Origin of the sequence: Burkholderia stagnalis (genome assembly GCF_039848545.1) — a bacterium.
GTDB lineage: Bacteria > Pseudomonadota > Gammaproteobacteria > Burkholderiales > Burkholderiaceae > Burkholderia > Burkholderia stagnalis.
The window spans coordinates 461,374-575,879 of record NZ_CP156687.1 but is presented as its reverse complement, the minus strand read 5'-3'; the positions used below and the strand labels follow the sequence as shown (position 1 = coordinate 575,879).

At 66.8% G+C, this 114,506-nt stretch carries 100 protein-coding genes and 6 pseudogenes (2 of these 106 only partly in view); 61 read left to right on the top strand and 45 right to left on the bottom strand.

Annotated elements, in window-relative coordinates:
- The 3 genes from ABFO07_RS33330 to ABFO07_RS33320 all read left to right on the top strand — a co-directional run.
- On the top strand, positions 1–384 hold the end of the coding sequence (locus ABFO07_RS33330) for an acyl-CoA dehydrogenase family protein (protein WP_347469759.1). The gene continues 834 nt to the left of window position 1, outside the view; only the last 384 of its 1,218 coding nucleotides appear in the window; the start codon falls outside the window, past its left edge; the stop codon is at positions 382–384.
- 39 nt (positions 385–423) lie between these two features.
- On the top strand, positions 424–1,782 hold the full coding sequence (locus tag ABFO07_RS33325; protein ID WP_059557733.1) for an LLM class flavin-dependent oxidoreductase: 1,359 nt from the start codon (positions 424–426) through the stop codon (positions 1,780–1,782).
- A gap of 285 nt (positions 1,783–2,067) precedes the next feature.
- Positions 2,068–3,102, top strand: coding sequence for a helix-turn-helix domain-containing protein (locus ABFO07_RS33320; protein ID WP_059810104.1), 1,035 nt, complete (start codon positions 2,068–2,070; stop codon positions 3,100–3,102).
- Positions 3,103–3,162: 60 nt separating this feature from the next.
- Here ABFO07_RS33320 and ABFO07_RS33315 read toward each other — a convergent pair whose 3' ends face one another.
- The 7 genes from ABFO07_RS33315 to ABFO07_RS33285 all read right to left on the bottom strand — a co-directional run bounded on the left by ABFO07_RS33315 (position 3,163) and on the right by ABFO07_RS33285 (position 9,042).
- Positions 3,163–3,549, bottom strand: a complete 387-nt coding sequence (locus tag ABFO07_RS33315; RefSeq protein ID WP_059557729.1) for a nuclear transport factor 2 family protein — start codon at positions 3,547–3,549, stop codon at positions 3,163–3,165.
- Positions 3,550–3,634: 85 nt separating this feature from the next.
- A complete protein-coding gene (fdxA, locus tag ABFO07_RS33310) occupies positions 3,635–3,958 on the bottom strand; it encodes a ferredoxin FdxA (RefSeq protein ID WP_059923654.1) in 324 nt (107 codons plus the stop codon).
- Between the two features lie 27 nt (positions 3,959–3,985).
- Positions 3,986–5,230: an ATP-grasp domain-containing protein gene (locus ABFO07_RS33305; protein WP_347469758.1), complete on the bottom strand. Its 1,245-nt coding sequence runs from the start codon at positions 5,228–5,230 to the stop codon at positions 3,986–3,988.
- A 34-nt stretch (positions 5,231–5,264) separates the two neighbouring features.
- Positions 5,265–6,587 (bottom strand): ATP-grasp domain-containing protein, encoded by a 1,323-nt coding sequence (locus tag ABFO07_RS33300; RefSeq protein ID WP_347469757.1) that lies wholly within the window; start codon positions 6,585–6,587, stop codon positions 5,265–5,267.
- A 2-nt stretch (positions 6,588–6,589) separates the two neighbouring features.
- Entirely contained in the window at positions 6,590–7,912 is a 1,323-nt protein-coding gene (locus ABFO07_RS33295) for an ATP-grasp domain-containing protein (RefSeq protein WP_347469756.1), read from the bottom strand.
- Positions 7,913–7,931: 19 nt separating this feature from the next.
- Entirely contained in the window at positions 7,932–8,684 is a 753-nt protein-coding gene (locus ABFO07_RS33290) for a hypothetical protein (protein WP_059557719.1), read from the bottom strand.
- A gap of 55 nt (positions 8,685–8,739) precedes the next feature.
- Positions 8,740–9,042 carry a 2Fe-2S iron-sulfur cluster-binding protein gene (locus ABFO07_RS33285; RefSeq protein WP_059810111.1) on the bottom strand — a complete coding sequence of 101 codons (303 nt, stop codon included), beginning with the start codon at positions 9,040–9,042 and terminating at the stop codon, positions 8,740–8,742.
- Positions 9,043–9,376: 334 nt separating this feature from the next.
- On the opposite strand from ABFO07_RS33285, the gene ABFO07_RS33280 reads away from it, so the two are divergent.
- The 4 genes from ABFO07_RS33280 (at position 9,377) to ABFO07_RS33265 (ending at position 13,622) form a co-directional block, all read left to right on the top strand.
- A complete protein-coding gene (locus ABFO07_RS33280) occupies positions 9,377–10,330 on the top strand; it encodes an iron-containing redox enzyme family protein (protein WP_347469755.1) in 954 nt (317 codons plus the stop codon).
- Between the two features lie 118 nt (positions 10,331–10,448).
- On the top strand, positions 10,449–11,675 hold the full coding sequence (locus tag ABFO07_RS33275; protein WP_347469754.1) for an MFS transporter: 1,227 nt from the start codon (positions 10,449–10,451) through the stop codon (positions 11,673–11,675).
- Positions 11,676–11,721: 46 nt separating this feature from the next.
- A complete protein-coding gene (locus ABFO07_RS33270) occupies positions 11,722–13,122 on the top strand; it encodes a pyridoxal phosphate-dependent decarboxylase family protein (RefSeq protein WP_347469753.1) in 1,401 nt (466 codons plus the stop codon).
- Positions 13,119–13,622, top strand: coding sequence for a disulfide bond formation protein B (locus ABFO07_RS33265; protein ID WP_060014921.1), 504 nt, complete (start codon positions 13,119–13,121; stop codon positions 13,620–13,622). The genes ABFO07_RS33270 and ABFO07_RS33265 overlap by 4 nt, the downstream gene beginning before the upstream one ends.
- A gap of 40 nt (positions 13,623–13,662) precedes the next feature.
- Here the strand turns inward: ABFO07_RS33265 and ABFO07_RS33260 are convergent, their stop codons facing one another.
- Complete coding sequence (locus tag ABFO07_RS33260) at positions 13,663–14,862, bottom strand: LLM class flavin-dependent oxidoreductase (protein WP_347469751.1); 1,200 nt, start codon at positions 14,860–14,862, stop codon at positions 13,663–13,665.
- A 293-nt stretch (positions 14,863–15,155) separates the two neighbouring features.
- Entirely contained in the window at positions 15,156–16,340 is a 1,185-nt protein-coding gene (locus ABFO07_RS33255) for a porin (RefSeq protein WP_059557708.1), read from the bottom strand.
- On the opposite strand from ABFO07_RS33255, the gene ABFO07_RS33250 reads away from it, so the two are divergent.
- The gene (locus ABFO07_RS33250; RefSeq protein WP_347469968.1) at positions 16,284–16,856 is read left to right on the top strand and encodes a hypothetical protein; all 573 of its coding nucleotides are present in this window, start codon (positions 16,284–16,286) and stop codon (positions 16,854–16,856) included. The two genes, ABFO07_RS33255 and ABFO07_RS33250, sit on opposite strands and share 57 nt — an antisense overlap.
- Here ABFO07_RS33250 and ABFO07_RS33245 read toward each other — a convergent pair.
- Together ABFO07_RS33245 and ABFO07_RS33240 are read right to left on the bottom strand one after the other, a co-directional pair.
- Positions 16,760–20,737 (bottom strand): FAD-dependent oxidoreductase, encoded by a 3,978-nt coding sequence (locus tag ABFO07_RS33245; protein WP_347469750.1) that lies wholly within the window; start codon positions 20,735–20,737, stop codon positions 16,760–16,762. The two genes, ABFO07_RS33250 and ABFO07_RS33245, sit on opposite strands and share 97 nt — an antisense overlap.
- A 60-nt stretch (positions 20,738–20,797) precedes the next feature.
- Positions 20,798–21,022 (bottom strand): hypothetical protein, encoded by a 225-nt coding sequence (locus tag ABFO07_RS33240; protein ID WP_155628921.1) that lies wholly within the window; start codon positions 21,020–21,022, stop codon positions 20,798–20,800.
- A 179-nt stretch (positions 21,023–21,201) separates the two neighbouring features.
- Between ABFO07_RS33240 and ABFO07_RS33235 the strand changes: the two genes are divergently transcribed.
- Both ABFO07_RS33235 and ABFO07_RS33230 read left to right on the top strand, forming a co-directional pair.
- Positions 21,202–21,930 (top strand): class I SAM-dependent DNA methyltransferase, encoded by a 729-nt coding sequence (locus ABFO07_RS33235; RefSeq protein ID WP_060014917.1) that lies wholly within the window; start codon positions 21,202–21,204, stop codon positions 21,928–21,930.
- The gene (locus tag ABFO07_RS33230) at positions 21,927–23,081 is read left to right on the top strand and encodes an NAD/NADP-dependent octopine/nopaline dehydrogenase family protein (protein WP_060014915.1); all 1,155 of its coding nucleotides are present in this window, start codon (positions 21,927–21,929) and stop codon (positions 23,079–23,081) included. The genes ABFO07_RS33235 and ABFO07_RS33230 overlap by 4 nt, the downstream gene beginning before the upstream one ends.
- 9 nt (positions 23,082–23,090) lie before the next feature.
- Here the strand turns inward: ABFO07_RS33230 and ABFO07_RS33225 are convergent, their stop codons facing one another.
- Genes ABFO07_RS33225 through ABFO07_RS33210 form a run of 4 tightly spaced genes read right to left on the bottom strand, consistent with a single transcriptional unit; the run spans position 23,091 to position 26,021 of the window.
- Positions 23,091–23,978, bottom strand: coding sequence for a phytanoyl-CoA dioxygenase family protein (locus ABFO07_RS33225; RefSeq protein ID WP_059557702.1), 888 nt, complete (start codon positions 23,976–23,978; stop codon positions 23,091–23,093).
- Complete coding sequence (locus tag ABFO07_RS33220; protein WP_347469749.1) at positions 23,972–25,084, bottom strand: NAD/NADP octopine/nopaline dehydrogenase family protein; 1,113 nt, start codon at positions 25,082–25,084, stop codon at positions 23,972–23,974. The genes ABFO07_RS33225 and ABFO07_RS33220 overlap by 7 nt, the downstream gene beginning before the upstream one ends.
- Positions 25,081–25,830: a hypothetical protein gene (locus ABFO07_RS33215; RefSeq protein ID WP_230942033.1), complete on the bottom strand. Its 750-nt coding sequence runs from the start codon at positions 25,828–25,830 to the stop codon at positions 25,081–25,083. Before ABFO07_RS33215 ends, ABFO07_RS33220 begins: the two co-directional genes overlap by 4 nt.
- Positions 25,827–26,021, bottom strand: coding sequence for a hypothetical protein (locus ABFO07_RS33210; protein WP_038740699.1), 195 nt, complete (start codon positions 26,019–26,021; stop codon positions 25,827–25,829). Before ABFO07_RS33210 ends, ABFO07_RS33215 begins: the two co-directional genes overlap by 4 nt.
- Before the next feature lie 392 nt (positions 26,022–26,413).
- On the opposite strand from ABFO07_RS33210, the gene ABFO07_RS33205 reads away from it, so the two are divergent.
- The 9 genes from ABFO07_RS33205 (at position 26,414) to ABFO07_RS33165 (ending at position 37,772) form a co-directional block, all read left to right on the top strand.
- Entirely contained in the window at positions 26,414–28,048 is a 1,635-nt protein-coding gene (locus ABFO07_RS33205) for a tyrosinase family protein (RefSeq protein ID WP_347469748.1), read from the top strand.
- A gap of 12 nt (positions 28,049–28,060) precedes the next feature.
- Complete coding sequence (locus tag ABFO07_RS33200) at positions 28,061–28,861, top strand: DUF2182 domain-containing protein (protein ID WP_124479621.1); 801 nt, start codon at positions 28,061–28,063, stop codon at positions 28,859–28,861.
- Positions 28,858–29,373 (top strand): hypothetical protein, encoded by a 516-nt coding sequence (locus ABFO07_RS33195; RefSeq protein WP_347469747.1) that lies wholly within the window; start codon positions 28,858–28,860, stop codon positions 29,371–29,373. Before ABFO07_RS33200 ends, ABFO07_RS33195 begins: the two co-directional genes overlap by 4 nt.
- 174 nt (positions 29,374–29,547) lie before the next feature.
- On the top strand, positions 29,548–31,335 hold the full coding sequence (locus ABFO07_RS33190; protein ID WP_230948534.1) for a tetratricopeptide repeat protein: 1,788 nt from the start codon (positions 29,548–29,550) through the stop codon (positions 31,333–31,335).
- A gap of 291 nt (positions 31,336–31,626) precedes the next feature.
- Positions 31,627–31,860, top strand: a complete 234-nt coding sequence (locus ABFO07_RS33185) for a hypothetical protein (RefSeq protein WP_059881569.1) — start codon at positions 31,627–31,629, stop codon at positions 31,858–31,860.
- Positions 31,861–31,911: 51 nt separating this feature from the next.
- Positions 31,912–32,832 (top strand): DUF692 domain-containing protein, encoded by a 921-nt coding sequence (locus tag ABFO07_RS33180; RefSeq protein ID WP_060015043.1) that lies wholly within the window; start codon positions 31,912–31,914, stop codon positions 32,830–32,832.
- The gene (locus ABFO07_RS33175; RefSeq protein WP_059557692.1) at positions 32,829–33,539 is read left to right on the top strand and encodes a methyltransferase domain-containing protein; all 711 of its coding nucleotides are present in this window, start codon (positions 32,829–32,831) and stop codon (positions 33,537–33,539) included. The genes ABFO07_RS33180 and ABFO07_RS33175 overlap by 4 nt, the downstream gene beginning before the upstream one ends.
- A 64-nt stretch (positions 33,540–33,603) precedes the next feature.
- Entirely contained in the window at positions 33,604–36,207 is a 2,604-nt protein-coding gene (locus ABFO07_RS33170) for a methyltransferase domain-containing protein (RefSeq protein WP_347469746.1), read from the top strand.
- The gene (locus ABFO07_RS33165; RefSeq protein ID WP_347469745.1) at positions 36,204–37,772 is read left to right on the top strand and encodes a coproporphyrinogen-III oxidase family protein; all 1,569 of its coding nucleotides are present in this window, start codon (positions 36,204–36,206) and stop codon (positions 37,770–37,772) included. The genes ABFO07_RS33170 and ABFO07_RS33165 overlap by 4 nt, the downstream gene beginning before the upstream one ends.
- A gap of 26 nt (positions 37,773–37,798) precedes the next feature.
- Here the strand turns inward: ABFO07_RS33165 and ABFO07_RS33160 are convergent, their stop codons facing one another.
- A complete protein-coding gene (locus ABFO07_RS33160) occupies positions 37,799–38,128 on the bottom strand; it encodes a DHCW motif cupin fold protein (protein ID WP_059810140.1) in 330 nt (109 codons plus the stop codon).
- A 323-nt stretch (positions 38,129–38,451) separates the two neighbouring features.
- Here ABFO07_RS33160 and ABFO07_RS33155 point away from each other — a divergent pair, with 323 nt between their 5' ends.
- On the top strand, positions 38,452–40,386 hold the full coding sequence (locus ABFO07_RS33155; protein WP_060014903.1) for a collagenase: 1,935 nt from the start codon (positions 38,452–38,454) through the stop codon (positions 40,384–40,386).
- An 85-nt stretch (positions 40,387–40,471) separates the two neighbouring features.
- Here ABFO07_RS33155 and ABFO07_RS33150 read toward each other — a convergent pair whose 3' ends face one another.
- Entirely contained in the window at positions 40,472–40,771 is a 300-nt protein-coding gene (locus ABFO07_RS33150) for a hypothetical protein (protein ID WP_230943250.1), read from the bottom strand.
- Positions 40,772–41,174: 403 nt separating this feature from the next.
- A pseudogene (locus tag ABFO07_RS33145) lies at positions 41,175–41,447 on the bottom strand (ISNCY family transposase); the annotation flags it as partial.
- Between the two features lie 964 nt (positions 41,448–42,411).
- Between ABFO07_RS33145 and ABFO07_RS33135 the strand changes: the two are divergent.
- The 14 genes from ABFO07_RS33135 to ABFO07_RS33070 all read left to right on the top strand — a co-directional run bounded on the left by ABFO07_RS33135 (position 42,412) and on the right by ABFO07_RS33070 (position 57,820).
- Positions 42,412–43,422, top strand: coding sequence for an isocyanide synthase family protein (locus ABFO07_RS33135; protein ID WP_063894162.1), 1,011 nt, complete (start codon positions 42,412–42,414; stop codon positions 43,420–43,422).
- A gap of 28 nt (positions 43,423–43,450) precedes the next feature.
- Positions 43,451–44,659 (top strand): Bcr/CflA family efflux MFS transporter, encoded by a 1,209-nt coding sequence (locus ABFO07_RS33130; RefSeq protein WP_060273188.1) that lies wholly within the window; start codon positions 43,451–43,453, stop codon positions 44,657–44,659.
- Between the two features lie 29 nt (positions 44,660–44,688).
- Positions 44,689–45,027: a protein tyrosine phosphatase family protein gene (locus ABFO07_RS33125; protein ID WP_347469744.1), complete on the top strand. Its 339-nt coding sequence runs from the start codon at positions 44,689–44,691 to the stop codon at positions 45,025–45,027.
- Positions 44,997–45,158 carry a hypothetical protein gene (locus ABFO07_RS33120; protein ID WP_347469743.1) on the top strand — a complete coding sequence of 54 codons (162 nt, stop codon included), beginning with the start codon at positions 44,997–44,999 and terminating at the stop codon, positions 45,156–45,158. The genes ABFO07_RS33125 and ABFO07_RS33120 overlap by 31 nt, the downstream gene beginning before the upstream one ends.
- Positions 45,155–47,008 carry an L-tyrosine/L-tryptophan isonitrile synthase family protein gene (locus ABFO07_RS33115; protein ID WP_060014899.1) on the top strand — a complete coding sequence of 618 codons (1,854 nt, stop codon included), beginning with the start codon at positions 45,155–45,157 and terminating at the stop codon, positions 47,006–47,008. Before ABFO07_RS33120 ends, ABFO07_RS33115 begins: the two co-directional genes overlap by 4 nt.
- Positions 47,009–47,033: 25 nt before the next feature.
- On the top strand, positions 47,034–48,323 hold the full coding sequence (locus tag ABFO07_RS33110) for a glycosyltransferase (protein ID WP_155634384.1): 1,290 nt from the start codon (positions 47,034–47,036) through the stop codon (positions 48,321–48,323).
- Positions 48,324–48,436: 113 nt separating this feature from the next.
- Entirely contained in the window at positions 48,437–50,872 is a 2,436-nt protein-coding gene (locus ABFO07_RS33105; protein ID WP_060014895.1) for a hypothetical protein, read from the top strand.
- A gap of 10 nt (positions 50,873–50,882) precedes the next feature.
- On the top strand, positions 50,883–51,563 hold the full coding sequence (locus ABFO07_RS33100; protein ID WP_063888716.1) for a class I SAM-dependent methyltransferase: 681 nt from the start codon (positions 50,883–50,885) through the stop codon (positions 51,561–51,563).
- Between the two features lie 17 nt (positions 51,564–51,580).
- Positions 51,581–52,999: a UbiA family prenyltransferase gene (locus tag ABFO07_RS33095; RefSeq protein WP_059881590.1), complete on the top strand. Its 1,419-nt coding sequence runs from the start codon at positions 51,581–51,583 to the stop codon at positions 52,997–52,999.
- Positions 52,996–54,375, top strand: a complete 1,380-nt coding sequence (locus tag ABFO07_RS33090) for an FAD-binding oxidoreductase (protein ID WP_347469742.1) — start codon at positions 52,996–52,998, stop codon at positions 54,373–54,375. The genes ABFO07_RS33095 and ABFO07_RS33090 overlap by 4 nt, the downstream gene beginning before the upstream one ends.
- Positions 54,372–55,112: an SDR family oxidoreductase gene (locus tag ABFO07_RS33085; protein ID WP_059881594.1), complete on the top strand. Its 741-nt coding sequence runs from the start codon at positions 54,372–54,374 to the stop codon at positions 55,110–55,112. The genes ABFO07_RS33090 and ABFO07_RS33085 overlap by 4 nt, the downstream gene beginning before the upstream one ends.
- On the top strand, positions 55,109–56,044 hold the full coding sequence (locus tag ABFO07_RS33080) for an NAD-dependent epimerase/dehydratase family protein (protein WP_430733101.1): 936 nt from the start codon (positions 55,109–55,111) through the stop codon (positions 56,042–56,044). The genes ABFO07_RS33085 and ABFO07_RS33080 overlap by 4 nt, the downstream gene beginning before the upstream one ends.
- Positions 56,045–56,054: 10 nt before the next feature.
- Positions 56,055–57,350 (top strand): NAD(P)/FAD-dependent oxidoreductase, encoded by a 1,296-nt coding sequence (locus ABFO07_RS33075; protein ID WP_081063141.1) that lies wholly within the window; start codon positions 56,055–56,057, stop codon positions 57,348–57,350.
- Positions 57,347–57,820: a GtrA family protein gene (locus ABFO07_RS33070; protein ID WP_322230340.1), complete on the top strand. Its 474-nt coding sequence runs from the start codon at positions 57,347–57,349 to the stop codon at positions 57,818–57,820. Before ABFO07_RS33075 ends, ABFO07_RS33070 begins: the two co-directional genes overlap by 4 nt.
- A 258-nt stretch (positions 57,821–58,078) precedes the next feature.
- On the opposite strand, the pseudogene ABFO07_RS33065 reads toward ABFO07_RS33070, so the two are convergent.
- Positions 58,079–58,234 (bottom strand): annotated as a pseudogene (locus ABFO07_RS33065) (IS6 family transposase); the annotation flags it as partial.
- 120 nt (positions 58,235–58,354) lie between these two features.
- Entirely contained in the window at positions 58,355–59,941 is a 1,587-nt protein-coding gene (locus ABFO07_RS33060) for a glycosyl hydrolase family 18 protein (protein WP_059881598.1), read from the bottom strand.
- Positions 59,942–60,724: 783 nt separating this feature from the next.
- Between ABFO07_RS33060 and ABFO07_RS33055 the strand changes: the two are divergent.
- Positions 60,725–61,183: pseudogene (locus tag ABFO07_RS33055) on the top strand (RES family NAD+ phosphorylase); the annotation flags it as partial.
- 282 nt (positions 61,184–61,465) lie between these two features.
- Here the strand turns inward: ABFO07_RS33055 and fabZ are convergent.
- The 3 genes from fabZ to ABFO07_RS33040 all read right to left on the bottom strand — a co-directional run bounded on the left by fabZ (position 61,466) and on the right by ABFO07_RS33040 (position 64,441).
- The gene (fabZ, locus tag ABFO07_RS33050) at positions 61,466–61,918 is read right to left on the bottom strand and encodes a 3-hydroxyacyl-ACP dehydratase FabZ (RefSeq protein WP_059880334.1); all 453 of its coding nucleotides are present in this window, start codon (positions 61,916–61,918) and stop codon (positions 61,466–61,468) included.
- Between the two features lie 420 nt (positions 61,919–62,338).
- Positions 62,339–63,712, bottom strand: coding sequence for an ATP-binding protein (locus ABFO07_RS33045; RefSeq protein ID WP_081075464.1), 1,374 nt, complete (start codon positions 63,710–63,712; stop codon positions 62,339–62,341).
- On the bottom strand, positions 63,713–64,441 hold the full coding sequence (locus ABFO07_RS33040; protein WP_059959416.1) for a response regulator transcription factor: 729 nt from the start codon (positions 64,439–64,441) through the stop codon (positions 63,713–63,715).
- A gap of 244 nt (positions 64,442–64,685) precedes the next feature.
- Here ABFO07_RS33040 and ABFO07_RS33035 point away from each other — a divergent pair, with 244 nt between their 5' ends.
- The gene (locus tag ABFO07_RS33035) at positions 64,686–65,432 is read left to right on the top strand and encodes a MipA/OmpV family protein (protein ID WP_124490669.1); all 747 of its coding nucleotides are present in this window, start codon (positions 64,686–64,688) and stop codon (positions 65,430–65,432) included.
- A 156-nt stretch (positions 65,433–65,588) separates the two neighbouring features.
- On the opposite strand, the gene ABFO07_RS33030 is transcribed toward ABFO07_RS33035, so the two are convergent.
- Entirely contained in the window at positions 65,589–66,353 is a 765-nt protein-coding gene (locus tag ABFO07_RS33030) for a TetR/AcrR family transcriptional regulator (protein ID WP_430733090.1), read from the bottom strand.
- A 341-nt stretch (positions 66,354–66,694) separates the two neighbouring features.
- Here ABFO07_RS33030 and ABFO07_RS33025 point away from each other — a divergent pair, with 341 nt between their 5' ends.
- The 5 genes from ABFO07_RS33025 (at position 66,695) to ABFO07_RS33005 (ending at position 73,561) form a co-directional block, all read left to right on the top strand.
- On the top strand, positions 66,695–67,861 hold the full coding sequence (locus ABFO07_RS33025) for an efflux RND transporter periplasmic adaptor subunit (protein ID WP_430733089.1): 1,167 nt from the start codon (positions 66,695–66,697) through the stop codon (positions 67,859–67,861).
- Positions 67,858–71,025 (top strand): efflux RND transporter permease subunit, encoded by a 3,168-nt coding sequence (locus tag ABFO07_RS33020; protein WP_347469739.1) that lies wholly within the window; start codon positions 67,858–67,860, stop codon positions 71,023–71,025. The genes ABFO07_RS33025 and ABFO07_RS33020 overlap by 4 nt, the downstream gene beginning before the upstream one ends.
- Positions 71,025–72,491 carry an efflux transporter outer membrane subunit gene (locus ABFO07_RS33015; RefSeq protein ID WP_347469738.1) on the top strand — a complete coding sequence of 489 codons (1,467 nt, stop codon included), beginning with the start codon at positions 71,025–71,027 and terminating at the stop codon, positions 72,489–72,491. The genes ABFO07_RS33020 and ABFO07_RS33015 overlap by 1 nt, the downstream gene beginning before the upstream one ends.
- 129 nt (positions 72,492–72,620) lie before the next feature.
- Entirely contained in the window at positions 72,621–73,037 is a 417-nt protein-coding gene (locus tag ABFO07_RS33010) for a hypothetical protein (protein ID WP_347469737.1), read from the top strand.
- 89 nt (positions 73,038–73,126) lie between these two features.
- A complete protein-coding gene (locus ABFO07_RS33005) occupies positions 73,127–73,561 on the top strand; it encodes a TetR/AcrR family transcriptional regulator (RefSeq protein WP_430733088.1) in 435 nt (144 codons plus the stop codon).
- A 225-nt stretch (positions 73,562–73,786) separates the two neighbouring features.
- On the opposite strand, the gene ABFO07_RS33000 is transcribed toward ABFO07_RS33005, so the two are convergent.
- From ABFO07_RS33000 to ABFO07_RS32980, 5 genes and pseudogenes are all read right to left on the bottom strand, one after another.
- Entirely contained in the window at positions 73,787–74,182 is a 396-nt protein-coding gene (locus tag ABFO07_RS33000; RefSeq protein WP_347469735.1) for a hypothetical protein, read from the bottom strand.
- Positions 74,183–74,267: 85 nt separating this feature from the next.
- Complete coding sequence (locus ABFO07_RS32995) at positions 74,268–74,522, bottom strand: hypothetical protein (protein ID WP_059557567.1); 255 nt, start codon at positions 74,520–74,522, stop codon at positions 74,268–74,270.
- Between the two features lie 108 nt (positions 74,523–74,630).
- Positions 74,631–74,738: pseudogene (locus ABFO07_RS32990) on the bottom strand (TCP-1/cpn60 chaperonin family protein); the annotation flags it as partial.
- Positions 74,723–74,893 (bottom strand): annotated as a pseudogene (locus tag ABFO07_RS32985) (co-chaperone GroES); the annotation flags it as partial. The pseudogenes ABFO07_RS32985 and ABFO07_RS32990, both read right to left, overlap by 16 nt.
- A gap of 456 nt (positions 74,894–75,349) precedes the next feature.
- Complete coding sequence (locus tag ABFO07_RS32980) at positions 75,350–76,270, bottom strand: LysR family transcriptional regulator (RefSeq protein WP_059805902.1); 921 nt, start codon at positions 76,268–76,270, stop codon at positions 75,350–75,352.
- Between the two features lie 132 nt (positions 76,271–76,402).
- Here ABFO07_RS32980 and ABFO07_RS32975 point away from each other — a divergent pair, with 132 nt between their 5' ends.
- From ABFO07_RS32975 to ABFO07_RS32945, 7 genes are all read left to right on the top strand, one after another.
- On the top strand, positions 76,403–77,353 hold the full coding sequence (locus ABFO07_RS32975) for a ketopantoate reductase family protein (protein WP_059880362.1): 951 nt from the start codon (positions 76,403–76,405) through the stop codon (positions 77,351–77,353).
- Positions 77,350–77,742 (top strand): VOC family protein, encoded by a 393-nt coding sequence (locus tag ABFO07_RS32970; protein WP_010094005.1) that lies wholly within the window; start codon positions 77,350–77,352, stop codon positions 77,740–77,742. Before ABFO07_RS32975 ends, ABFO07_RS32970 begins: the two co-directional genes overlap by 4 nt.
- A 2-nt stretch (positions 77,743–77,744) precedes the next feature.
- Positions 77,745–78,203, top strand: coding sequence for a MaoC family dehydratase (locus ABFO07_RS32965; RefSeq protein WP_059880365.1), 459 nt, complete (start codon positions 77,745–77,747; stop codon positions 78,201–78,203).
- Positions 78,203–79,423: a CaiB/BaiF CoA transferase family protein gene (locus tag ABFO07_RS32960; RefSeq protein ID WP_059959404.1), complete on the top strand. Its 1,221-nt coding sequence runs from the start codon at positions 78,203–78,205 to the stop codon at positions 79,421–79,423. The genes ABFO07_RS32965 and ABFO07_RS32960 overlap by 1 nt, the downstream gene beginning before the upstream one ends.
- Positions 79,423–80,256, top strand: coding sequence for a shikimate dehydrogenase (gene aroE / locus ABFO07_RS32955; RefSeq protein ID WP_059558164.1), 834 nt, complete (start codon positions 79,423–79,425; stop codon positions 80,254–80,256). Before ABFO07_RS32960 ends, aroE begins: the two co-directional genes overlap by 1 nt.
- 19 nt (positions 80,257–80,275) lie before the next feature.
- The gene (gene aroQ, locus ABFO07_RS32950) at positions 80,276–80,719 is read left to right on the top strand and encodes a type II 3-dehydroquinate dehydratase (protein ID WP_059997082.1); all 444 of its coding nucleotides are present in this window, start codon (positions 80,276–80,278) and stop codon (positions 80,717–80,719) included.
- A gap of 68 nt (positions 80,720–80,787) precedes the next feature.
- On the top strand, positions 80,788–80,973 hold the full coding sequence (locus tag ABFO07_RS32945) for a hypothetical protein (protein ID WP_347469734.1): 186 nt from the start codon (positions 80,788–80,790) through the stop codon (positions 80,971–80,973).
- Here ABFO07_RS32945 and ABFO07_RS32940 read toward each other — a convergent pair.
- The 10 genes from ABFO07_RS32940 to ABFO07_RS32895 form a co-directional block, all read right to left on the bottom strand.
- On the bottom strand, positions 80,945–82,144 hold the full coding sequence (locus tag ABFO07_RS32940; RefSeq protein WP_347469733.1) for a M20 aminoacylase family protein: 1,200 nt from the start codon (positions 82,142–82,144) through the stop codon (positions 80,945–80,947). The two genes, ABFO07_RS32945 and ABFO07_RS32940, sit on opposite strands and share 29 nt — an antisense overlap.
- Before the next feature lie 68 nt (positions 82,145–82,212).
- Positions 82,213–83,682, bottom strand: a complete 1,470-nt coding sequence (locus ABFO07_RS32935; protein ID WP_322230377.1) for an aldehyde dehydrogenase family protein — start codon at positions 83,680–83,682, stop codon at positions 82,213–82,215.
- Positions 83,683–83,730: 48 nt separating this feature from the next.
- Positions 83,731–85,056, bottom strand: coding sequence for an NAD(P)/FAD-dependent oxidoreductase (locus tag ABFO07_RS32930; RefSeq protein ID WP_059557547.1), 1,326 nt, complete (start codon positions 85,054–85,056; stop codon positions 83,731–83,733).
- Between the two features lie 2 nt (positions 85,057–85,058).
- Positions 85,059–85,793 carry a cupin domain-containing protein gene (locus ABFO07_RS32925; RefSeq protein WP_059959401.1) on the bottom strand — a complete coding sequence of 245 codons (735 nt, stop codon included), beginning with the start codon at positions 85,791–85,793 and terminating at the stop codon, positions 85,059–85,061.
- A gap of 90 nt (positions 85,794–85,883) precedes the next feature.
- The gene (locus tag ABFO07_RS32920) at positions 85,884–86,339 is read right to left on the bottom strand and encodes an AraC family transcriptional regulator (protein WP_322230599.1); all 456 of its coding nucleotides are present in this window, start codon (positions 86,337–86,339) and stop codon (positions 85,884–85,886) included.
- A 153-nt stretch (positions 86,340–86,492) separates the two neighbouring features.
- Complete coding sequence (locus tag ABFO07_RS32915) at positions 86,493–87,770, bottom strand: NAD(P)/FAD-dependent oxidoreductase (RefSeq protein WP_059959636.1); 1,278 nt, start codon at positions 87,768–87,770, stop codon at positions 86,493–86,495.
- A gap of 200 nt (positions 87,771–87,970) precedes the next feature.
- Positions 87,971–89,842, bottom strand: a complete 1,872-nt coding sequence (locus tag ABFO07_RS32910; RefSeq protein ID WP_322230381.1) for an ABC transporter ATP-binding protein — start codon at positions 89,840–89,842, stop codon at positions 87,971–87,973.
- Entirely contained in the window at positions 89,842–90,801 is a 960-nt protein-coding gene (locus ABFO07_RS32905; protein ID WP_059557541.1) for an ABC transporter permease, read from the bottom strand. The genes ABFO07_RS32910 and ABFO07_RS32905 overlap by 1 nt, the downstream gene beginning before the upstream one ends.
- A gap of 30 nt (positions 90,802–90,831) precedes the next feature.
- Positions 90,832–91,785 (bottom strand): ABC transporter permease, encoded by a 954-nt coding sequence (locus ABFO07_RS32900; RefSeq protein WP_059557539.1) that lies wholly within the window; start codon positions 91,783–91,785, stop codon positions 90,832–90,834.
- Positions 91,786–91,864: 79 nt separating this feature from the next.
- Complete coding sequence (locus ABFO07_RS32895) at positions 91,865–93,451, bottom strand: ABC transporter substrate-binding protein (RefSeq protein ID WP_059880386.1); 1,587 nt, start codon at positions 93,449–93,451, stop codon at positions 91,865–91,867.
- A 311-nt stretch (positions 93,452–93,762) separates the two neighbouring features.
- Between ABFO07_RS32895 and ABFO07_RS32890 the strand changes: the two genes are divergently transcribed.
- Positions 93,763–94,083, top strand: coding sequence for a cupin domain-containing protein (locus tag ABFO07_RS32890; RefSeq protein WP_322230601.1), 321 nt, complete (start codon positions 93,763–93,765; stop codon positions 94,081–94,083).
- A 96-nt stretch (positions 94,084–94,179) separates the two neighbouring features.
- Here the strand turns inward: ABFO07_RS32890 and ABFO07_RS32885 are convergent, their stop codons facing one another.
- The gene (locus ABFO07_RS32885) at positions 94,180–94,848 is read right to left on the bottom strand and encodes a haloacid dehalogenase type II (RefSeq protein ID WP_059557535.1); all 669 of its coding nucleotides are present in this window, start codon (positions 94,846–94,848) and stop codon (positions 94,180–94,182) included.
- Positions 94,849–95,327: 479 nt separating this feature from the next.
- Here ABFO07_RS32885 and ABFO07_RS32880 point away from each other — a divergent pair, with 479 nt between their 5' ends.
- From ABFO07_RS32880 to ABFO07_RS32860, 5 genes are all read left to right on the top strand, one after another.
- The gene (locus ABFO07_RS32880) at positions 95,328–96,188 is read left to right on the top strand and encodes a GNAT family N-acetyltransferase (RefSeq protein ID WP_059880392.1); all 861 of its coding nucleotides are present in this window, start codon (positions 95,328–95,330) and stop codon (positions 96,186–96,188) included.
- Between the two features lie 12 nt (positions 96,189–96,200).
- Complete coding sequence (locus ABFO07_RS32875) at positions 96,201–97,127, top strand: 2-hydroxyacid dehydrogenase (protein ID WP_347469732.1); 927 nt, start codon at positions 96,201–96,203, stop codon at positions 97,125–97,127.
- Positions 97,128–97,287: 160 nt separating this feature from the next.
- Complete coding sequence (locus tag ABFO07_RS32870) at positions 97,288–98,688, top strand: aspartate aminotransferase family protein (protein WP_347469731.1); 1,401 nt, start codon at positions 97,288–97,290, stop codon at positions 98,686–98,688.
- Positions 98,689–98,774: 86 nt separating this feature from the next.
- Positions 98,775–99,266, top strand: coding sequence for an Lrp/AsnC family transcriptional regulator (locus ABFO07_RS32865; protein ID WP_059880397.1), 492 nt, complete (start codon positions 98,775–98,777; stop codon positions 99,264–99,266).
- Between the two features lie 108 nt (positions 99,267–99,374).
- Positions 99,375–100,847 (top strand): NAD-dependent succinate-semialdehyde dehydrogenase, encoded by a 1,473-nt coding sequence (locus ABFO07_RS32860; protein WP_124595796.1) that lies wholly within the window; start codon positions 99,375–99,377, stop codon positions 100,845–100,847.
- On the opposite strand, the pseudogene ABFO07_RS34825 reads toward ABFO07_RS32860, so the two are convergent.
- Positions 100,797–101,020, bottom strand: a pseudogene (locus ABFO07_RS34825) (IS630 family transposase); the annotation flags it as partial. The gene ABFO07_RS32860 and the pseudogene ABFO07_RS34825 overlap by 51 nt on opposite strands.
- Positions 101,021–101,281: 261 nt before the next feature.
- Positions 101,282–102,031: a TetR/AcrR family transcriptional regulator gene (locus tag ABFO07_RS32855; RefSeq protein WP_059909419.1), complete on the bottom strand. Its 750-nt coding sequence runs from the start codon at positions 102,029–102,031 to the stop codon at positions 101,282–101,284.
- A 218-nt stretch (positions 102,032–102,249) separates the two neighbouring features.
- Between ABFO07_RS32855 and ABFO07_RS32850 the strand changes: the two genes are divergently transcribed.
- The 7 genes from ABFO07_RS32850 (at position 102,250) to ABFO07_RS32820 (ending at position 111,326) form a co-directional block, all read left to right on the top strand.
- Positions 102,250–102,489, top strand: a complete 240-nt coding sequence (locus ABFO07_RS32850; RefSeq protein WP_347469730.1) for a hypothetical protein — start codon at positions 102,250–102,252, stop codon at positions 102,487–102,489.
- 12 nt (positions 102,490–102,501) lie between these two features.
- Complete coding sequence (locus ABFO07_RS32845; protein ID WP_059909416.1) at positions 102,502–103,572, top strand: VOC family protein; 1,071 nt, start codon at positions 102,502–102,504, stop codon at positions 103,570–103,572.
- A 37-nt stretch (positions 103,573–103,609) separates the two neighbouring features.
- Positions 103,610–104,566 carry a fumarylacetoacetate hydrolase family protein gene (locus ABFO07_RS32840; protein WP_347469729.1) on the top strand — a complete coding sequence of 319 codons (957 nt, stop codon included), beginning with the start codon at positions 103,610–103,612 and terminating at the stop codon, positions 104,564–104,566.
- Complete coding sequence (locus ABFO07_RS32835) at positions 104,563–106,557, top strand: acyl-CoA synthetase (RefSeq protein WP_347469728.1); 1,995 nt, start codon at positions 104,563–104,565, stop codon at positions 106,555–106,557. The genes ABFO07_RS32840 and ABFO07_RS32835 overlap by 4 nt, the downstream gene beginning before the upstream one ends.
- Before the next feature lie 133 nt (positions 106,558–106,690).
- Positions 106,691–107,410 (top strand): OmpW/AlkL family protein, encoded by a 720-nt coding sequence (locus tag ABFO07_RS32830; RefSeq protein ID WP_414136936.1) that lies wholly within the window; start codon positions 106,691–106,693, stop codon positions 107,408–107,410.
- Between the two features lie 54 nt (positions 107,411–107,464).
- Entirely contained in the window at positions 107,465–110,443 is a 2,979-nt protein-coding gene (locus ABFO07_RS32825; protein WP_347469727.1) for a molybdopterin-dependent oxidoreductase, read from the top strand.
- Positions 110,444–110,453: 10 nt separating this feature from the next.
- Positions 110,454–111,326, top strand: coding sequence for a 4Fe-4S dicluster domain-containing protein (locus ABFO07_RS32820; protein ID WP_347469726.1), 873 nt, complete (start codon positions 110,454–110,456; stop codon positions 111,324–111,326).
- Between the two features lie 507 nt (positions 111,327–111,833).
- Here the strand turns inward: ABFO07_RS32820 and ABFO07_RS32815 are convergent.
- The 3 genes from ABFO07_RS32815 to ABFO07_RS32805 all read right to left on the bottom strand — a co-directional run.
- Positions 111,834–112,967: an amidohydrolase family protein gene (locus tag ABFO07_RS32815; protein WP_347469725.1), complete on the bottom strand. Its 1,134-nt coding sequence runs from the start codon at positions 112,965–112,967 to the stop codon at positions 111,834–111,836.
- A gap of 1 nt (position 112,968) precedes the next feature.
- On the bottom strand, positions 112,969–114,276 hold the full coding sequence (locus ABFO07_RS32810; protein ID WP_059805970.1) for an MFS transporter: 1,308 nt from the start codon (positions 114,274–114,276) through the stop codon (positions 112,969–112,971).
- A gap of 91 nt (positions 114,277–114,367) precedes the next feature.
- Positions 114,368–114,506 carry the final stretch of a CaiB/BaiF CoA transferase family protein gene (locus ABFO07_RS32805; RefSeq protein WP_060014859.1) on the bottom strand. It continues 1,154 nt past the right edge of the window, so only the last 139 of its 1,293 coding nucleotides appear in the window; the start codon falls outside the window, past its right edge — the gene reads right to left on this strand; the stop codon is at positions 114,368–114,370.

Here is a 114,506-nt window from a genome sequence, read left to right as displayed (position 1 = left end):
CATTTCATCCAGCAGATCGTCGGCGAGCTGTCCGCGCACGGTCACGCGATCGACGCGCTCGTGCGCGACAACGCGCGGGCGCTCGACCGTTCCGCGGATGCGATCGAAGCCGGCGATGCCGAGGCCCATGCGCTGGTGCTCGACAGCGCGCTCGCGACCGCGCGCACGCAGCTCGTCGTCGGCAAGCTCGCGCTGCATGCGGCCGAGCGGCTGTTCGAAGTCGGCGGCGCGTCGGCGACGGCGCGCACCCACAACCTCGACCGGCACTGGCGCAACCTGCGCACGATCTTCAGCCACAACCCGCTGCTGCACAAGGCGCGCGTGATCGGCGACTACGCGCTGAACGGCGTGACGACGCACCTGACCGAAGGGCGCGTGTTCTGATCCGGCCGCGCGCGCGGCCTCCTTTCCGGAATCATCCTGATGACCCACCGCACCGGCCACCTGCACCTCGGCGCATTCCTGTACCCCACCGGCCATCACATCGCCGCGTGGCGCCATCCCGGCTCGCAGGCCGACGCGGGCGTCGATTTTCGCCACTACGCGCGGCTCGCGCAGGCGGCCGAGGCGGCGAAGTTCGACCTCGTGTTCCTCGCGGACGGCGTCGGCACGCGCGGCGACGACGTCGAATTCCTGAGCCGCACCGCGCACAGCTACGTCGCGCAGTTCGAGCCGCTGACGCTGCTGTCGGCCCTCGCGGCCGTGACCGAGCGGATCGGCCTCGTCGGCACCGCGTCGACGAGTTTCAACGAGCCGTTCCACATCGCGCGCAAGTTCGCGTCGCTGGACCATATCAGCGGCGGCCGCGCGGGCTGGAACCTCGTCACGTCGTCGAGCGAGCACGAAGCGCGCAATTTCAATCGCGACGCGCATTTCGAGCACGCCGAGCGCTATGCGCGCGCGGAGGAATTCGCCGACGTCGTGCGCGGCCTGTGGGACAGCTGGGACGACGACGCGTTCGTGCGCGATCGCGCAGCGGGCCGCTTCTTCGATCCGGCGAAACGCCATGTGCTCGACCATCGCGGCCGCTTCTTCCAGGTGCGCGGGCCGCTGAACGTCGCACGGCCGCCGCAGGGGCATCCGGTCGTCGTGCAGGCCGGTGCGTCGCCGGCCGGCACGCGGCTGGCCGCGCGCACGGCCGAGGTCATCTTCACCGCGCAGCAGACGCTCGACGACGCCGTCGCGTTCTATGCGGACGTGAAGGGCCAGCTCGCCGCGTTCGGCCGTGACCCCGACACGCTGAAGATCATGCCGGGCGTGTTCCCGGTCGTGGGCCGCACCGAAAGCGAAGCGAAAGAGAAATTCGACGCGCTGCAGTCGCTGATCGACCCGACGGTCGGGCTCGCGCTCGTGTCGGGCCTCACGGGCGGGTTCGACCTGTCCGCATATCCGCTCGACGGCCCGATTCCGCCGCTGCCGGAAACCAATGCCAGCAAGAGCCGGCAGGTGCTGACGCTCGAGCTTGCGCGCCGCGAGAACCTGACGATTCGCGAGCTCTACCTGCGCATCGCGGGCGCGCGCGGCCATTGGCAACTGGTCGGCACGCCGGAGCAGATCGTCGACCAGCTCGAGGCGCGCTTCGTGCACTACGGCGCGGACGGCTACAACGTGATGGCGCCGACGCTGCCCGGCGGGCTCGACGATTTCATCGCGCTCGTGCTGCCCGAGCTGCGCCGTCGCGGGCGGTTTCGCAGCGACTATGCCGGCCGCACGCTGCGCGATCATCTCGGGCTGCGGCGGCCCGCGCGCCGCGACGCCGCGGTGCGCCGTGCAGGGGTATGACCGGGATTCTTGAAAAAACCGCCACATCAGACAGGCATATTATTAATTGGGACATATCCGTTCGATTAACTTTGTGTTTATTTGGCGATCCTCGTGAATAATCCGGGCTCCTGGACGGGATTTTGCAGAAAATTCTGTCCCCATATAGGCAGGTGATGAAGATGAATTATATGGATATAAGAATTACATCTTCAGAAATCATGTTTATTTTCTGCATTGTCAAACTTTCTGAAAGAAATAAACATTATGATCTGAGGCATTCAAATAAAGAGCCGAGGATCGCGCATGAGTACCGAGATACGTTCGCCCTATTGGTTTTCCCTGCAGGATTATCCGGCTGCCGAACGTCTCGAAGCATGGCGGGCGCAGTATTCGGTGTCGGAATTCACGCCGATCGCGCCGATCGATCCGGCCATCGACTACCAGTTCACTGGATATACGCTCGGCAACATCTCGATGGGAAAATGGGTTTATCGCCAGCCGGACGGCGCGAGCATGCCGCTCATGTATGCGCTGAACCGTTCGACGCCCTTCATCCGGCGGGACGGGCTGGACAACTATTCATTCAACTTCCGGCATGCCGGCGCGGTGCACGGTGAAATCGACGGGCGCGCGGTGTCGGTACGGCCTGGCGAAGTCCTCGTCGTCGACCAGGCTCGCCCCTATCACCGTGAAATCCAGGCCGGCGACGCGATCACCTTGCTGGTCGCGCGCGATGCGCTGCCCAACCTGCCGTCGAACATTCACGGCACGATCTTCAGCGGGAACATGAGCCAGCTGCTCGAGGATTATCTGAGAATCCTGATCGAACGGATCGGCACGCTGTCGCAGTCCGAAGCGCTGCACGCCGAAGAGGCGACGCTGAGCCTGGTGAAAGCGATGCTGAACCCGTTCGGGGCGGACGCCGCGAATGCGCGAAACGAACTCCTGGCGACCCTGTACGTGAAGATCAAGGAGTACATCCGGCAGAACCTGGAGTCGCCGGATCTGTCTCCGGAGCGGATCTGCAAGGATATCGGCATTTCGCGCTCGAGCCTCTACCGGTTGTTCGAACAGGATGGCGGCGTCGCGAACTACATCCGCAAGCGCCGCCTGCTCGCGGTCCATCGCGCGCTCATGTCGCCCGGCAGCACGCGCCACCGGATCGGCGACCTGGCCTATCGCTACGGTTTCAACAGCAATACGCAGCTGAGCCGCGCATTCAAGCAGGCGTTCGGCCATGCGCCGAGCGAAACCCGCGACGTGGCCGAGCGCGGGCAGCACGTCAAACAGCGGCGCAGCGACGCCGACTACGGCGGCTGGCTCACGCAGATGCGCTGAAACACGCAGGCGGCCCGGTGCGTCGTCCGCGCCGGGCCGCCCGCGCATCGTGCCGCGCGATCAGGCGAACGCTTCCACGGCGGCGGCCGTGTCCTCGAAGATCCGGTAATGACGGATCACGTTGCCCTCGATCTGCGCGACGACCGCGAACTCGCTCTTGAAGATCCGGCCCGTCTTGCGCACGCGGTGCTGCATGAAGCCGTACGCGAACACGTAATCGTCGGCTTCGGCCCATTTCCTGATCTCGAACGTCTCGGTCTCGAACTGCTCGGCGAGCGTGCCGAGCAGGCGTTCCACGCCGGCCTTGCCGACGAATCGTCCGTAGATCGGCAGATACGCCGGACCCTGCGGCTCGAATACCGTCGCGTCGTCGATAACGGCGAGCGCGCCCTGCACGTCGCGGGCACCGACCTTCGAGAAGAACTGCTGCAGCGGATTGAGCGCCATACAAACCTCCGTGAATGATGGATGGCGAAGCGGGATTATCGAGACCGGCTCCCGCCGCGATGCCGGTGTGTTGCCGCTCCCGCCGCTATGCCTTCAACAGCGCGAGCTTGTCATTGACGTTCGCCCAGCGCGCCGCGTCCGCCGTCGGCAACTGGCTGCGCGTGATGCTTGGCCAGGTTTTCGACAGCGTGGCGTTGAGTGCGACGAACGCTTGCTGGCCGGCCGGCACCTCGTCGGCGGGGAAGATCGCGTCGACGGGGCACTCGCCGCGGCATACCCCGCAGTCGATGCACTCATCCGGGTCGATGACGAGAAAGTTCGAGCCTTCGTGAAAGCAATCGACAGGGCACACGTCGACGCAATCGGTGTAGCGGCACTGGATGCAGCTTTCGGTGACGACATGTGCCATGCTCGGCTCCCGTTGAAAAAGTGAGGGTCAAGACGCCGTCGGAACATGAACGCTCAGCGACGCCGCCGCGAATAGCCGCTCGATCCATTGGCGCGTCTCGTCGGGGCTTGGCGTGCCGATGATGCCGGCGAGCGGCGCTTCGTGCGCCGAATACGTGACGTTCGACGCGAACGCGCGACCGATTTCGAGTTCGTTCCATGCGAGCACCGCGGCACTGCCGCGGAACGGCTCGGTGCCGCTGAACCCGTGATACCGCCCGCCTCGCAGGTGATGCCCCGGAAACACGAACCAGCCGTGCCACAGCTGCTGCGTGAACGCGGCGCGTGCCGGAATCCGGATCGGTTCGCCGAGCAGGAGGCTCAGCTCGGTCGACGGCAGGTGAATGCCGGTGGCGAGCTCGAAGGTCGCGACCACGTCGGCGCCGCCGACCCGATTGCCGACCTCGAGGAACACCAGTTCGCCCGCGTGCTCGATCGCTTCGAGATGGAAGGCGCCGCCGTCGATGCACACGGCGGCCAGCGTGCGCTCGACCCATCGGCGGGCGGCGTCGCTCAGCGCGAAATGGAACGAACCGAGCGGGCGGCCGGCGGCATAGGCCAGGCAGGTGCCGACATAGCGGCTCGCCGTGATCGCACGGATCTCGCCGTCGGCAACGATGCCGTCGAAATGCAGGATCGGGCCATCGACGAATTCCTCGAGTTCGAAGTCGTCGATACGCGGCGCGCCTGAATCGAGCGCGGCGACGCCGGTGCGGCCGGCCGCCAGCGCGTCGGATAGCGCGGCGGGCGTGTCGAACACGACGACATCCGCACTCGATGCGCCGCTGTGCGGTTTCAGCACGGTTGCGCCGTGCCACGGCGTGTGTCCGTGCGCGTCGATCCAGTCGCGCAGCGGCATGAAGCGCGGCACACGCACGCCGGCGTCGTGCACGGCCTGCTTCATCCTGACCTTGTCGCGCACCAGCATCACCTGTTCGACCGATTTGCCGCCGATGCCGAGCCGGGCGCGCAGCTTCGCCGCGTCGAGCAATTCATACTCCGACAGGGAAATCACGACGTCGAAGCGGTGCGGATGCGCATCGAGCCATGCGCTGGCTTCGTCGAATGCAGAAGCGAGGCCGGCCCGTTCGACACGGGTGCAGCGCAGCTGCGCCGGAATCGTGTCCAGAATGTCGCGCTTGCCGAAGTACGTCACGTCGTGCCGATCGTGATCGATACCGCGCGCGTAGTCGATGCGCGGATACGGCACGCGGTGCAGTACGAGAATCTTCATCCCAGGTCTCCAGACAGAACGAATGGCGGCGGTGTCATGCCGCCGCGCGTGTTTCGCAGGCGGCGCAGAGTGCCGCCGGCCAGTTCGCGCGCAGGGTGGCCACCACATCGCGGATGTCGGCGTCGCCGGTTTCCAGCGTGATGCAGGCGAGCGCGACGAAGTCGGCGTTATCGCGCGCGATCGCATGCACGAAGCGCCGCTCCGTCGACAGCCACTCGAAGCTGCGCGCTTGCAGTGCGCCGTCGCTCAAGCCGAGCATGCGGGCCGTATCGGCGATCGCATCGTCGAGCGGCGACGCGTCGATGCGCACGTCCTGCGACGAAAACGACTGGTCCTCGGCCACGCCGAGCATCACGGCGGCGGCGAAACGCCCGGGCGGCGGCAGCGTGGGGGGCGGCGCAACCCCCCAGGCCGCATCGATCCAAGCATGGAACAGGTCGACGCCGTAGGCCCAGCGGGCGAGCCACCAGATCTTCATGCCCGCCGGGCGCCGGTTCGGCTCGACGACGGCCGCGCGCAGCCCGTCGTCGCTGAGCTTGATTTCGTTGTGGAACGGGCCGTCCCGCTGGCCGACCAGCAGGTTCGCCAGCCGGCCGGCGCGCGTCAGTGTGTCCGCTTCGTGCGCGGCGAGCCGCGACGGCAGAATCTGCGCGACCTCGACCGGATAGCGTCCGGTGGCGCTGACCTTCTCGGTTGTAAACGACAGGGCGCCCAGGCCGTCGAACGAAAACTCGCGCGCGAACGGAATGAAGGCCTCGCAGATCACACCGCGCGACAGATACGGCGCGACTTCGCTGAACGCTGCGTCGAGGCTGTCGCCGTCGCGCACGACCACCACGCCCCGGTTGTTGCCCTCACAGGAGGGCTTGACGACGAAGCCGCCCGGATGATCGGCCGCGAAGCGCCGCAGATCGTCGACCGACGCGGCCTCGGCATAGTCCGGCACCATCACGCGCTGGGCTTCGAGCAGCGCGCGCACGCGGTGTTCGGCAACCCGGTAGGCGTGCTTGCTGAACGCGCCTTGCGCGAGCGGTGCGGAGTCGACCGTCAGGCCGAGCCGCTCCAGCAATGCGGCGCCTTGCTGGACCGCGTTGTCGGAAAACACGATGCCGGCGCGCAGATCGCTCGCGATATCCGCGAGCCGCGCGAGCGCGGCATCGACAAAGCCGTCGGCGAGCGGATCGAGATCGATCACGTCGTCGCAGATGCGCCGGTCGCGCTCGCCGGGCCCCGAACGGATCAGCACCGTGCGTGCGCCGTAGCGCTCACGCGCGTAGCGGGCGAGGTGGGCGACGTCGTCCACCCGGCTGAGGTTGTAGTCGACGATCAGCAGCGTCGAAGCGGATTGGGTGGTCATGGTCAGGCTCCCAGCGCGGGTTCGGCGACGCCGTAGTGCACGGCGATCGCGTCCGCCGAGGTCGCGAGCAGTGTGTCGAGTTCGGCGTCGCGTTCGGCGCGGCTCATCGACCACAGCAACTGGCCGAGGAACACCTCGCGCGACGCCGGATCGATCTCGTCGCCGGGTTTCAGCAGCACCTGGGTGACGATCGGTTCACGCGGCAGCGGATTGAGCCGGATCTCCTCGATCCGCCCCGGCGATGCAAAGTAGACGCGGAAGAACGTCGCGTTCGAGCCCGGCGCACGACCGTCGGCGGCATAGGCGAGGCGGGCGAGCCGCCCGTGCGCGCCGTCCGGATCGAGCAGGATGCCGAGCCACATGTCGAGCAGGTTCGCGTCGCCGGTGAGCGCCTTCACGCTCGGCGAAATCAGGCTGCCGCCCACGCGCGGGTTGATCTCGATCAGATCCCACCGTGTGCCGTCGAAGCGGGCCTCGACGTGGAAGCAGCCCCAGCCGAGCGCCAGATGCGCGAACACCGAACCGAGCCATGCAATGCCGGCTGCGCACTGGTGCGCGGCGATCGATACGGGCGGGCTCGTGCAGCTATCCTCCAGCACGGTGCCGTTCGCCTCGGTCAACTCGCACTTCTCGTGAATCGCGACGACATAGAGCCGGCCGTCCACGGCCAGCAACTCGAAGCTGAACTCGGTGCCGCTCACGTACTCTTCCGCGATGAACCGGGCCCGGTCGCCGAACACCGATGCGTAGACCGTGTCCGCCTGCGTTTCGTCCGCGATCGCCTCGAGCGTCGCCCACGTCGTGTCGCGCGTGAGGCGGAACGCGCCATATGACGCAATGCCGCGCAGCGGTTTCACGAAATAGTCGCCGCCGGCCGCCTGCAGGTCGCGCAGCACGTGCGGGGTGAGCGCGTATGCGGTGCGGCTGGAGAGGCCGGCCGCATGGAGCGTATTGCGAACGTGTAGTTTGTCGCGCAACGATTCGACATGCGCGGGGTCGAGATCCGCGACACCGAGGCGTGCGTTCGCATGCGCCATCAGTGCGCGGTAGCCTTCCCACACCGAAATGCAGGCACGTACCCGCACGCCGCGCGCCTGCAGCGCGTCGAGCGTGCGATCGACATCCGCCGTCGACAGCGCGTGCGTGTCGCCCGCATCGACGTCCGCCGCGAGCGCCCGCAGCGCGTCGAGCCGCCCGGCCTGCTCCGGCAGCGGTCGGGACGTCAATACGTACGCCTGCAGTTGCCGCTGGCTGATCGCCGCGACGAGATCCTCGACGAACGAGTAACCGCAGTGACTCAGAATCAGAATGCCATCAGCCAGCATGTCGGCTCTCCCTTCCCTGTTAGGCCGCGGCCTTCAACGTCGAGGCGATCTTGTCGTCGTACAGTTCCTTGAAGTACAGCGCGAGCACGGTCTGGTGTTCGGTCAGATAGCGTTTCAGCGCATGGATGTCTTCGTCGGTGCGCAACAGGTAACGAATTGCCGCCCACACTTCGCCAGGGTGATCGTCGTTGATGTCGGTATGCGAATGGGCGATCTGGCCGCCGATGTTCTGCTCGCCGAGCGAGCCCTTCAGCGCTTCGATCTTGCGCGGCTCGAGCTTCACGTTCACATACTCGACCAGGTACGAATACGCGACGACGCCGAGCGGCCCTTCATGATCGAGCAGATACGAAAAATAGCCGGTCAGCAGCTTGGTCGACAGGTACGGCTCGGTCGCAAGGAAGGTCTCGCGCGACACGCCCGCACGTTCGAGATCCTGCACGAACAGGTCGTCGTGCAACATTTCCTCGCGTTCGTAGTTCGCCCAGATCTGCGCGGCCTCGGGGCTGCGCTTTGCGATCTCGGCGAGCGCCTTCGATTCGGACACCCGCAGCAGGCGGATGCGCCATGCGGTTTCGATCAAGTGGCGGCGGTAGTACTCGCTGTCGATGGTCTTGCCTTCGAGATGCGCCGCATACGGCACGGTTTCGTACCACGTGTCGATCTGGCGATCGATCAGCGCGTCGATTTCGCCGCGCAGCTGAGCCGATGCAGCCGCATTCAGAAACGGAATGCGGTGCTCCAGGCCGACGTTTTTCACACGGTTGCTCATAAGAGATCCTATATAAATAGTGTGGGAACTGACAGGAAACGCGTCGTTACGAGGGTCAACCGTTGGGCGTGGTGGCGACCTGCACGGTCGCCGCGCCGGTCAGGCGACATTGACACGCGAGCCTGAAGCGCTCGTCGGGGTAGCCGAGGGTGCACAGGAAAGCGGTTTCTTCCGGCTCCCGGTTGCCGAGATTCGGCAAGCCCTCCAGCACTTCGATGACACAGGAGCCGCATGCGCCGGCGCGGCAGCCGAACGGGATCGATTCGCGCCCATGCAGTTCGAAGTCGAGCTCCGTCAACGAAGCGTGATTCGGAAGCCATACTTCGATACCCTGCGGTAACAGCGTCAGCCTGTGCATCGCTTCATCCTCCGTGTCCAGCCGGGCCGTCGCCGTCGCCGATCGATGCGGCGGCGAGCCCGGTGCACGTACTGTACGAAAAAGTGGCATCCATCGTTAGCGTTTTTGTCCCAACAAACCGACGATCCGTTTCTGCGCGTTCGTTTGCACCGTCCGTCGCGCGGATGGGACGCAGGGTCAATCCATTGAGACGCGCTGGCTAACCCTCGCGCATCCCGTTCGGTACATTTGCTCTCATCGTCGGCTTCGTGGTCGTGGCATCGCAGCGATGCCCGCCTTCACCGGAGTCGTATGGAACCCCTCCCACCGATATCCCCAGCCTGGAGCGAAAGACATGTCATCACAAGCGATTTCGGACGTTGCGCGGCAGCCGGCTCGCACCGCGAGCGGCATCGAGACGGCGGACACTCCCCGTTGCAATACGCTCGAAGCACAGAAGCTGTTGAACCAGTTCTACCTGCGGGAACTCGCGCCGCCGAGCGCGTACGACACGATCCCGAAAGCAGCGGAATACGATCAGATCCTGACACTCGAGAGCGAGTGGAACCTCCACGAGGAATCGCGTCTCGATCTGTCCGGGCTACCGGAGAACGCCGCGCAACTCGAGGAGTGGTACTACGAACTGCGCCGCACGAATCGCCATGCAGTCGCGCCGTTTTTCCGCTTTCTGGCGGAGGAGGCGTCACTGGAGCAACTGGCGTTCTATATCTGCCTCGAAGCGCAGGTCGACGGACGCTTCGACGATACGATCGCGTTGTCGCAGATCGGCATGCTCGGCGACATGAAGCTCGCGGTTGCCGAGAACTTCTGGGACGAAATGGGCCTCGGCAATCTCGACGGCATGCATACGCTGCTGTTCGGCAAGGCGGAACCGTACTTCCGGCAATATCTGCAGCGCTTCGACGCATCGATCCTGTCGTCCGCGCTCGCGCTCAAGAACGGCAACCTGCTGTCGATGTACGCGCTGCGGCGCTGGTATGTGCTTCGCCTGCTCGGCACGCTGACGCTGCTCGAGGACACCGTGCCGTACCGCTTCTCGAAGATGGTGAAGGGCATGCGTCGCCATCAGGTGCCCGAGCAGGTCATCGAATACCACGTGCTGCATACGAAGATCGACGTGGTACACGGCAACAGCCTCGTGAAGCGGGTACTGCTGCCGCTCGCGACGCAGAATCCATCCGCGATCCGCGACATCTGCATCGGATGCCTGATCCGGTTCAACGTCGAGAAGGATTACTACGAAGGTGCGGGCCAGGTGATGGAGAACATGCGCCAGTCGCTGCAATGACGACAGCGCGCGTCACCCCGCGCGGCCTGCCGTCTCGGTGGCGGTCTGCAGGATTCACACGATCCGCACGCACCGCCGCGCCTGCTTCCTTCATGCCGGTTCGCCACGAGTCGCCACCATGAGTCTCGAACAACTGTCGCAGCTGCAGCCCCCTCCGCAGATTCGCCCGGAGCCCGCCCGAGCCGTGCTGACGCGCCCCGTCACGCTGTTGTTTGCGGCGACGGCGGGGTTCGCCGTCGCCAACGTCTATTACGCGCAGCCGTTGCTCGATACGCTCGCGTACCAGTTCGACATCTCGCGCGCCGCGATCGGCGGCATCATGACGATCACGAGCGTCTGCTATGGGCTGGGGCTGCTGCTTCTCGTACCGCTCGGCGATGTGTGGGACCGGCGCCGGATGATCCTGATCCAGTCGGTGATCAGCGCGCTTGCGCTGCTGACGATCGGCACCGCGACGCAAGCGCCGGTGCTGCTCGTGGGCATGGCGCTGATCGGCTTCCTCAGTGTCGTCACCCAGGTGCTGGTGGCGTTTGCAGCGGGGCTTGCCGAGCCGGCCGAACGCGGGAACATCGTCGGTACCGTGACGAGCGGGATCGTGCTCGGCATCCTGCTTGCACGCACTTTCTCCGGCGCGATTGCCGATCTCGCGGGCTGGCGCGCGGTGTATTTCACCTCGGCCGGCGTCACGCTGGTGCTGGCCGCCGTGTTGTCGCGCGTTCTGCCGCGCCATCGTTTGCCCGCTGCCGCCGAGCCCTATCCACGGCTGATCGCGTCGGTGTTCGCGCTGTTCGGGCAGGAGCGCGTGTTGCGCGTGCGCGCCAGCATCGCATTTCTGCATTTCGCTGCGGCGATGACGCTCTGGACGCCGATGGTCCTGCCGCTCAGTGCGCCGCCGCTCTCGTTGTCGCACACCGAAATCGGCCTGTTCGGGCTGGCCGGCGCGGCGGGCGCGCTCGGTGCCGCGCGCGCCGGCCGGCTCGCGGACCGCGGTTTCGCGCAGTGGACCTCCGGCATCGGTCTCGCGCTGATGCTCGTGTCGTGGCTGCCTACGGCGCTCTTCATGCATTCGCTCGCTGCGCTCGTCGTAGGGGTCATTGCGTTCGATCTGGGGCTGCAAGCGGTGCACGTCACCAACCAGAGTCTGATCTACGGCGTGCGCCCGGAAGCGCGCAGCCGCCTGACGGCCGGCTACATGTTGTTCTATGCCGTCGGCTGCGCGTTCGGCTCGATCGCGTCCACCTGCGTGTATGCGCGCTTCGGCTGGAACGGTGTCTGCGCGCTCGGCGCCACGATCAGCGCGACGGCGCTGGTGTTCTGGTATGCGACGCTGCGCCCTCGCGCGTGACGCTCCCATTTGATCCCGCTTTCTCCACTCGACCTCCACGGACTGCATGGACGCCAAACTTTCACACGACCTCGTCGGCATCGAAGCGGTGCTGCAGCGTACGCTCGAGCATGCGCTCGACGTGCTGGACCGTATCGACGAGCGCCCGGCCGCACTGGCGCCGAAGCCCGTCGAGCCGCGGCCGCTGCCGGTGAGCGGCCCCGGCTTCGACGCGGCGCTCGACGATTTCCTGACGCGCTGGGCGCCCGGGTTTTCCGGCAGCGCCGGTGCGCGCTATCTGGGCTTCGTGACGGGCGGCGCGACGCCGGCGTCGCTTGCCGGCGACTGGCTGACGAGCGTGTACGACCAGAATCCGACCGCCGGCATCGACAGTGCCGCGCCGGATCTCGAGCGTGAAACCGTCGCGCGGCTGCGCGAGCTGTTCGGGCTGTCCGATGCGCAGCAGGGCGTGCTCGTCAGCGGCGCGACGATGTCGAACCTCGTTGGCCTGGCGATCGCCCGCGAATGGCTGGGCGAGCAGTGCCCGAATCGCGTCAACATCGCCGAAGACGGCGTGAGCATGCTGCCGCCGATCCGGGTGCTGTCGGGTGCGCCGCACTCGAGCATCTACAAGGCGCTGTCCGTGCTCGGCATCGGGCGGCGCGCGGTGCAGAAGATCCCGACGCTGAAGGAGCGGGAAGCGGTGGATGTCGATGCGCTCGAAGCCAGGCTGCAGCACTTCGAAGGGGAGCCGGTGATCGTCGTCGCGAACGCAGGTACCGTCAACACGGTCGACTTCGACGCGTTGGAGGCGATCGCCGCGTTGCGTTCGCGTTATCCGTTCTGGCTGCACGTCGACGCGGCGTTCGGCGCGTTCGCGGCGCTTTCGCCGAACCATGCGGCGCTGGTCCGCCACCTCGACGAGGCGGACTCGCTCTGCATCGACCTGCACAAGTGGCTCAACGTGCCGTACGACGCGGCGGTGCAATTCAGCCGCCGGCGCGACCTGCAGGTGCGCGTGTTCATGAACAGTTCCGCCTACCTTGGCGTACCGACCGACAACCCGGATTTCGTGCACCTGACCCCCGAGAATTCGCGGCGCCTGCGCGCGCTGTCGACCTGGTTCGCGCTCGCCGCTTATGGCCGGGAAGGGCATGCGGAGATCGTCCGCCGCAACATCGCGCTGGCGAATCGGCTCGGCCAGCGGATCGCCGGGCAGCCGGGCCTCGCGCTGCTCGCGCCGACCCGGATGAACGTGGTGTGCTTCACGCTCGCCGACCGGCCCGACGAGGCGCGCGTCAACGCGTACATGCGCGCGGTGCGCGATCTCGGGGATGTCTTCATCACCACGACCGTCCATGACGGCACCTGGGGGTTGCGAGCCGCCTTTTGCAACTGGCGTACCGACGAACGGGACGTCGACCGCATCTTCGAGTCGCTGGTTCGGGCGCTTGGAGGGGGGCGATGAATACGCCGGCCCGTTCGTCGGCTGCACAACGATGGACGCTTCGCGCGATCGGCGCGAGCTGCATCGCGCTCGTCGCGGGTGCGCTCATGATCCAGCTGGTGCTGCACGAGGATCCGTGCCCGCTTTGCATCATCCAGCGCTACTTGTTCCTGCTGATCGCCGTGTTCTCGTTCGCCGGTTCGGTGGGCGGGCGCCGCGCTGGGCTGTGGCAGGCGCTGGCCCTGTCGAGCGCGCTGGCGGGCGCAGGCGTCGCGGTCCGGCACATATACGTGCAGGCCCATCCGGGGTTCAGCTGCGGCGCCGACGCCTTGCAACCGGTCGTCGACGGCCTGCCGCCCGCGCACTGGCTGCCGCTGGTCTTCAAGGTCGGCGGGTTGTGCGAGACAAGCTATCCGCCGATCCTGGGCCTTTCGCTACCGATGTGGGCGCTCGCGGGATTCTCGGCGATCGCGGTGGTGGTCGGCTGGCGGATGCGTCTGCACGCCGTCCAGGAAGCATAGTGCCGCCCGGCGACATGCCGTATGCATCCGCGGCGCGACGTCAGCGCCGCAGGCCCGCGTCGCGCAGCAGCGGCAGCACGCGTTCGCCGAAGAAGTCGAGATCGGGCTTGAAGTCGTAGAAGCTCAACTGAATGCCGTCGATGCCCGCGCGGTGCAGTCGCACGATCGTGTCGGCGACTTCGTCCGGCGAGCCCGTGATCGAGATATTGCCGCCGATCGCGCGCGCCGCCGCCTGGGCACGCTGCTCGAAGCCGCCGCGCCACGCATGCGCATCGCTGTCGAAGCGATGGTAGCTGCCTTCGTCCGCGTGCGCGACGATCGCATCGCGGTACGCACGCGCTTCGGCCGCTGTTTCGCGGCAGATCACGAGTGGATTGAGCAGCGTGCGGACGGTGCGGCCGCGCGTCGCGGCGGCCGCCTTCACGCGTGCGGTGTGCGCGGGCAGCGCGTCGATCGCGCGTTCGGCGTCGGGGCCGGCCGGGCTCGTGACGAACACGATGTCCGAATAGCGGGCCGCGAACGCGATGCCCGCGTCGGACCCCGTCGCGTTGATCAGCAGCGGCCGGCCGTAGCGCGGCTTTGGCGTGACGAATGCGCCGCCCAGCCGCCAGCTCGACAGCGCGGGCGCGTAGCTGAAATTGTCCGGCTGTGCCCACAGCTGCTGGACCGCGTCGAGGAACTCGGCGGCCATCTCGTAGCGCCGGTCGTGCTCGATCCGGTTCCAGCCGAACATCTCGTGCTCGATCGCGCGATGGCCGGTCACGACGTTGATGCCCCAGCGCCCGCGCGAGATGTGGTCGAGCGTCGCGGTGAACTTCGCGAAATGCAGCGGATGCCAGGGCCCGTAGAGCACATGGCTCGTCGCGACGAGGATGATCCGCTCGGTGCGCGCGGTCAGCGCGGCCAGCGTCATGAACGAGTCGAGCGCCTGGCCGTCGAATACGCCGCCGTAGCCGCCTTTCGGCAGCCACTGCGACAGCGCGAACACGAGATCGAAGCCGAGCGCTTCTGCGCGCGCGACCAGGTCGGCGTTGTAGTCGAAGGTCCAGTCGGTCGAGCGCGGCAGCGTCGACGCGCTCCATCCGCCGGCCTGGATCGGCAGGAACAGCCCGAGCATCAGCGGCTGCGCGAGCACGCGCGACACGGGGCTGTCGGGGAACTCGGCCGGCGAGCGGACCTCGACGAACGGCGAGGGCGCGGCCGGCGCCGCGACGGATGCTGCGACGGAGGTGTCGCTCATGGTGGGGCTCCATACGGGATGGGCGAGCACGAAGCCTTCGCGGTTCGGCATCGTCACGCGCGGCAGGACGCCCATTCTCGGCAACCGGCCGCATGGCGACAAGCAACGATTCGTGCAATGCTTATCGTGCCGTGCCGTGCCGTGCCGTGCCGTGCCGTGCCGTGCCGTGCCGTGCCGTGCCCGCCGTGCCCGCCGTGCCCGCCGTGCCCGTTGGCCTGCTGCGCCCGCTGCGCTTGCTGCGCCCACCGCGCCCACCACGCCCGCCGCGCCCGCCGCGCCCGCCGCGCGCGCGGTCAGAACTTCACGCGCAGCCCGCTGACGAGCGCGACCTGCCGGTTCGTCGACGACGCGCTGCCGATGTTCGAGATCGCCGCGATCCTGCGATAGCCGCCCGGCGTCGCCGTGCTCGCGTCGCCGGCGGCGAGCTGGTAGATGGCGGACAGATAGAGATCGGTGCGCTTCGACAGCGCATAGTCGAACCCGAGCGTGAACTGGTGCCAGCGCGGCTTCAGCGTCTGGCCGCCGGTGCCCGGCAAGCCGCTCGCGCGGCCGTCGGTGAACGTGTAGACGCCCAGCAGCGTCGCCGCCGGCGTGAGCTGGTAGCGCGCGTTCACGTCGTAGTTGTTGAACTTGCGCGACGAGCCGTCGACGTAGTCGAGCTGCGTGTGGCTCCATGCGAAGCCCAGCGTGGCGAGGCCGAGCGCGTAGTTCGCGCCCGCGACGGCGATCTGCTGCTTGCGCACGCCGCCGTTCAGCCCGTAGAAGAACGCGCCGCTGTAGTCGTTGCCGGTCGTCGTGGTCGCGCCGCCTACCGCGCCGCTCGTGTTCGACGTCGCATTCGGGCGATTGAGCCGCAGGTAGCCGCCGCCCACCGACAGCGGGCCGTTCACGTAGTTCGCCGACACGCCCCACGCGTTGTTGTTCGAGAAGCCCGTGCCCGCGCCGCCGTTGCCCTGGTTGCTGAACGCGTAGATCAGGTCGGCCGTGAAGCCGGCGATCGTGTCGCTGCGGAACTTCACCGCATTGTTCAGCCGGAAGCTCTGGTTCAGGTTGTCGTTGTCGCCCACGTGGGTGGCCGGCGACCAGAAGCCCGAGCCCGAGTATTGCGCGACGAGATCGGCGAGCGGGTCGTACTGGCGGCCGAACGTCAGCGTGCCGATGCCCGTCTTGCCGAGGCCGACGTAGGCGGACCGGCCGAACAGGCGGCCGCCCTGGCCGAGCCCGCCGTCGCTCGGCCGGAACCCGCTTTCGAGCGTGAAGACGGCTTTCACGCCGTTGCCGAGATCCTCGCTGCCTTTCAGGCCCCAGCGGCTGCCGCTCAGCTTGCCGCTGGTCTGCTGGATGTTGCTGGCGCCGCCCTGGTTGTTCGTATAGGCGATGCCGGCATCGACGATGCCGTACAGGGTGACGGAACTCTGCGCGTGCGCGGCGACCGATCCGATCGAAACCAAACCCAGGACTACCGATTTTTTGATCATCACTATCCTCGTTTTTATGGGTACGTCTGCGAGGATCACGATGCTATTGATTCCGGCCGGGCCGATGAACGGTCGATCCGTGGTTTGCAATTCGCCGCGCGACCGATTTGCAATGCGCGGCGATGCACGCTCGACGCGCGCGCCGTCATCGCGGCCGGGCTGCCTGCTGCGGCGAACGCATTGATAGGGACGGCGAACGTCGATCGACGAAACGGCGCGATGGCCGTCATATCGATCGATGGAATCGTTCGATATCCGCAGCGTGCGTCGTTCGGTAAGCGATGCATTTATGCAACGGCACGCTGTGCGGCGCGCGGCCGATGCGGTATGCGTGCCCGAATGCCGTCGACGAAGGCACGCCCGGAAACGGCACCGGGCGCCATCGAGGCGCCCGGTGCCGGATCAAAAACCCGCGCCGATCAGGTCTGGATCGTGTTCATCACGTTGACCGGTGTGATGAGGTCGAACAGCACCGTTTCGGGAATCGCGGTGGCGCCGGGATGCGCGTTCAGGTAGTTCGCCGTATCCCTGGCCTGCCGCGCGCCGATCGCCTCGCCGATCTTCACGACGTCCCGGTAGTAGTCGAATACGACATCCCGCAGCTTCGGGTCGACGAAGCCGTAGGTGTCCTGCAGGAAGTCGATCGACGGCTCCAGCACGCCGCGGCCCGTCACCGTTTCAGGGTAGGGGCCCTGGCCCGTCACCGACGCGTTGATCTGCACGTCCATGAAGTTCATGTTGCCGAGCGTCGGATAGGTGGCCGTTTGCGACGGCAGGCAGGCGAGCACGTCGGCCGGCTTCCATTGCGACGACGGCTTGCCTGCCGGCAGCGGATACATCAGCGTCGACGCGTTGGGCACGAACGCCGCCTGGTTGTACGCACCGTCGTTCACCACCGTGTGCTGCACCGAGAACTGCCAGATGAACATCGTGAGCACGTCGCGCAGCGCCGCGACCGTCCTGACCTCGGCCGGGAAGCGATGCGCGAACGTTGCATTGTCGACGTGGTTGAACGCCGGAATCAGCTTGTCGAAGAAGCGCTGAAGCTGGATATCGTCCGCGATCGCCTGGTCGCCGCCCGGATACTGCACCGCGATGAACTTGCCGACGAACCGGAAGATGGCGTCATACCAGAGGCTGGCGTCATGGACGTACGCGTAGGAGAACGGCGTCTGCTCGACGCCGCGGCGCTTCGCATCGGCCGGAATCGCCTGCGCCAGGAAGCGGAAGCGATCGTTGTCGTAGTACATCTTGTCCTGCAGCTGATAGTTGCCGATCCGCCCGCACGAGAAGATCAGGTCGTAGACGAAGCCGATGTTGTACACGCCGGGCGTGCCGTTGGCGTTGCGGGTCGCCGGGAAGGATTCGGCATGCGGGTGGTAGTCCCGGTTGTAGATGGTCTGCTGGAATTCCACGGTCTTCACCACGTGCGGCCGCAGCAGCTTGAACACGGGGTGCTGCTGGAACGGCTCCGTGGAATGGGGCAGGGTGTTCGGGTTGAAGACTTCCTCCGAGAACAGCGCGATCGAGACCATCGCGCAGATCTGGTGCGTCAGCAGCTGGTGGAAGCCCACGTCGTGCAGCGTCTGGCCCGCGCAGTTGGTCTGCATCTTGGCCAGCAGCCACGCATTCTCGGCATTGGCCATGTCCGGCGTGAACAGCTCGCCGCCCGGTTCGAGCTGGATGCCGACGGGCATCAGCTCGTGATGGTGGTTCACGGTGAAGAACACGAGCGGCTTGGCGAGGTAGTAGCCGACCGGCGTCACCGTGCAGGCCTCCAGATAGCGCCGGTAGTTGGCCACGTACTGCACCGCGCCCGGCCGGCCGAGACGCGCCGCGTCGACGATGCCGGCGTCCGAGACCAGCCGGTCGAAGTCGGCCGTCGACATCTTCTCGAGCAAGGTCGGCATGAAGCCCGCGAGCTGCTGCCGCGCGAACTCGTCGTCGCTCTTCAGCCAGAATTTCGGCGCGGGGATCGTCTGGAAGTTGTTGCCGTAGTAGATGTCCTCCAGCATCTTCACCGCGTTTTCCATGTCCACCTGCCTGGGCGGCAGCTTGGCGCGCCACGCGACGTTGTCGTCCCACGCCGCGTTCAGCATCGCCAGCACCTGCTTGTCGCGGTTGGTGGCCTTCATCGATTGCGGCACCGTGTCGTAGTCGGCCACGAACGCGGGCACCTGGCCATTGAACACGTACTGCCGGTCGCCGTAGATGCTGTCGCCGCCGCCCGGCGGCTTCGATGCCGCATCGCGGTCCGCGAGGTTGTAGTCGTAGGCATACGACATCTGGTTGGCCGTTGCCGGGTCGCCTTCGATGTCCGGCGCCAGGAACTTGCCCCAGGTGTTCTGCATCGTCTCGATCTTGTCGACCTCCCCGGCATGCTCGAGGATGTTCAGCACCGCGTTGTAGGCCGAATCCAGCGCGCCGACGATCCAGCCGTGATGCACCGAGCAGCACTCGCCGGCAAAGTTCAGGCAGCCGTCGAATTCGGGCGTCAGCAGCGTCGGGTACAGCTTCTTGAACTGCCCCGGCTTGAACAGCGCGAACGCGCCGCCGCCCGCATGCTCGTCCCAGAACCAGGTCTTGGTCGTCACGCCGTCCTCGTAGCCCGCGAAGCATTCGTAGACGTCGACCTCGGGATACAGGTATTGAATGCCCTTCAGGCATTCCGCGATGCGTTCGCGGTCGTCGAGCGCGCCCAGCTTGCGCGCGTCCAGCGCCCAGCAATACACCTGCAGCACGCCCTTGTCCGCCGCATAGCCGTACGACGGATAGATGATCTGCCGGTTGGGGCGGTCGGTCGCCGCCGCGCCGTAGCCGCCGGTCTGCTCCTGGCGCTCGCCCGTTTCGGTCCAGAACTGGCGCTTGAAGGTCAGGAAGGCCTTGAACGACGCCATGTAGTTGCATTCGCGGATGGCCTGCGCCTTGTCGAAGGAAATCCCTTCCAGCAGGTTCAGGTGCTTCCGGCCGTTCAGGTAGGCGCCGGTGGGCAGCGTGGTGACGACGTACGGATAGGTCCGCTCATGCTCGCGGCCGTCGTGCGTGCGGCGCACCGTGACCCGCATACCGCCCTGGCCGTCGTTCAGGCTCGGGTCGTGGCGCAGCGCCGTCACTTCGTGCAGAAGGTGCACGCGCTGCTTGTAGGCGGCCCGCTGCGTTTCGCCGCGCGACGCGGCATCCGGATAGGCGGCGGTGGCGTGCGGCGGCCTGGCGTCCGGCGTGAGGTTGGGCGGATCGTAGCTGTACGGGCCGCCCGGTTGCGGCAGCATGCCGACCTGGATCTGCGCGGTGATGCCATCCTGCTCCGTGACGGCGTCCTGCAGATCGAGCACCGTCCGGCACGCGTCGGGGAAGCGCTGCATCCCCTGGTCCACGGTCAGCATGTAGATCGCGTCGTCGTCCGGCCGGTACGGATCCTTGCTGCCGCCCCAATCGTAGACGGCGATCACCATCTCCACGAACGACACCGAGTACATCCCGCTGCCCACGTTGGTGGTCTCGAGGAAATTGGCCACGGACCACGGCAGCAGGTCGCTCTTCGCGCCCATCGCCGGATCGTAGTACTCGCCGAGATCGCCGAGGCGGAACTGCGTCGTCAGGTAGTCCCACATCGAATACTGGTCGTACTGCATCAGCAGGTCGAAGCCCTCGGCGAACGACCGGTTGATGGCCGTCAGGAACGGCGCGTTCACCTTGTCCAGCACCATGTTGATCGGCAGGTACGACTGGCCGTTGCCGGCGGGCTTCGGCGTGACCCACACCAGCGGCACGTCGCCGCCGTTCGCCACGCCGAAGTTGAAGCTCTCCAGCGACGCCTGCGCGAGCGTCGTGAACGTCGCCATGTTGTTGTAGCGCAGCCGCTGCTGCGGCGAATCGTAATAGAACTTGCGCCAGTACACGGCCTGGTCGTCGAGGCCGTTGCGGGCCAGCACCGCGTTCACCGCCAGCGCGAGCTGCTGCACCGGCAGCATGTCCGCGGAAAACTGCGGCAGGCGCATCCCGCCCACTTCGCCGTACAGGCCGGCGCGCTGCACGTCGTTCGGATCGTAGTCGCTCGAGTACCACGTATGTATGCGTCCGCCCACGCGGTCCGACGATTCGAACAGCTCGAACTCGATGCCGAGCGACTGCAGGATCAGCCCCGCGAACATGCCCGCGAAACCGCCGCCGACGATCCCGACCTGCGGGGCGTCGGCCTTCGCGGACAGCTTGTACGCGGCGGCGCCGCGCGTCGCGCGGACTTCGGCGGCCTTCGCGCGCTGCAGGTCGATCCTGGCGCGGTAGGTGGCCCCGTGGTTGGCCAGGATCCAGTTCGAGAACGCGGCGCCGAGCGGGCGCCGCTGGCGGGCGTGGCGCACCGGCGTGACGGTCGTGGCATTGAAATGAAGGAAGCTCATGACGATCCTCTTGATGGGTGGTGTGACAGCGGGGACGGCTACGTCATCGGGCGGGGTGCATCAGGCGCTGAATCGACATCGGACAAGGCTGTCCATTTGAAAGGTCTCCTTGAAGGGCTGTTCGACCCGGTGGCGGGCGAGCCTTTTTAAATAAATATTGAATTTAAAACCGATAAAATGCGACAGCCGGCTATGCGATCGTCGGCCGAAGCCGCACAACCCTGCTTTTGAAATATTGTCTTTTTTGCCGCTCGGAAGCCCGGCGCGATTGACGCCGTCGTCCACTCGTCATATTTGCCGATTCGAGGATGTCGAATCCGTGTTTCGGTGGATTTCCAATCTGATATTAGTGGTCGGGTATTTAATATTCCACCTGTTATTTTTGCCAGTCATTTTGGAACGGCGCTGCCTATACTTGTCGATTACCGTGCGGCACATTCCAATTCGATCGATATCGAGGCGCAATGACGGAAGCTCTCCTTTACGGCGATTTCGCGCGCTACTACGACCTGGTGCATGCGGGCTTCGATTACGCCGGCCATGCCGACGCATTGCATGCGCTGCTGCGCGCGCAAGGCGTGCGTGACGGCGCGAACGTGCTCGAAGCGGCCTGCGGCACGGCCAATTACCTGGTCGCGCTGCGCCGGCATTACGCGGTGAGCGGGTTCGACCGCAGCGACGCGATGCTGCGCGTCGCGCGCGACAAGCTTCCCGGCGCGCCGCTGCGGCTGGCCGATCTCCGGGACTTCGACTGGCCGGAACGCGTCGACGCGATCCTCTGCCTCTGTTCGGCCATTGCCTATCTGCGTTCGTGCGACGAGCTCGCCCAAGCCATCGCGGCGTTCGCGCGCGCGTTGCGGCCGCACGGGGTGCTCGTGCTGCGCCCCTGGCTGACGCCGGCCCAGGCCCGCGAAGGCGCACTCTGGATGGACGTGCACGACGGCAGCGCGCTCAAGCTCTGCCGGCAGGCCGTGCTCAAGCGCGACAACCGCGACGCGATACTCGATTTCCACTGGCTGGTCGCGACGGCCGCAGCCGGTGTCAGCCATCACGTCGATCGTCACGTGCTGCATCTTTTCGAGGATCGCGAGATCGAGACGGCGCTTTCGGCGAGCGGCTTTTCCAGCCGGCGCGTCGACGTCGCCGGCTTTGGCCAGCCGCTGTGGCTGGCCCGCCGGGCCGAGCGGCCATGAGCGCGGAGCTTTATCCCGACCGGGCGCCGGGCGCGCCGCTCCGGATCTGCGTGTGCGGCGGCGGCAGCCTCGCGCATGCGCTGGTCGCGGTGCTGGGGGCGCGCGCGTCGAACGAGGTGCGATTGCTCACGCGGCAGCCGGCGCGCTGGTCGCGGCGCATCCGGTTGATCTATCTCGACAAGGCCGAGCTGCACGGCAATTTGCACGCCGTGTCGGACGACCCGCGCGAGGTGGTCGCGGGCGCCGACCTCGTGATCCTGGCGATCCCGCACGCCGCGCGTGAAGGCGTGCTGCGCCGGATCGCGCCGTATCTGGGCCCGCACGCGTGGCTCGCGGGCTTTCCGGGCTATGGCGGGCTGCCGTGGGCCGTGCGCGCTGCGCTCGGTCCCGAGCAGCGCTTTCTCGGCCTGCAGCGCGTGCCGTACGTCCGGAAGGTCGTCTCGTATGGCGAGGTCGTGTGGGTGTCGGGCATCCGTCCCGCGCTGTTCGTCGCGACCGTGCCGGGCCGCTACGCACCGTCCGCCGCGCGATGGCTGCAAGCGCTGCTCAACATCCCGACGACGCCGCTCGCGCATTATCTGGCGGTCTGCCTGAGCAACTCCAATCCGATCTTCCATCCCGCGCGCCTTTACGCGCTCTGGCACGACGCCTCTCCGGACGGCGTGTGGGCAGCGCGCCCGCAGTTCTACGAAGACTGGGACGACCCGGCATCGGCGCGCTATCTCGCGTGCGAGGGCGATCTTCAATCGATCGGCCACGCGTGTCCGGCCGATCTGTCGGGCCGACGGAGCTTGCTCGAACACTACGGCGCGCGCGATGCGCAGGAGATGACGCGGATCATCCGGCGCATCGCGGCACTGCGCGACCGGCCCGTGCCGATGCGGGCCGTCGACGACGGCTGGACGCCCGACCTGCACAGCTACTACTTCGCCGAGGACGTGCCGTACGGCATCGTCGTGCAACGCGCACTCGCCGACATCGCGGGCGCCGCGACGCCGGCACTGGACGAGGTCATTCGCTGGGCGCAGCGCTGGATGGGCAAAACGTGGCTCGACGACCACCACGCGCTGGGCCCGGACACGCTCGGCTTGCCGGTGCCGCAGCGTTTTGGCGTGGCGAGCGCGGCGGATCTCGTCGACGCGCTCAGGTGACGCGGCCGCCTACTCGCGCCACAACACGGGAAAGACGCGGGGGTCCGCGAAATCCGGCGCGCCGCCCGGCGTCGGCCTGCACAGCAATTCGTTCGAATGCATTGCCCGGCGGCCGTTCGGCTGAATCCACGGCTGATGCCGATTCGCTTCGTCCTGCAGATGGACGGCGAGCGCGATCCGCGGGGCCGTGCCGAGATTCGGCACGCTCCGGTGCAGCACCCGGCTGTGGTGAAACACGACCTGGCCGCGCGTGACGGGCAACACGCGCACGACCGGCTCGACCGCATCCGGCACCATCGTGCGCGGCACCTGGCCGTCGAAGTCGGGCGTCAGAAAACGCCGCTCCAGCGAGATGGTCGGCCAACGGTGGCTGCCCTCGACGACGGCGAGCGTCCCGTCGTTCACGCTGCAATCCGCGAGCGGAATCCATGCGGTGAGCAATTCCGTCGAACTCGAGTTGCCCCAGTAGGCCACGTCCGTATGCCAGCCGGTTTCGGTCGAGGCGGCCGGGAGCCCGCCGGGCTTCACGATCAGGCGGTCATGGAACAGGCGGATCTCGCGCGTGCGCGCGAGTCGCCCCGCGATCGCGGCGATGGCCGGGTAGGCGACCAGGTCGCGCACCGCACGCATCTGCAGCGACAGGTAGCCGTTGATCCGGATGACTTGCGCGGCCCCCTCGACCCAGTCGCGCTGCGTCGCCTGCGCGGGAATCGACGCGTCGCGCTCGCCGCGCCGGTAGCGCGCGATATCCTCGGCGGCCGCGTCGAGCAAGCGGGCTGGAACGATCGCGTCGCTCACGTGCCAGCCCCGTTGCGCGTAGGCCGCGCAGTCTGCCTCGGTCGGCAGGCAAGCGGCCTGGTCGGGCGGGAGTGCTGCTGCGGCCGGAAAGGTCAGCATGGGGAGCCATCCAGGATTGCGGCGCCGGCGCCGGCACGGTGCGAGAAGGATTCGACGGATGCCGCGTCGCGTAGCCCCAGGGATTGCGCGTCGTGCCACGGCGGGGGCATCGCACGATCGTCGCGTGGCTTTCCGGTCAGCGTTTCGGCCCATTCGAGCATCGCGCAAAGCGCCGGCGTCTCCACGCCGGCGAGTCGGCCGATCGCCCGATGGATCGCCAGCCCGTGCGCGAAGTCTTCCTGAAAGAAGCGCGCATCCGTATCGGGCGAACCGTCGGCGCGGGACGGCACGGTGATGTCGCGCAACGGCGTCATCGCGCGGATGAGCGCCGTCAGCGCGTCCGGCGAATCCACGCCGAAATGGGCGCGCGCACCGACTTCGTCGGGCACGTTCAGCGCGCGTCGAATCCGCGCCAGCTCGTCGTCGATGCGCAGCAGGTGCGTGCTGGCCGCGTCGTCCCAGTCGCCGTAAAAGCGCACGGCGGGCGGGACGGGCCTGCCGCTTCCGTAGAGCGCGAAGAGGCGCGGCGGATGCAGCGTGGGGTTGTCGAACCCGAGCGTGACGGACAGGTAGCCGTTCAGCGGGTGAAGCTCGAGCCCGAACGCGTCGGACAGACGCGGCGCGAGCGCCGCCAGTTCGCGCGCCGGATGGCCCGCGATGCCGACGCGGCCGCGGACGGCGGTGACGTGAACCACCTGGCCGCGCACGACGGTGCGTGCGACCCACGGGGTGCGTTGCAGGCCGAAATGTCGCACGTCGTTGCCGAGTATCCGCGCAACGCGCCAGTCGAAACCGGCTGCGCAGCCGATGCACCCGACCCAGGCATGCGGCGCGAGAAACGGCCGGATGCGTTCGAGCAGCGCGGCGTGAGCGAACGCGGGCACCGCGAGCAACACCCAGTCGCGCGAGCCGATTGCGCGGGCGGGATCGTCCGTCGCATCGACGGGGCCGGCCAGGCGAAGGCGATCGCCGAAATGAATCGTCGCGATGCCCGACCAGCTCGACGGCGCGCGCGTGAGCACCGAAACCTCGAAACCCGGCCGGGCCGCGAGCACCGCCGCTGCGGTGAGCGCGATGCTGCCCCCGCCGCAGACGGCGACCTTCATGACGTCGCGGCGGCGGGCGACGGGGCCGTGAGCGCGTGCAGCTCGACGAAGGTGGCGCGAAGCAGGCTGGCGATCTCGCGCAGCAACGCGATGACGATGGGCGCGCCGCCGCGCTCGGCGGTCAGCCGATAGGCGATTTCCACCATCTCCGCATAGTGGTCGTCCTGTTCGTCGATGCGCAGGTGCGCGTTCGCGCCGCGCACGTGCCGCTCGCCGAACACCGCGGCGGCCCGTTCGATCGCCGCGCGGGAGAAGCGCGCCGAATTCCACTCGACGAAAATCGAATAGCTGACGGCGGCCACCGAGCCGACGCGGTGGATTTGCGCCTCGAGATAGTCGAGCAGCGCGCGCGTCGATTTCAACGGCGGCCGCTCGTCGATGACGGACTTGCGGTAGCCGTGCGTGGCGAGATCGGCCAGGAACATCCGATCGTGCTTCATTTCCTCGACGATGTAGTCGCCCCAGCGGCACGCGGTGTCGTAATCCTCGTCGAGCATTTTCTGCAACGCGAGCGCATCGGTGCGCGCCGTCAGGCGGATGCGATGCACGGTCTCGATCCGGTGCGCGATGTAGTAATCGGTGTCGAACGGCAGCGTGGCGTCCGCCAGTTGCCCGGCGCGCGGCACTTCGGCGCGATATCGTTGCGCCTCCTCGAGCAGCACTGCCTCGATCGCTTCGCGAAATGCCGCCGGCGACGGCGTCGCGGCCGGCGGATCCGCTTCGTACGCGTTGCGCGTGACGGTCATTTGACGAGATCGAAGCCGATCGGCAGACGGTCGACGGTCAGCCGGTCCGCCGCCGCATGGATCTCGGCCGTGCGATGCGCGCGCTGCAACAGCAGATCGACGAATTTGACGTCGTCGTCGGTCAATTTATTCGCGCCGAGACGCTCGCGAATATCACGAATATCCTGAGCGGCAATGATGACGTAAGCCATGCTGATCTCCTTGTAAAAATTATGAAGAAAGTCATGCCCTAATCTTTCTAGGTAATGGGGTGGGCGAAGTCAAGGAGCGACATCCGGTGTGATTTCGGGCGTCATGCGATTAAGCGAACACGTCATTCGTGCGATCGCAGGCCGGGCGAGTTTCATGAGAGATGACGCCAATGGAAATTTCATAGCAAATGCAATGCGAATTTCAATGCGCACTTGTATGAATAAAAACCGGCGGCGCCTGTCCTAGACTTCGAAGTCCGTCCGCAAGGGATTTCACCTATAAGGCGTTCTCCGCGCATCGGGGCCGTTCATGCGCGACAGACGGAAATTCCGTCGATAAAGAGAAAGCAAGCGGACTCGGCTTGAATACAAGTTATTAAGGAGACCATTAAATGGCCAACTATATTCGCAACGACGCCTGGAATGCGGGCGGCGATTTCAGCAATCAGGATCTCCTCTGGTACGCGCGGGGCGTCGGCAAGATGATGGCGCGATCGCTGGACGATCCGGCGAGCTGGTGGTTCTTCGCAGCCATTCACGGCGAATACCTCACGGCCGCGACGACCAAGAAGATTCCGCCGCACACCTTTCCGAGGTGGAGCGAGATCCAGGCCCCGCCGAGCGTGCCGACCACGCCGCTCCCGAACCACGCGACGCAGGAGCGGTACTGGAATCAGTGCCAGCATGGCACCTGGTACTTCCTGCCCTGGCACCGCGGGTATCTGATGGCGCTCGAGGCGCAGTTGCGCGCCGACATCGTGAGTCTCGGCGGCCCGGCAACCTGGGCGCTGCCTTACTGGAACTACTTCGGCGGCGCGCAGGGCGCCGACGCCCAGATGCCGCCGGCTTTCGCCCAGCAGACCCTGCCCGACGGCGTCACGGCGAATCCGCTGTATGTGGCGATGCGGTATGGCCCGAATGGAGACGGCGACATCTACATTCCGACGGACACGCGGGAGACGAACGATCAGGATCCCGACCCGTCCGATGGCGACGTGACGCAAGCGTGCATGACCAACGACCTCTTCACCGGGTCGGATCAGGCCACTCCGCTGCCGGGATTCGGTGGCCCCGGTCACCCGTGGTTTTCCCATAAAGGCAGCCCGCACGGCAACATGGAGCACAACCCGCACGATCTGGTTCACGTGTACACGGGCGGCGAGATCAGCAACACCGATTACGGCTTGATGGCGGACCCCGGCACGGCGGGGCTGGACCCGATCTTCTACCTGCATCACTGCAACATCGACCGCATGTGGGCGTCGTGGAATGCGGCGGGCAACCTGAACCCCGAGGACGCGGACTGGCTCAAGGGCCCCGCGAAGGTGTTCGTGATGCCGATGCCGGGCGGCGAAAGCTGGCAGTACGCCCCCAAGGACGTGACCAGCCTTGCCACGTTGAACTACACGTACGAGGATCTTGCCGTGGCCGGCCATCCCGCGGCAGCGCCGCTGCTGCTGCGGCTGCAGAGGCTGGGCGTCGCCGGCCTCCCGGTCGCGGCCGCGCACCGTGCGCCGAGCCCGCGGGCGACGCAGGCGCCTGCCGAGCTGCTGGGCGCCAGCACCGGCGCCGTCGACATCTCGGGGGCCGGCAGCGGGCCCGTCAGCGTGCGGCTGGACGCCGATGTCCAGAAGCGCGTGGTCACGAGTCTCGTGCAAGCGTCGCTCGCGGCGCCGCCCGATCATGTGTACCTCAAGCTGGAGAACGTGCGCGGCGGGCTGGACGCGACCGTGCTGGGCGTCTATGTGAACCTGCCTGCCGGCGCCCGCACGCCGGCGATCCTGCGCGCGCACCAGGCGGGTGTCATCGCGCTGTTCGGCCTGCGGCGCGCCAGCACGGCGGATGGCGCGCATGGCGGGGACGGCTTGACCTACGTGCTGGACATCACGCACTTGCTGGACCAGCTGTATCGTGAAGACCAGCTGCCGAGCGCAAACATCACCGTCACCCTGCTGGCACGTCGCGCGCTGCCCGAGGAGGAGAAGATCGAGGTCGGCCGGGTGAGCGTCTATCGGCAGCCCGATTGAGCGAGCCGCTTCATGATCCTCAATCGGCGTGAGCTTGCCCGCGTGCAGTTCGGTGTGCTGGGCGCCAGCGCGGCTGCGTGGATCGCGATTGCCGCGTCGTCGTTCGGGTTCGGGCAAGGGGGGCTGCTGGACGCGCTGTGCAGTTCGACGCAACAAGCCACGTGGCTGACCGCGGGATGGGTCCTGTCGGCCAGCCGCGGTTGGCTGTTGATGATCGTGGCGATGATGGGCCCGATGACGCTGCCCGCCATCGTGCACATCCGTGCCAGCACCTTTGCCAGCCGGCGCGCGCGTGCCGTTTCGCTGTTCGTGCTCGGCTTCCTGGCCGTCTGGGTGATACCGGGCCTGGCGATGACGGCGCTGGAACGGGCCGTGAGGGACGCGCTGCCGAATGCGTACGGTCCGGCCGCGCTGGCCGCGCTCGTCGCTTGCGTCTGGCACGTTTCGCCGTTCAAGCAGCGGTGCGTCAATCGCTGTCACGCGCACCGTCCGCTGTCGCCTTTCGGGCTGAAGGCCGATGTCGATGCCCTTCGGCTCGGGCTGCGGCACGGGATGTGGTGCGTCGGCACGTGCTGGGCGCTGATGCTGGTGACGGTCCTGCTGCCGGGATGGCAACTGGCGGCGATGGTCGTCGTTTCCGCACTGGCGTTTTGCGAACGGCTGGAGCCGCCGGGGATTCCCGCCTGGCGGTTCCGATGGCCTCGCACGGCCGGCCTCTGGCTGCGCCGCGAAATCGTGCATGCCAGGTTGCGCGTGCTGCGTGGAAGGGGGCAACATCCTGAGCACCCTGCTCGGGAACATGGACTGGTATGACCGACTCGACCAACGCGACAGGCCCGGGTCGCTCGCTGCGCGTGATTGCAGCGAGCGACGCGCCGATCCTCGTGCAACGCGACGGCGTGGCGGTCCCGCTGTGCATCGACCGCGCGGCCGTCGTCGCGCTGGCGTCCGAACAGGCTGCCCATGCCGGCGACGGATCGCTGTTCCGTTTCTACCTGATGCTGGAGCGCGTCCGCGGCACGCACGATGCGACCGTGCTGCAGGCATTTCTGCGGACCCAAGGCGCGACCCAGGCCGGCCATTCCCAGGATACCTATCTGGCCAGCGTCGGTCTGTTCGGGCTCCGGCGGGCAAGCGCGGACGATGCGGGCGAGGGGCTGCTCTACTACCTCGACGTCACGTCGCACGCCGCGTTGCTACAAGGCGCGATCGCGCTGGCGGAGGCGCATCTCCGCGTGTCGATACGGCCTCGGCAGGCGCTGCCAGGCGGCGTCGCGATCGACATCGGTCGGATCAGCATCTGCGTCGAACACGTCGACGCGTGAAAGCGGTGCTTTGAACACGCATCGCGCCGGCACGGCATACGGGGAGAGCGTGCAATGGGAACAACCGACAATCGCTCGCGATCCGGCGGCGACGGCAATATTCGAAACGCGTCGAGGCAAGCGTGCCTGGCCGGGACGATCGGCCTGGTAGTCGCGCTGAGCGCGCCTTGCGCAATGTCCGCATCCAGCGGCGACGTGCATGGCGCGATGGTTCACAGCATGCAGGGCATGGAAAGCGAGCACATGATGAGCGCGCTGCCCGGCAGCAAGTCGTCGTTCGCGCTGTCGGCCATCGCGGCCGACGATCCCGAGCCTCCGACGGATTTCCAGCTCGGCTCGCTGACGAAAGAAATCAAGACGGCAAACCCGGAGACGCAAGCATTCTTCGATCAAGGCCTGCGCTTCTACTGTGCGTTCAACTTTCGCGAGTCGTACCGCGCGTACAAGGCCGCGCTCAAGCGAGACCCCGACTGCGTGATGTGCCGATGGGGAATCGCGATGTCGCTGGGCGTGAACATCAATCAGCTCGACCAGCCCGAACAGGATCGCCGGATCGCGCAACAGATGCTCAGGGACGCACTGCGCATCCGCGATGCGGACCCGAAGGAGCGTGCGCTCGTCGAGGCGCTGTTGCCGCGCTACGAAGCGCATCGGCAGGTTCCCGACGAGAGCGAGCGCCAGAACCGGCGCAACAAGGACTATGCCGGTGCGATGATCGCGCTGGCCCGCCGCTACCCCGATGACCCCGATATCCAGACCCTGTATGCGGATGCCGTGATGAACCTCAGGCCCTGGGAATACTGGGACCGTCAGGGGAACCCGGCCTACCATGACATTCCGCCGGCAGTCGATGCCGTCGAAGGCGGGCTGAAGACGCACGCCGAGCACATGGGGCTCGTGCATTGGTACATTCATATTCGCGAGGGATCGACGGAGCCGAACGTCGTGACGCCTTTTGCGGACAAGCTGCCCGACCTCGCGCCCGGTGCGGGCCATCTGGTTCATATGCCGTCGCACATTTATTACCGCACCGGCGACCACCTGAAATCGTTCGAAGCGAATCAGAAAGCCACGCTGAGCGACGAAACCTATTTCAAGAAGGTCGACGCCGGGCCGGGAGGCGGCATCGCGCATCCGGACGGCGACCGCTATCGCTGGGGCTACTACCGGCACAACATCCATTTCGCGCTGGCCTCGGCGATCTTGACGGGCAACGTCGAGGACATGAACTGGGCCGCCGATCGGCTCCGCCATTCAGAAGGCGAGGGCGTGACGTTCCGGACCGACCGCTATCGCGGCGTCTATTACCAGTCGCTGCCGTATTTCATGTCGCCGGGCGAGATCATCCAGCAGCCACCGCCTGACGGGACGGCAAAGGACTGGCGCTATGCACGCATTTCGTGGGACTACGCGCAAGTGCTAGCCCACGTCCGCAAACGCGATGCAGGCGGCGCACGACGTGCGTATGTGCAACTCGACAAGGACGTGATCGCGTTCAGGAACGAGCGGCGCGACGAAGTGATGGGGCACCAGGCCGCGCAGATCATGCAATCGGTCGCGCATGCAAGGATCGACCAGATGAACGGCGACGCGCAAAGCGGCGTACGCGTTCTCGAACGCTCGGCCGGGCAGCAGGACGCGATGAACTATGACGAGCCGCCTTACTGGATGGTTCCGGTCAGGCAAACCCTCGCCGCACTTCTGATCGATCTCGGCCGATACGACAACGCGATCAAGGTGCTCCACGCGTCGCTCGGCAACGACGACCCGAATCGCGACCTGTATACGAGTTTCAAAGGCAACGGTTGGGCGTATTTCGGCTTGACGCAGGCTTACGAAAGAAAAGGGATCGAGAATTTGACGCCCGGACAACGACAGGACTACGACGGCGCACGGAAACGGCTCGCCGAATACTGTCCGCCCGCCGGTCGTGCATGCGCGCTGTCGCTCGATCGGATGTAGGCTCCGCAGCACCGCATGAGCCGAGCGGGAAGCTGCAGGGCAGGTGCGCGCCAAGCATTTCGAGATTGTTTTCTTTCTGACGATCCATTTTGAAATGGTAACCAGAAGTGATCGTGCGGATTGCATTGCGAGGCGCTCGAAAGTTTTATACAGCAATTACATATTTCGCAATCCTGCAAAATGAAAATGTTAATTCCTGGATTTGCTTAGAATTCCTGCTATAAAGAATTTCAGTTGTCAGGCGGAGGTGGGTGGAATCAAAGCGTTCAACTACAGGCGAAGGGGATTCAAATGGCTAACGACGACGTGAAGAAGCTGTCAGTGAGATCGGCCGAGGCGGCCGAACTTGCCGCCCAGTGCGCGGCGCAATTGGCGAAGTGCGCAGCGGCCTATCATGCCGCGGTCGCGCGCGCGGCTTCCGCGAAATGTGCGGCCGCCGCCGCCAAGTGCGCGGCAAACGCAGCCCACTGCGCTGCACATGCCGCCCACTGTGCGGCAAACGTGACCAAGTGCGCGGCAGGCTGACATGCATCACATGGGCACCGGCTCCATGGCCAACGAACGGAGGTGTTCGTGATGAACGTCCCAAGGCTTGGAGTCGGGCTCCAGTTCAACCCGGCGCTGATTGGCTGGTTTCCTTTTTTCGATCAATCCCTGGATGCCCTCGAAATCCTGTTTGACGGCGTGATGGCGCCGCTCGACGGGCCGGGGTTGATGTTGCCGGGGATGGTGGACACGATGCGCGAGGTCGCCACGCGCTTTCCGCTCGTCGGTCACTCCAATTACGGCGGCGATTTCGGGTTCGACGCGCTGTCGAGCACGCCGGCGGTGCGGCGCCACGTGCCGCTCGCCCGGAAATTCAACGTCCCGTGGGTTTCGAACCATTGCTTCTACAGCGATGCGTCGTGGTGCGACGTGTGGAGCAGCCCGTTGCAGTTCTCGCGCGCCGAGGTCGTTCGGATTGCCAACCGGGCGCGCGCGTTGCAAGACCTGTACGGCGTCCCGCTCGCGCACGAGAACGCGGCCTATTACCGGACGTGCCCCGGCAGCGACATGGAGGAGGGGGCGTTCCTCGCCCGCGTCGTCGAGTTGTCAGGCACCTATTTACACCTCGACCTGCACAACCTCTATGCGAACGCGCAGAACCACGGCGCCAGCGGCTATTCGACCGCGCGTTTCCTCGACACGATCCCGATGGACCGCGTCATCTGCATCCACATGGCCGGCGGCCGCTGGTTCGACAACCAGTACCACGACCTGCACGACACCCAGGTGGTCGAGCCGGTGTGGGACTTGCTCGACGACGTGCTGTCGCGTGCGCGCCCCGGCGCGGTGATCCTCGAATACGAAGCCGAGGCGCTGCGCAGCCGCGAAGAGACGCTCGACGTCGCGCGCTCCATCGACGTCGTTCTTGCCGACCTGGAGCGCGCACGCGCCGCGTGGGACCGCGCCTATGGCCCCGCCAGCCGCCGAACCACACAACAGGAGGCAGCGTGAAAGTTGGCCACGATATCGACGTTGCACCGGCGAACTGGACCTTCACCGGCAACGTCGCCGACACGTTCGTCGACCACGTTCGCCGGTCGGTGCCTTACTACGATGCGGGGCACGACCTGGTGTGCCAGCTCAGCGACTTCTTCTGCCACGGCGACAGCATCTGCTACGAGATCGGCGTGTCCACCGGCCAGTTGCTGCGGAAGCTGGCGGAGCATCATGCGTCGAAGCCGGGCATCACGTGGGTCGGCATCGATCCGGTCGAGTCGATGATCGCCAAGGCGCGGCAGCATTGCATCGAGGTGCCCAACATCGAACTCGAAGTCGGCGACGCGCGCTTGTATGGCTTCGAGAAGTCGGATCTGATCGTCTCCTTCTACTGCATTCAGTTCATCCCGCCGAAAGACCGGCAGGACGTATTCAACCGCATCTATGAGCGCCTGAACTGGGGCGGCGCCTTCATCCTGTTCGAGAAGGTTCGCGCGCCGGATGCGCGCTTCCAGGACATGGTCGTGTCGCTCTACAACGACTACAAGCGGCGCGAAGGGTTCACGGCCGACGAGATCCTGAACAAGACGGCGAGCCTCAAGAGCGTGCTGGAGCCGTTTTCCACGGAAGGCAACCTCGGGCTGCTCAAGCGCGCGGGGTTCGTCGATATCACGACCGTCATGAAGTATCTGTGTTTCGAGGGGTTCCTGGCCATCAAGTAGGCCGCTGCGAGCAAGCGATCTCCGTCGCCGCGCGCGACCGGACTCTTCGAACACGGGAGGGGTGATGGATGCCAGGCTGGTATGGGATACGTGGCGGCGGATTCTCAGCGACGATGAACTTGTCGAGATGGTCACGCGGGCGGGGCACGCCGATGCAGCCGCACTCGCGAGCCTCGGCGCCGCCGAGCGCGCCGTGGTGGCCGACTATGCCCGCACCCCGCAGGCGACGCAGACCAATATCGGCATGTACCGCCGCAGCCTGGTGCGCATCGTTCGCGTCGCGCTCGGCCGCGTGCCGCTGAGTCAGCATCTGCTGTTCCTGAGCGGGCTCGACGTCGATGCGGTGGCCGCGGAGTTCGCCCGTGTCAACGGCTATGCCGACGACGGCCCGAACTTCTGGCGGCTTGCCGGCGCCTTCGTCGCCTATCTCGCGACGCGTCCCGAATTCGCGGCGCCGGCGCACCAGGACGCGCTGGCGGTCGATCAGGCGCTGGTCGCGCTCGCCCGCCGTCTCGGCGAGGTCACGGTCGATGCGTGGCCCAACGCGGTTGCGGCCGGAATCGGCGGCGTTGCCGGTTCGGATCGCGCATTCGTGCGCTTCGTCGCGTCGCGCGCCGCCGTCGTTGTCAGGTCGCGCCACGACCTCACGCCGTGGATCGAAAACCCGTACGGCTTCGATCCCGCCGACGCGCTGGACGCGTCGCCGCGGCATTGGCTCGTCTATTTCCCTGACGCCGACAGCGCGCCCGCCTATGCGGAGTTGTCCGAGCGATCGGCCCGCATCTTCGAGCTGCTGGCAACGCCGCATTCGGCCGCCGATGTGGCGCGGGCGCTGGGCAGCCTGTCCGAAGCGGAAGCGCTCGAGGTGATCGACCGGCTCGCCGCACTCGGCGTCGTCGTCAGCGAGAAAGGCGGCGGGCGCGCCGTGGCGAACCCGTTTCAGAACGATACGCTGGGCAGCGATGCGTTCGTCATGCTCGATCCGGCGGTCGAGATGCTGGACGTCGAAATCGCCGAACACCGGTTTCTGTGCCACGGTTACTTCGAAGTCGGGATGGCCGTGCCGCCCGGCGAGGGGCTGTCCGACTTCGTCGCCGAGCTTGCGGGCAAGCCCGTCAACGTGGGCGCGCTGCGCAAAGGCTTCGACGATCAGCACCTGATCGACACGATGCTCGCCGCGCTGCGGCAGCATGGCTTTCTGCACGTGACGTCGGCGCGCGTGCCGTCGGCGGACGAACTGGCGCAATTGCGCCTTTTGGCCGCGGAGAGCCGCCGAACGAGGCTGTGCCACACCATCGACGCGCATCTCGACACTGCATCGGCCGACGCCATTCGGGCCCGTGTCGAGGCGGAATCGACCGCACCGCAACTGCATCTGCGCTGCGCGCGAATCGGCGATCACGCATCGACCCTCGCCGAGCTTGCGCGCCTGCGCCAGGCGGGCCTTTTGCGCCTGCATCACACGGTGGTGCAGGCCGTCGATCCGGGTTGCGATGCCGACGTCGTCCAGTCGCTGCGCCGCCTCGATGCCGGCGTGATCGTCGACGATGTGCCGTGGCCGGCAGCGCGGCCCATCGCCGGCCTCGACGCGTTGACGCGGGCAGGCGTGCCCGTGCATGCGCGGATGGCGCCCGACCGCTCGTTCCTCGATGCCGCGACGCGCGCGCGCGCCGTGGCCTGGGCCGAAGGGGCAGGGCTCTGCGGCTTGTGCGTCGAGCTCGATGCCGACGCGCTCTGGCCCGCGGGAAAGGCGAGCGAGACCGATTTCGTCGGCGTCTTCGAAGCCGTGCATGCGCTGGACGAGACCTTCGGCGATGTCAGCATCGCCAACCTGCCGAGTGACGAGGTCGTGCTCGGTAACGCTTCGTTGCCGCGTCCCGAGGGGCTGTCGGACATTGCCGCGCGTTTCCGCCTTGCCTATCTGCGCTGGCGTCTGCCGCTGCTGAAGTCCTTCGAAGGCGACAACACGTTCAGCCAGACGCCGGAGGCCGAGGAAAAGCTCGTTCGCCTTCGCGAAGACCTGCTGCCCAATCATCCCGAGCTGCTCGATCTGGGGCCGGGCAGCGTCGTCGTCGACGTGTGCGGCGGCAATGGCCGGGTGGCGCGCCGTCTGTCGCCCCTGGTCGGCCCCGACGGCCTCGTCGTCTCGATCGAGATGCTGCGCTGCGTGACCGATCGTGCGCGCCGCTTTGCGTGCGAGCAAGGCTACGTGAACGTGCAGTTTCGCTCCGGGCTGGCGCAGCGCATTTCGTTGCGCGACGGCTCGGCCGATGCGGCCGTCAACGAATGGACCGGCGCGATCTGGCAACTGGGGCTCGGCCCGGCGATGGTGGCCGAGATGGCGCGTGTCGTCCGCGTCGGCGGTCGAATCGCCGTCACGCACCGCCTCGTGCGGCTCCCGCTTCATCGGCTCGGGCAGCCGTGGGTTCAGTTCGACGACATCTACGCGTTGATGCGCGCGGCCTTCGATCGCCCGGACCTGACGATCGTCGTCGAGCGCGTGTGGGGACAAACCGTGTCGACGCTGGCCGGCGAACGGGCAAGCGCATGGCGCAAGCACTATGTGCCGCGACTCGTGAATCCGTTCGACGTGACCTACACCGAGGACAGGGATCCGGGGCCGCACGCCGACGTGTGCCTCACGATCATCGCGGAGCGCATTCGATGAGGACCGATGCACCGGCCCAACGCGTGGGGATGCGCTCGCAGGCCGCCGCCTTCGACGACGCGCGCGCCGCGCTGGCGCGGCTCGGCATCCCCGACATGCTGCCGGCGCTGCACGCCGCGGGGTTGAGCATCCGGCGCAGTGTGCTGGGCGGCACCCATTCGGTGGCCGTCTACCCGCCGATCGACTCGTTGATGCCGGTCGAATCGAGCACGGTTCTGAATGCGATTTGCTTCGGCGGCGATACCAGTCTTTACGTGCATATCCCGTTTTGCGAAACGCGCTGCACCTTCTGCCATTACACGGTGCAGCACTATGCGGGCAAGGGCAGGGCATCGCAGACCGGCGAGAACGACGTGGCGCGCTATCTCGACGCGCTCCGGCGCGAACTGGCGCTCTGGAGTGCCAGGCTCGCGCGATCGGGCACGGCGCTGTCGTCGATCTACATTGGCGGCGGCACGCCGCTGGTGCTCGAGGAGGAGGCGCTGCGCGACCTCATTCGCGTGATCGGCGACAACTACGACATCTTGCCCGGCGCCGAGGTATGCATCGAGGGCAGCCCGCTCACCATCACGGCCCCCGGCGGCGCGGACAAGCTGCGTTTCCTGAAGGCGCAGGGTTTCACGCGCCTGAGCTTCGGCGTGCAGTCGTTCGACGACGCCGTGCTGAAATACGCGGGGCGCGGCTACAAGCGCGAGGTGCCGATTCGCGCCGCGCAGATCGCGAGCGAGATCTTCGACAACTGGAATCTCGATCTCATCCAGGGGCTCTACAAGGGGTCGCCGGCGGAGGCCTGGCAGAACCTTCAGACGATCGCGGAACTGCGGCCGGCGCATCTGACCTGGTATCACGGCCGCTTCGCCGACCGGCCGCAGGGCGACTGGTATCGGTCCGAAGACCGGCACGGCGAATTCGAGGACGAGCACGAGACGCTGTTCGGGCGCATGCTGATCTGGCAGGGCATGGAGGCGCTCGGCTATCACTCATGCGACGGCAACCGCTTCGTGCGCGCGCAGCACTATACCGATCCGTTCAAGAAGGTCCGCACGTCGGTGTCGCGCGATCTGCTCGGCGTCGGGGCGGCGTCGTATTCGCACGTCGGTGCGGGCCCGGCAGGGTACGGCTGCCGAGGCTACGCGTTCCGCAACGACACGCAGATTCGCGCGTATGCCGACCGCGCGCTGGCCGGCGAGATTCCGATCGCCACCGGCCGCGCGATCGACGACGAGGAGTTGCTGGCGATGTCCTACGCCACCGGGTTGCGCAGCGGCCGCGTCGAGGATGCCGTGCTGCACGCGATCGCCGCCGGCAAACCGCAGCTCTGCGCGCATTATCGGGAGCTGGCCGGCAGGCTGGTCGGGCTCGGTGTGCTCGAGCCTTATGCGGACAGCGAAGGCAATGCGGGATTGCGGCTGACCCGGCTCGGCCGGCTGTTCGAGGACGAGACGCTTGCGCTGTTCTTCAGCCCCGCCGTCAAGCGTACCCTGACGGCTCGCCCCAAGCCGATGGCTGCGCCCGTGCGGATCGTGGCGAAGCCCGCCGCGGCGTTGCCGGCGGCGCGTGCCTGATCGGCAGGCGGCACCGAAGGTGCGCGTCAATCGACGATGAACAGCCTGGCGCCGACGTCGGTGGACGAACGGTGCGGTTCCGCGTCGTCCGCGACCTGGTAGCTCATGCCCGGCAACAGCGTGAACGCGCGGCCATCCTTGAGTTCGGTGTGCAGCTCGCCCTCGAGACACAAGAGGATGTGCCCTTTCGAACACCAATGGTCGGCCAGGTAGCCCGGCGTGTACTCGACCATGCGGACGCGAATCGTCCCGAAGGTCTGCGTGCGCCAGTAGGCAGCGCCGCGTTCGCCCGGATATTCGACCCGATCGACCTGCGACCAGTCGGTGGTGCCGAAGGGAATGTCTGACATTTTCATGGTGAAGACTCCATTGGATCGCTTCGTGCCGGTGTGGGACGACGTGCTTCCGGGAGGCGCGCGCATAAGAAGGAGGCGCGCCGTGTGACCCGTCACGGGCAGGATACAGCCATCGCCGGGTCGCGTGCCGCCCGGATTTCGAACGGCAATTCCCGGCTATTTTATGGAGTCCGGCCGATTGATCGAATTGTTGAAAAAATGATCGTCAATGTGCGATTCGTCAAATCAATTCGGATTTATAAATTTTGAGCCGTCGTTAAATTGACATTTCAATATTCCATGTTATATCGTTTGCGCTCAAAAAATAATTGAGGGCAACTAACATGTCAATCAATGAGGTGTCTCGAACCGCCCGTCGCTGGTCGGCCGGGGTGGCGCTGTCGGTATTCGCGGGGCTGATCGGCACGGCATCGGCCAATACGCAGGCGACGCCGCAAAAGCAGGCGCGCATGCCGCGCGTGCCGCAGAACCTGCCGGTTTCACCCGAGCAGGCCGAGTACAACCTGCCGCTCAGCGAGCAGGATCGCGCGGCGCTGACCCGGCCCTCGCAGCTCAAGCAGCCGTCCAAGCGCAGCAAACGCAGCGCCTCGGGCGCGGATTGCCGCGACATGTCGGCGATGACCCAGTATCACGGCGCGGCGCTGGCCGATTACATCGCGAATCTTCCCGATTACGAATGCCATTACGGCCTGTTCTCGGTCGACAAGACGCTGGCCGCGCAGATCTTCAATGCCGAAAACGTGCACGCTGTCGCGAGCCGTTTCGTGCAGGAAATCTATCGTTACGATGCGAGCAATTTGATTCTGGTCAATTTGCTGATTTATCTGCGCTCCGCGTATTACCAATATGATGTATCGGGCATTGCCGATCCGATCCCGAACCTCGCGGTGTCGCTGCGTCCGTATATCAAGCAAAGCCTCGAGGGCGAGGCGCTCTATCGTGACAATTCGCGTGCGCCGAGCACCGCGAGCGAGCTGATGAAGCTCATCACGAACATGAAGGACGAGGCGTACTATCTGCCGACGCTGAAGAACCGCGTCGCGTCGTACACCGCGAGCGCGACGAACCCGCAGGCGGCGGCGCCGCTGCTGCAGCGCAGTGCGGCGGGCGGCTTCACCGGCTTGCTCACGGTGTTCTTCTACGCGCATCAGCGCAGCGGCGCGCAGCCGATGCTCGACAGCGACGCGACGCTGCCGGAGACGCTCAACCGCTTCGTCACCGCGAACCGCGCGAGCCTGTCGAACACGAGCGCCGCGTATCAGCTTGCCGACGCGGCGCGCGAAACGTTTCGCTTCATCCGCTATCCGAAGCAGAAGCCGCGGGTGAAGAAGATGATCCAGGACATGCTCGCATCGACGAGCATGACGGGCGCGGACAGCGATCTCTGGCTTGCGGCGGCGGAAGCGGTCGACTACGGCGACCCCGGCAACTGCGCGGACTATGGCACGTGCGACTACAAGAAGCGGCTGACCGATGCGGTGCTCACCCATCGCTACACGTGCAGCGCGAGCGTGCGCATTCTCGCGCAGGACATGACGATGCCGCAGCTGCAATCGGTCTGCACGGCGGTCGCGCAGCAGGACGATTACTTCCACCGGATGATGAAGACCGCGCGCAAGCCGGTCGCGGGCGATCGCAACGACACGATCGAGCTCGTCATCTTCGACGACTACGCGAACTATCGGAAGTATGCGTCGGTGATCTACGGCATCAGCACCGACAACGGCGGCATGTATCTCGAGGGCGACCCGTCCGCGCCCGGCAACCAGGCGCGCTTCATCGCGCACGAGGCATCGTGGCTGCGGCCCGAGTTCAAGGTGTGGAACCTCGAGCACGAGTTCACGCACTACCTCGACGGCCGCTACGACATGGCAGGCGATTTCACGGTGAGCACCGCGAAGCCGACCGTCTGGTGGATCGAAGGCGTCGCCGAATATCTGTCGAGAAAGAACGACAACCAGGAGTCGATCGACGCGGCGCGCGCGGGCACGTACCGGTTCTCGGATACGCTCGGCACGCGCTATTCGTCGAGCGACTATGTCGCGCGCGCCTACCGGTGGGGCTACATGGCGACGCGCTTCATGTTCGAGCGCCATCGCGCGGACGTCGACACGATCGTGTCGCGCTTCCGTGCGGGCGATTACGACGGCTACGCGAACTATGTCGCGTACATCGGCAATCGCTACGACAGCGAGTTCGCCGACTGGGCGCGCAACGCGACGACGGCGGGCGAGCCGCCGGTGCCGGCGAAGCGCTGAACGGCCGCGGTTATTGACTCAAGCGCCGGCGCGGCCGAGGGAGGCGATGCCCCCTCGGCCACGGTGGCATCGCGCTGATCGATGTTCAGCTGATCGAACCGATTACGACGAAGCTGAAATTCCGGTCGGTATATTTCCCGTTCGCGTCACCGGTTTGAATCGTGGCCCCGCTGCCGGAAAGCGCCGGGAAGATCACGTTGTCCAGCGTGTTTTGCCCGCCGCCGTATCCCCATTGCGAGCCGACGATCGCCGGATTGTTGACGAATGCGGAGTTGAACGACAGCTGATACGTGCCGGTGCTTTCGCGTCTCACGGTGAATCCGCCCGAGCCATCCACCACCGTGCCGTTGCCTAGGACGCTGCCCCACAGGGTAACCTGAGCCATGATCGCTTCTCCTTTGATGTTTTTTAAAACAATATCGAGAATTGAAAACGGGGTGTCGATCCTGTGTGTCCGTCATTTTCCGGATCGACTGTTGTATTGTAGGCGGTGGATTTTGAAAGTTAGGATTGGCGACAAATAACTTATTCGTCTTTTGATTTTCGACAAACGGGGTTCGTCATTTTTCGAGGGCGCTCGCGGCGCGTCGTCGTCCGGAACGCTCGTTCTCTGCGGCCATGTCACGCGAAGATTCAACTGTCGTAGCGGCAGCTAAATACAGATGTCGCGTGTTTCATCGGTTTTCCCGTCATTCAGCGTCGAAGGATTGCGCTTGAAGCAGCAGGGCGCTGACGCTCGATCAGCGGGACTTGGCAGAGCGCCGTTCCGTTTCCGCTTGTGATGCAAGCTTCGCAAAGCGGGCGTCATACGCGGCCATGAAGGAGGGCGCATAAGCGTTCGCGCCGGCTACCGTACTGATCCCGCGTAATCTCAGCGCCTTGACCGGCCGGTCCTGCAGCGTCAGGTGCGCACGCTCGACGCACTCCTTGGCCGAACTGCTGTTCGCGCAGAACGTGTCGATGTTCAGCTCGTACATCGCACGGCCGAAATGCGTCACCCGATTGCCACTCTTGCCCGGGTTGACGTTACGAAACACGCTGTACTTGTCGCTATAAAACGCCCATCGAGGCGGACCATCTGCCGTTATGGCGCGTAGAGCGAGTAGGCGCCGCCAGGCAGCTTGCGCCCGGTTTTCGCGACCGGCGCCATCTGCGCGCGGCCTTCGTGCGCGGCTTCGGGGCGCCACCGCGGGCGGTGCGGCGCGAGGCGAGGCGCGCCTAAAACCGATTCGCTCGGGATCCTGAGCGTTTAGGGGCCGCGGCGAGAGGCGCGTTACCGGGCTCGCCTCGGCCGGATAGCCCAATCCCGGCGTATGTAAAACAAAATGCAGATGCCTTGCCGATGGCAATGGGAATGCCATTTGAAGTGGCCTGCCTGGATTCGAATCATGGCGAATGATTTTATTGAATGCTTCGCAGCAGAGTCTGGAATATCAGGCCGGAGTTTGTTGAAAATTACAGGTTGGCTGATCGGCATATGGAATCCTCGCATTTCCTGATCAAAGCTATCGATTGGCGACGCGATATTGAACAAATGGTTTGTCGATATCCCGGCTCGGTTCGTCGAGCTGCTCGCCGCATGAAGTCGGAGAAGGGTGGAAGGTAAATCGTCAACAAAATGACGGATTGTTGACGCTGGGGCGTTCCCTTTGCCGGCGCGGGTATCGAGGCGAAAACGACGAAAAACAATGCGCTTGAATGCACGCATTTCTCTCAACAATCACCCCTTTCTTACCGGTGGAATAAACCGGCGGAAAAATCAACTTGTGAGAACAAAACGATTATTCATGGGGTGAATTTCATGTTTAAGGAATTCCGATATTTCTGTTGACGAAATGTTTATCGCTATGTAAATTCCATTCGCGTAAACAAGATAAGTTAATTCCTTGGGTGAATAACCCGGTTGTGTCGCTGCTGCCGCCATATCGATTCCATTCCCTGGCCGGACGTGGAATGGCGGAATTAGAACGCCATGCGCGCGGCTTTGCGCGGTAATGGCGCGGACCATCCATCCTGAGAGAAATCATGTCCGTTCAACTAGGATACGCCGTCGTGCGCGAAGCACGGGATGACGCGTGGGCGCTCGCCGAGGCGATCGTTCGCGAAGTGTTCGCCTTGCGCAACCTGCACCGCTCCGAGGACGAGACGCCGTACCGCTTTGCCGAGGAGGCCCGGCATCACATCGAGGCGATCCTGCCGGTGGTGGAGCGCGGCGAGCCGGTGACGATGATCCTGCCGGCCTTTCCGGGCAAGTCGCCTAATCGTAGCAAGACGCTCGGCGCGCTGCCCGACCTGGCCGAGAAGCACGCGCTGGCGAACCTGGCGCGGCTCTGTCGGCGGATCGGCGCGCTGTATGCACCCGGCGCGAAGCTGATGATCTGCTCCGACGGCTACTGCTTCTCGGACGTCGTGAACATCCCCGACCCCGAGGTGCGGCAGTACCTGGACAGCCTGGAAGCCTATGCGGGGCGCCATTTCCCCGGCGTGTTCGAGTTCTTCGACCTCGACGACACCTTCCGCTATCTCGACGACCTGACCTCCAAGCGCGAGGAACTGCTGATCGTCCACAGCGATTCGGTCGACCAGATCAAGCGCCAGTGCGCCGAGGATCCGGCCGCGATCGCGATGTACCGCGGCATCACGCGCTTCCTGTTCGAGGACACGCAGGGCATCGAACGCTTCAAGGGCCTCAGCAACACGGCGATCCAGAAGATGGCGCGCAGCAACGCCTATCGCGTGATCCAGCGCAGCAACGCCTGGGGGCGGCTGATCGACCGCAGCTTCCCGAACAGCCTGCGCCTGTCGATCCACCCGCAGTTCCGAGCCTCGAAGAAGATCGGCATCCGCCTGGTCGACTGCGACGACGTCTGGCTCACGCCCTGGCACTCGGTGGCGGTGCGCGAGAACGACCGGATCGTGCTGAAGAAGCGCTCCGAGATCGACGAGCGCAATTCCGTGCTGGTGTTTACCGACGGCATTCCCTGCCACTTCGTCCATTACCCGCAACCGGACCTGAGCATTCTTCACCATGGCTGAACGAAATCTTCCGCCGGCGGCGCCCGCCGTGCGCCCGCCCCCCGTGATCTACCTGGCGCTGCTGGCGATCCTGTCGATGCTCGGCACCGACATCTACCTGCCCGCGCTCGGCGAGATCCAGGCCGAGCTCGGCACCTCGGTGTTCCTGGTCGGGCTCTCGCTGACCGTCTACGCGGCCGGCACCTGCGTGACGCAACTGCTCTACGGGCCGGTGTCGGACGCGATGGGGCGCAAGCCGGTGCTGCTGTTCGGGCTGCTGGTGTTCGTCGCCGCCACGCTCGGCTGCCTGTTCGTGCGCGATATCGGCGGCTTCCTCGCGCTGCGCTTCCTGCAGGCGTTCGGCGTGTGCGCGGCCACCGTGCTCTGGCAGCCGATCGTGACCGACGTGCACGCCGGCAACGATGAGCGCGTGCGCGGCATCTTCGGTTTCGTGATGTCCTTCGTCGGTATCTCGCCCGCGCTCGCGCCGCTGGCGGGCGGCGCCATCGCCGGCGCCTTCGGCTGGCGCTACACCTTCGTGGTGCTGCTGGCGCTCGGCGTGCTGATGCTGGCGTGGACCGCCGCGCTCTACCGCGAGACGCATCCGCGCGAGCGCCGCGCCGCGCGCCCGGCCGGGCTGCGTGCCGTGTTCGCGCCGTATCGCACCTTGCTGGGCGACCTGGGCTTCCATCTCTATGCCTGGTCGGTGGCGGCCGCGGTGGGCGGCTACATGGCCTACCTGACGGTGGCGCCGTTCGCGCTCGCGCAGTTCGGCCTCGCGCCGGTGTGGATCGGCGTGAGCTTCCTGCCGCTGGCGGGCCTGTTCGGGCTCGGCGGCGCCGCCGCGAAAGGGCTCGCCGCGAAGTACGGCGACGAGGGCGCTCTGAAGGTCGGCGCCTCGCTGGCGGTGGTGGCGGGCGCGTTGTTCTGGCTGTCGATCGAGAGCGGCTTCGGCGCCACGCCGGTGCGCTACGTCGCCCCGTTCGGGCTGATGACCTTCGCGATCGGCATCACCATCCCGACCGGCTCGGCCGGCGCCATCGCGCGCTTCGCCTCGATCTCGGGCGCCTGCTCCAGCGCGATGAACTGCCTGACCTCGGTCGCGGTGCTGGTGGCCACCATCCTTGCCTCGATCGGCTACCAGACGGCCGGCAGCCGGCCGCTCGGCGCGATCCTGGTGGTCGCCGCCCTGGTCTCGCTGGGCTGCGCGGCGGCATTGCGGCCGGCTCACGGCCGCCGGCACGTTCCCGCCCGCTGAAGCGGGCTTATTCGACGCACGGAGATAGCATGAAGCAATTCGGAATCAGCAATGAACGCTGGTTGGATGAATGCACGCTCACATCCGGCCAGCCGTCCGCCGAGCAGTTCGGCCGGCTGGCGAGCGAGGGGTTCGAGGTGGTGATCGATCTCGCGCCAACCGACGCGCGTTATTCGATCGAGGACGAGGCCGGGCTGATGCAGCGCCTGGGCATCGAATACCACTTCCTGCCGGTCAACTTCAAGGCCCCCACGCTGGCCGATTTCGTGCGCTTCTGCGCCGTGTATCACGCCAGCGCCGGTCGCCGGCGGCTGGTGCACTGCGCCGCCAACTTCGCGTGTCGGCCTTCGTCGCGCACTACCAGATGATCTACCACGGCTGGACCACCGAGCAGGCCGATGCCTGGGTCGCCGACATCTGGAAGATGGCCGACTACCCGGTCTGGGAGCGCTTCATCCGCATGCTGCGCGACAACCTGTTCATGGCCCGCGCGGCATGAACCAGCGCGCCAGTCAGTTCGAGGACCACGCCGCCGTGGTCGAGCGCTTCATGGCCGTGTTCGCGGCGCGCCTGTCGCGCGAGGGCGAGCTCGCGCGGCTCTCGCCCGCGCAGCGCGACGAGCTCGCGACGAAGGCCCATGCCTTCGTCGCGCGCGGGGAGCCGATCCGACTCACGCTGCCGGGCTTTCCGCTGAAGGCGCCGCTTGCCTCGGGCAAGGTGCTCGGCGCGCTGCCCGATGCCGGCGAACGCGCGGCGCTGGCCTATCTCGACGCGTTCTGCGAGGAAGTGGCGGGATTCCATGCGCCGGGCTGCCTGATCGACCTGTTCAGCGACGGCCTGACCTTCCACGACCTGCTGGGCGTGCCGCGCGAGGTGGCGAACCGCTATCACCATGCGCTGCGCGAACTGCACGCGTCGCGGCACCTGGTCTGGCATTCGTATTCGAGCGTCGATCCCACCTTCGAGCGCGCCACCGATAGCGCCGATCGCGCGCTCGCGCCTTACTGGCCCGAGCCGCGAGCGCTGCTCGGCGACGCCCGCCATGCGCGCCGCGTCGCCTCGCTGCGCGGCCTGCTGGCGCGCGAACGCGGCCTGGCCGGCGCGGCCGGGCAGGGTGCCGCTGGCGACGCGGCGGCCGGCTTGGCCGAACACCCGGCGCCCGACCTCGCGAATCCCCCGATGGTGCCGGCGGGACAAGCCGCCGGCACGCCTGCCGATCTCGAAGCCGCTGCGCGCCGCATGGCCGAGCGCGGCATCGCGCTCGATGCCTTTCTTGCGGCGAGCCTGCCCGACGGGATCCGGCTCACCGTCCACGACCCCGCGCCCGAGCAGCGCAAGGTTCCTGTCCGGATGCATGCCCGCCGCGGCGACGCCGCGCTGCCCTGGCATGGCGTCCTCGTGTATCGATCGAATGGAGAAACCATCATGCTGAGCAAACAAGCCGCCGTCGATGAACTGGAGGTGGCCGTGATCGGTCGCGCCGGCCAACCCTGGTGCGGCGTGGAAGGCGCCGCGCCGCTGGCCGAGCACTGCGACATGGAAATCGTGCATGGCGAGGATTTCGGCCTGCTGGTCACGCCGCGGCCCGGCAGCGGCCGCCTCGACTGCAACGCGCTGTCGCGGGAAGCGGTGGCGGCCCTCACGCGCCGCTACGGCTTCGTGGTGCTGCGCGGGTTCGAGGTGGCCGACGAGGATGCGCTGGTGGCCTTCACCTCGCAGTTCGGGCGTCCCTACATCTGGCAATTCGGCCCGGTGCACAAGGTGATCCCCGAGGAACAGCCGAACGGCTATGTGCATTCCTTCGAATCGGTGCCGCTGCACTGGGACCTCAGCATGCTGCCGCTCACGCATCCGCTGGTGCAGCAGGACGAGCACTTCGCGGCCACCCTGTTCGCGCTGCATTGCCGCAAGGCGCCGCAGCCAGGCGAAGGGCAGACCACCCTGGTGGACGCGCGCGCGATCGTCCGCGATCTCGATCCCGCCACGCTCGCGCAGTGGGAGCGGCTGAGCCTGACCTACAACACGAAGATGACCTATTTCGGCGGCGTGCCGCGCACCTTCCCGCTGATCGCCGTGCATCCCGAGACCGGCGAGAAGCTGCTGCGCTACCAGGAGGGCAGCGAATCCTCGCTGCAGCGCTTCGAGGTCGACGTCTCCGCGCCGGACCCGGTGCCCGAGGATTTCGTCGCGCGCGTCAACGCGCTCGCCTATTCGCCGAAGTACCTCGTCGAGCACGAGTGGCAGGACGGCGACATCGTGATGGTCGACAACTACAGCGTGCTGCACGGGCGCCGCGCCATGTCGCGCGATTCGGCCGCGCGCGAGCTGTGGCGCGTCCAGGTCTATTGAAGCGCCGGCCGCGAGGAATCCGATCTTGACTTTCGCGACTCGCCCCCTGCGCGTGCTCTGCTTCGGCGAGGCGGCCACCTTCGCGCACGTGGCGCGGCCCTATTGCCTCGCGAGGGCGCTCGACAAGCGCGCCTTCGAGGTGCACTTCGCCTGCGACGCGCGTTATGCCTATGTCCACGACGATCCGGCGGTCCGCTATCACGAGATCCATTCGAAGAGCGCGCAAGCCTTCCTCGATGCGATCGAGACCGGCGCGGCCCTGTATTCGAAGCGGGAACTGATCGGGTACACGGAAGAGGATCTGGCGCTGATCCGGCATGTCGAGCCCGACGTGGTGGTCGGCGATTTCCGCCATTCCCTGTCGGTCGCCACGCGGCTGGCCGGCGTGCCCTACGTGGCGCTGATCAACGCCTACTGGAGCACCGGGGTGGACGATCCGGTGCTGCCGGTGCCCGAGATCCGCGGCCTGAACATGTCGCGGCTGCCGTTCGTGCCCAGGCTGATGCCGCTGATGGGACGCCTCGTGCTGGCCTTCCAGGCCCGCGCGCTGGACGGCGCGCGCCGCCACTTCGGCCTGCCGCCGTTCGCCTCCTGCCGCGCCGGCTGGACCTTCGGCGATCGCGTCGGCTACTACGACTCGCCGTCGCTGGTGCCGCTCGCGGCGCTGCCGGCCGGGCACGCCTATCTCGGCCCGGTGAGCTGGTCGCCCGCCGTCGGCCTGCCCGACTGGTGGACCTCGCTCGACGAAGGGCGGCCGGTGGTCTACGTCTCGCTCGGCTCCTCGGGCGACGTGAGCCTGACCGACCGCATCGTCGACGGGCTGCTCGGGGCAGGCCTGCAGGTGGTGACCACCTCGGGCGGCCGCTACCTGCCGGCGCCGCGCGAGGGGCTGTACACCGCGAGCTTCCTGCCCGGCGCCGAGATCGCGCGGCGCGCCGACCTGGTGATCAGCAACGGCGGCAGCCCCACCGGCTACCAGGCGCTCGGCGAGGGCACGCCGGTGATCGGCATCCCGACCAACATGGATCAGCTGCTGGCGATGCGCTACATCGAGCGCTACGGCGCGGGGCTGACGGTGAGGCCGGTGCGCGTGCGGCGCGGCGAACTGCCGGCGATCGTCGCACGGATGCTGGCCGATCCGGCCTACGCGGCGCGCGCGCGGGAAGTGGCCGGCGCCTTCGCGCAGATGGATCCGTTCACGGCCTTCCCGGCACTGCTGCGCGAGGCGGTCGAGACGCACGGCGCGAACAGCGCGCAGGCCGCCGGCGCCGCCGTGCCGCGAGCGGCGATGCCGGCCGCCGCGACGGCGCACTGAGAAACGGCCGGCGTGGCCATGCATGCCGGTATCGAGAATCGAGACAAGCACGACGGCATGGCCGGGCCCGCCGGAAGGCGGCCGGCGCCGATCGACGACGAGGGAGAGAGCAGGTGAGTGACAAGCATGATCTGACGATGCAGGCCTCCGCCGCGGCCGCCGTGCCGGGCACGCCGGCCGCCGCGCCCGGCGGCATCACGCCGGCGCGGGAGCACGGCGAGGCGGGCCGGGGCGGCCTGGCGCTGGCCTGTCGATGGCTAGCGGTGCTGGCCCTGGCCGCGGTGATCCTGCCGTGGCTGCCGGCAATGCCGGGCGAGGGGCTCGATCCGTCGTGGATGGCCGCGCTGAACCAGGCGCTGGCGCAGGGCCTGGTGTTCGGCCGCGACATCGTCTTCACGCTCGGGCCGTATGCGGGCGTGTTCACGCGCGTGTTCCATCCCGCCACCGACGGCCTGATGCTGGCCGCCAGCGCGGTGTTTCTGCTCGGCTACGCGAGCGCGACGCTGCAGCTCACGCGCGGCGCCGGGCGCGTGCTGCCCCTGCTGCTCGCCTTGATGATCGCCGGCGCGCTGTCGCACGACGTGCTGCTGCTCGGTTATCCGCTGCTGGTTTCGGCGGCCTGGTATCGCCATTGCCGCGGGCTCGACGCGCAGGTCGAGCCCGGCTCGGCCTGGCGCAAGCCGCTTGCCGCGCTGCTGATGTTCGCGCCGTTCGGCCTGCTGCCGCTGGTGAAAGGCTCGATGCTGCCCGCTTGCGCGGCGGCGTTGCTGCTCTGCGTGCTGCTGCTGGCCAGCCGCCGCGCGTGGGGCGTCGCGCTGGTCATGCTGCTCGCGCCGCCGCTGGCCGCCATGGCGCTGTGGCAGGCGGCGGGCCAGCCGCTGGCGGCGCTCGGGCCCTACCTGCATTCGCTGGTGGCAATGATCTCGGGCTACGAGGAGGGCATGGCGCTGGACGGCCCGGCCATCGATCTCGCGCTCTACCTGCTCCCGGCGCTGGCGCTGCTCGCCGCGATCGCCCTGCGGCGCGGCGAGGCGTTCAGGCTGCGCGCCTTCCTGCTGCTGTCCTTCGCGGCCTTCCTGTTCCTCTGCTTCAAGGGCGGCTTCGTGCGCCACGACGATCACGCGCTGATCGCCGCCAGCGCTATCGCCTTCGCGGGTCTGGTGTTCGCGCTGGCCGCGCCGTCCTGGCCGGGCGCGGGGCTGGCCGTGCTCGGCGCGGCGGCGGGCTGGGCGATCGCGCTGCACTACACCGAGGCGACGCCCGCGCGCTACGCGATGAACGTCGCGCGTACCGCGCTCGGCGTGAGCGAGGGCCTCGCGCTGCGCGCGCGCGGCGATGCGCTCGCGCAGGCCTACCTGACACGCCTCGCGGCGCTGCGCCGCGAGCACGAGGTGCCGCTGATGAAGGGCAGTTCGGACATCTACTCGTTCTGGCAATCGGATCTGTTTGCGGCCGGCAACCAGTGGAACCCGCGCCCGGTGATCCAGAGCTACGCGGCCTACAGTCCGATGCTGGCGGGCCTGAACGCGGCGCACCTGGCCGGCGCGCGCGCGCCCGACATGGTGCTGATGCGGGTCACGCCGATCGACGGCAAGTACCCGACGCTCGACGACGGCCCGAGCTGGCCGGTGCTGATGCGCGACTACCGTCCGGTGGCGTTCCGCGACAACTTCCTCTATCTCGCGCACGCGCCGGCGCCGGCCAGTCCGCAGGCGCCGGTGCTCAAGGCCGACGCGATGCTGGGCGTGCCTGTCACGGTGCCCGATTCGGCCGTGCCGCTGATGGCGAAGCTGGACGTCGAACCGAGCCTGGCGGGGCGCCTGCGCGCCTTCGCGCTGAAGCCGGCCGCGCTGCGCATCCGCGTCACGTTGCGCGACGGCAGCGAGCACGACTACAAGCTGGTCTCCGGCATGGCCCGCGCCGGCTTCGTGCTGAGCCCGCTGGTGCGCAATTCGACCGAGTTCGCGCTGATGTACGGCGCGCCCGGCGCACTGCGCGCGCAGCAGGTGACGCGCTTCACGGTGGAGGCAGCCGAAGGCGGCGCCTATGCCTGGCAGAGCCATTACCGCGTGACGCTGACGCCTGCGCCGGTCACGCCGGCAGCCGATCCCGCCAGCCTGTTCCAGCACGACCCGCTCGGCGATCTCGCGCCGGCCGATCGCACCGCGCGGCGCCGCGAGGGCGCCTGCATGGGCAGCCTGCTGGTGCTCAACGAAACCTATCCGGCGCCCGCCAGCGCGCGTATCGGCCACGTGCTGTCGGCCGAAGGCTGGCTGGTGGCGCAGCCGCAGACCATGCGGCCGCCAGCGCGCACCTACCTGAGCCTGACCGATGCGAGCGGCCACGTGCGCTACGCGCCGACCCGCGCCATGCCGCGCCTGGACGTGCAGGACATGATCGGCGCCGGCCCCTTGCCCGATCTCGGCTACACCGCCTATCTCGACCCGGCCGGGCTGCACGGCAGGCAGACGCTCGGCGTGGCCTACGCCAGCGAGGGCGAGCTGGTGTCGTGCAGCAATACGCGCGTGGCGCTGCAGTTCGCCGACTGAGGACCCTGAGATGAACCCGAACCAACTGGCACTGCTCTATCGCAAGCGCTTCGCCGACCACGTGCTGGCGCGCAAGGACGCGATCTGGCGGACAATCTACGGCAGCTTCCTGAAGCGCTACGTGGCGCCCGGCGACACGGTGGTCGACGTCGCCTCGGGCTACGGCGAATTCATCAACCACGTGCGGGCCCGGCGCCGCATCGCGATCGACCTGAACCCCGACGCGCGCCGCAGCCTGGAGGCCGGCATCGAGTTCCACCAGGCGGCGGCCACCCAGGTTGGCGAGCTGGTGGCGGGGCAGGCCGACCTGCTGTTCACCTCGAACTTCCTCGAACACCTGCCCGACAAGGCCACCCTCGACACCTTCCTGGGCTCGGTGCGGCGCGCGCTGAAGCCGGGCGGGCGCTACCTGATCCTGGGGCCGAACCTGCGCTACCTGGCGGGCGCCTACTGGGATTTCTACGACCACCATCTGGGCCTGACCGACAAGTCGCTGGCCGAGGCGCTCCACCTGGCCGGCTTCGAGATCGAGCGCTCGATCGACCGCTTCCTGCCCTACACGACACAGGGCGCGCTGCCCACGCATCCGGCGCTGGTCTGGCTCTACCTGCGCCTGCCGCCGGTCTGGCCGCTGCTCGGCAAGCAGTTCTTCATCGTCGCGCGCAAGCCTGCCGACGCCCACGCGCGCTGATCCCGACGAGGCGATTCATGCAAGCTGACAAGATACTCGTCGTCGATCTCGACGGGACGCTGATCCAGTCGGACATGCTGGTCGAGTCCGGGCTCGCCTACCTGAAGCGCTGGCCGCATCGCTTCTATCGGCCGCTGCTGTGGCTGCTGCAGGGCGGCAAGGCCGGCCTCAAGCAGCGCCTGGCCGAGGCCGCCAGCGTCGACGTGACGAGCCTGCCCTACAACGGCACGGTGCTCGAATGGCTGCGCGCCGAGCGCAGCCAGGGCCGGCCGATCACGCTGGCCACCGCCAGCGCCTCGCACTACGCCAATGCGATCGCCGGCCACCTGGGCCTGTTCGATCGCACCTTCGCCAGCGACGGCGCCGTCAACCTGTCGGCCGACAACAAGCGCGACGCGCTGGTGGGCGCCTACGGCGACAAGGGTTTCGACTACGTCGGCAATTCCCGCGACGATCTTTCCGCGTGGCGCGCTGCCGAGCGCGCCTACGTGGTCAACGCGCCCCGGCGCATCGCGCGCGAGGCGCAGCGCAACGGCAACGTCGAGCACGTGATCGACACGCGCGCCGGCACGCTGCGCGTCTGGGCCCGCGCGCTGCGCCTGCATCAATGGCTCAAGAACCTGCTGGTGTTCGTGCCGCTGTTCGCCGCGCATCGCGCCGGCGAGCCGGCGCTGTTCTGGCAGGGCCTGCTGGCCTTCCTCGCCTTCGGGCTGTGCGCCTCCAGCGTCTACGTGCTCAACGACCTGGTCGATCTCGACGACGACCGCCATCACGCGGTCAAGCGGCATCGGCCGTTCGCTAGCGGGGCGCTGTCGCTGCTCTCGGGCGCTGTCGCCTTTCCGCTGTTGCTGGCCGCCTCGCTGGCGATCGCGCTGAGCTGCCTGCCGAGCGCGTTTTCGCTGGCGCTGGCGGCCTATTACGCGTTGACGGTGGCCTATTCCTTCGTGCTCAAGCGCATGGTGATCGTCGACGTGATCGCGCTGGCCGCGCTCTACACGGCGCGGCTCGCGGCCGGCACGGCCGCCTTCGGCATGCGCCTGAGCTTCTGGCTGCTTGCCTTCTCGATGTGCATCTTCCTGAGCCTCGCGCTCGTGAAGCGCTACACCGAACTGGTGGCGCTGGCCGGCGGCCAGGCGCGCGGGCGCGGCTACGTCAGCGACGACCGCGCCATCGTGCTGGCGCTGGGCGCGGCGGCCGGCTACCTGTCGGTGCTGGTGCTCGCGCTCTACATCCAGGATCCCGTCACCCTGATGCTCTACGCCAATCCGCAACGCATCTGGCTGTCCTGCCCGCTGCTGCTGTACTGGGTCAGCCGCACCTGGATCATCACCAATCGCGGTCAGATGAACAGCGACCCGGTGTTGTTCGCCGCCACCGATGCCACCAGCCTCGGCGTAGCCGCGTTGTTCGTGCTGGTCTTCGTCAGCGCGATATGAGCACGACCGGCCTGCGATCCTGGGCGCGCTATCCGCGCCATCCGCAGACGGGCGCGCCGGTGCACTGGCGCGACAGCCTGCCCGCGCTGCTGAGCGGCCTGAGCGGGCGGCAGGCTTCGGTGCTGGCCTACGGCAACGGCCGCAGCTACGGCGACAGCTGCCTGGCCGTCTCCGACCAGGTGCTGTGGATGAAGCCGCTCGACCGCTTCATCGACGTCGACTGGCAGACGGGCCGCATCCGCGCGGAAGCCGGCATGACGCTCGACGTGCTGCTCGACGCGGCGCTGCCGCGCGGCTGGATGCTGCCCGTCACGCCGGGCACGCGCTACGTGACGCTCGGCGGCGCGCTCGCCAACGACGTGCATGGCAAGAACCATCACATACGCGGCACCTTCGGCCGCCATGTCACGCGTTTCGGCCTGGTGCGCTCCGATCTCGGGCCGCTCGAGATCGATGCGCGGAGCCATCCCGAGCTGTACGCGGCGACCATCGGCGGGCTCGGCCTGACCGGCGTGATCAGCTGGGTCGAGTTGCAATTGATGCAGGTGCCCTCGGCTCGTGTCGATCTGCGCCAGATGCGCTTCGGCGGACTCGACGAGTTCTTCGCGCTGTCGAACGAGCACGATGCGCGCCACGAGTACAGCGTGGCCTGGATCGATTGCGGCAGCCGCGGCAAGGCGCTGGGCCGCGGCGTGCTGACGGTGGCCGATGCGGCGCCGGCTGAAGCGCGCGGTCAGGGCGGGCAGGATGGGGGTAAGGGCAATGCGGCTGGCCGCTCCGGCATGCGTAGCAGGCCGTCGACGCGGCAGCTGACGGTGCCGTTCACGCCGCCGTTCTCGCTGGTGAACCGCCTGTCGGTGCCGGCCTTCAACGCGCTGCATTACTGGCGCGCCGGCCGCGCCGCCGGCCGCGCGCGGGTCGAGCTGCTGCCGTTCCTCTATCCGCTCGACGGCCTGCTCGAATGGCACCGTATCTATGGCCGGCGCGGTTTCCAGCAATACCAGTGCGTGGTGCCGGCTGCCGATGCGCGCGACGCGATGGGCGAGATGCTGGCGGCGATTGCGGCCAGCCGTGCCGGTTCCTTCCTGGCCGTGCTCAAGCGCTGCGGGGCGCTGGTCTCGCCGGGGCTGCTGTCGTTCCCGCTCGAGGGCACCTCGCTCGCGCTCGACTTCGCCCAGCACGACGCGCGCAACGCGGCGCTGTTCGCGCGACTCGACGCGATCGTGCGCGGCGCGCGCGGCCGTCTTTATCCCGCGAAGGACGCCCATATGTCGGGCGAGGACTTCCGGCGCGCCTATCCGGCCTGGACGCGCGTCGAGGCCTTGCGCGACCCGGCGATCCAGTCGCGTTTCTGGCAACGGACCACCGAGACATGAAGACCATCCTGATCGTGGGCGCGACCTCGGCGATCGCGACCGAATGCGCGCGCCGCTGGGCCGGCGAGGGCGCCGCGCTGTGCCTGGCAGGCCGGCGCGCCGACCGGCTCGAACAGATCGCCGACGACCTGCGCCTGCGCGGAGCGTCGCGCGTCGCGACCCTCGCATTCGACGCCAATGCGCTCGACACGCACGCGGCGATGCTGGAGGCGGCCGAGCGCGCGCTGGGCCCGATCGAGCTGGCGCTGGTCGCGCACGGCTCGCTGCCCGAGCAGGCCGCCTGCGAGCGCGACGCGGCGCTGGCGGTGCGCGAGTTCAGCACCAACGGGCTGTCCACCATCGCGCTGCTCACGCCGCTGGCCAACCGGATGGCCGCGCGCGGCGCCGGCACGATCGCGGTGATCGCCTCGGTGGCGGCCGATCGCGGGCGGCCCTCGAACTACGTCTATGGCGCCGCGAAGGCTGCCGTGGTGGCGTTCTGCGAGGGCCTGCGCGCGCGGCTCGCGAAATCGGGCGTGCACGTGCTGGTGATCAAGCCCGGCTTCGTCGCTACGCCGATGACGGCCCATCTGCAATTGCCGGGGCCGCTGGTGGCGCGGCCCGAGCGCGTGGCGGCCGACATCGTGCGCGCGGTGGCGCGCCGTCGCGACGCGATCTACACGCCGTGGTTCTGGGCGGGCGTGATGTGCGCGATCCGCTGGATGCCCGGCTTCCTTTTCAAGAGAGTGTCCTTGTGAACCTGCGAGTGATCTTGCCCGGCGGCGCCGGGCTCGTCGGACAGAACCTGGTGGCGCGGCTCAAGCGCCGCGGCGTGAAAGAGATTGTGGTGCTCGACAAGCATCGCGCGAACCTGGCGGTGCTGCGCCGGCTGCATCCCGACATCGTCGCCGAATACGCCGACCTGGCCGAGCCGGGCGACTGGTCCCGCCACTTCGCGGGCGCGGACGCGGTGGTGATGCTGCAGGCGCAGATCGGCGGGCCGACGCGCGAGCCCTTCGTGCGCAACAACCTCGACAGCACGCGCCAGGTGCTGGCGGCGATCCGCCTGCACCGCGTGCCGCATACGGTGCACATCAGCTCCTCGGTGGTCGAGTCGGTCGGCGACGATTTCTACACGCAGACCAAGCGTGAGCAGGAGCAGATGGTGCTGGCCTCGGGTATCGACTGCGTGGTGCTGCGCCCGACCCTGATGTTCGGCTGGTTCGACCGCAAGCACCTGGGCTGGCTGTCGCGCTTCATGCAGCGCGTGCCGGTGTTCCCGGTGCCGGGCTCGGGGCGCTTCGTGCGCCAGCCGCTCTACGCGGGCGACTTCTGCAACGTGATCGTGGCCTGCCTGGAGGCGCGCATCCGCGGCCAGGTCTACAACATCAGCGGCCGCGAGCGCGTCGACTACATCGACCTGATCCGCGAGGTGCGCCGTGCGGTGCGCGCGCGCTGCGCGATCGTCAGGATCCCGTACCGGCTGTTCCATGCGCTGCTGACCATCTATGCCTGGTTCGATCGCGATCCGCCGTTTACCGCCGCGCAGCTGCGGGCGCTGACGGCCGGCGACGAATTCGAGGTGATCGACTGGGAGCGCATCTTCGGGGTGCGCGCCACCTCGCTGCGCGAGGCGGTCGGCGAGACCTTCTGCGACCCGGTGTACAGCCGCGTCCAGCTGGATTTCTGAGGGAGGCCCGATGGAGCGACGCAGCGACAAGCCGGCAGTGGCCGTGCTCGGCGCCGGGCCGATGGGGCTCGGCGTGGCCTACCAGCTCGCGCGCGACGGGCGCCGGGTGGTGGTGTTCGAGGCCGACGACCGGATCGGCGGGATGGCCGCCTCCTTCGATTTCGGCGGCATCGACATCGAACGCTATTACCACTTCCATGCCGCTTCGGACCACGCTTTCTTCGAGGTGTTGCGCGAGCTGGGCATGGAGGATCGCCTGCGCTGGGTCGAGACGCGCATGGGCTACTTCTACCGGAACCGTGTGCAGCGCTGGGGCAACCCGCTCGCGCTGCTGCGCTTTCGCGGCTTGGGCTGGATCGCGAAGTTCCGCTACGGGCTGCATGCGTTGCTGGCGACGCGGCGCGACCATTGGCGCGACCTGGACCGCATCGAGGCGACCGGCTGGATCCGCCGCTGGATCGGAGAGGAAGCCTGGGAGGTGCTGTGGCGGCGGCTGTTCGACTACAAGTTCTACGAGCACGCGCAGGATCTCTCGGCCGCCTGGATCTGGAGTCGCATCCGCCGCATCGGCCGCTCGCGCTACAGCCTGATGCGCGAGAAGCTCGGCTACCTGGAGGGCGGCTCGGCGGCGCTGCTCGAGGCGATGCGCGCCGAGATCGAGCGCCGCGGCGGCGAGCTGCGGCTCGGCCAGCCGGTGCAGCGCGTGCTGATCGAGGCGGGCCGCGTGAGGGGCGTGCTCACCGCCGCCGGCGAGCAGCGCTTCGAGCAGGTGATCAGCACCGTGCCGCTGGCTCACGCGTCGCGCCTGATGCCGGACCTGCCGGCCGAGATCCTCGACGCCTGGCGCGCGATTCCGAACGTCGCCGTGGTCTGTGTGATCGTCAAGCTGGCGAAGCCGGTGAGCGACAACTTCTGGCTCAACGTTAACGATCCCGCCATGGATATCCCGGGCATCGTCGAATACACCAACCTGCGCCCGCTCGATGCGCATGTGGTCTACGTGCCGTTCTACATGCCGGGCACGCATCCGAAGTACGCCGAGCCGGATGCGGCCTACGAGACCAAGGTGGTCGGCTACCTGCGTCGCATCAATCCGGCACTGAGCGCCGAGGATGTGCTGGAGGTGAGGGTGAACCGCTATCGTCACGCGCAGCCTGTCTGCGGCCCGGGCTTCCTCGATCGGCTGCCGCCGATCCGCACGCCGGTGGAAGGCCTGTTGGTGGCCGATACCTGCCACTACTACCCGGAAGATCGCGGGATTTCCGAAAGCATCGGCCTGGCGCGCCGGATGGCGCGCATGCTATGAGCGCGCCGGGTTCCGGAGCCGCGGGAGCGGGAACGGGAACGGGAACGGGAGCGGGAGCGGCGACGACGGCGGTCGGGAGAGAGGGCGCGCGCCGTTTCGCGCGTTTTCTCGCCACCGGCGGCATCGCGGCGGCGGCCAACCTCGGCTCGCGCATGCTGTTCAGCCTGTGGCTGCCGTATACCACGGCGATCGTGCTGGCCTGGGTGGTGGGCGTGAGCTGCGGCTACCTACTGGCGCGCCGCTACGTGTTCGGCGCGAGCGGCCAGCGCACCTGGCGCTCGGCGGCCGCCTTCACGGCCGTCAACCTGTTCGCGCTGCCGCAGACCTGGGCCGTCAGCGTGGGGCTCGCCCAGCACCTGATGCCGGCCATCGGCTTCGGCTGGCATGCGCAGGACCTGGCGCATCTGGCCGGCGTCGGGGCACCTGTGTTCACCAGCTACTTCGCGCATCGAAACTGGTCGTTTCGCTGAGGCCGCGCGTCGAGCGGGCCCGGCCGTGGCTGGCAGGAGCCGTCGCTCAGCCGCGCGGCCCGGTATCAGCCCAGTTTCGGCCACCGCCTGGATCACCTTGAGTCGATCAAGCTCTCGCATCGTCAGTGTCACCAATCCGGTTGGCTGCATGGTCGGCTCCGCGCTTGCTCCACGAGCCGTCCAGCATGCCAGCAGTCAAAAACACGACATTAGGATATGGCTGCTACACCCGTTGGGCCTGCCAAATTTGTCGCATCAGCGCCGGATCGTTTCGCAGCTCACCACGACACCGCGCTCGAACAGCAATTCTTCGACATCGCGCAGGCTGAGCTGGAAGCGGAAATACCACCGCACGGCCTGAGCAATGGTGGCCGCAGGAAACCGGCGTCCACGATAGAGCGAGGTCGTTTTCATGTCGTTATCCTACGCCAACGTGGCAATGCCGGTGCGTCGTTAAAAGACCGCGTGCCTTGAGCGAGGGATTGGGCACGCGGACCGGCATGCTGGACTCCAGCTAAAAATGCTTTGCTAGCATTAACGGTTCGGGGTCACCCCGGTGGGCTTGGTGGCGGCGGTGGCGCTGCGCAACTCGCCCATGGCGGACAGCAGTGAGCCTTGCATATCGTCGCCATCCAATGACCAACTGAACACGCCGCCCAGCTGCTGGGCTTTGACATAGCCCAGCTTGGTGCGGATCACATCCGGTGTGTCATAACTCCAGAACTGCGTGCCGTCATAGCTCCACAGCTGCTTGGTGACGGGATGCACATAACGCGTGCCTGCGCGGCCCCCCAGCACACGATAGTCCTCGTAACCCGCCTCGTAAGTGCCGGGCGCGGGGCCGGTGGCGCTTTGATACAGGCCATTGCCATTAGGGCCGGCGGCCACGCCGGTCCAGCCGCGGCCATAGAAGGGGATGCCCACATTGATGCGGTTGCGGGCCAGGCCAGCGCTGACCAGGGCATTCACCGCGTCGTCGATATCATAGAACTTGGCGTCGTTCTGGGCCGGATTGGCCGGATCCGGGTAGAGGTTGGACTGGAAGTTGGTGGGGCCCTGCGCTTCCCAGCCGCCATGGAAGTCATAAGACATCACATTGGCCCAGTCCAGGTAAGTGCCGTAGTTGCTCGGTTCGGTATTGCGGATTTTGTCCACTCCGGCGCCCAGCGCGGCGGAAAGGTAATAGCGACGCTTGTTCTGCTGGCCCAGCGCATCCAGCTGACGGCGGAACTCCGCCAGCAGCAGGGTGAAGTTTTGCTTGTCCGCCGCGCTGTAATGATTGGTGGGCAGGCCACCGGCCACCGGGTATTCCCAGTCGATGTCAAAGCCGTCAAACACGCCCAGCGCCACACCCTGTCCCCCAGCGTTTTCTTGTTGCGGCAGATTGCCCTTGATGTAGAGGTTGATGCAGGAGGAAACCAGCGCCTGGCGGCTGGCGTCGCTGGCGGCTACGGTGGAGAAGTTCTTGGACCAGGTCCAGCCGCCCAGGGAGATCAGCACCTTGAGCTGCGGATTTTTCAGTTTCAGCTTACGCAGTTGGTTGAAGTTGCCGCGTAGTGGGGTGTCCCAGCTGTCTGCCTGGCCGTCCACGGACTCCGCCGCAGGGAAGGCGCGCTGGTAATCCGCCCAGGCATCGCCGCCATCGCCATTGCCGCTTTCCGCCACCGTGACCATGCCGCACTGGCCGTTGGCGTAGACATTGCCAAAAGCGTAGTTGAGCACGGTGAGTTTTTTATCGCCGCCGCTGGCCGCCAGGTTTTTCACAAAGTACTGGCGCTGATAAATGCCCCATTGGGTGAAATAAGAGCCCACGTTGTAGCCCACGGTGGGCGTGGGTTCCGGCGGCACGCCGCTGCCTGAGCCGCCGCCGCTGACAGGCGCGCATGAGTTGGCGGCGCGCTGCTGCCAAACGGACCCTTGGCTGGCTGTAGGCGTTTCCCCTCGCGTCCACCATTGCGCTTGCCAGGTTTGGCCGTTGTACAAGGCGTAATCGCCAGCGTTATAGATCTGGCTGGATTGCCAGGCGCTGCAGCTGGGCAGGGCATAGGCCGCAGAGCTGGCCACGAAGAGGCTGCTCGCGCCGATCAGGGGCAGGCACAGGCGGTGAATCGAACGTTGCATTACATTCTCCTTTGCTTTATGGCGGATGCCGGTGATGAAGCCTGGCTTACTTTGGTATGTATTTGGTATTAAATTGGTATCAGTATTGGCCAGGATTTGTGAAATGCAAGGAGAATTTCGGGGCGCTTCAGGAAATCTATGGCCCCCCCTTTTTTGCAAGACTGATTTCGATGTCGTTGTTGGCTTGCGTAAATCTATTCGGCGTCGTTTAGGGGAATGACTCCCCGCGCCACGATGAGATTCGCGCCTGGCGGTCCTAAAAACGGAAGCAGTCTCCGGCATAGTTGCTTGGAAAACGATTATTTAGAAAAATCCATCTTGATCGGCTGCAGATGTCAGGGGTAATCGATATCCCTAAAAATCCGGCGATGACAATGTGATAACTGTTAAGTCAACCTGAATACGCTGTTGAAGCGCATCGTATTCTTGAACATCGGCACGGATATGCATTTAAATGCGTAACAATGTCCACGGCGGGGCCCTGCGCGAGATCCGCGCTCGCATTGCTGTCCATACCCGAAGCAGGGCGCGGAGGGCTGCGAGTCTCGTTGAGACGTCGCAGCCCGAGCACGCGCTCGAGGGCTGGTTCGACCCCAGCTCATTGCGCGGCTCACGGCCGCCGACGTCGCTACGTGTGCCGATCTGCTCACACTGACTCGCAAGCGGCGTCAGCGCTGGTATCGCGCGGCGCTGTACCGGCCCGCCCGGCGCGCACCTGGCAAACCACGGTCCGTGACGGCGTTACGAGGAAGTGCTGTGGAAGCTCTTCTACGGGCTTCCGGCATGAAGTTGTACCGCATCGCCGACACGTGGCACACGATCTGGAGCGGCGCCGGTGCGATGCTGATCGGCGGACGCTTCAACAGCCCGGGCCGTCCGGTCATTTACGCGGCGCTGACGTTCGCGGGCGCCATGCTCGAGGTGCTCGTCCACGCGCGTATCGGCAGGGTGCCAAAGACGCACGCATGCGTCGAGTCGACCGTGTCCGATGACGTGAGCATCGAACGACACACCGCCGAATCGCTGCCCGAAGGGTGGGACGCCCCGGCGCAGCAGATCGCCCGTCGATTCGGCGACGCATGGCTGACGGAAGCGCGCAGCGCGATCCTGGTCGTGCCGTCGGTCGTCGCGCGCGCCGAATACAACGCGCTGGTGAATCCCGCACACCCGGACGCCGTACGGATTGTCGTTGCGGAACCGCGGCCGGTCGTTTGGGATGAACGACTGTTTGTCATGCCGGCGGCGGCGCATCGTAACCCGGCTGCGTGGCACGCGCCGCGGCGCGACGGCGACGCGGACGTCAGCGTTCGTGACGTTGACTGCAGTCCTCTAATATAAACCAGACCCCATTAAAAATTCGCTAAATCACCTTATGTAAAATATGAAAAGACAGGCTGAACCGGATTATCGGGATGTCCGGCCTCCGTGCAGTTGAAGACGCGGGCCGCCTGTGCAGCACATACAAAATGCCGTTCAACGTGGCGCGAAGCCACCTCGCGCCTTGTCCAGTTGCGTTAGCGGATCCTAGCCTTCGGCCTGCTTCACGGTGCACATCAACTCGGCTTCGCAGGCCACTTCGCCGCCCACGGTCGCGTTAGCCTGGAACTTCCAGATACCACGGATGCAACGCACCACGGAAACGTTCAGATGGAGTTGGTCGCCGGGGCGCACCACGCGCTTGAATCGCGCGCCGTCTATCCCGACCAAGTAATACAGCGCCCCTGCCCTCCGCTCCATGTCCGCGCCGAGCGTCAGCAGGCCGGCTGACTGGGCCAGCGCCTCAATAATCATGACACCCGGCATCACCGGTTGCCCAGGGAAGTGCCCCACGAAGTACGGCTCGTCGATCGTCACGTTCTTGAGGGTTTTGATCCGCGTCTGCGGCTCGAATTCGAGCACGCGATCGACCAGCAAAATCGGATACCGATGCGGCAGCAGCTCCAGAATCTTGTGGATATTGATGTCGGATGCGTTCATGGTGATTTGTCTTCGTCGTGTTTGTGTTGAGCCTGGTACCCGAGGCTGCCCCGATTCAGGGCCATTCGAAAGTGAAAGTTTCCGGGCCGCGGCTCCGATGCCGCTTTCCCATCGCCCGCGTCAATTGTCGTGAAATTGTGTAGGACAACATATAGCAAAGCAAAGATGTCGACTCGAGGTGACTGATGACTTTATTGACAGCCTCGCCGAAATAATGCCGTCACTTCGTCTATGTTCGAACAAAAGTCGTCAATTCGTATCGTGCACTTCGAGGTCCGAACATAGAGCATTGGTTCTTTAAAAATTCTCCGCACGCGATGCGCCCAGTCGCGACGTCGCGCTCCCGCCTGAGATCGATGGATGTCGTCGGCACCATCACGGGCGAAGCGGCGGCCCGTAGCGATCGTCCGCGCGCGAACGTCATGATCTCGACGCGGCGATGCGATCGGCGCACTCGCTCCCGCCGTACACCGTCTTCCCCGGCGCATCGCCCGCACGCTCCGGCAGGGCCCGCGCCGGCAGCGAAATCACGAAGCGCGCACCGCCGAGCGGCGAGTCCTCGAGTCGCACGTTTCCGCCATGCACGAGCGCGACGCGCCGCACGATCGCGAGCCCGAGACCGAATCCGCCGGTCTGCCTGTCGCGGCTCGAGTCGAGCCGCTGGAACGGTTCGAACACGCGCGCACGTTCGGCGACCGGAATGCCGGGACCGTCGTCATCCACGCTCAGCACGAGTGCACCCGACGCATCGCTCGCCGCCGACAGCCGCACCGTGCGCGACGCGTAACGCGAGCCGTTGCGAATCAGGTTCAGCAGCGCGCGCGCGACGAGTTTCGGATCGCACACGTGGGTGGCCTGCGCGCCGGCCGTCGACACGCCGAGCGTGAGGCCCCGATCGGCGACATCGTTCGCGACGTTGCCGGCAACACTGTCGATCAGCGCATCGACGACGACTTCCATCGGCGCAAGCTCGCTCGCGCCTTGTTCCAGCCGTCCGATCGTCAGCAGCTCGGTAACGAGCTCGTCGAGTTCGCGCACATCGCGCTGCAGCCCTTCGCGACGCTCGCGCATCCGGGCGCTGTCGTCGCCTTGGGCGAGTAGCGCAAGCCCGAATTCGAGGCGCGCGAGCGGCGTCTTCAGCTCGTGCGAGATCCCGTGCATCATTTCCCGCTGCTGATTGATCGATGCTTCGATTCGCTCGGCCATGTCGTTGAACTGCTGCGAGAGATCGTAGATGTTCGAGCGGCTTGACAGCTTCACGCGCGTTGCAAGGTTCCCCGCGCCGAAGGCGCGAGCGGCATTCTGCAGCCGGCGAAGGTCGCGCCAGTGATACGAAATCCACAGCGCGACGGCGAACAGCGCCGCCAGCGCGACCATGCCGTTTGCATAGATCTTGATGTCGAGGTCGGCTGGCCCGATCGGGTTCGCATGCAATACCGAACCGTCCTTGAGCGGCATGTAGTAATGCTTGCGATCGTAACTGATTGCGATCCTGCCGGCGTCGAGGTCGCGCAGCGGCGCGCCGCTCAGTTGGCTGCGGGCGTAGGCCATCGTCGCGAAACCGAATCGCTCGTTTCCGTGCTGCGCAAGTTCGCGCAGCGCGAGCGTGCGCTTCGCGCCCGGATGACGTTCGATATAGTCGTTCAGCACAAACGCGTAGGTAGACAGCGCATCGCGCTGTGCCTGCGCCACGCGCTCGTAGAAAATCCTGTTGAACGAGTATTGAATCAACAGGATCGACGCGGCGCAGCACAGAATGACGATGAGATACAGCTTGATCAATGGGCGCAGCATTTACTCGTCCCAGGCAGAAGGGCTGAACAGGTAGCCGCGGCCCCAAATGGTCTTGATCCGGCGCGGCTCCGATGACGCGTCCTCGAAGCGCCGGCGCAGCTTGGAGATGCTCGAGTCGACCGACCGGTCGATTCCGTCGAACTCGATCCCGCGCAGCTGCTTCAGGATGTCGTCGCGGCTCAGCACCGTGCCGGCCGCGCGCGCGAGGATCAGCAGCAGGTTGAACTCGGCGGTCTTCAGGTCGACGAGATCGCCGCGCCACGTGACCGTGCGGTTCGGCGGCGAAATCGTCAGTTCGCCGAACACGAGCGCGGGCGGCTGCGCATCTGCGGCCGGCTCCGGTGCGGCGGGTTCCACGCGGCGTAACAGCGCGCGGGCACGTGCCACCAGCACGCGCGGCTCGATCGGCTTCGTCACGTAGTCGTCGGCGCCGGTTTCGAGGCCCGCGACCTGGTCGTAGACATCGGCGCGCGCGGTGAGAATCAACACGGGGACATTGGTGAACGCGCGAATGCGCCGGCATACCTCCGTCCCGTCGAGATTCGGCAGCATCAGGTCGAGTATCACGAGCGCGGGCCGGTATTCGCGTACCGCGGCGACCGCGAGATCGCCGCGCGGCACGATTCTCACGGCAAATTCATAGCCGTCGAGGTATTCGCGCACGAGTCGCGCGAGTCGGTCGTCGTCCTCGATCAGCAGCACTCGGTGTGCAAGCGGATTCTCGTTCATTGTCTCCTCGAAATGCACGCACCGTCCTTCGTCCTGCACGTGGGCGCGCGGCGCGGAGCCCGAATTCTAACCGTCGTTCCGGCCGCACGGGCAGCGCACGACAGTCGGGAACAATCGATCACAATTGAACACACATTCACCGCAGATTCCGGACAGTCGCGCCACGCGGTCGAACTTAGACTTCGGGCTCCGCCACTCTGGTCCCGAAATTGTGCGTCCATCCCTCCGCTCCTTCCGCTATTGCATGCCGCTTGCCAGCCTGACGCTCGCCACGTTGGCTCACGCCGAAAACCAGTACGCGATTTCGCTCGGCGGCGGCTTCGCCCCACGCTATCCGGGCAGCAACCAGTATCGCGCCGTCGTCGCGCCCTCGTTCTCCGCGATGTTCGGCAACGGCTTCTTCATCGACACCAGCGCCGGCGCAGGCTACCGGCTGAACCTGCCGAGCGGTGCGTTCGTGTCGGCGGCCGTGGGTTACGCCGCAGGCCGTACCGACGAAAATCGTTTCGACCTGCCGGGTTCGGACCATCTGAAGGGGATGGGCCGGATTCCGGGCGCGGTGGTCGTCAGCATGCGGGCAGGTGCGAAGCTGCTGGATGGCGGCGAATTGAGCGTCACGGTCGATGCTCCGGTCACGCACACGTCGCGCGGCTTGTCCGGCCATGTCGATCTCGCGGTGCCCGTGTTCGCGGCCGGACGGCACGATGTCGTGTTGACGGGCAGCGTGCATGCGGGCACGGGGCGCTACATGCAGACCTTCTACGGCGTGACCGATGCGCAGTCGACGGCCAGCGGATTCAGGCCGTACTCGACGAGCGGCGGGGTCGACAGCGCGACGCTGTCGCTTGCGTGGAACTGGGCGGCGTCGCGGCACTGGTCGGTGCACGCGAGCAGCGGCTTCACGCGGTTGCTAGGGCGCTACGGCGACAGCCCGATCGTCCAGACGCGCAGCAACTACTATGGGATGGCCGGCGCGACGTACAAGTTCTGAAGCGTTGATCGACAACGCAGGCGCGCATTGTCCGCGCGCGACGTGCCGACGTCGCCGCGGACAGCGCGCGGCAGCATGCAATCGGCTCCGGCGGCAGGCCGGCGCCGCGACCTCGATGAGCGGATCGACCGGACCTGCGTCGGCGGCAACCGATCGTCAACCGCTCTTCGCAGCGGTGAAGTCGCCGGGCGGCAATGGTCGGTTCGCCACGTCCTTTGCCTCGGCGCGCGTCAGGCCGAGCGTCTGCAATACCATCGCCGCGGCCCGCTCGGGGAGCCGGCCCTCGTCTCCCACCGGCTTCCTCGCCCCGCCCGCAGCCGTGTCCGCCGCGTAGGACTCCGCCGCGATCGCCGCCAGGATCGTCCCCGTCATCGCGAGCACGCTCATGAACGGATCGCCGACGACGAAGCGGCGTGCCGCGATTCCGCGCTCGCTGTCCCGCCGCAAGCGCTGGCCCAGCCCGTGGTCGAGCGCGCGCACCGAGAAACCCTCCCGCACCAGAAACTGCCCCCAGAGCCGCTCGCGGCGCGCGCGCATCAGCGTGTGACGCACGCAAACCGACACGACCTCGGCCGGATCCGACAAACCGCTCGCAAGACGCTCGAGCTCGTCCGCGAAATCGTCGAACACCCATTCCGTCAGCGCGGCGAAGAGGCCGTCCTTCGATTCGAAGTGGTAGTAAAACGAGCCGAACCCCACATCCGCCGCCTCGGTGATCTCGCTGATCGCGACGTTGTCCCTGCCCTTTTCCGCCATCAGGCCGAACGCCGCCCGCAGCAAGCGCATACGTGTCGCCTGCTTGCGCCGGGCACCGCGCGGTTGGCGCTGCTCCGCGCCGCCCGCTGACGCATTCGGGCGACGCGGCCGGACCGGTTTGTCGTCCACGAGCGCGCCTTCCCCTTCCAAAAGAATTTTCTGCATGGCGCAATTCTAGATTGCTCGCTCATACTTGACAACATTATCAGTTATGAGTCTAATCTCGAAATCACAGAACCGGTTCCTGTGCAGACACTGTGGCGGACCCACGGTAGCGAGCGTCGGGGACGTGCGGACGGCCCCGTCGGCACGCTCGTTGGCCATCGCCGTGCGCAAGCCGTGCCATGTCGGCAATCGGGACGAACTGCACCTCAAACGTCGTAGTACTGATTGATCGTCATGCGCACCGTCGACGGAGACGCTCGCGCGCGCCTGCATAAACCGGTGCGACCCGCCGTGGTCGCCGAACCCTTTTCAGTTGGCCCCTCATTTGTCTTGGAAACATCGTGAAATCACCCGGTCTTGACGCGCGGACTTCAACGCGCCCGTTTCTGACACGCATCGTGCCGCCGCTTCGGCGCGCCCCGATCGCGTTCGCCTGCTGTGCGATTCTTCTCGCGGCTTGCCACTCGCATGAGGCCCCGGCGCCCGAACTGCAACCGGTGGTCGCGCTACCGGTTCATCCGGACAACGGCGCAGTGCAGCGCGTGCTGCCCGCGCAGGTTCAGGCGCGATATTCGACGCCGTTGTCGTTCCGGGTCGGCGGCAAGATCGTCGAGCGGCGCGTGAGAATCGGCGACGCCGTCAAGGCCGGCCAGGCCCTCGCGATGCTCGATCCGGCCGATCTGCACAACACTTTGCTGAACGCGCGCGCACAGCTCGATGCCGCCGAGCACCGCGTCACCTACGCAAAGCAACAACTGGATCGCGACCGCGCCCAGGCTCAGGCCAACCTGATCGCGCCCGCGCAGCTCGAGACAACGCAGGACGCGTATGCATCGGCGGTCGCGCAACGCGATTCCGCGCTCGCACAAATAGCGCTCGCGGAGGATCACCTGCGCTACGCGACGCTAGTCGCGGATCACGACGGCGTCATCACGTCGGAGGATGCCGATACCGGGCAGAACGTCGAGCCCGGCCAGGCGGTGTTTCATCTGGACTGGAGCGGCGACCTCGACATCCTCTGCGACGTCTCGGAGCGCGATCTGCGCGATCTCTCGGTCGGCCGCACCGCGCACGTCAGCCTGACGGCGCTGCCGGGCAAGGTGCTCGACGCACGCGTGCGCGAAGTCGCGGCGGCCGCCGATCCGCAGAGCCGCACCTGGCGCGTGAAGCTGACCCTGCTCTCGCCGGGCCCGGACGTGCGCTCCGGCATGACCGCCAGCGTAACGTTCGACGGCGCCGCCGACACCGCCGCGGACCGTGCGATCACCCTGCCGGCCACGGCGCTCTTTCATCGCGGCGAAGCGCCGGCGGTCTGGGTCGTTCGCAAAGGCAGCGACACGCTGGAACTGCGCCCGGTAACGGTCGGACGCTACGACGAGCGCACGATCACCGTCACGTCGGGCCTCGCGGACGAAGAACGCGTCGTGATGCAAGGCGTCCATACGGTCAGCGCCGGCCAGCACGTGCGCGTGGTGCCGCCGCTGCATGCGGAGGACTTCACGTCATGAATGCTCCGCAACACTGGCATTCGAACGACGGGGGCCACGGCGCGCAAGCCGATGCCGCGTCGCGCGACGATGACCGTTTCAATCTCTCCGCGTGGGCGCTGAAGCATCAGCAACTGGTGATTTTCCTGATCGGCCTCGCGACGATCTTCGGCGTGATCGGCTATACGCGCCTCGCGCAATCGGAGGATCCGCCGTTCACGTTCCGCACGATGGTGATCCAGACCTATTGGCCGGGCGCCACGGCGCGCGAAGTGCAGGAACAGGTCACTGACCGGATCGGCCGCCAGCTCCAGGCCGCACCGTACGTCGATAACATCAAGAGCTATTCGCGCCCCGGCGAATCGATGATCTTCTTTGCGATGAAGGATTCAGCACCCGTCGACCAGGTGCCGGAAACCTGGTATCAGGTGCGCAAGAAGGTCGGCGACATCCGGCCGACGCTGCCGAAGGGCACCGTCGGCCCGTTCTTCAACGACGAATTCGGCGACGTCTATACCAACATCTATGCGCTCGAAGGCGACGGCTATTCACCCGCGCAGCTGCACGATTACGCGGACAAGCTGCGCACCGTGCTGCTGCGCGTGCCGGGCGTCGCGAAGGTCGACTACTTCGGCGACCCCGCCCAGCACGTGTTCGTCGAGATCTCGAACGCGCAGCTGACGCGACTCGCGATCACGCCGCAGCAGCTCGCGCAGGCCATCGACGCGCAAAACGCCGTCGCCCCGGCAGGCACGGTCACGACGGCCGACGATCGCGTGTTCGTACGACCGGGCGGCGCATTCAAGGACACGCAGGCGCTCGCCGACATGCTGATCACGGTGAACGCCCGGACGTTCCGGCTCGGCGACGTCGCGAAGGTCACGCGCGGCTACGACGATCCGCCCGTCACGCAGATGCGTACGAACGGTCACTCGGTGCTCGGCATCGGCATCACGATGCAAAAAGGCGGTGACGTGATCGACCTCGGCAAGGCGCTCGATGCAAAGGCAAGCGAGTTGCAGGCCGGCTTGCCGGCCGGTCTGAAGCTGACCGCGGTGTCGAGCATGCCGCATGCCGTCAAGCACTCGGTGGACGACTTCGTCGAAGCGGTCGGCGAAGCCGTCGCGATCGTGCTCGTCGTCAGCCTCGTGTCGCTGGGCCTGCGCACCGGCATGGTCGTCGTCATCACGATTCCGATCGTGCTCGCCGTGACGGCACTGTGCATGCACGCGTTCGGCATCGGCCTCGACAAGGTGTCGCTCGGCACGCTGGTGCTCGCGCTGGGGCTGTTGGTGGACGATGCGATCATCGCCGTCGAAATGATGGCGGTGAAGCTCGAGCAGGGCTGGAGCCGGACACGCGCCGCGGCATTCGCGTATACGAGCACGGCGTTCCCGATGTTGACCGGCACGCTCGTCACGGTATCGGGCTTCCTGCCGATCGCGCTCGCGAAATCGAGCACCGGCGAATACACGCGGTCGATCTTCGAGGTATCCGCGATCTCGCTGATCGTGTCGTGGTTCGCGGCCGTCGTGCTGGTGCCGCTGCTCGGCTACCACATGCTGCCCGAGCAGCATCACGACGCTCATGCACATGGGCAGGACGTTTATGAAACGGGCTTTTACCGGCGGCTGTCCGGATGGATCTCGGCGTGCATCGAGCGCCGCTGGGTGGTGCTGGGCGTAACGGGTGTGCTGTTCGCGATCGCGATGGCGGCATTCACGCGCGTGCCGCAGCAGTTTTTCCCGAATTCGGAGCGGCCGGAACTGCTGGTCGACATGCGCTTGCCGGAAGGCGCGTCGTTCGACGCGACACTGCGTGAGGCCAGGCGGCTCGAGAAGGTACTCGATGGCCGGGCAGAAATCGATCACGTCGTCGATTTCGTCGGCACCGGCGCGCCGCGCTTCTACCTGCCGCTCGACCAGCGGCTCCAGCAGCCGAACTTCGCGCAGTTCGTGATCACGGCCAAGGACGTCGAATCGCGCGACCGCTTGTCGCATTGGCTCGAATCGACGCTTGCAAGCCGCTTCCCGACCGTGCGCACGCGCGTCGCGCGCCTCGAAAACGGGCCGCCCGTCGGCTTTCCGATCAAGTTCCGCGTGAGCGGCGACGACATCGCGACCGTCCGCGGCATCGCCGAAAAAGTGGCGGACAAGGTGCGTGCCGATGCCCGCACGCGCAACGTGCAGTTCGACTGGGACGAGCCGGCGGAGCGATCGGTGTCGTTCGAAATCGATCAACTGAAGGCGCGCCAGCTCGGCGTGACGTCGCAAGATGTGTCGGGTTTTCTCGCGATGACGCTGTCCGGCTATACGGTCACGCAGTATCGCGAGCGCGACAAGCTGATCGACGTCGACCTGCGTGCGCCGAAGAGCGAACGCATCGACCCGTCCAGGCTCGCCGGCCTGGCGATCCCGACGCCGCACGGCCCGGTGCCGCTCGGCACGATCGGCCACGTGCGCGACACGCTCGAATACGGCGTGATCTGGGAACGCGACCGCCAGCCGACCGTCACGGTGCAGGCCGACGTCCGTGGCGAAGCGCCGAGCATCGGCGTGACGCGCGACATCGACAGCGCCCTGGCGACGCTGCGCGCCACGCTGCCGGCCGGTTACCGGATCGAGATCGGCGGTGCAGCCGAGGAGAGCATGAAGGGCCAGACGTCGATCAACGCGCAGATGCCGCTCATGATCATCGCGGTGCTGACGCTGCTGATGATCCAGCTGAAGCGCTTCTCGCGCACCTTCATCGTCGTGCTGACGGCCCCGCTCGGCCTGATCGGCGTGGTCGCGGCGCTGCTGCTGTTCGGCAAGCCGTTCGGCTTCGTCGCGCTGCTCGGCGTGATCGCGATGTTCGGGATCATCATGCGCAATTCCGTGATCCTGGTCGATCAGATCGACCAGGACATCGCGGCCGGGCAGCCGCGCTTCGCCGCGATCGTGGGCGCGACCGTGCGCCGCTTCCGGCCGATCATGCTGACTGCCGCCGCCGCCGTGTTCGCGCTGATTCCGCTGTTGCGTTCCGGCTTCTTCGGCCCGATGGCCACCGCGCTGATGGGCGGCATCACGATCGCGACGGTGCTGACCATCTTCTTCCTGCCGGCCCTCTATGCGACGTGCTTCAAGGTGCGCAGCGACGAACGCGAGTCGCGCGCGATGGACGTCGCGTCCTCGGAGACATGCTGATGAATTTCCCCCGTATCACATCGGTGCTCGCCGCGAGCGCAGCGCTCGGCCTGAGCGGCTGTGCAATGGCCCCGAGCAGCACGCCGCCCGCGATGCCGTCGCCGGCGCACTACGGCGCGACGCCTCAGGCGCCGCGCACCGCCGAAGCGGCAGGCGTCGCGCAGCAATTCGACGTCGGCGCCGCGCCCGTCCCGCAATGGTGGCGCCTGTATCGCTCCAGCGCGCTCGACGCGCTGGTCGACGAAGGCCTGCGCGCAAATCCGACGCTGGCCGCGGCGGAAAAGACGCTCGCCGCCGCGCAGGAGGAACTGCGCGCGCAGATCGGCGCATCGACGCTGCCGTCGATCGACGCGAACGCGCAGGCGGCCCGCACGCGCACGCCGGACATCTCCGGCGCAGGCGCGCAAAGCCTGCGCTACAACGTCTTCGTCGGACAACTGCAGGCGCATTACACCTTCGACCTGTTCGGCGCCACGCGATATGCGAACGACGCGAGCGCCGCGCGCGTCGACGCGCGCGGTTGCGAGCTCGAAGCGGCAAGGCGTGCGCTGGCGGCCAACATCGTCGGCACCGCCATCCGCGCCGCGACGCTCGACCGCCAGATCCTGCTGACGGAGCGCCTGGCCGCCGTCGCCGAGGCATCCGCACTCGAAGACCAGCAGCGTTACGCGCTCGGCGCGGTGTCCCACGTGGAGGCGCTGGCGTCGACGCAGGGCGCGGCGTCGCTTGCCGCGACGCTGCCGCCGCTGCGCCAGCAACGTGCGAGCGCGGTTCACGCGCTGGCGATCCTGCTGGGCCGCACGCCCGATACGCCGCCGCCGGTCCCCTCCTTCACCGGGCTGTCGCTGCCGGAACACGTGCCCGTGGTCGTGCCGTCCGACCTGCTGAAGGCACGCCCTGACATCCGCGCGGCCGCGGCAGCCGTGAAGGCGGCATCGGCGGACGTCGGCGAGGCGACCGCCCAGTTGTTCCCGAGCCTGTCGCTCACGGCGACGATGGGGCGCGGCGGCTTCAGCTGGCCAGCGCTGTTGTCGGGCGCGGGCGGGCTGTGGGCCGTCGGCGCCGGGCTGTCGCAGCCGATCTTCCACGGCGGTGCGCTGCTGGCTCACCGGCGGGCGTCGCGCGACGCGTACGACGCCGCAGTGCTGCAGTACAAGGCGGCGGTGCTGTCCGCATTCGGCGACGTCGCCGATTCGCTCGCCGCGCTGGACAACGACGCGCAAGCGCTGGCCGCGAACGAACGCGCGGCGCGCGCGGCCGGCGAGGCCTTCCACGAAACGGCGCAACGCCGCACATTGGGTGCCGTTCCGATGTCCGCGCAACGGTCGGGCGAGCAGCGCTATCTGAGCGCGGAGCTCGATGCGGTGCGTGCCGCGAGCCGACGGATGACCGATACGGCGGCGTTGCTGCAGGCAATGGGCGAACTGCCGCCCGACACCGGCACGACGGTCGCGGCGCGGCAATAGCCGCTGCTTGCGTCGATGGACCGGCCGCGCGCGTTCGGGCCGCACCGGTCCGCAATCTCGAAGCCCGATGCCCGGCGTACCGTGCGTCGCGCGGCGCCGGGCCTTCATGACCCGCATGATCGAGACCCGATGAAATCCGACAACCTGGTCGCCTGCCACGAATGCGACCTGCTGCTTCAGCGTCCGCCGCGCCGCCGGCCGATATCGTGCGCCGCATTGGTCGAAGGCGGCGTTGCGGTCGCGCCGGTCGACGCCGGCGCCGGCGGATCGGGCTGCGCGACCCGGTCGTCGGACGGGCGACATGGAACCCGGCGTTCGAAGCCGGCTTCCATGTCGCGCCGGGCGAGCATCTTGGCGTTGACTTGCGATGTACATCCCGATGTCGACGACGCTGACCACCAATGCGAAAAGCGCGACGTCGCGAATCCGCTCGTCACGCATCTGGATCTCGTCTATTCGTTCCAGCGCCCGGGTCGACATGACATTTCGCGTGGCGCGATATTGCGCCGCATCAGTCAATTCCACCGCACAGACCGCACAGGATGAAACCCTCACGCCTCTCCCGCGAGCAACGCCGGCTCGACACCCGCGAACGGCTTATCGCCGCCGCTCGCGAATGCTTCATCGCGAAGGGCTTGGCCGATACGACCGTCGAGGATATCGCCGGGCGCGCGGGTTACACGCGCGGCGCGTTCTATGCGAACTTCGCGCACAAGCGCGAGCTGTTGATCGAGATCCTGCGTCGCGACCGCGATCGACTGCTGACGAAGGTGCGGCCGGCGACGCGCGCGCGTTGCGGTTCTCGTACGGTCGCCGACTACGCGGACATTGCCGCCGGCTGGGAATGTTTCCCGCTGTGGGTCGAGGTCCATCTGTACGCGCTGCGCGATGCCGGATTCCGGCAGATGGTCGACCGCCTGCAGGCCGAACCGGCCGCGCCACCGGATATGGCAGGCGGCTTGGCGGGTGCCGCGGACGCGATGCCATGCTCGACCGAATGGGCGGCCACGCTCGGCGTTGCGCTGCTGAGCGTCGGCGCGCGATGCGCACGGCGTGGCGATGCGGCGTAGCGGACGGCCATGCGAGCGCTCGTCGGGGCCATTGCCGTATCTGATACCGCCGTGGATCCAGACGGGCCGTGTTGTTAGCGGGTGGTTTCCGTTCCACTCGCGTCTGTCTTCCGCCTTTCGAGACGCAGAAAGGTGTCTGCGGCCACCCGCCTGAACACGATGTGAGCAAACCCGACAAACGCGGCTCGCCATGGGCAACGAACGCAACGAATCCATCGATGACGGTCAGCCAGCCGATGTGGAAGCGTCGTGGCGGAAATGCATGAAGCCGGAAACGCTCGACGCATATTGCACTGCGTCGTCCTTTGGACCTGGCCTAATCTCGCACCAGAATTCCTGATGACGGGCACCGAGACGGCGGGCCGCCTCATAGCGGTGAAAGTGACTGGCGAGCCAGAACCGGCAGCCATCAAAGAAGACCCTCATTGCCGGCCGTGCCGCGCGCATTGAACCAACGCGGATGGCGCTCATGGCTTCCTCGAGCGCTTCGTCGCCGAGTGACGCCTTGCCGAGAAGCTCGTCGTCAACTGAAAGTTGTAAAAACTTGAGGTAGTCGATTCCGAGCACGCCAGCGGGAAGCCGAATCGATGAGCGAACAGACGAGCGAGCATCGCCGGGCATCGTGATGTCCGATTCTGCGGGACAGCAAGACAGTCGAGACACGGGCCTATGTCGCCACGGCCCCGTCCTGGCTGGTCATGCAAGTTCACTCGTCAGCCATGAGATGGCGGATGACCAGCGCCGGGTCTGCGATATCCAGAATTAGCCGGCGAAGTATGCGCCTGCGCATGTGCTCCTCGTCGAGACTCCAGGGCTCGCCCTTTTCGCTGAGGTAGCGCGCAAGTGCGTCCTTGTTGTCGGCGCCTGCGGGCAGGTTAAGCCGGGCGGTCAGCAGTCCTGCCACGACGTCGTCGAGCTCAATGTCGAGCGGCTTTGCGTCAATGCGAAGTTCGAGTTTCATGTTGGTTTCCGGAAAAAGGCGGCGCCGCATTACGAGGACAGCGTGCGGCGCCGAACGCGTTGCGCCGGCCGCGACTGTTGGCCGGCGCATGCACGACCCGCTGCCGGGTCAGTACTCGAGTTCCGGTGTGGCGGACTGCACCGGCTTTTCGTCCTTCGGCGCTTCGGCAGCCGTTGCATCCGTCGTCAGGGTCAGCCCGGCAATCGATGCGGCGCTCCATCCTGCAGCAGCCGGCCGCTGCCGGCTGCGACGACTTCGCCTTGTTCTGGTTTTTCTGCCGCGGAATCGGGTATCACGATGCCCGAAGCCGTCGTCCGCTGCGTCTCGATTCGCTTGACGATAACCCGGTCGTAGAGGGGACGAATCTGCATTTCCATCTCCTGAGCGATTAAAGGATCACCAATGAGGGAATCCGGCTGCGGGTACCGGGGCGCGCGGAACGCCGCGGTGCAGCCGAGCCGATGTCTGGCGGATTGCGAAATAGTGGCGCCCATCGCGCGCTTCAAGAGGGCGTGAAAACGGCTCGTTGTAACAAATTGTTTCGGCGCGGCAGCAGGTCGATGGGGACTTCGCCAACGCCCAGGAGGCACGCGATGAAGCGCTGGAGCTTGCCGTCGCATGGATCCAGCAACGCTCAGTCGTTTCGGAGCGGTATGTCCGGCGGACCTAGCGCGCCGGTCGAAAGCCGAGCGTCACCGTAGCGGAAAATACATTCGTCACCGGTTTTTCACCGGTCGTTGACGACGGAGAGACGCGAAACCGTATGAATTCGTGAGCTCGCGCGCTGCGCATTGAAATTGTCACCGGGCAGGCGTCGCGAATACCCGTCAATGCGATGCACCGAACAATCGAATCACGACGCCGCGCAGCCACCGGTTGCCCGCCTCATGGTGATAGCGCGCATGCCAATGCTGCCGTACCGCAAACCCGTCAACCGGGATCGGGCACGCATGAACCGCCAGATCGCTGGCCTGAGCCAGTGTCTGGCCGATATGACGGGGTAGCGTCGTGATCAGGTCGGTCGTCTGGACGATCGCACCCAAACCCAGAAAACCCGGCAACTCCAGCACCACGTCGCGCTCGATGCGCGCCTGTCGCAGCGCCTGCTCGAGGAGTTGTGCGCCCGTTCCCGCCGTAATGGCGACATGTCCTTCCGAACGATACTGCTTTGCCCCGAGGCGACCGCGAATCCTCGGGTGATGCCGGTTGGCCAGACATACCCAGTCCTGGTCGTACAGCTTCTGCTGATAAATGCCGCCGCCTAGCCACGGCACATAGCCGATCGCCAGATCGGCTTCGCCGGATTCGAGCGCGCGTTCCGTATTGCCGTCGATCCGTGCGGCTTCCAGCCGGACGCCGGGCGCCTGCGCCCGGACGTGGGCCAGCAGCCGCGGAAGCAGCGTGATGTGGCTCGCGTCGGTCATGCAGATGCGAAACCGTCTCTGGGCTGTCGCAGGATCGAACGCGATTTCCCACGCGGTGAAGCGCCGCAGCGACTCGAGAATTTCCCGGCATGGCCCGATCAGCGCGTCGGCTTGCGGCGTCGGCGCCATGCCGCCGGGCGTTCGGATGAAGAGCGGATCGTGCAGGTATTCCCGCAAGTGCCCGAGCCAGATGCTGACCGTCGGCTGGCTCTGGCCCAGTTGCTCGGCTACGCGCGTGACGCTGCGCACGTCGTACAGGAGATCGAAAAGCTGAAGCAGCTTCAGGTCGGGCAGGTCGGCGGGCATCATGGCGTTATTGTCCATCGCAATGACGACATTGTATCCATTGTATTGTCGGCATGAACGGCGACTCCTATCGTGAGGCCATACGTCAGCTTTGCATGGGACCAGAGTAAGGCGCCAAAGCGCCAACTCTGGTCGACAAAGGAGAAGCCATTGAAAATAGCAATTCTGGGCGCTGGCGCGCTGGGCTGTGCGATCGGCGCCACCCTCACCCAAGGCGGCCATGAGACCTGGCTGATCGACCGCTCGCCCGCGCACGTCGATGCGATGAGCCGCGACGGCCTGCGCGTCGACGACGCCGGCGGCACCCGCCACGTACGCGTCCACGCGACGACTCGGGCTGCCGACGTCGGCGTGGCCGACCTGGTGGTGGTGCTGGTCAAGTCGTTCCACACCGATGCGGCCATCCGCGGCGCCCAATCGCTGGTGGGGCCGGATACCGCCGTGCTGTCGCTGCAGAACGGCCTCGGACACGAGGACATCCTGATCGACGTCGTCGGCCGCGAGCGCGTCCTCGCGGGCAAGACCTACGTCGGCGGCGTGCTGCGCGGCGCGGGCCATATCGAATCCGGCGTGATCGGCAAGTACACCTATATCGGCGAACTCGACGGCCGCATTACACCGCGCGTACAGGCGATCGCCGCCGCGTTCGATGCCGCCGGCCTGGCCACGACGATCAGCGACAACATCGTCGGCACGATGTGGGACAAGCTGCTGGTGAATGTCGCGACGGGCGCGCTGACGGGCCTTACCGGCCTCACCTACGGGCAGCTTTACGACGAACCGCTGCTGAAGGCGACGTCGCTCGCGGCCGTGGCCGAGGCGATCGCGGCCGCGCAGGCAGCCGGCGTCAAGCTGTCGATGACCGATCCCGAACAGGCATGGACGCTCGCCGCCGAGGGGCTGCCCGCAGCCTTCAAGACGTCGATGCTGCAAAGCCTGGAAAAGGGCTCGATCACCGAAATCGACTTCATCAACGGTTCGGTCGTGCGCTGGGGGCAGCGCTACGGCGTGCCGACCCCGGTGAATGCAACGCTCGTCGCCTGCATCAAGGGGCTGGAACGCGCAATGGCCGATCGCCAACGGCAGGAGGCCGCCGCATGAATGCCCCGAAAGCCTATCTCGAACACGTTGCGATCTGGGTGAAGGACATCCGCTGGCACATCCGTTTCTTCGAGGAAGTGCTCGGCATGACTCTGCGCGAAGTGGACGGCACGCTCGACGCGCCGCGGCAGTACTGGACGCTCGGCGGCCTGCAGTTCATCCACGCGCCGGAACACGATGGCCCGGAAGGCCGCCTCGCCCACCTCGGCGTGATGTGCGAAGACCTGGAGGCCGCGCTTGCCGCGGCACAACGATTCGGCGTGACGGAAATGCCGCAGGGGCGGAACTGGCTTCGCCTGCCCGACGGGCTTGCCGTCGAACTGATCCAGGCCCGGCCGGCTTCCTGCGTCGCGCAGGCGCTGGCGATCAACCCGCGCGCGGAGGCGTGACCATGACGATCGTCGAAAAATACTGGGACGACGCCCGCGAGGGTGACGTGTGCACGAGTCCGAGCTACATCGTGACCAAGGAGCGCATTCTCGCGTACGCCGACCTCACCGGCGACCATACGCCCGTCCACGTGGACGAGGAATACGCGAACGCGAGCCATTTCGGGTGCCTCGTCGCGCACGGGCTGTTCGGCTTGTCCATCGCCGACGGCCTGAAGACGCAGAGCGACTATCGCTTTCTGCCGGGCATGTCGCTCGGCTGGACGTGGGATTTCCTGCTGCCGATCAAGGTCGGCGACGTGCTGCACGTGAAGTTCCGCGTCGGCTCGATGCGGGCCAGCAAGAGCCGCCCGGGCTGGGGCATCGTGGTGCTGCCGTCGGAGCTGATCAATCAGGACGGTCAGGTCGTTCAGCACGGCGAGCATCGCCTGATGGTGCCGCGCCGCCCGGAGGCACTGTAATGCAGGCCCGCCCACTCGAAGGCATTCGCGTCGTCGACTACAGCCACTTCCTTGCCGGTCCGTATGTCGGGCGCTGTCTCGCGGCGCTCGGCGCCGAAGTCATCAAGGTCGAGCGGCCCGGCTCGGGCGACGCCGGACGCCAGCACGCGACCGTGCTCGACGACCAGCAAAGCGGCTACTTCCTGCAGCTCAACATGGGCAAGCGCGGCGTGAGCGTCAACATGAAGGACGCGCGCGGCAAGGCGTTCATGCAGCGCCTGTGCGACTCGGCCGACGTGTTCATCGAGAACTATCGGCCGGGCGCGCTGGACAAGCTCGGGCTCGGCTATGCCGAACTGTCGGCGCGCAATCCGGGCCTCGTCTACTGTTCGATTTCGGCGTACGGGCATACCGGTCCCGATGCGCATCGCGCAGGCTTCGGGCTGATCGCGGAAGCCAAGAGCGGAATCATGCAGATGGTCGGCACGCCGGGCGAGCGGCCGCCGTTGCTGCGCATCTCGCTCGGCGATATGTACACCGGCATTCATGCGGTCGCGGCCATCAACGCCGCGCTGCTGGGGCGCGTGAAGAGCGGCCGCGGGCAACACGTCGACATGGCGCTGTACGACACGCTGGTATCGATGCACGAATATGCGGTGCAGTGCTACACGCTGAAAGGCGTGCTGCCCGAGCAGACGGGGCACGACATGCCGACCTCGACGCTCTATGGCGTGTTCCGCGCCGCGGACGGCGATCTCGTGATCGCCGCGCAAGTCGACGACGCGTGGAAGCGCTTTGCCGAGCTGATCGCGACGCACGGCGGCCCGGCAAGCTTCGGCGCCGACACGCGGTTTCACGACAGCACCGGGCGCAACGCGCACCGCGCGGAGATCCTGTCCGTGGTCGAGCCGTGGGTGGCCGCGCGTTCCGTCGCGTCGGTACTGGATCTGCTGGACGGCATCGACGTTCCCTGCGCGAAGGTGCAGCGCATCGACGAGGTGTTGAACGATCCGCAGATCCAGGCCAGAGGCATGGTCGTCGAGCAACAGCATCCGCGCTACGGGACGCTGCGCCTGCCCAACCTGCCGTTCCGGTTTTCCGATTGCGATACGACGATTCGCGACGTCGCGCCCGATCTCGGGCAGCACAACGCGGAAATTGCTCTTTCCCTCGGGTTCGATTCGGCCGAAATCGACGCGATGCAGGCCGATGGCGTTCTCTATTCAAAAGCGAGCCAATGATGACCGACCAATACGCGGTGATCGGCAATCCGATCGGACACACGAAATCCCCACTGATTCACGGTCTCTTCGCGCAAGAAACGCGGCAGGACATCAGCTATACGGCGATCGAGGGGCCCGTCGAGCCGGCAGGCGCTTTCGCTGTCGCGGTCCGTGCGTTTTTCGAGGGCGGCGGCAAGGGCATCAACGTTACCGCGCCGTTCAAGCTCGATGCGTTCGCGATGTCGGACGAACGCAGCGAGCGCGCGATGCTCGCGGGCGCGGCCAACGCGCTCAAGTTCGACGGCGGCCGTATCCTGGCGGACAACTTCGACGGCATCGGACTGGTTCGCGATATCGAAGCGAACCTCCATCTGCCGATGGCCGGCAAGCGTGTACTGGTGCTCGGTGCAGGCGGCGCGGCACGCGGCGCGCTTTTGCCGTTCCTCGAAGCCGGACCGGCTGAACTGGTCATCGCGAATCGCGACGTCGACAAGGCGCGCGCACTCGCCGCGCAGGTTGCCGGACGCGGTTCGCTCGTTGCCAGCGGCTACGCAGACCTCGCGCGGATGGGGCGTTTCGACCTGGTCGTCAATGCGACGTCGGCCAGCCTGACCGGCGACCTGCCGCCGGTCCCGCCGAGCGTGTTCAGTCCGGCCGGCACGGCCTACGAACTTGCATACGGCAAGCGGCTGACGCCGTTTCTCCGGCTCGCGAAAAATGCCGGGGTGCACGGGATCGCGGATGGCGTCGGCATGCTGGTCGAGCAGGCGGCCGAAGCGTTCGCGTGGTGGCGCGGCGTACGCCCCAGGACCAGTTCGGTGATCGATCGGCTGGCCGTGCCGTTTGATTGAACACGCGATGGAGATCCACATGAAGAAGATCCTGATGCTGCACGGCATCAATCACAACATGTTCGGCAAGCGCGATCCGGCACAGTACGGGACGATCACGCTCGCGCAGATCGATGCGCGGCTGCAAGGGCTCGCGACGGAACTGGGTGTACAGGTGGAATCGTTCCAGACAAACAGCGAGGGCGCGATGTGCGAGCGCATTCATCGCGCTTTCGAGGAACGCCAGGATGCGGTGCTGATCAACGCGGGGGCGTGGACGCATTACAGCTACGGCATTCGCGATGCCCTTGCGATCCTCACGTGCCCGATCGTCGAACTGCACATGTCCAACATTCATGCACGCGAGCCGTTCCGGCATCACTCCGTCCTGGCCGAGATCGTCAGCGGGCAGATTTGCGGCTTCGGCGTCCAAAGCTATCTGCTGGCGCTGAGGGCCGCAGTGTCGGCGCTCGGCGAGGATTAGGCCGATTCCCGCGTCGGCAGCCGATGCGGGACCGACGCCCATGCGCAACCGCTTTCGGGTGTACGACGATGCTGCGTGCGCTTTTCACGGCAGCCGCAGCGCCCGGCGGGCGCCCCGCCTGGCTGATCGCCGGTGCGATCGCGTTCGGCATCGTCGATGCCATATCACCCATGGCCCGGCGCGGCATGACTATTCCAGGCCGTCTGACAGCCGACCGGTTCGGCGTCAGGCACACGTTCCCGATGAACGCCTGAAGTAACCCTGTGCCAGGGCGACCCAATACCGGACGCCGGCCGGAATGATTTCGTCGTTGAAATCGTATTTCGGGTGATGCAGCGCCGGCGCGCCCGTTTCGGCCGGCGCATTGCCGATCAGCACGTAAGCGCCGGGGCGCTCCTCCAGCATGAAGCCGAAGTCTTCGGACGTCATGTTCGGCGGCACGTCGGGGTAAAGGCGTTCGTCGCCGAACGTCTCGCGAATCACCGCTTCGCAGAGCGCGGTCTCGGCCGGCGTGTTGACCGTCGCCGGGTAGTACTGAAAAAATTCGACGTCGGCTTGCGCGCCATGTGCGCGGGCCAGCCCCTCGCACATGAGCTGGACGTCGCGCTGCAGTTGTTGCTGCAATGCAGACGACAGCGTGCGTATCGTCCCGCGCAGCTCGGCGCTGTCCGGAATGACGTTGTCCGTCGTTCCCGCATGGAACATGCAGACCGAAATGACGGCGGGATCCACCGGATCCTTGTGCCGCGCAGCGATGGTCTGACACTGCAGCACCATCGAGCATGCGAGCGGGACGGGATCGACGCCCAGATGCGGCTGCGCCGCATGCGCGCCTTTGCCGGCTACCGTGATCCTGAACCGGGCGCCCGCGGCCATGATCGGCCCCGTGCGCAACCCGAAATGCCCGGCCGGCAAACCGGGCCAGTTGTGCATGCCGAATACCGCCTCCGTCGGGCATTGCTCGAACAGCCCGTCGTCGATCATCTTCCGCGCGCCCGCACCGCCCTCTTCTCCAGGCTGAAACACGAAATGAACCGTGCCCGGCAGCTGCGGCAGGTCCTTCATGATGCGCGCGGCCCCGAGCAGCATGACGGTATGCCCGTCATGCCCGCACGCATGCATGACCCCTTGCGCGCCCGATGCGTGTGCGAAGTCATTGACTTCCTGGATCGGCAACGCATCCAGATCGGCACGGAGCACGATGCCGCGGCTCGGGTCCGCACCGGGCAGGCTCGCGACGACGCCCGTGCCGCCCAGCCCGCGCAACACCGCATAGCCGAGATCTTCAAGCTCGCGGGCAACGACGTCGGCCGTCCGGTGTTCCTCGAATCGCAGCTCGGGATGCGCATGCAGATCGCGGCGCAAGGCCGTCCAGTGTGCGTGATGTGCTTTCAGGGACGTCTCGGGGAGGTCAGGGTTTTCCAATGCCGGCACCTTCGAAAATCAGACAGCTTCCATTCTGTACTGCGCCGCGTTCGCGCGCAGCGGCTGCTTCAGTCGTAGAAGCCCAGGATCGACTTGACCTCCGTGTACTCCTCCATCCCTTCGATCCCGTACTCGCGGCCGTTGCCCGACTGCTTGTACCCGCCGAACGGCGCCTGAGGGTCCCATGCCGGGTAGTTCAGGTGCACCTGCCCCGACCGGATGCGCGCAGCCACCGCGCGCACGCGTTCCTTGTCGGCGCCCTGCACATGGGCGCCAAGCCCGTAGACCGTGTCGTTCGCGATGGCGACGGCTTCGTCGACGGTGTCGTACGGAAGGATCGCGAGGACCGGGCCAAAGATCTCCTGCTGCGCGATCGCCATGTCGGTGCGGACGTCGGAAAAGACGGTCGGCCGCGCATAAAAGCCCCGGTCGAATCCCGCCGGCCGCCCGGGGCCGCCGGCGATCAGCTTCGCCCGTTCGTCGATGCCCGCGTCGATCATCTGCGCGACCCGGCCGAACTGCGCGCGATTGGCCAGCGGGCCATGCGTCGTCGCCTCGGCGAACGGATCGCCGACCACCATCCGCTCCATGGCCGCGACGGCCAGTTCCTCGACGCGGCCCAGGACGCTGCGCGGCACGATCAACCGGGTCGGCGCGCTGCACGACTGGCCCATGTTCCGGAACGCGGCGGCGACGCCCGGCGCGACGGCGCGCTGCAGGTCCGCATCGGGCAATACGATGTTCGGCGACTTGCCGCCAAGCTCCTGCGCGACGCGCTTGACGGTCGGCGCGGCCGCTTGCGCAACCAGCACGCCGGCGCGCGTCGATCCGGTGATCGAAACCATGTCGACCTCCGGGTGCGACGCGAGCGACGCGCCCACTTCCGTTCCGCTGCCGCTCACCAGGTTGAACACGCCCGCGGGCACGCCCGCATCGGCGATCACTTCCGCGAACAGCAACGCGCTGAGCGGTGACAGCTCACTGGGTTTCAGCACCACCGTGCAGCCTGCCGCGAGCGCCGGGCCGACTTTCGCGGTGATTTGATAGATCGGCCAGTTCCACGGTGTGATCAGCGCGCAGACGCCGATCGGCTCACGCACGATCGCGGTCGTCCCGCGCCGGGTCCGGAACGGATAACCGGCCAGATTGTCGCGCGCGACCCGGATATGTTCCGCCGCGAGCGGCACATGGGCACTGCGTGCGTAGTTGATCGGCGCGCCCATTTCCATCGCGAGCGCCATGGCGAACCGTTCGGCGCGCGCCAGTATCAACGCGTGAACGCGGTCGAGCAGCGCGGCGCGCTGCTGCGGCGAGGTCGCGGCCCAGCGCTCGAAAGCGTGGCGCGCGGCCCGCACCGCGCGATCGGCGTCGCGCGCGTTGCCGAGCGGGATCTCGCACAGCGTGTCTTCCGTGGACGGACAGACGACCGCGAACCGGTCCCCGCCATCGGGCAAAACCCAGTCGCCGTCGATGAAGAAACGATTCAGCCTTCCGGCTTCCGTCAAGTGACGAACCGGTGAATCGATGGGTGAATTCATTACAGAGTGTCCTTGAGTCGATGCCATGCGCTGCGACACGGCCTCAAACTAGAAATCGGCAACCTTGCCCCACGCGGAATCGCCGAACCGGCTCGGCCGATACGGCATCGGGTCCACGATCGGTTGCGCGCCCGTGACGAGATCCGCGATCAAGTGGCCGGCGCCCGGGCCAATGCCGAAACCGTGCCCGGAAAAACCTGCCGCCAGGATCAATCCCGGCACGCCCGGCACTTCGCCGATACCCGGGACGCCGTCCGGCGTGCTGTCGACGAACCCCGCCCATGCGTGCGTGATCGTTGCTTCGCGTAGCTCGGGCAGCAGTTCGACGGCACGGCGGTACGTTTCGGTGACGGTCGGCATATCGGGCTTCGGATCCAGAATGCGCACCGCCTCCATCGGGGTCGGCGCATCGAGCCGCCACCGCTTGAGCGTTTCATGGCCGCCGCGCATGCCCTCGAGGCCGCCCGGCAGCAGGTTGCGCCAGCGCTTCGCGAACATCGGCACGAACTGCGGAGCGAAGCGCAGGAACTGCGGCGTCACGTCCACGCGCGCGCGGCCGCTGATGGCCAGTGCGTAGCGTCCATCGCTGCGGCGCGTCACGGACACGCCGGAGGTGTACAACGCATCCGGCAAGCGCTGTTCGACCGGCGACACGCTCAGGATCGACTGGCGGATCGACGCCTGTGGAAAACGGATGTCGAGCTGGCGGCAGAACGACGACGCCCACGCGCCCCCGGCGAGCACGACGGTCCTGGTCCTGATCACGCCGGCTTCCGTGACGACGCCGCTGACACGGCCGCCCTCGAGCTCGATGCCGCGCGCCGCGCAGTGCTGGTGGACGCTGCCGCCGAGCTTCATGAGCGCAGCGGCCACGGCCGGCGCGGCCTTCCCCGGGTCGGCCGTGCCGTCGCTCGGCGAGAACACGCCGCCTTTCCACGGCCGCCCGGTGGCGCGCCCGCGTTCGCCGGCTTGCTTGCTGTCGAGCATGCAGGTCGTCACGCCCGCGGTTTTCGCGAAGTCGCCCCACTTGGCCCAGCGGGACAGCTCGGCCTCGTCATTGCTCAGATACAGCAGCCCGCAGCGATGAAAACCCGTGTCTTCGCCGGATTCGGCGGCGAATCGTTCCCACAGATCGATGCTCTTGCTCGCCATCGGCAATTCGCGCTCGTCGCGGTTCTGTTGCCGGCACCAGCCCCAGTTGCGGCTCGACTGCTCGGCCCCGATCCGCCCCTTCTCGACCAGCGCGACCGATACCCCGCGCCGGGCCAGGTAGTAAGCAGTAAAGACGCCGATGATTCCGCCGCCGATCACGACGACATCGGCCGCGGCCGGCAGCGTGGGCGAAGTTTCTATATGGCGCAGCGGAGGGGACATGTTCAGTCTCGTTCGGTTGATACGCGGACGTTTTGCACGACGTAGAATTTCGCCACGCGTTCGCGGCTTTCCCACCCGATGGGTGCGCCGCGCGGCACGAACAGCGCGTCGCCGGCGCCGAGCGACAGCACGCTGCCGTCGGGCGCGGCGAACCGTACGCTGCCGGCCAGCAGGAGCATGAACTCGTTCACGCGATGCGGGCGAACGATCCGGTGATAGGGCGTCGAATCCCACGTGCCCGCGCAGCACCCGGCGCCGTCGTCGACGAACACGTTGTCGCTGCGGCATTGCGGTGCGGGCCCGAGCAGCACCTCCGCCGGCAGCGATGCGGAGGGCTTGAAGTCGGCGTCGGCACGCAGCGGGAACACGCCGCGCTTCGTCGGTGCGGTGCACGCGGCTGCGCAGAACATGACGAGCACGCGCGACTCCGCGATGACGCGAAGCGCCGTGCCGCTGCCGATGACAGCCCCCTCGCCCGCGCCCAGCACCAACGGGGCGGCTCCCGCCGCTTCGAGCATCAGCTCGCCTTCGACGACGACGATCGTTTCAATGTGCGGATAACTCGGGACGTCAAGTTCGCCAGCGAAACGGATACGCCCGGCGGCCATCGAGTCGGGCCCTTCCCACGCGATCTCCCGCTGTCGCGCGAACGGGTCGCGCTCGCCGAACGCCTGCTTGCGGAAGGCGGTTGTATTCGCCGTGCCGTCGGCACGATGCAACACGAAAGCTGCGGTCATTTCTGCTCCTGCCAGTGCGCGACGAGGTGGTCGAGAACCCGTCGCGCGGTATCGGAAATCGTTGTTCGCGGACACTGTCCGCGTTTTCGCCTACGCAACGTGACACGCCCCTTCGCTGCGTTCGGCGCGCGTGCGCATCGGCGACGTTCGCGCCGGCGCGCCACCCGGCGGCGCGACCACGTAATCGCGCGGCGTGATGCCGAGCACCCGCCGGAAATGCCGGCACAGATGGCTCTGATCGAAGAATCCGACCTCGGTCGCGACGACCGAAGGCGCCAGGCCGGCGCGCAACAAATCCTGCGCACGCCGCACGCGCACCAGGCACAGATATCGATGCGGCGACAACCCGACTTCGCCGCGAAAGCGCGCGGTGAAGCGCGACACGCTCAATCCGGCCACCGCCGCGAGCGTGTCGAGGTTCAGCGGCTGCGCGAACGATGCATCGATCGTGCGCAGCACGTCGCCGATCGCCCGCGACACGGGCCGCGGGACATGCAGCGTGCGAGGCGTCGCGCCTTCGACCGGATCGCGGAACAGGGCGACCATGCTCACCGTGTTCATGCGGCCGCCTTGACAGCAGCATCCCGCGCGGCGAAATGCGCGATCGAGAACCGCCCGATCGGCGCCGAAGTCGTGTCGCCGACGTCGAGCGTGCAAACGAATCGTGTGGTCATATCGAATCCTCCCGGGGCAGCCGCTTCAGTGCAGGAAATCCTGCATCCGGTAATACGCGCCGACGAACGGCAGGAACCATGCGTGCCCGAAATGGCCGGGCATCGCCGGCCAGTCGAGCTCGCGCCACGGATTCGACGCGGCCGCGCCGTACAGCACGTCGGCCATTACGCGGCCCATGTGCACGGACATCTGCACGCCGTGGCCGCTGTAGCCCATCGAGTAATAGAGCCCGTCGTGCTGGCCCGCGCGCGGCAGCCGGTCGGCGGTGATGTCGACCAGCCCTCCCCAGCAGTAATCGAGCCGCACGTTGGCCAGTTCCGGGAAATAGCCGGCCATGCCGGTGCGCAGGATCTCGCCGCTTTTCGCGTCGGAGCGCGGGCTCGACATCGCGAAGCGCGCGCGGCCGCCGAACAGCAGCCGGTTGTCGGGCGTCACGCGGAAGTAGTTGCCGATCTGGCGCGACGTCACGTATGCACGGCGGTGCGGGAACAGCCGGTTCAGCTGCGCGTCGGGCAGCGGCTCGGTGACGACGATGAAACTGCCGACCGGCGCGATGCGCCGCCTGAACCAGGCGAACGGGCCATGTTGCGACGCACCGGTCGCGACCAGCACGCGATCGGCGACGAGCGTGCCGCGCGTGCAAGTGATCATGTGGCGCTCGCCCTGGATCCGCTCGAGCTGCGTGACGGACGCCTGCTCGTAGATGCGTGCGCCCGCCCGCACGGCCGCCTGCGCGAGGCCGACGCCGAACTTGCCCATGTGCATCTGCACGCCGTTGCGCTGCAACAGCCCGCCGTAGAAGCCGTCGGAGGCAATTTCATCGCGAATCCGCGACGGCTCGATCAGTTCGATGTCGGGATCCACTTCGCGCCGCAGCACGTCGAACGTCTTTGCCAGTCCCGCGAAATGCTGCGGTTTCGCGGCGAGCTTCAGCTTGCCGGCATGCCGGAAATCGCAGTCGATCGCATGTTCGGCAACGATCGCCTCGACGCTCCTCACCGCGCTTTCGTATGCACGGTAGAACTGCCTTGCGGGTTCGGCGCCGACGCGCGCGACAAGCGACGCGTAGTCCTGCGCGACGCCGGTATTGCACTGGCCGCCGTTGCGGCCGGACGCTTCGCCCGCGACCTGCGCGGCTTCGAGCACGACCACCGATACGCCGCGCTGCGCAAGCGCGAGCGCCGCCGACAGGCCGGTGAAGCCGCCGCCGATCACGGCCACGTCGGCGCGCCCTTCGACGGGCCCTTCGCAGCCGGCACGAAACGCGGGGCGGGTATCCAGCCAGTACGAGTCGAATTTCATCGGATCCTTCTCAAGCATTCCGCAACAGCGATCGGGGCGATCGCCCGTTGAAAGCCATTTAACCACCGTCAGAAAGCGCAGTTGCCGCGTATTCGCGCACCGCGCGCGCACGATTCACCGTTTTGCACGACCGCCGCAGCACACTATGCGGAAGGCCGCTCGCCGGGCCGGCGCGCGCGATGAACGAATGGTGCGGCACGCTACTGGCGCGCCGGCTGCACCGGCGCGACGCCCTCCGCCGGCTGGGCCTGGAAGCGCGCGAGGTCTTCCTCGCTGCGATGGCACAACACCTGCGCGCCGTTCTCGAGCGTGCGCAGCGTGGGCGCGCTCCGGTTGCACACGCCGTCCACCCGCATCGCGCAGCGCGACAGGAACGGACACAGCTCGGCGTCGTCGGCGCTCGCGCCGATCGGCACGAGCGGCCGGTGGCAGCGCTCGGCCGCATCGTCGAGCCAGCCCGCGCGCAGCTCCGGCGCGGACGACACGAGCAGGTGCGAATACGGGTGGTAAGGCGGCGCGCACAGCGCGTCGCGGCTGCCCGTCTCGACGCGGCGGCCCGCGTACAGCACGACGATGTCGTCGCTGATTGCGCGCACCTTCGCGATGTCGTGCGTGATGAACACGTACGACACGCCGAGCTTCGCCTGCAGGTCACGCAGCAAGTCCATGATCGCGGCGCCGACCACGGTGTCGAGTGCCGACGTGACCTCGTCGCACAGGATCAGGTCGGGCTCGGCCGCGAGCGCACGCGCGAGGTTCACGCGCTGCTTCTGTCCGCCGGACAGCTCGCCGGTGCGCCGCGCGGCGACCGCCTGCGGCAGCCGCACGAGTTCGAGCAGTTCCGCGACGCGCTGCCGCGCACGCGCGCCCTTGATCCCGTGATAGAACGCGAGCGGCCGCGCCAGCGTGCGCTCGACGGTATGCACCGGATTGAGCGCGGTATCGGCGTTCTGGAACACGATCTGCACGCGGCGGTGCTGCTCCTTGGTGCGCTTGGCCGTGTCGAGCGCGAGCGGCTCGCCGTCGAGCAGGATCTGCCCGCCCGTCGCCGGCACGAGGCCCGCGATCACCTTCGCGAGCGTCGTCTTGCCGGAGCCCGATTCGCCGATCACGCCGACCGTCTGCCCGCGCCCGATACGCAGGTCGACTTCGTGCAGGATCACCTTCGCGGGCCAGCCTTTCGCGGTACGGCCGCCGTAGCCGGCGACCGCGCCGCGCACGTCGAGCAGCGGCGCCGGTGCGGCGCTTGCCGCTTTCGCGTTGCGTTCGGCATCGCCCGGCGTCACCGCCGCGATCAGGCTCTGCGTGTACGGATGCGTCGGCGCATGCAGGATCTGCTCGGTATCGCCCGCTTCGCGGATCGCGCCGTCGCTCAGCACGACGATCCGGTCGGCCATCTGCGCGACCACGGCAAGATCGTGCGACACGTATACGGCGCTCATCCCGCAGCGCCGGATCACGCTCTTGAAGGCCTGCAGCACGTCGATCTGCGTGGTCACGTCGAGCGCGGTGGTCGGCTCGTCGAGGATCACCAGCTCCGGATCGGTGATCAGCGCCATCGCGGCCATCAGCCGCTGCAGTTGCCCGCCCGACACCTGGTGCGGATAACGCCTGCCGATCGTCTCCGGCTCGGGCAGCGCGAGCGCGCGAAACAGCTCGACCGCCTTCGCCTGCGCCTCGCGCCTGGGCATGGTCCTGTGGATCAGCGCACTCTCGATCACCTGGTCGAGGATCGTGCGCGACGGGTTGAACGCGGCGGCCGCGCTCTGCGCGATATACGCGACCTTGCGGCCGCGCAGCGCGGCCAGCGCGTGCGCGGACAACGTGCAGACGTCCGTGCCGCCGAGCTTCACCGAGCCGCCGGCGATCCGGCAGCCGGCACGCGCATGGCCCATCAGCGACAGCGCGATCGTCGTCTTGCCGGAGCCGGACTCGCCGATCAGCGCAAGCACCTCGCCGCGCCGGATCTCGAAGTCGACGCCGTGGACGATCGTCGTTTCCTCGCCGCCGGGCCGGCCGCCGACCACGCGCAGCCCGCGCACCTCGACGAGCGGGTTCGATTCGTGTTGCATCACTGCCCTCCCGCGGCGCCGGCCGCGCCCTTGCGGCGGCCGCGATGCGGCAGGCCGTCGATCAACAGGTTGACGCCCACCGTCAGGATCGCGATCGCGACCGCGGGCATGATCGCGACGGCCGAGCCGTCGCCGAGGCTCGCGATGTTCTCGCGCACGAGCGAGCCGAGATCCGCGTACGGCGGCTGCACGCCGAGCCCGAGAAAGCTCAGCCCGCTCAGCAGCAGCACGACGAACGTGAAGCGCAGCCCGGTATCGGCCAGCATCGGGTGGATCATGTTCGGCAGCATCTCGACGCACGCGATGTACAGCGCGCTTTCGCCGCGCGCCCGCGCGACCTGCACGAATTCGAGCGTGCTGATGTTGACCGCCAGCGCGCGCGCGATCCGGTACGAGCCCGGCATGTAGCTGACCGCGGCGGTCAGGACCAGGAGCGGCAGCGACGAACCGAACGCGGCGACGAACATCAGCGCGAACATCTTCGACGGGATCGACGTGAGCGCATCGAGCAGCCGGCTCATCGTCTCGTCGACCGCGCGGCCCGACACGGTCGCGAGCAGCCCGAGCGTCGTGCCGGTCAGCGCGGCGAGCAGCACCGCCGCGAGCGCGAGCAGCACGGTCAGCCGCGTGCCGTACAGGATCCGGCTCAGCATGTCGCGGCCGAGAAAGTCGGAGCCGAACGGCAGCTTCACGCTGAACGGCGCGAACACGTCCGGCGTGACGATCGCGCCGACGTCATGCGGCGCGAGCAGCGGCGCGAACACCGCGATGAACAACATCAGGCCGACCATCGACAGGCCGACGCGGCCGCCGGTCGTCAGTCTGACGCGCGCGGCGCGGCGCCTGGGCGGCTGGTCGGGGGAAGGCGCGGCGGGCGGCGGCGCGCCTTCCCACGGCGGGAGCGGATCGCCGGGCGGCGGCAGTACGTTGCTGCGTTGTACGGGTTCGGTCGGGTGCATGGGCGGCATCCTGGAAAGAGGACGGGACACTCAGGTCCGCAGTCTCGGGTTCGACACGATCGAGCACAGGTCGGCGAACAGCACGAGCGTCAGATAGGCGACGCAGAAGATCAGCGTGCACGCCTGGACCAGCGGGAAATCGCGGTTGCCGACAGCATCGACCATCAGGCTCGCGAGGCCCGGATAGTTGAAGATCGTCTCGACGACGATCACGCCGCCGAGCAGATACGACAGGCTCAAGGCGATCGCATTGGCGATCGGGCCGACCGCGTTCGGCAGCGCATGGCGCAGCACGACGCGCGCGGGGCTCGCGCCCTTGAGCACGGCCATCTCGACATACGACGCGCTCAGCTGCTCGATGACCGCGGCCCGCGTCATCCGGGCCATCTGCGCGATCACGACCGCGCACAGCGTCAGCACCGGCATCGCATACGCGCGCAGGAAGTCGTGCACGCTTTCGATCGGGCCGCTGTACGACAACGCGGACAGCCAGTGCAGCTTCACGGCGAGCACCAGCACGGCGACCGTCGCGATCAGGAATTCCGGCGTCGCGACGAGCGACAGCGTACCGAGGCTGATCGCGCGGTCGACCACCGACTCGCGCTTGACCGCCGCGAGGATACCGAGCAGCAGCGCGATCGGCACCGACACGGCGGTCGTGATCGCCGCGAGCGCGAGCGACTTCGGCAGGCGTCCGCCGATCATCTCCGACACCGGCATGTCGCCGGACAGCGAGCGGCCGAAATCGCCGTGCAGCAGCCCCGCGAGCCAGTGCAGGTAGCGCACGTGAGCCGGCATGTCGAGGCCGAACTGCTGGCGCAGCGCGGCGATCGTCTCCGGTGTGGCCGACTGGCCGAGCGCGGCCTGCGCGGCGTCGCCCGGCAGCAGGTTCGTGATCGTGAAGATGATCGCGGACACGATCAGCAGCGTCAGCGCGGTGACCGCGATGCGCCGGCCGATCAGCGCGAGCAGGATTCGGTTCATGAAGCGGCACTCCGTGAAAAGTCGCGCGCGACCAGGGCGGTGGCCCGCACCGGCCGCGCGGCGGCGGCACGCGTCGGCGTCACGCGTTCCACCACACGTTCTCGGCGAACATGAAGCCCATCATCCCGCCGGTCGGGATCGACCCGAGGCCCGCGAGCCGCTTGTCGTATCCGTCGAGGAAGCTGATGAAGGCCGGAATGCCGACCCGGCACTGCTGCGCGACGAGCACCTGCATGTCGCCGTACATCTGCTTGCGCTTCGCGTCGTCGGTTTCCGAGCGGGCGGCGAGCAGCAACTGGTCGAACTTCGCGTTCTTCCAGCCCGACTCGTTCCACGGCGCATCCGACTTGAAGAACTGCGTGAACAGCACGTCGGCGCTCGAGCGCGGGTTGATGTTGCCGAAGCCGAGCGGATGCTTCATCCAGTGGTTCGACCAGTAGCCGTCGGGCGACACGCGGTTCACCTGCAGGTTCAGCCCGATCTTCTGGCCGGCCTGCTGCAGCAGCACGGCCATTTCGATCGACCCGTTCGCGTCGGAGGTCGCATAGATCGGCGGCAGCGCGACGCCCAGTGCGCCCGCCTTCTGGAACAGGAACTTCGCCTTGTCCGGATCGTGCGGCCGCTGCGGCAGCGACGCGTTGAAGTAGCGATGCCCTGGCGGGATCGGCTGGTCGTTGCCGACCACCGCGTAGCCGCGGAATACCGCCGAGCGGATCTGTTCGCGATCGAACAGGTACTTCATCCCTTCGACGAAATCCGGGTTCGCGGTCAGCGGATTGTCGCTGCGCATGATCAGGTCGGTATAGAGCCCCGACTTGGTTTCCTTCAGCGCATAGCCCGGCGTCGACGCGACCCGCTGCGTCGAGCGCGGATCGATCGCGTTGATCAGGTGCACGTCGCCCGACAGCAGCGCGTTCAGGCGCGCGGCGCTGTCGCTGATGCCGATCAGCTCGATTTCGTCGAGGTACGGCATCCCCGGCTTGAAGTAGCTGTCGTTGCGCACGCCGACGGTCGACACGCCCGGCTTGAACGACTTCAGCTTGTACGGGCCGCAGCCGATGCCGGTGCTGAAGTCGGTCGTGCCGTCCTTGACGATCACGAGTTGCGGCGTCGCGAGGATCACCGGCAGATCGGCGTTCGCGCTGGCGAGCGTGAGCGTGACTTCGTCCGGGCCGCTCGCCTTCGCATCGGCGAACTGATCGGCGAGCGGCTTGACCTTCGAGGCGGTGGCCGCGTTCTTGTGGCGCATCAGCGAATACACCACGTCGGCCGGCCCGACCGGTTTCCCGTCGTGGAACGTGACGCCCTTGCGCAGCTTGATGATCCACGTCTTCGCGTCGGTCGTCTGCAGCGACTGGGCGAGATTCATCTGCGGCGTCAGGCTCGCGTCGAGCTGCGTGAGGCCGCTGTAGAACATGAAGAAGCGAATGTAGTCGGCGCCCGTCGAGCCCTTGGCCGGGTCGAGCGTATCGGCCGTCGAGCTCGATTCGTTCGCGACCCGGATCTTGCCGCCGCGCTTGGGCGCCGGCGCGGCGAACGCCGACTGCGCGTCCATCAGCAGGCCGCCGCCGCCGACGGCCATCATGCCGCTCGCCGCCATGACCCGCATCATGTCGCGGCGCGTGAAGCCGCCCTTGCCGCCGCCGTTGTCGATATCGTCGCTCATCCGAACTGCTCCTGACTGTGGTAAGTGGGTCTAGGGTCTGTTTACATGTGGAACGTGCATGCGTTGCCACGAGAACGGCCGCTCGCCGCGAGGCGCGCGGCGCCGCGAATACTGACGTATTCGCATGCACGTTCCATATGTAAGCAGACCCTGGGGTCCAGCGTGGTTCGAGAAACCCGCCGCGCCCGCCTGCTGGTGCCGGGCGCGACGTCGTGCGCATTGAGTTCATTTAAGCATCGCCAAAATGCGGGTTGTCGCGATTCGGGGCGGCTGCACGACACGATTCGACCGTTTTGGGCCGCCTGCGCAGCATGATTTGCTGCGTGCCCCGGCGCACCGCCGTTTGCCCGGTGCGGTGCGCGGGCAGCGGGCAAACGGTTCTTCGGAAGATTGCCCGCGCCAGCGAAGCCGGCCTGCCCGGGAAGCGGCGCACCGCCGGCTTGCCGGGCGCTCGCCGGTGCAACGTGAAGGAGGCGGAGGTGATGCACTTCCTGTCCGGTGCCGGCACGTTCGCACCGGGCGGCCAGGACGCGCTCGAGTTCGGCGCGGGCGATACGCTGTTCTTCGCCGCGAGTACCGGGGGGCTATGGCAGGTGCGCGAGGCGCCGCGCAAGGTGTGCGTGAGCTTCTGATGCCGACGGCCCGCCACGTGCACGGGCTTTCCCGGGCATCGCAGCGGGCCGCCGGTGGGCTGCGCGACGGCACGCATCGCGCAGCCGGCGCGTGGCTTACAGCCCGAGTTGCGTCGCGAGGTGGCCGATGTCCGACACCTCGTAGTAGTTGTAAAACGGCGTGCCCGGCTCATGGCCGCGGTTGACGAACGCCTTGTGCTTGATACCGAGATCCTCGGCCGTCATCAGGTCGTAGCGCAGGCTCGACGACACGTGCAGCACGTCCTCCGGCTTGCAGCCGAGCTTGCCGAACATGTATTCGAAGCCCTGCATCCGCGGCTTGTACGACTGCGCCTGCTGCGCGGTGAACACCGCATGGAACGGCGCGCCGAGTTTGTCGACGTTGCTCATGATCTGGTCGTCCGACGCATTCGACAGGATCACGAGCTTGTACTTCGTCGCGAGCCGCGACAGGCCCGCCGGCACGTCCGGATGTGGGCCCCACGTCGGCACTGCATGATAGAAACGCTCGGCCTCGGCTTCGTCGAATTTCGTGCCGACCCGCGCACAGGTGCGCCGGATCGCGTTGACGACGACGTCGCGATACGGTTTCCACGCACCGAGCACCTCGTCAAGGCGGTAGGCGGCGAACGCACGCACGAATTCCTCGAGCGCGACGGGTGACAGCCGGTCTGCATAGACTTCCCGCGCCATGTCGGCCATCCGGAAGCGGGTAAGCGTGCCGTAGCAGTCGAACGTGATGAACTTCGGTTCAAATTGGATCATGGTGACGTCCTGTCGGTGTGAAGCCCCGGCAGGGCCGGGGACGGGCTGGGTTGTACGGAATTGAACCAAGGCAAAAAATCCTTCGCGCATCGTTCGGCGCCGCTCAAAACGCAGAATCGCCGTGTGTTGCGCGCGCTGCACGGCACGATCTGCGGTGCGCTCCCGCGCGGTGCGCGCCGGCCGGCCGGCGGGACTCGTGAAACCGCGACGCGGGTGCCCGGCTCGGCCGCAACTCGGTGCGACGCGGCAGCGAGCGGTGCGCCACCGTGCTTCAATCCTACTGGCGTTCATGCAGCAGAAGCTGCCGGAATGACGGGGCGGGCCGGCACGAACCGCGCGTTCCGGCGCGCCGATCGAGCCGGTTTGCGTCGAACTCGCCCGACCGGCCGCAGCCGCCGCAAAACAGGCGAATCGTCCTATCCGGGCCGCAACGGCGCTGGCACAGTGAACGCGTCATTCCTACCCATCCGGAGTCCGGCGTGGCCGACCTCAATCCTTCCAGCAAGCTCACCTACCGCCCGTTCGCCGAAACCGACCTGCCCGCCGCGCACCGGCTGTCGGAGGCGGTCAAGTGGCCGCACCGGCTCGACGACTGGCGCTTCGCATTCCAGCTCGGCAGCGGCTTCGTCGCCGAAGACGAAGCCGGCATCGTCGGCACCGCGCTCGGCTGGCCGTTCGGCGAGTCGCACGCATCGCTCGGCATGGTGATCGTGTCGCCCGAGCGGCAGGGCCGCGGCATCGGCCGCGAACTGCTCGCGCGCGTCGTCGACAGTCTCGGCGCGCGGACCGTGTTCCTCCACGCGACGCCGGCCGGCGAGCCGCTCTATGTGAAGTTCGGCTTCGGCGCGATCGGCACGATCGACCAGCACCAGGGCGCCGCGTTCCAGCCGCCGCTGATCTCGCTGCCGCCCGGCGAGCGCATGCGGCCGCTCGGCACCACCGACGGCCCGCGTCTCGCCGCGCTCGCATCGCGCGCGGCCGGCTACCCGCGCGACGCGGTGATCGACGCGCTGCTCGGCGTCGCCAACGGGATCGCGCTCGATCGCGACGGCGAACTGCTCGGCTTCGCGCTGTTCCGCCGTTTCGGCCGCGGCCACGTGATCGGCCCGGTGATCGCGCCGGACACGCTGCGCGCGCAGGCGCTGATCAGCCACTGGCTCGCGCTGCACGAAGGCATGTTCGTGCGCCTCGACGTGCCGGGCGACAGCGGGCTGTCGGACTGGCTGCAGGGGCTCGGCCTGCCGCGCGTCGATACCGTCGTCGCGATGGCGCGCGGCGCGGCGCCCGCCGGCGATCCGGCGCTGCGCACGTTCGCCATCGTCAACCAGGCGCTCGGCTGAGCGGCGCGCGCGATGAGCTTTCTCTACAAGGCCGACCCGGTGCGCGGCACGCAATGGGCGCAGCGCTTCGCGCAACACGCGCCGGACCTCGCGTTCCGGATCTGGCCCGACATCGGCGATCCGCACGCGGTGCGCTACCTCGCCGCATGGCAGCCGCCCGACGACCCGGTCGCACTGCTGCCGAATCTGGAGATCGTGTTTTCGGTCGGCGCGGGCATCGATCAATTCGACCTGTCGCGCGTGCCCGCGCACATTCCGGTCGTGCGGATGATCGAGCCCGGCATCGTCGACGGGATGGTCGAATACGTGACGCAGGCGGTGCTGACGATTCACCGCGACCTGTTCGACTATGCGGCGCAGCAGCGCGCGCAAGTGTGGCGCGAGAAGCCGGTGCGCGCGGCCACGTCGCGACGCGTCGGCGTGCTCGGGCTCGGCACGCTCGGGCAGGCCGTGCTCGACACGCTGCGGCGCTTCGGTTTCCCGTGCGCCGGCTGGAGCCGCACGCCGCGCACGCTCGACGGCATCGACTGCTACGCGGGCGACGCGGCGCTCGACACGTTCCTGGCCCGCACCGACATCCTGATCTGCCTGCTGCCGCTCACCGACGGCACGCGCGGCCTGCTCGGCGCGCGCGTGTTCGACGCGCTGCCGGCCGGCGCATCGCTCGTGCAGGTCGGGCGCGGCCCGCAGCTCGATGCGACCGCGCTGCTCGCCGCGCTCGACAGCGGCCGCGTCGACAGCGCGATCCTCGACGTGACGGACCCGGAGCCGTTGCCGGCCGGCCACCCGTTCTGGACGCATCCGCGCGTTCGCATCACGCCGCACATTGCCAGCGCGACGCGGCCCGACACCGCGGTCGACGCCGTGCTCGCGAACCTCGCGCGCCATCGCGCGGGGCAGCCGATGATCGGCGTCGTCGATCGCGCGCGCGGTTACTGACGCGCGCGGCCGGCGCGGCGGGGCGCGCAGCAGAAAATGTCGAAGCGCCCCGGGAAAACGCCGCTTTCGTACGTTTCCGGCCGCAAATTGAAGGCACGTGCGGATTTCTCGCCCGGTAGCATGAACTCACGCTGACACCCGACGAGAGTCCCGCCCTGCCATGAACCAAGCCGCGCTGATCGAAGCCGATCGTCAACACCTGATCCACCCTGTCGTCAACTATCGTGCGCACGAGGCGCGCGGCGTCACCGTGCTCGCATCCGCGGACGGCGTGTTCCTGCGCGACGCAGACGGCCACACGCTGCTCGATGCGTTCTCGGGCCTGTGGTGCGTGAACGTCGGCTACGGCCGCGACAGCATCGTGCAGGCCGCCGCCGAGCAGATGGCGAAGCTGCCCTACGCGACCGGCTATTTTCATTTCGGCTCGCAACCCGCGATCGAGCTGGCCGAACGGCTCGCGGCGCTGGCGCCGCCGTCGCTGAACCGCGTGTATTTCACGCTCGGCGGCTCGGATGCGATCGACTCCGCCGTGCGTTTCATCACGCACTATTTCAACGCGACCGGCCGCCCGTCGAAAAAGCAGATGATTGCGCTCGAGCGCGGCTACCACGGCTCGTCGTCGATCGGCGCCGGCCTCACCGCGCTGCCCGCTTTCCACCGTCACTTCGACCTGCCGCGCGCGGACCAGCATCACATCCCGTCGCCCTACCCGTATCGCCACCCGCTCGGCGACGATTCGCAGGCGCTGATCGCCGCGTCGGTCGCCGCGCTCGAAGCGAAAGTCGCCGAGCTCGGCGCGGACAACGTCGCGGCATTCTTCTGCGAGCCCGTGCAGGGTTCCGGCGGCGTGATCGTGCCGCCGGCCGGCTGGCTGAAGGCGATGCGCGACGCGTGCCGGCGCCTCGGCATCCTGTTCGTCGCCGACGAGGTGATCACCGGCTTCGGTCGCACGGGCCCGCTGTTCGCGTGCGAAGCCGAGCAGGTCGACCCGGACCTGATGACCGTCGCGAAGGGGTTGACCGCCGGCTATGCGCCGATGGGCGCGGTGCTGATGTCCGACGAAATCTATGAAGGGATCGCGGGCACCCGCGCCGATTCGCCCGCGGTCGGCCACGGCTATACGTATTCCGCGCATCCGGTCAGCGCCGCGATCGGCCTCGAGGTGCTGAAGCTCTATCACGAAGGCGGGCTGCTCGCGAACGGCCGGGCGCTGGCGCCGCGTTTCGCCGCGGGGCTCGATGCGCTACGCGCGCATCCGCTCGTGGGCCACTCGCGTTCGGTCGGCCTGCTCGGCGCGCTCGAACTGGTGGCCGACAAGGCACGCAAGACCCGCTTCGATCCGGCGCTGGGCGTGCCCGACAAGATCGCCGCCGCCGCGTACGCGAACGGCGTGGTGTTTCGCGCGTTCGGCGACGGCGTGCTCGGTTTCGCGCCGGCGCTGAGCTTCACCGCGGGCGAGTTCGACCTGATGTTCGAGCGCGTGGGAAAGACGCTCGACGACGTGCTGGCCGACCCGGGCGTGCAGCGCGCGCTCGACGCCGCGCACGCGCTGCCGGCGTGAGCCCGTCAAGGGAAAGCCGGGCTTGTGGCGGCAATCGTTCGACTCTAAAGTAACCGGACATTCCATTTTTTCCCTCTCACGCGACCATGACGGACAGCAAGCTAGATCGCATCGACCTGCGCATCCTCTCCCAGTTGCAAAAGCGCGGCCGCATGACCAACGTCGAACTGGCCGATGCGGTCGGGCTGTCGCCCAGTCCTTGCCTGATCCGCGTGAAGCGGCTCGAGAAGGCCGGCTATATCTCCGGCTACGGTGCGCACATCCAGCTCGAGAAACTCGGCGACGTGCAGGTCGTGTTTACCGAGGTCACGCTGGCCGACCACCGGCGCGAGGACTTCGACCGTTTCGTCGCGGCGATCCGCAATGTCGACGAGATCGTCGAGTGCCACCTCGCGAGCGGCGGCTACGACTATCTGCTGAAATTCATCACGCGCAGCGTGAGCCATTACCAGACGATCGTCGAAGGGCTGCTCGAGCAGAACATCGGCATCGAGAAGTATTTCAGTTACGTGATCATCAAGTCGCCGTTCGTCAAACGGCACTACCCGCTCGAATCGCTGTTCGGCGAACGTCACTGACGGACAGCGTGCGGCATCCACGCGCGCGACGGTCCGCCGTCCGCGCGGGATAGTCGCGCGCGCGCACCGCTGCCGTCGTCGCCGAATCGCTCCATCCAAGGATCTGTCATGCCGCTTACGCTGTCTCGAACCGAACTCGTTCGCACCGCCAACCTGATCGACGGCAATTGGCGCGACGCGCTCGACGGCCGCCGTTTCGACGTCACCGATCCCGCGACGCTCGAGACCGTTGCCCACGCACCCGACAGCAGCGCCGCCGACGCGCGCGCCGCGACCGACGCGGCGGCACGCGCGCTGCCCGCCTGGCGTGCAACGCCCGCTCGCGAACGGGCCGCGATACTGCGCGCGTGGCACGCGGCGATCGTCGCGCATACCGACGATCTCGCAAGGCTGATGTCGCGCGAACAGGGCAAGCCGCTCGCCGAAGCGCGCGGTGAAGTCGCCTACGGCGCGTCGTACGTGCTGTGGTTTGCCGAGGAGGCGACGCGCACGTATGGCGACCTGATTCCGCAACAGCAGCGCGGCAAACGGCTCAGTGCGGTCAAGGAGCCGATCGGCATCGTCGCGGCGATCACGCCGTGGAATTTCCCGCTCGCGATGATCGCGCGCAAGATCGCGCCCGCGCTGGCCGCGGGCTGCACGGTCGTCGCGAAGCCGGCCGAAGACACGCCGCTCACCGCGCTCGCGCTGGCCTTCCTCGCGCAGGAAGCTGGCGTGCCGGCCGGCGTGCTGAACATGATTGCCGCGTCGCGCGAACGCGGCATCGATGCCGTGGCCGACTGGCTCGCCGACGGCCGCGTGCGCAAGATCACGTTCACCGGATCCACCCCGGTCGGCAAGCTGCTCGCGCGCGAATCGGCGGCAACGCTGAAGAAACTGTCGCTCGAGCTCGGCGGCAATGCGCCATTCATCGTGTTCGACGATGCCGAACTCGATGCCGCGGTCGACGGGCTGATGGCCGCCAAGTTCCGCAATGGCGGTCAGACCTGCGTGTCGCCGAATCGCGTGTACGTGCAGGCCGGCGTCTACGATGCGTTCGCCGCGAAGCTCGCCGCGCGCGTCGCCGCGCTGAAGGTCGCGCCGGCGACCGACCCGGCCGCGCAGATCGGCCCGATGATCAACGCGCGTGCGGTGGACAAGATCGCGCGCCACGTCGGCGACGCGATCGAGCGCGGCGCGCGCGTGCTCGCCGGCGGCAAGCGTCTGGCCGAACTCGGCCCGAACTTTTACGCACCGACGGTGCTCGCCGACGCGACTGCCGACATGCAACTGAACTGCGAGGAAACGTTCGGACCGATCGCGGCGTTGTTTCGCTTCGATACCGAGGACGAGGCCGTCGGCGCCGCGAACGATACGCCGTTCGGGCTCGCCGCGTATTTCTACACGCAGGATGTGCGGCGCATCGCGCGCGTGTCGGCGCGGCTCGAAACGGGCATCGTCGGCATCAACGAAGGCGCGCTCGCGAGCGAGGCCGCGCCGTTCGGCGGCGTGAAGGAATCCGGCTACGGCCGCGAAGGCTCGCGCTATGGCCTCGACGATTACCTGTCGATCAAGTACCTGTGCCAAGGCGGGCTCGATTGAATCCAGCCGAATCCTCGCGCCGCACCCCTGATGTCGATGGCGCGGTTTGCAGGTGGCGAGTACGGCGCCGTTGAGCACGTTCAGTGCGGCAAACAGCGTGGTGGCGCCGTGACGACAGAGTCGTGGGTAACGCCTTCGACGTAGCCGAAACCCATCGGCGACGATGCGCTCGTCGATGGCCTCCCCCTCCGGGCACTGGAAGAAATCGCTTCCGGGCTCGTCGCCGGTATTCGCGGGGTAGCCGCGAAGGCGGCCATTCGTGCGACGTCCGGACGGGCAGCATCCGACATGACGCCCGCATCGACCGTGCGCTGCCCCGCTTCGACATGCGGCCGGCTGGACGACATACGCCAGGCTCGGCGCACCAAGTCAGCTGACGGGTACCGCGCATGCGCTGGGGATGGCCTCGCCGGCGCCTGCGTCGCCCCGTTGCGTCACCGTGCCGTCTCGGCCGCTTCCACGACCGGCAGCGGCCGGCTTGCGATCTTCTCGGCTTCCCCGCGCTTGAGCCCCAGCGTATGCAGCAGCGTCGCCGCCGTGCGTTCCGGAAAATGCTCTCCGCTAAAGCCGAGTTCCTTGAGCACGCCGGCCGCCGGCGCGCCCGGCGCGACGAAGTTGAGCTCGGCGGCAATTGCGGTCAGCACCGTACCGCCGACCGAAAGAAAGCCTATGAATGGGTCGGCGACCACGAAGCGCTTCTCGGCGATGCCGCGCTCGATATCCCGCAGCAGGCGCTGACCCAGGCCATGCGTCAGGACGCGCGCCGAAAACCCTTCGCGTATCAGGAAGTGCCCCCACACCGGCTCGCGCCGCGCGCGCATCAGCGTATGCCGCACCGAGACGGAAATGATCTCCGCCGGGTCGGACAAGCCGCTCGCCAGGCGATCGAGCGAATCCGCGAACTCCTCGAATACCGATTCCACGAGGGTGGCGTAGATCGCCTCCTTCGATTCGAAGTGGTTGTAGAACGAGCCAAAGCCGACGTCGGCGGCCTCGGTGATTTCGTTGATGGCGACGCCTTCCATGCCCTTCTCCGCCATCAGTCTGAGCGCGGCGTCCAGCAGGCGGGCACGGGTCTCGCGCTTGCGGCGCGCGCCACGCGGCTCGCGCTCTTCGGCGACCGCGGGACTGCTTGCCTCCGGGGCGGAGCGCTTTGGTGTCCGGCGACTCGGTGTATTCGTCATGACGTTTCCGATCCTTGTTCGTGCCCAAGTATAGATTCAAATGTCTACATTGACAAAGTCATCAACTATGACTTTAATGTCATCAAGGACGGCGGAACACGGCCTCAGTAACTGATCGAACGACGAATGGAGATACGGTGGAGACACACATGCACACGGGCGCCAGCGCGTCCATTCACAACAGCTCGCTTTCGTCGCCGGAGCGCGGGCTGCCTTCGATGCTCGGCGCACCGATCGCAGGATTCGGGCCGGTCGGCGCCGCATCGGGCCATTCGTCGGCCAGTCGCGGCGCCGGCGACGAGGCGCGCCGCTCTCATGCGAAATCGACGATCGACCTCGCGGCATTCATGGTCCGGCCAGTGATGTCGCGTGACGGTGAGATTGCATGCCTGCCGTTGCGCGGCAAGCCCCTCGATGCGACGGCGCCTGCCTTCGCGATTGCCATTCGATCTGCCTGATTGTCATCCGCCATGAAGCTGACCACCCCACAACCGGCTCGCCACCCTCACCCCACAACGAAGGCGTCGGCGCTCGCCTATCTGATCTTCGATCGTCCCGATCTCGACGAGGCAGAGCGCTTTCTCAACGACTTCGGGCTCCGAACGGTGCTGCGGGACGACACGCAATTGCTGCTGCGCGGAACGGGCACCGCACACTTCTGTTATGTCGTTCGCCACGCGCCGAAGGCCCGCTTCGTCGGCTTCGGATTGCGGGTCGACAGCCGAGCCGATCTGGCGGCGCTCGCCAAAGTCCCTGGCGCGTCGGAGATCGAGGCATCGGATTGGCCCGGCGGCGGCCTTCGGGTGCGGCTCATCGATCCGTCGGGTTTTCGGGTCGACGCGATAGCGGGCCAGACACTGGCCGACACGTTGCCGCATCGCGCTGCGCTCCCGTTCAACTCGGTCGACACGCCCGTGCGGATCAACGAAACGCAGCGGCCGCCGGCGAGCGCGCCCGAGGTCATTCGGCTCGGACACGTCGTGCTCGAACTGGCCGACTACCAGGAAACCTGCGGGTGGTACACGCAGCATTTCGGGTTCATCCCCAGCGATGTCCAGGTGCTGCCGGACGGCTCCCCTGCCGTTGCGTTCATGCGGCTCGATCTCGGCGACAGCCCGGCCGACCACCATACGCTCGCGCTCGCCCAAGGGTTCGTGCCGACTTATAGCCATAGCGCGTACGAACTGGTCGACGCCGATGCCGTCGGCATGGGCCAGCGCATGCTCCACGACAACGGGTGGGCGCACGCGTGGGGCATCGGCCGGCACATTCTCGGCAGCCAGATCTTCGACTATTGGCAGGACCCGTGGGGCGACAAGCACGAACACTATTGCGACGGCGACCTGTTTACGGCCGACGAGCCGACGGGCGTGCACGCGGTCAGCCGCGAAGCGATGGCGCAGTGGGGCCCGACGATGCCGCGCAGCTTCACGAAGCCCCGGCTCACGCCGTCGAGCCTCGCGGCGCTGTTTCGCAACCTGCGCCGCAGTCCCGATCTGACGGTCGGCAAGCTGCTGACCCTGGCGAAGCTGTTCGCCTGATCCCCATCCGCCTGTTCGACTCACGAGAGACTTATTCATGTCACTGCTTGTCCTGCACTTCCGGCATCATGGCCGCGCCCAATGGGGGGTGGTCGCCAACGGCGCCGTCACGCCGATTCCCGGCGACTTCGAGACAACCGCGAGCTTTCTCGCGGCGAATCCGGTTGAACGACTCGCCACGCTCGACGGATCGACGATTCCGGAGTCAGACGTGGAGTGGCTGCCACCCGTCACAGCCAACCAGCAATTCGTTTGCCAGGGCGCGAATTATCGTCGGCACATGATCGAATCGGGCATGGATCCGGACGCGAAAAAGTTCAACATGATCTTCACGAAGGCGACGAGTTGCATCGTCGCCGCCGACTCACCGGTCGTGAAACCGCGGCACGTCCGGTTTCTCGACTACGAAATCGAGCTCGGCCTCATCCTCAAGCGCGACGTCACGTCTCACCGGCAGATCACGGACGCGAACCTGCACGACTATGTCGCGGGCACCGTGATCGTCAACGACTATTCCGCGCGCGATGTCCAGATCCCGCAGATGCAGTTCTACAAGGGCAAGAGCTTCCGGACGTTTGGCCCGGTCGGCCCCTATCTGTGCCTGCTCGAGCGGCGTGACTTCCCGAAGCTGAAGGCGCTCGACCTGACGTTGACCGTCAACGGCGCGGTGCGTCAGCAGGACTCGACATCGAACCTCGTCTACGGTCCAGCGGAAACGTTGACCGAGTTGTCGGGCGTGCACGACCTTCGCGCCGGCGACCTGCTCGCGACCGGCACGCCGGCCGGCTGCGCACTCAGCATCCCGTCGCCGCTCAAGCAGCGAGCTGTCGCGCTTTTTCCCGAATCCGTCAAGTGGAAGATGTTCATGAAGGTGCAGGCAGGACGCGCGCAGTATCTGAAGGCCGGAGATATCGTCGAAGCCCGGATCGCGAGCCGCGATGGAACGATCGATCTGGGCGTGCAACGTAACGAGATCGTGGACGAAGCAGCATGAACGGCATCGCGACCCGGAACGACGTGCTGGCGATCGAAGCGCAGGGCCTTCCGCCCGGCCTCCCGGCCAGCACATACGAGATGATCTGCGCCGGTGCGGCCATCGATCCGTCCGCCCCCGCCCTCTCCTTTTTCATGACCGCCGATGCGCACCGCGACGCCGAGTGCTGGACCTATCGCGAGCTGGTTCGTGACATCACGCGCACGGCCAACATGTTCACGCGCCTCGGCGTGAGCTCGCATTCGGTGATCGCTTATGTGCTGCCCAATCTTCCCGAAACGCATTTCGTGATCTGGGGCGGGCAAGCGGCCGGCATCGTATGCGCGATCAATCCGCTCCTCGAAGGGGAAGCGATAGGCAGTCTGCTCAAAGCGGCCGGCGCCAGCGTACTCGTGACGCTCGCGCCATTTCCCGGGGCCGATCTCTGGCAAAAAGTCGCGGAGATCCTTCATGAGGTCGAGCCGCTGCGGCATCTCGTGCTGGTCAATCCGGCCGATCGCGTGCGGGGCATGGCGCAGCCGGCGGCGCGCACGCTCCAGCACGACGCGTGTGCGCGGCTGTACGGCGATGGCGGTTTGCGCAGCGCGGTGCCTGCGCACATCCGGATCCACGACTTCGGTACGGCAATCGCGCGGGAATCCGGTACGGCGCTCGACAATGCGCGCCGCATTCAACCCGGCGACATGTCCTCCTTCTTCTGTACCGGTGGAACCACCGGGTTGCCGAAAATCGCGATGCGCAGCCACGGCAACGAAGTGGCGAATGCATGGAGCGCCGGGCGGTTCTTCGGCGACAGTATCGGCCCCGGCAAAGCGACTTTTTGCGGCTTGCCGCTCTTTCACGTCAATGCCGCGATGGTGACCGGCCTCCTGCCTTTCTCGCGCGGCGCCCATGTCGTGCTCGGCACACCGCAGGGTTACCGAGGCGACGGCGTCGTCAAACGTTTCTGGGAAATCGTCGAACATCACCACATCAATTTCTTCAGTGGCGTCCCGACGCTTTATGCTTCGCTGCTCGACATTCCTGTCGACGATCATGTGATCGACTCGCTCGAATACGGCCTGTGCGGTGCCGCGCCGATGCCGGTCGGCGTCTTCAGGGCCTTCCAGGAAAAAACGGGCATCCGGATTCTCGAAGGTTACGGCCTGACCGAAGGAACGTGCGTGAGCAGCGTCAACCCGCCGACCGGCGAGCGTCGGCTGGGATCGATCGGGCTTCGCATCCCCTTCCAGGCGATGAAGGCAGTCGTCGTGGACGATGCGGGACGGTATCTGCGCGACTGCGCAGCTAACGAGGAGGGGCTGCTCGTCATCTCCGGGCCGAACGTCTTCACCGGCTACACGCGTCCCGACCAGAACGAGGCCCTGTGGCTCGATCTCGGCGACGGCAAGCGCTGGCTCAACACCGGCGACCTCGGCCGCTGCGACAGCGACGGTTACTTCTGGCTGACCGGCCGCAAGAAGGAGTTGATCATCCGCGGCGGACACAATATCGACCCGGCGACGATCGAGGAACCGCTGCATCGACACCCGGCGGTCCAGATCGCCGCGGCAATCGGGCGCCCCGATGCCTATGCCGGCGAGTTGCCGGTCGCGTATGTTCAGCTCAAGCCCGGTATGACCGCTACCGAGCACGATCTGCACGTGTTCATGCAGCGGGAGATCGCTGAACGCGCCGCCCTGCCCAGACATGTCCGAATCGTCGAAGCGATCCCGCTCACAGGCGTCGGCAAGATATTCAAACCGGAACTCAAGCGCCGAGAGACGAGTGACGCGCTCCGTACGGCATTGGACCAGGGCGGAGCCCCCGGCGCATCAGTCAACGTCGAGACCAGTGATTCCGGCGGAATGTCGGTCGTGGTCGAGCTGAGCAATCCCGCACTCGAGACTGCGGCGCGCTTCGTGCTGGGGCGCTTTCCGTTTGCGTTTTCAATCTCGTTCGCCGCGAAACCAATTCGATCGCCCGATCCGACAGCAACAGATCTGCGGTGACGGCGGCACGCGACTAGCCGCGACAACACAAATTCCGAGAGCGGCTCGCCATGACCAATAAGGTATCCAGATTATCTGCAGTTCTTGAATCGCATCGAGACAGAGGAGACGAAAATTGGATTTCACGCGAACGATGCATTTTGCAGGCGTGGCGGTTTGTATCTGCACGGCCGCACTTGCCGACCATGCAGATGCGCAGACGGCCGGAAGCATCACGACATCGGTTGGATGGCTGCACATCTCGCCCCAGGGCAACGCGACGCCCCTGACCGTGCAAAGTGTCGGCGGCGTAACGGTGAATCAGCAAATGGCCGGTACCGGGGCGCATGCCAGCTCGACGGATACGATGGGAATCACCACCGAGTACTACGTCACCGACAACGTTGGCGTCGCCATGCTGTTCGGACTGCCACTGAAAGTCAATCTGGCCGGTGACGGGACGTTGCAGAAGTATGGCACCCTCGGCACGACAAGGCCGATGCCGCCCGCCATCGAGCTTCGATATCACCTGTTTTCAGCCGCATCGAAATTCCGTCCGTACGCAGGACTTGGCGTGAACTACACGTGGTTCACCCAGGTGCGGGCAACCAATCGCCAGTTTGTCTCCGACAGCTTTGGGCCGGGTGGCTCGGCGCGCGCGACACTCAGCGCATCGTGGAACCCCGTGTTCGAGCTCGGGGCGAGTTACGCGATGACAAAACATTGGTCTGTCGGTACGTCCGTCGGCTACATGCCGGTGAAGACCCACCTCACGTTATACGGACAGACCGCGACCGGGACGCAGATCGTTTCCAAATCGACGCTCCGACTCAATCCCGTCAGCGTTTTCCTGAACGTCGCTTATACGTTCTAGCGGGTGCGACCCGATGCCAGCCCACCGCATGGAAGCAACACTTTGGATCGAACGATGAAACGACAGGCTCTCAAGACCATTCTTTTTGCATTGCCCAAGGTTCTGGACCTGACGGCGCGCCGCTTCCCCGCCTATCGCGATCGCCTCAAGGAGCGCAATCTCGTCGCGTGGATCGGGCTCATGGATCAAAGCATCGGTCGCGCCATCGAGTTCAGGAATGGCCGCATTCGGTCGCGCGCCGGCAAGCATCCGCGGCCCGACGTGCGCATGGCCTTCAAGGACGTCGCCACTGCCCTGAAGTTCCTTTCCCCGAGCCCGGACCAGGGCGAAATCGTCCACGCCGCCAAGAACTTCAAGGTGGTCACCGAGGGCGAGGACGAACTGCTGGTCTGGCTCATGCAAACCCTGAGCATGATGCGCACCGTCGGCCTGACGATGGGCACGCCCATGCGCGACGGCACCCGACGCTACACGACCTGTACCAATGGCGGGCCCCTGTTCGTCTACGTCAAGGATGGCCGCATCGTCCGCGTGACGCCCATCGAGCTGGACGATACGGATGCGTCGAGTTGGGTGATCGAGGCACGTGGACGCCGCTTCAGCCCGCCACGGCGTGGATTGGTCGCGCCCCACGCGTTGACCCTCAAGTCGCTGGTCTACTCCGACAAGCGCATCCTTCACCCGATGAAACGGGTCGACTTCGACCCCGACGGCGAGCGCAATCCACAGAACCGCGGCAAGTCCGGCTATGTGCGTATCAGCTGGGACGAAGCCCTGGACATCGTCGCGAGGGAGATCAACCGGCAGAAGCGTGTTCACGGCCCCGGCTCCATCACGTTCCCGATGTCGTCCCACCACCAGTGGGGCAACGTCGGCTACTACCTCAGCGCGCTGACGCGCTTCGCCAACCTGATCGGCTTCACCCGGGTCGCCGCGAACCCGGACAGTTGGGAGGGCTGGTACTGGGGCGCCATGCATCATTTCGGCAACGCGATGCGCGTCGGCGTGCCCTCCGGCTATGGCGGCCTCGAGGATGGTCTCAAGGAAGCCGAAATGATCGTGTTCTGGTCCTGCGACCCAGAAAGTACCAACGGGGCCTACGCAGGATTCGAGGGAACCCCGCGCCGCCTGTGGGCCAAGGAGCTCGGCATCGAGTTCGTTCACATCGACCCGCACTGCAATCCGACCGCACAGCTGCTGGGCGGCCGCTGGATCCCGATCCGGCCGCAAACCGATGCCGCCCTGGCAACCGCCATCATGTACGTGTGGACCGTGGAGGGCCTTTACGACAAGGATTACGTCGCGACGCGCACGACCGGTTTCGACGATTGGAAAGCCTACCTTCTGGGCGAAACCGACGGTATCCCCAAGACTCCCGAGTGGCAGGAGGGCGAGACAGGCGTGCCGGCCAAGGATGCCCGCGCACTTGCGCGCCTATGGGGCAGGAAAAAGGTTCATCTCGCCGTCGGGATGACCGGCGCGGGATTCGGTGGCGCGGGCCGCGGGGCGACCGGGGCGCAATGGGCGCGCTGCATGATCATGATGATGTCCATGCAGGGCTGGGGCAAGCCGGGGGTGAATTTCGGCTGCCTCGAAATCGGCGTCCCGCACGATCTCCAGTTCTACTTCCCCGGCTACGCGGACGGCGGCATTTCGGGCGACCTGGCGTGGACCGCCAATGCGGTGGACAACTACCAGCGCATGCCGCATATCCTGACCATGAATCCCGTCAAGCAGATGGTGCCGCGACAGCAGATGCCCGATGCGATTCTCAACGGTCACGCTGCCGGCTATCTCTGGGACGGCATGTCCCAGGAAGCCCAATTTGCGCCGTTCACCTACCCGATGCCCGGCTATTCGCCGATCCGCATGATCTATCGCTACGGCGGATCCGCGTTCAGCACCGTGACGAATTCCGGACGCTGGACGCAGGCCTACCGGCATTCGAGCATCGAGTTCGTCGTCAATCAGTCGATCTGGATGGAAGGCGAAGCCCAGTTCGCCGACATCATCCTGCCCGCCTGCACTTCGCTGGAGCGTTGGGATATTGGCGAATGGGCGAATTCGGGTGGCTACGCGCACCATGGGTATGGCACGGTCAACCACCGCATGCTGACGCTGCAGCACAAGTGCATCGAACCCTTGGGCGAATCCCGTTCCGACTACGACATTTTCACCGCCATCCTGACCCGGTTGGGCCTGGGTGGCGTTTTCACCGAAGGCTGCGGCGATCTCGACTGGGTCAAGCGCGTCTTCGACTCGTCGGATCTGCCCGATCACATCTCGTGGCGAGCGTTCTGCCGCAAGGGCTACTTCGTCGTACCGCCCGAAAAGCCCGAGCTGCGCCATTCCGTGGACATGCGCTGGTACGCGGAAGGCAGGAAGAAGGACCTGCCGGAACCTCATCCGCTGCCGTCACAGTTCTCGGAAAAGTTCGGCAAGGGCCTGCAGACGCCGAGCGGCAAGCTGGAGTTCGTGCCCGAGTTGCTGAAACGACACACGGCGGACAATCCCGAGCGGCCGCCGCTCAACCGATATATCCCCTCCTGGGAGGGTCTGCGCTCGGACCTGGCCCGGCGCTACCCGCTGCAATTGATCGCCACCCACAGCCGCTACAGCTTTCATACTCTTGGTGACGGAAAAAATTCCGCAGTGAACGGCATCGACGATCATCGCGCGCTGATCGCGGGGCACCGGTTCTGGCTCCTGAGGCTCAATCCGGCTGACGCCGCCATTCGACGCATTGCGCATCGCGATCTCGTCAAAGTACACAACGACCGCGGCGCCGTGATCTGTGCGGCCGATGTCTCGCCCCTGGTAAACGCTGGAGTGGTGAAATCCTACGAGGCGAGCGCTGAATTTCAGCTGATCGAAATCGACGGCGAGCAAGTCGAGATTGGCGGTTGCATGAACATGCTGACCCCCGACCGGCCGCAGACCTCCGGCACCAGCAGCATGAGCCCGAATTCCTGCCTGGTGCAGGTCGAGAAATGGCGCGGTGCCGAGGCGTTCATGCTCGGTCGCGCAGCGTGAGGAATTTCAAATGAGCAAGTGGAACCTGATTATCAAAGTCGGCCGTTGCGAAAACTGCCAGAACTGCGTGATCGCCGCGCGGGACGAGCACGTCGGCAATGACTTCCCCGGTTACGCGGCACCCGCCGCGGCCAACGCCGAGAGCCTCATCCGCATCGTGCGTCGTGTACAGGGTGCTTCGCATATGATCGAGACCACTTATCTGCCGGTCATGTGCAACCACTGCGACGACGCGCCCTGCATGCGTGTGGGCGGTAGTGCCATTCGCAAGCGCGCCGACGGCATCGTCATCATCGATCCGGACAAGGCGCGAGGCCGAAAAGACATCGTGAAGGCGTGCCCCTACAAGGCGATCGTCTGGAACGAAGAACTGCAACTGCCCCAGATCTGGATCTTCGATGCGCATTTGCTCGACCAGGGCTGGTCCCGCCCACGTTGTCAGCAGTCGTGCCCCACCGATGTCTTCGAGACGGTCAGGCTCGATGACACGGCGATGGCCGAGAAGGCCCGGCGCGAGGGACTCAAGGTATTGCGCCCCAACCTGGGCACGAAGCCCCGCGTGTGGTACAGCGGCCTCGAGCGCTGGGAAACGTGCTTCATCGGCGGAAGTATCAGTGTTGTGCGGGCAGGAAACGTGGTCGAGTGTGTCACGGAGGCGGCCGTCGCCTTGTATGCCGGTCATCTGCAGGTAGCCGAAACCGTCTCGGACGGCTTCGGCGATTTCCGGTTCGACGGCCTGGCCAAGGGCAGCGGCCTCTACAGAGTCAAAATCCGACATGCCCTCGGCAATGCCTGGCGCGAGTGTGAATTGGGCGACAGCGCGTACCTGGGCGAGATCAGGCTCAGTCAGTCGACAAACCCCGTGGCGATCGAGTGCTCATGATCCGAGCAAGGCCGGACGCTGCGGTCATCGCACCGATCTCCGTGGCGCGGCCCGCGCCTGCACGCGCGCCTGGATCGCGCGCGCCTTCGCCCTGCGATCGCCACGGCCGGCCTTCCAGTACGCCCACGGTCGTGATGCAGGGCAACGACTCGAACGCTTCGATCGATGACGGTTGCCCATACGCGTCGATCACCGACGCTCGGGACGCTCATCAGCGGTTTCACGACGCACGCGCTGTCCGGCAGCGCCCCGCGGCCGACGACGACCGCGGGGGGGGCCGGGGCGACGACTGCCACGCGCTACGCGCCGGCACTGCTCACGATGGCGTTTGATTCCACGGCATTCGGCTGATCGTCGTCGTCCCGCCCTCTTCGCGATAATTCTTGATTTTGCGTTTGATCGACGCGACTGCGTCGGAGGCGTGCTTGCATATCGATGACGATTTGCCCGCACGTCGCCGGGCGTGCGTGCCTGGCTGAACATGCCGGCACGCACCGCGATACCCGGTCAGCCGAGTCGATAAACACGCGTGACCGTCCCCCGGAACAGCGCGTCGCGCTCGTCCGCGCTCGCCTGCGCGGTCAGCCGCTTGAACGCATTCCAGCCGTTCGCGTACGAATACGAGCCCTTGTCGACCGGGAAATTGCTCTCGAACATGCAGCGCTCGGCGCCGAACGCATCGATGCACGTCAGCATCCACGGCTTCCATGCATCGGCGAGATGCGTGGAAGACGGCGGCCGCGCGCCCTTCTCGAAATCGAAACCGTTGATGCGCATCCCGAGCCCGCCGACCTTCACGTACACGTTCGGCAGTTGCGCGAGCGTGCGCATCGACGCCGACCAGTGCTTGAAGACCTCCGGCCGCCTGTCCGCATAGCTCGCGATCCGCACGACGCCGCCGCAGTGGTTGACGATGATCTTCGTTTCGGGGTTCGCCTTCGCCAGATCGAACAGTTCGGGTAACTGAGGAAAGAACAGCCACGCGTCGTACGACAGCCCGAGCGGCGCGAGCTGCGCGACGCCGGCCCGGTACGCGGGATCGAGCAGCAGCCCGCGCGGCACCGCCGACAGCGGATTGGCAAGCGTCGGATCGGCATCCCAGGTAGTCAGGTGCCGAACCCCGCGAAAGCGCCCGCGCCCCGCTTCGAGATGCGCTTCCAGCACGTCGCGCACCCGTGCGCCGAGCCGCAGGTCCGCGTGACCGACGATGCCTTTCGCGACGGCCGGTTTGCCGTGCCGGAGCGGCTCGGTCACGCCGGCGACGTAGGCCGTCTCGCCGGCCGGCTTCAGTTCGGCCGGGCCGGCCTCGCGGTAGCGCGTCTGCGCCTGCATGTAGACCGACGCCTGGATGTTGTGACCCGACGACCGCGCGTCCTGCAGATAGTCGTCGAGCATGTAGATCCAGCCCGGCCGTTCATAGAAATGATGATGCGCGTCGACGATCGGCAGGTCGGGCTCGAGCGCGGGTTCGAGCGCCGACGCGAGCCAATCGGGGCGCACCGCGAGATAGTTACTTTGCGTCGTCATGCGGGAAGCTCCATGTTGGGCCGGCGCGCGCGTATCGACGCACCCGGGCAGCGCGAGCGACGCGGCGGCCGCGCCGAGCAGCCGGCGTCGCTTGATCGAAACCGTCGTGTCCATGTCATTCGCTCCGTTCGAACGCATACAGCGACAGCGTGAGCAGCGTCGTGATCGCCAGCACGATCGCGAGGCCGAGCATGCCGGCCGTGAAGGTACCGAAGCTGTCCTTCAGGTAGCCGACCAGATAAGGGCCCGCGAAGCCGCCGAGCGCGCCGATCGAGTTGATCAGCGCGAGCCCGCCGGCCGCCGCCTGGCCGGACAGGAAGCGCGACGGCAGCGTGTAGAAGATCGTGCGGCCGGCAATCGTGCCGATCAGCGCGAGCGTGATGCCGGCGAGTGCGGGGCCGAGCGTCAGGAAATGCGTCGACACGCCGAGCGCCACCGCGCCGATGCACAGCCCGATGGCCAGGTTCGCGACCGGGCTGCCGCGGCGGTCCACCCGCTTCGCCCACCACAGCAGCGCGACCGTCGCGAAGAAGTACGGCACCGAGGACAGCCAGCCCGTCTGCATCGTCGACATGCCGTGCGCCTTCAGCATCTGCGGCAGCCAGATGCCGATCCCGTACGAGCCCATCGTGAAGCCGAACGAGATCAGCGCGAGCACGTACACGCGCACGTCGCGCAGCGCGACGCCGAAACGCTTCTTGCGGCTGGCGGCCGCGCTTTCGCGCTCGAACGCGCGCCGCAGCGCGGCACGCTCGTCGTCCGTCAGCCACGCGGCATCGGCGGGCGAGTCGGACAGCAGCTTCAGCACGAGAAAGCCGAGCGCGCACGCCGGCAGCCCTTCGACGATGAACATCCACTTCCAGCCCGCGAGCCCGAGCGCGCCGTCGAGCTGCAGCAGCCACGTCGACAGCGGCCCGCCGATCAGCGACGACAGCGGCGTCGACACGGTGAACCACGCGAGCACGCGTGTGCGGTAGCTCGCCGGAAACCACACGGCGAGGAAGAAGATCACGCCGGGAAAGAACCCGGCCTCGCCGATGCCGAGCAGCAGCCGGATCGCGTAGAAGCTGGTCGGCCCGGCCGCGAGCGCGGTCGCGGCCGCCATCAGCCCCCACGTGATCATGATGCGGGCGAGCCAGCGGCGCGCGCCGAAGCGGTACAGCGCGAGATTGCTCGGCACCTCGAACAGGCAGTAGCCGGCGAACATGATCCCCGCGCCCCAGCCGAACTGCGTCGCGGTCAGCCCGAGATCGCGGTTCATCGTGAGCGCCGCGAACCCGACGCTCGTGCGGTCCAGATAGTTGAAGAAATACGCGAGCGCGAGCAGCGGAATGAAGCGCCACGCGGCCTTGCGCACGGCCCGCTGCTCGACCGACGCGTCGGTGTCGCGCTCGGCGGCCAGCGCCGGGGATGCGGATGTCATGGTTGTCTCCTGGATGGGGCGGCCCGCGCCCGCGCGTTGCGCGGCCGGGGCGCCTTTCGTTCGATGTTGCGTTCGTTGGATCGCGGCCGCGCTACGCGCTTGCCAGCTCGTTCGGCGACGGTGCGCCGCCCGGGGCGTCGGCCGGCGCTGCGCCGTCCGCGCCGCCCGGCCCCGCGACGACGCCGGCCTCGATCAGCGCGCGCGCGTCGTCCGGCGCATAGCCGAGCTCG

Bases quoted from the DNA above. Each gene is read 5' to 3' on its own strand.
- ABFO07_RS33325 (WP_059557733.1), top strand. From the start codon at position 424: ATGACCCACCGCACCGGCCACCTGCACCTCGGCGCATTCCTGTACCCC.
- ABFO07_RS33320 (WP_059810104.1), top strand. From the start codon at position 2,068: ATGAGTACCGAGATACGTTCGCCCTATTGGTTTTCCCTGCAGGATTAT.
- ABFO07_RS33315 (WP_059557729.1), bottom strand. From the start codon at position 3,549: ATGGCGCTCAATCCGCTGCAGCAGTTCTTCTCGAAGGTCGGTGCCCGC.
- fdxA (WP_059923654.1), bottom strand. From the start codon at position 3,958: ATGGCACATGTCGTCACCGAAAGCTGCATCCAGTGCCGCTACACCGAT.
- ABFO07_RS33305 (WP_347469758.1), bottom strand. From the start codon at position 5,230: ATGAAGATTCTCGTACTGCACCGCGTGCCGTATCCGCGCATCGACTAC.
- ABFO07_RS33300 (WP_347469757.1), bottom strand. From the start codon at position 6,587: ATGACCACCCAATCCGCTTCGACGCTGCTGATCGTCGACTACAACCTC.
- ABFO07_RS33295 (WP_347469756.1), bottom strand. From the start codon at position 7,912: ATGCTGGCTGATGGCATTCTGATTCTGAGTCACTGCGGTTACTCGTTC.
- ABFO07_RS33290 (WP_059557719.1), bottom strand. From the start codon at position 8,684: ATGAGCAACCGTGTGAAAAACGTCGGCCTGGAGCACCGCATTCCGTTT.
- ABFO07_RS33285 (WP_059810111.1), bottom strand. From the start codon at position 9,042: ATGCACAGGCTGACGCTGTTACCGCAGGGTATCGAAGTATGGCTTCCG.
- ABFO07_RS33280 (WP_347469755.1), top strand. From the start codon at position 9,377: ATGTCATCACAAGCGATTTCGGACGTTGCGCGGCAGCCGGCTCGCACC.
- ABFO07_RS33275 (WP_347469754.1), top strand. From the start codon at position 10,449: ATGAGTCTCGAACAACTGTCGCAGCTGCAGCCCCCTCCGCAGATTCGC.
- ABFO07_RS33270 (WP_347469753.1), top strand. From the start codon at position 11,722: ATGGACGCCAAACTTTCACACGACCTCGTCGGCATCGAAGCGGTGCTG.
- ABFO07_RS33265 (WP_060014921.1), top strand. From the start codon at position 13,119: ATGAATACGCCGGCCCGTTCGTCGGCTGCACAACGATGGACGCTTCGC.
- ABFO07_RS33260 (WP_347469751.1), bottom strand. From the start codon at position 14,862: ATGAGCGACACCTCCGTCGCAGCATCCGTCGCGGCGCCGGCCGCGCCC.
- ABFO07_RS33255 (WP_059557708.1), bottom strand. From the start codon at position 16,340: ATGATCAAAAAATCGGTAGTCCTGGGTTTGGTTTCGATCGGATCGGTC.
- ABFO07_RS33245 (WP_347469750.1), bottom strand. From the start codon at position 20,737: ATGAGCTTCCTTCATTTCAATGCCACGACCGTCACGCCGGTGCGCCAC.
- ABFO07_RS33235 (WP_060014917.1), top strand. From the start codon at position 21,202: ATGACGGAAGCTCTCCTTTACGGCGATTTCGCGCGCTACTACGACCTG.
- ABFO07_RS33230 (WP_060014915.1), top strand. From the start codon at position 21,927: ATGAGCGCGGAGCTTTATCCCGACCGGGCGCCGGGCGCGCCGCTCCGG.
- ABFO07_RS33225 (WP_059557702.1), bottom strand. From the start codon at position 23,978: ATGCTGACCTTTCCGGCCGCAGCAGCACTCCCGCCCGACCAGGCCGCT.
- ABFO07_RS33220 (WP_347469749.1), bottom strand. From the start codon at position 25,084: ATGAAGGTCGCCGTCTGCGGCGGGGGCAGCATCGCGCTCACCGCAGCG.
- ABFO07_RS33215 (WP_230942033.1), bottom strand. From the start codon at position 25,830: ATGACCGTCACGCGCAACGCGTACGAAGCGGATCCGCCGGCCGCGACG.
- ABFO07_RS33210 (WP_038740699.1), bottom strand. From the start codon at position 26,021: ATGGCTTACGTCATCATTGCCGCTCAGGATATTCGTGATATTCGCGAG.
- ABFO07_RS33205 (WP_347469748.1), top strand. From the start codon at position 26,414: ATGGCCAACTATATTCGCAACGACGCCTGGAATGCGGGCGGCGATTTC.
- ABFO07_RS33200 (WP_124479621.1), top strand. From the start codon at position 28,061: ATGATCCTCAATCGGCGTGAGCTTGCCCGCGTGCAGTTCGGTGTGCTG.
- ABFO07_RS33195 (WP_347469747.1), top strand. From the start codon at position 28,858: ATGACCGACTCGACCAACGCGACAGGCCCGGGTCGCTCGCTGCGCGTG.
- ABFO07_RS33190 (WP_230948534.1), top strand. From the start codon at position 29,548: ATGTCCGCATCCAGCGGCGACGTGCATGGCGCGATGGTTCACAGCATG.
- ABFO07_RS33185 (WP_059881569.1), top strand. From the start codon at position 31,627: ATGGCTAACGACGACGTGAAGAAGCTGTCAGTGAGATCGGCCGAGGCG.
- ABFO07_RS33180 (WP_060015043.1), top strand. From the start codon at position 31,912: ATGAACGTCCCAAGGCTTGGAGTCGGGCTCCAGTTCAACCCGGCGCTG.
- ABFO07_RS33170 (WP_347469746.1), top strand. From the start codon at position 33,604: ATGGATGCCAGGCTGGTATGGGATACGTGGCGGCGGATTCTCAGCGAC.
- ABFO07_RS33165 (WP_347469745.1), top strand. From the start codon at position 36,204: ATGAGGACCGATGCACCGGCCCAACGCGTGGGGATGCGCTCGCAGGCC.
- ABFO07_RS33160 (WP_059810140.1), bottom strand. From the start codon at position 38,128: ATGAAAATGTCAGACATTCCCTTCGGCACCACCGACTGGTCGCAGGTC.
- ABFO07_RS33155 (WP_060014903.1), top strand. From the start codon at position 38,452: ATGTCAATCAATGAGGTGTCTCGAACCGCCCGTCGCTGGTCGGCCGGG.
- ABFO07_RS33150 (WP_230943250.1), bottom strand. From the start codon at position 40,771: ATGGCTCAGGTTACCCTGTGGGGCAGCGTCCTAGGCAACGGCACGGTG.
- ABFO07_RS33135 (WP_063894162.1), top strand. From the start codon at position 42,412: ATGTCCGTTCAACTAGGATACGCCGTCGTGCGCGAAGCACGGGATGAC.
- ABFO07_RS33125 (WP_347469744.1), top strand. From the start codon at position 44,689: ATGAAGCAATTCGGAATCAGCAATGAACGCTGGTTGGATGAATGCACG.
- ABFO07_RS33115 (WP_060014899.1), top strand. From the start codon at position 45,155: ATGAACCAGCGCGCCAGTCAGTTCGAGGACCACGCCGCCGTGGTCGAG.
- ABFO07_RS33100 (WP_063888716.1), top strand. From the start codon at position 50,883: ATGAACCCGAACCAACTGGCACTGCTCTATCGCAAGCGCTTCGCCGAC.
- ABFO07_RS33095 (WP_059881590.1), top strand. From the start codon at position 51,581: ATGCAAGCTGACAAGATACTCGTCGTCGATCTCGACGGGACGCTGATC.
- ABFO07_RS33090 (WP_347469742.1), top strand. From the start codon at position 52,996: ATGAGCACGACCGGCCTGCGATCCTGGGCGCGCTATCCGCGCCATCCG.
- ABFO07_RS33085 (WP_059881594.1), top strand. From the start codon at position 54,372: ATGAAGACCATCCTGATCGTGGGCGCGACCTCGGCGATCGCGACCGAA.
- ABFO07_RS33075 (WP_081063141.1), top strand. From the start codon at position 56,055: ATGGAGCGACGCAGCGACAAGCCGGCAGTGGCCGTGCTCGGCGCCGGG.
- ABFO07_RS33070 (WP_322230340.1), top strand. From the start codon at position 57,347: ATGAGCGCGCCGGGTTCCGGAGCCGCGGGAGCGGGAACGGGAACGGGA.
- ABFO07_RS33060 (WP_059881598.1), bottom strand. From the start codon at position 59,941: ATGCAACGTTCGATTCACCGCCTGTGCCTGCCCCTGATCGGCGCGAGC.
- fabZ (WP_059880334.1), bottom strand. From the start codon at position 61,918: ATGAACGCATCCGACATCAATATCCACAAGATTCTGGAGCTGCTGCCG.
- ABFO07_RS33045 (WP_081075464.1), bottom strand. From the start codon at position 63,712: ATGCTGCGCCCATTGATCAAGCTGTATCTCATCGTCATTCTGTGCTGC.
- ABFO07_RS33040 (WP_059959416.1), bottom strand. From the start codon at position 64,441: ATGAACGAGAATCCGCTTGCACACCGAGTGCTGCTGATCGAGGACGAC.
- ABFO07_RS33035 (WP_124490669.1), top strand. From the start codon at position 64,686: ATGCCGCTTGCCAGCCTGACGCTCGCCACGTTGGCTCACGCCGAAAAC.
- ABFO07_RS33030 (WP_430733090.1), bottom strand. From the start codon at position 66,353: ATGCAGAAAATTCTTTTGGAAGGGGAAGGCGCGCTCGTGGACGACAAA.
- ABFO07_RS33020 (WP_347469739.1), top strand. From the start codon at position 67,858: ATGAATGCTCCGCAACACTGGCATTCGAACGACGGGGGCCACGGCGCG.
- ABFO07_RS33015 (WP_347469738.1), top strand. From the start codon at position 71,025: ATGAATTTCCCCCGTATCACATCGGTGCTCGCCGCGAGCGCAGCGCTC.
- ABFO07_RS33010 (WP_347469737.1), top strand. From the start codon at position 72,621: ATGAAATCCGACAACCTGGTCGCCTGCCACGAATGCGACCTGCTGCTT.
- ABFO07_RS33000 (WP_347469735.1), bottom strand. From the start codon at position 74,182: ATGCCCGGCGATGCTCGCTCGTCTGTTCGCTCATCGATTCGGCTTCCC.
- ABFO07_RS32995 (WP_059557567.1), bottom strand. From the start codon at position 74,522: ATGAAACTCGAACTTCGCATTGACGCAAAGCCGCTCGACATTGAGCTC.
- ABFO07_RS32980 (WP_059805902.1), bottom strand. From the start codon at position 76,270: ATGGACAATAACGCCATGATGCCCGCCGACCTGCCCGACCTGAAGCTG.
- ABFO07_RS32970 (WP_010094005.1), top strand. From the start codon at position 77,350: ATGAATGCCCCGAAAGCCTATCTCGAACACGTTGCGATCTGGGTGAAG.
- ABFO07_RS32965 (WP_059880365.1), top strand. From the start codon at position 77,745: ATGACGATCGTCGAAAAATACTGGGACGACGCCCGCGAGGGTGACGTG.
- ABFO07_RS32960 (WP_059959404.1), top strand. From the start codon at position 78,203: ATGCAGGCCCGCCCACTCGAAGGCATTCGCGTCGTCGACTACAGCCAC.
- aroE (WP_059558164.1), top strand. From the start codon at position 79,423: ATGACCGACCAATACGCGGTGATCGGCAATCCGATCGGACACACGAAA.
- aroQ (WP_059997082.1), top strand. From the start codon at position 80,276: ATGAAGAAGATCCTGATGCTGCACGGCATCAATCACAACATGTTCGGC.
- ABFO07_RS32945 (WP_347469734.1), top strand. From the start codon at position 80,788: ATGCTGCGTGCGCTTTTCACGGCAGCCGCAGCGCCCGGCGGGCGCCCC.
- ABFO07_RS32935 (WP_322230377.1), bottom strand. From the start codon at position 83,682: ATGAATTCACCCATCGATTCACCGGTTCGTCACTTGACGGAAGCCGGA.
- ABFO07_RS32930 (WP_059557547.1), bottom strand. From the start codon at position 85,056: ATGTCCCCTCCGCTGCGCCATATAGAAACTTCGCCCACGCTGCCGGCC.
- ABFO07_RS32925 (WP_059959401.1), bottom strand. From the start codon at position 85,793: ATGACCGCAGCTTTCGTGTTGCATCGTGCCGACGGCACGGCGAATACA.
- ABFO07_RS32920 (WP_322230599.1), bottom strand. From the start codon at position 86,339: ATGGTCGCCCTGTTCCGCGATCCGGTCGAAGGCGCGACGCCTCGCACG.
- ABFO07_RS32915 (WP_059959636.1), bottom strand. From the start codon at position 87,770: ATGAAATTCGACTCGTACTGGCTGGATACCCGCCCCGCGTTTCGTGCC.
- ABFO07_RS32910 (WP_322230381.1), bottom strand. From the start codon at position 89,842: ATGCAACACGAATCGAACCCGCTCGTCGAGGTGCGCGGGCTGCGCGTG.
- ABFO07_RS32905 (WP_059557541.1), bottom strand. From the start codon at position 90,801: ATGCACCCGACCGAACCCGTACAACGCAGCAACGTACTGCCGCCGCCC.
- ABFO07_RS32900 (WP_059557539.1), bottom strand. From the start codon at position 91,785: ATGAACCGAATCCTGCTCGCGCTGATCGGCCGGCGCATCGCGGTCACC.
- ABFO07_RS32895 (WP_059880386.1), bottom strand. From the start codon at position 93,451: ATGAGCGACGATATCGACAACGGCGGCGGCAAGGGCGGCTTCACGCGC.
- ABFO07_RS32890 (WP_322230601.1), top strand. From the start codon at position 93,763: ATGATTTGCTGCGTGCCCCGGCGCACCGCCGTTTGCCCGGTGCGGTGC.
- ABFO07_RS32885 (WP_059557535.1), bottom strand. From the start codon at position 94,848: ATGATCCAATTTGAACCGAAGTTCATCACGTTCGACTGCTACGGCACG.
- ABFO07_RS32875 (WP_347469732.1), top strand. From the start codon at position 96,201: ATGAGCTTTCTCTACAAGGCCGACCCGGTGCGCGGCACGCAATGGGCG.
- ABFO07_RS32870 (WP_347469731.1), top strand. From the start codon at position 97,288: ATGAACCAAGCCGCGCTGATCGAAGCCGATCGTCAACACCTGATCCAC.
- ABFO07_RS32865 (WP_059880397.1), top strand. From the start codon at position 98,775: ATGACGGACAGCAAGCTAGATCGCATCGACCTGCGCATCCTCTCCCAG.
- ABFO07_RS32860 (WP_124595796.1), top strand. From the start codon at position 99,375: ATGCCGCTTACGCTGTCTCGAACCGAACTCGTTCGCACCGCCAACCTG.
- ABFO07_RS32855 (WP_059909419.1), bottom strand. From the start codon at position 102,031: ATGACGAATACACCGAGTCGCCGGACACCAAAGCGCTCCGCCCCGGAG.
- ABFO07_RS32850 (WP_347469730.1), top strand. From the start codon at position 102,250: ATGCTCGGCGCACCGATCGCAGGATTCGGGCCGGTCGGCGCCGCATCG.
- ABFO07_RS32845 (WP_059909416.1), top strand. From the start codon at position 102,502: ATGAAGCTGACCACCCCACAACCGGCTCGCCACCCTCACCCCACAACG.
- ABFO07_RS32840 (WP_347469729.1), top strand. From the start codon at position 103,610: ATGTCACTGCTTGTCCTGCACTTCCGGCATCATGGCCGCGCCCAATGG.
- ABFO07_RS32835 (WP_347469728.1), top strand. From the start codon at position 104,563: ATGAACGGCATCGCGACCCGGAACGACGTGCTGGCGATCGAAGCGCAG.
- ABFO07_RS32830 (WP_414136936.1), top strand. From the start codon at position 106,691: ATGCATTTTGCAGGCGTGGCGGTTTGTATCTGCACGGCCGCACTTGCC.
- ABFO07_RS32825 (WP_347469727.1), top strand. From the start codon at position 107,465: ATGAAACGACAGGCTCTCAAGACCATTCTTTTTGCATTGCCCAAGGTT.
- ABFO07_RS32820 (WP_347469726.1), top strand. From the start codon at position 110,454: ATGAGCAAGTGGAACCTGATTATCAAAGTCGGCCGTTGCGAAAACTGC.
- ABFO07_RS32815 (WP_347469725.1), bottom strand. From the start codon at position 112,967: ATGGACACGACGGTTTCGATCAAGCGACGCCGGCTGCTCGGCGCGGCC.
- ABFO07_RS32810 (WP_059805970.1), bottom strand. From the start codon at position 114,276: ATGACATCCGCATCCCCGGCGCTGGCCGCCGAGCGCGACACCGACGCG.